This window comes from Streptomyces sp. CG4 (assembly GCF_041080655.1).
In the GTDB taxonomy this organism is placed as follows: domain Bacteria; phylum Actinomycetota; class Actinomycetes; order Streptomycetales; family Streptomycetaceae; genus Streptomyces.
This window is the reverse complement of record NZ_CP163525.1, coordinates 2,521,332-2,636,338: the sequence shown is the minus strand read 5'-3', so window position 1 is coordinate 2,636,338 and position 115,007 is coordinate 2,521,332. Positions and strand designations below refer to the sequence as shown.

Genomic DNA, 115,007 nt, shown 5'->3' with positions numbered 1-115,007 from the left:
CGTCCTGCTGCACGAGAACTGCGCGGGCTGGGCAGGCGCCGACGCGGCCCGCGCGCTGCGCCTGCTCGCGGAGGTCGACAGCCCGGCGCTCCGCCTGCTGTTCGACACCGGCAACGGGGTGGTGTACGGCTACGAGGCCTACGGCCTGCTCACCGAACTCGTCGACCGGGTGGACCACGTACAGATCAAGGACGCCCGCGCCGAGGCCGGCGAGGCGGTCTACACCCTGCCCGGCGAGGGGAGTTGCCGGGTCGCCGACTGTCTGCGGCTGCTGCTCGACCACGGCTACACCGGCACCTGGACCATCGAACCCCACCGCGCGGTCCGCCCCCACGAGGGCCGTACCGACGCGGGCCGGGGCGGCGTCGAGGAGTTCGTACGGTACGGCCGCGCACTGGAGGCCCTGGCGGCGGGGCTGTCCGCCACGGCGGCCGGTGACCTCACGGCCGAGGACCGGGAGGCCACCCGATGACGTCGCTGACCCGTGCCGAGCACGAACTGCTCCTGCACCTGCTGGAACTGCCCACCGCCGGCCCGCTGGAGGGCGAGGGCGAACCCCGGCTGTGGGAGGCCCAGCGGGCCTACGCGGACGCCGCGCGGCGGCTGGGCTTCGAGGTCGTGCACCACGCCGCCGCCGACCCGGTCGAGCTGACGGACGAACAGGTGCCGGCCGCCGTACGCCGGGCTGTCGCGGACGACCCCGGCTTCCTGGCCGTACAGCCCTCCCTGGTGCTGGCGCTCGGTCCCGAACTGCCGCAGGCGGACACGGTGATGTTCAACGTGCACCTCGACACCGTCGCGGGTCTGGAACCGGTCGGATTCGACGGCGAGCGTTTCACCGGGCGCGGCGCGATCGACGCCAAGGGCCCCGCCGTAGCCCTGCTGGCCGGGGTGCGCGCCGCGCTCGACGCCGCCCCCGGCCTGGCGGCCGGCACCCGCGTGCTCGTCCAGGCCGTGTCCGGCGAGGAGGGCGGCGCCATGGGGGTGTTCGGCACCCGACCGCTGATCCGCCGCGGCTGGTACGGCAGGCTCAACCTGTTCTGCGAGCCCACCGGGATGCGGCTGCTGCCGCGCTCCACGGCCGCGATGACCGCCTGCGTCCGGGTCGACGGCGACGACGCCATCGACGACCGCCCCGCCGCCGGGCACAACGCGACCGTGCTGCTCGGCCACCTCGCCCAGCGGCTCGCCGCCCGGCTCCCGGAGGACGCGGGCGGCGGCCAGGTCTGCGTCGCCGGCCTGCACACCGGGCATCTGCACAACCGCGTGTACGGGACCGGCCGGCTGCTGCTCAACTGCTCCTACCCCGACTCCGCCGCCGGCCGGGCCCTCGCCGACCGCCTGGAGCACGAAGTCGCCGACGGGATACGGGAGTTCACCGAGACCTTCCGCACCCACCGGGACCTGGCCCGCACCGCCGCGGACGCCGCCGCGATCACCCGCGTCGAGTGGCACAAGCGCGGTCTGCCCGCGCTCACGCCCGGGGACGACCCCTGGGCCACCGACCTGCTGGAGCAGGGGAGCGGGGCGGCCCGATGGCCCGCCGACGAGCCCGCGTTCACCTGCGACGCGATCTGGGCGGCGGGCCTGCCCGGCGCCTGCACCGCGATCCTCGGCCCCGGCGACCTCGGCCGCAACCACGCGCACGCGGCAGGGGAGTACGCCGACCTGACCGATCTCGAAGCCTTCGCCGGGGCGGTGAGCGGCATCCTCGTCCGCTTCGCCGCCCGGCACCACGCCGCCACGGGAGGAACCCGACAGTGACCCAGTCGACCGATGCCCCGACGCACGACGGGGTGACCGTCTCCCACGACGCCCTCGTGGCCTTCACCGCCGAGGTCTTCGCCGGCCGGGGGGTGCCTGAGGGGCGGGCCCGCACCGCCGCGGAGGCACTCGTCCACGGCGACCTCACCGGACTCACCTCGCACGGCCTCGCCAACCTCACCCGGCTCTACCTGCCCGCCCTCGACGAGGGCCGCATCGACGCCGCCGCCGAGCCGGAGAAGATCACCGACACCGGTGCGGCGGTCCTCCTCGACGGCCGCCGCTCGCTCGGCCTGTGGGCGGCGACCGAGGCGCTGGAACTGGCCGCCGACCGCGCCGAGAGCACCGGCGTCGCCCTGGTGACCATGCGCAACGCCACCCACTTCGGTTGCGCCGGCCACCACACGGCCCGGATCGCCCGACGCGGCATGGTGGCCGTCCTCGCCTCCAACTGCGGCCGCCAGCGCATCGCCCGCCCGCCGGGCGGCACGGCCGCGATGCTCGGCACCAACCCGCTCAGCGTCGCGGCGCCCGCCGGCGACCGGCCGCCGTACGTCCTCGACATGAGCACCACGGTGGTGCCGACCGGCAAGATACGGGCCGCCGCCCGCGCCGGGGAGCCGATACCGGAGGGCTGGCTGGAGGACGCCGAGGGCCGCCCGGTGACCGATCCCGGGGCCCTGGACACCGGCGAGGGCTATCTGCGCTGGCTCGGCGGCGACCCCGCCACCGGTGCCTTCAAGGGGTACGGACTCGGTCTGATGGTCGAGGTGCTGGCCGCGCTGGTGCCCGGCGCCGGACTCGGCCCCGCCCCGGAGGCGCTGACCGGCGACGGCCGGCCCACCGGGCGGGACGACGACATCGGCCTCACCGCCCTCGTCCTGGCGCCCGGCGCCCTCCGCTCCGGGCCGGACTTCCGTGCCGAGGCCGACGGACTCTTCGGCGCACTCCTTGACTGCCCGCCCCGCGACCCCGCCCACCCGGTGAGCTACCCCGGCCGCCCCGAGGAACTGACCGCCGCGCACCGCAGGGCACACGGCGTCCCGCTGTCCGCCGAACGCCACGCCGAACTGACCGCTCTGGCCGCGGAGTTGGACCTCACGTTCCCCGAGCCCGGCCAGGCGCCCGTGCCCGGCACCCTTCCCCCGGCAGGTGCCCGATGACCCGGCTCACCGCGGAGCGGACCCGCATCGGCCTCATCGGCCTCGGCGTCATCTCGAAGTTCTACGTCGCCGCCTTCGACCGGCTGCCCGGCCTCGACCTCGCCGCGGTGTGCGATCTGCGGCCCGATGCCCTGAAGCCGTTCCAGGGCGTCGCCAAGTGCTACACCCGCCATGCCGAACTGCTGGCCGACGCCGCCGTGGACGCGGTCGTCGTGAACGTCCCCAACGACGCGCACGCCACCGTGTGCGCGGACGCCCTCGCCGCGGGCGTCGCGGTCTGCGTGGAGAAGCCGCTCGCCACCCGGGTCGAGCACGGCCGCGCCCTCGCCGGACTGGCCCGGCGGGAGGACGTCACCCTCTTCACCTCCTTCCACCGCCGCTACAACTCCGCCGTCCTGCGCCTGCTGGACGAGGTCTCCGCCGCAAAGGCCCCGGTGCGTTCCCTCACCGTCCGCTACCTCGAACGCATCGAGGACCACGCGGGCGGCGACCGCTGGTACCTCGACGCGGAGCGCTGCGGCGGCGGCTGCGTCGCCGACAACGGCCCCAACGCCTTCGACCTGGTACGACTGTTCCTCGGCGACGTCGAACCGACCAAGGTCGACGTCGTCCGCGACGCGCTGGGCACCGACCGCCAGGCCGTCGTCGACCTGCGCTCGACGCGCGGCGTCACCGCCCGGGTCGAACTCGACTGGTCCTACGACGGCGAGGTCAAGGACGTCAGCGTCGAACTCGCCGACGGCACCCTCCTGTTCGCCGACATGCTCGCCGGACACCCGGAGTTCAAGGGCTCGCTCTGGCACGAGTACGTCGGCGTGCTCACCGACTTCGACGCCCGGCTGCGCGCGGGACACGACGCCTCCCGCGACGGACTGGCCGCCCTCGAACTCGTGGACACCGTCTACCGCGCGGAAGGAGCCGTCCGGTGAACCCGCACGAGGACGGCGCCAAGCGCACCGTGCCCGCCACGGTCGTGAAGGTGCTGACCCACCGCCGCGAGGACCGGGGCATGCGGCTGGAGGAGTTCACCAGCCGCTGCGTCCGGGTCGGCGAAGTGCACGAGCTGGTCACCACCGACCAGGCCGGCAGCGCGCCCGGAGCCCGCATCGACCGGGTCGGCTTCCTCGGCTTTGCCGAGATCCAGGGCGCCGGGGTGATCGACCGGGGCGACGAACTGTGGGCCGACGGCCGCCTCGTGGGCACCGTGCTCGGCTTCGACTCCTGCCACTTCCCCAATCACTACAACGTGCTGATCGCCGTCGACGCCCTGGTCACAGGCCCCGACCTGGATCTGCGGCCGGAGACGGCAGTGTCCTTCCGCCAGGCCACGGCGGACACCCGTACCGAAGCGATGGACGGCCACACCGGCGTGGTGGACAGCCGTACAGACCGGGTGGACGGCCGTACCGCCCGTGCGGACCGGCCCGTCGCAGCGAGGAGCTGACCGTGGAACTGCTGGAACGCATCAAGGGTCCGGCCGACCTGCGCGGCCTGCGGCCCCCGGACCTGGACCGGCTCGCCGCCGAGATCAGGGAACTGCTCATCGACCGGGTGACCCGCAACGGCGGTCACCTCGGCCCCAACCTGGGCGTGGTCGAGCTGACCATCGCCCTGCACCGCGTCTTCGACTCCCCGCGCGACAGCGTCGTCTGGGACACCGGACATCAGGCGTACGTGCACAAGCTGCTCACCGGCCGGGCCGCGGACTTCGCCACGCTGCGCACCCGCGGCGGCATGTCCGGCTATCCCTGCCGGGCCGAGTCCGAGCACGACCTGGTGGAGAACTCGCACGCCTCCACCGCCCTGTCCTACGCCGACGGACTGGCCCACGCCCGCCAGTCGCGCGGCGAGCCCGGCCATGTGGTCGCCGTGATCGGCGACGGCGCGCTGACCGGCGGCATGTCCTGGGAGGCCCTCAACAACATCGCGGCCGCGCCCGGCCGTCCGCTGGTCGTCGTCATCAACGACAACGGCCGCTCCTACGCCCCGACCGTCGGCGGACTCGCCCAGCACCTCGCGGCGCTGCGGACCACGCGCGGATACGAGGAGTTCCTGGAGCGCGCCAAACACACCATCCAGGGCGTGCCCGCCGTCGGCGACACCGTCTACCGCGCCCTGCACGGGGCGAAGAAGGGCCTGAAGGACTTCCTCACCCCGCAGGCGCTCTACGAGGACCTCGGCCTGAAGTACCTCGGACCCGTCGACGGCCACGATCGCGAGGCCGTCGAGGCGGCGCTGCGCCGCGCCCAGGCCTTCGGCGGCTCGGTGGTGGTGCACTGCATCACCGAGAAGGGCCGCGGGTACGCGCCCGCCGAGGCGGACACCCGCGACCGCTTCCACGCCGTACGCGCCGCATCCGGCAAGCCGCAGACGGGCGGCGGGCCGAGCTGGACGACGGCCTTCGGCGAGGAACTCCTCGCCCAGGCCGAACGGCGGCCCGACGTCGTCGCGCTGACCGCCGCGATGCTGGAGCCCGCCGGCCTGGCGCCCCTGCAACGCGCGCTGCCCGCACGGGTGATGGACGTCGGCATTGCCGAACAGCACGCGGTGACCTGCGCGGCCGGCATGGCCATGGGCGGCCTGCACCCGGTGGTGTGCGTCTATGCGACCTTCCTGAACCGGGCGTTCGACCAGGTGCTGATGGACGTGGCCCTGCACCGGCTCCCGGTGACCTTCGTCCTCGACCGGGCCGGGATCACCGGCGACGACGGGGCGTCCCACAACGGGATCTGGGACCTGGCCGTGCTCCAGGCCGTGCCGGGCCTGCGGATCGCCGCCCCCCGCGACCGGGCCACCCTGCGCCGCCAACTGGACGAGGCACTCGGCACCGAGGACGGCCCGACCCTGCTGCGCTACCCCAAGGGCTCCCTGCCACCGGACCTGCCCGCGCAGGAACGGATCGCCGGGCCGGACGGCACCACCCCGATCGACGTCCTGGCCCGCGCCGGCGAAGACGTCCTGCTGGTCGCGGTGGGCGCCCTGGGCGGCGCCTGTGTGGCCGCGGCCCGGCAACTCGTCGCACGGGGTATCGGCTGCACCGTGGTCGACCCCGGCTGGGTGAAGCCCGTGCCGCGGGCGCTGGTGGACCTGGCCGGCCGCTTCGACGCCGTCGTGACGGCCGAGGACGGTCTGCGCGCCGGTGGCGTGGGCGACAACCTGGCAGCGGCCCTGCGCGAGGCCCGCGCCGTACCCCGCGCACTGACAACGCTCGGCGTGCCCACCGGGTTCCTGGAGCACGCCTCGCGCGCCGCACTCCTGGAGGAGTGCGGTCTCACCGCCGACCGGATTGCCGAACAGGCCGCGGAAGCGGTGGCGGGGGTCATCGGACGGACGGCGGCCGATGCCCCCGGACAGCCGGCGGCCGATACCCCTGGACGGCCGGTGACCGAGGCCCCCGGACGGGCGGCGGCCAGTACCACCGCGCAGTCGGTGGCCGATGCCACCGCGCAGTCGGTGGCCGATGCCACCGCGCGGTCCGTGAACGAGACCACTGGACGGCCCACCCTGAAGGGAGCGGTGTGATGACCTCGCCTGTCGCACTCGGCATGCCCGCCGTACCCGCCCGGCTCGCCCCCCGCCGCCCCTCGCGGCAGATCCTGGTGGGCTCCGTGGCGGTCGGCGGGGACGCCCCCGTGTCCGTGCAGTCCATGACCACGACCCTCACCGCCGACGTGGACGCCACGCTCCGGCAGATCGCGGAGCTCACCGCGTCCGGCTGCCAGATCGTCCGCGTCGCCTGCCCCTCGCAGGACGACGCCGACGCGCTGCCGCAGATCGCGAAGAAGTCGAAGATCCCGGTGATCGCCGACATCCACTTCCAGCCCAAGTACGTCTTCGCCGCCATCGACGCCGGCTGCGCGGCCGTCCGGGTCAACCCCGGCAACATCAAACGCTTCGACGACAAGGTCAAGGAGATCGCGAAGGCCGCCGGCGACGCGGGCGTGCCCATCCGGATCGGCGTCAACGCCGGCTCCCTGGACCAGCGGCTCCTGAAGAAGTACGGCAAGGCCACCCCCGAGGCACTGGTGGAGTCGGCCCTGTGGGAGTGCTCGCTCTTCGAGGAGCACGGCTTCCGGGACATCAAGCTCTCGGTGAAGCACAACGACCCCGTCGTCATGGTCGAGGCCTACCGGCAGCTCGCCGCCCGCTGCGACTACCCCCTCCACCTCGGGGTGACCGAGGCCGGTCCCGCCTTCCAGGGCACGGTCAAGTCGGCGGTCGCCTTCGGCGCGCTGCTCAGCCAGGGCATCGGGGACACCATCCGGGTGTCGCTGTCGGCCCCGCCCGTGGAGGAGGTCAAGGTCGGCACCCAGATCCTGGAGTCGCTGAACCTCCGACAGCGCCGCCTGGAGATCGTCTCCTGCCCGTCCTGCGGCCGCGCCCAGGTCGACGTCTACAAGCTCGCCGACCAGGTGCTCGCCGGACTCGACGGCATGGAGGTGCCGCTGCGCGTCGCCGTCATGGGCTGTGTGGTCAACGGTCCGGGCGAGGCCCGGGAGGCCGACCTCGGTGTCGCCTCCGGCAACGGCAAGGGCCAGATCTTCGTCAAGGGCGAGGTCATCAAGACCGTCCCCGAGTCCAGGATCGTCGAGACCCTCATCGAGGAAGCCATGAAGATCGCCGAGCAGATGGAGGCCGACGGCACCCCGTCCGGAGAGCCGGACGTCACCGTCCTGTGATGCCGTCCAGGCAGCCGATCCCGCACACCAGAGCAGCCAATCCAGCACAGCAGAAGGGCGCAATTCGTATGAGCTCCGTCAGCTTCGACGTGACCCCTCCGCACGCCCCCGACACCACCTGGCGGCTCGGCGCGCAGCTGTTCCTCCCCGCCGGTGACCCGCCCGACACGGTGCAGCTGCTGCTGCCGGGGCTCACCTACGACCGCCGCTACTGGACCGCCCCGGGCGCCCTCGACTACACCCGGCACGCGGTCGGCGAGGGCTACGCCGTCCTCGCCCTCGACCGCCCCGGCACCGGCACCAGTGAGCATCCGCCCGCCGACCAGGTCACGGTCGAGAGCAACGTCGAGGCCGTGCACCAGGTGGTGACCGCGCTGCGCCGGGGCACCCCCGGCGTCCCCGCCTTCCGCCACGTGGTCGCCGTCGGGCACTCCCTGGGCTCCGGCATCGCCCTGATCGAGGCGGCCCGCCATGGCGACCTCGACGCCCTGGTCGTCACCGGACTGCTGCACGCCGTCGGCCCGCTCTACCCGGAGGCCGTACCGGCGCTGTATCCGGCCGCCGAGGACCCGGTGCTCGCCCCGGCGAACCCGCCGGAGAACTACCTGACCACCCGGCCCGGCCGCCGCGCCGCCCTGTACGAGTGCCCGGCCGGCATGGACCCCGACCTGTCCGCCTACCACGAGGACACCAAGTCGACGGTGACCGCCGGCGAGGGCTTCACCCTGGACGCCATCTACCAGCCCGAGACGGCTGCCCAGGTACGGGTGCCCGTCCTGCTGGTCGTCGGCCGGGAGGACCGCCTCTTCGGCGGCGGGGACGTCTCCACCGAGGACGCCGCGTCCGTCGTCGCGTACGAGCGGAAGTTCTACACCGGCACCACCGACCTGGAGGCGTTCGTCGTCCCCGACGCCGCCCACTCCCTCAACGTCCACCGCACCGCCCCCAGCTGGTACGCCGCCGCCCACGAGTGGCTCGGCCGCCGGCGCCCCGCCCGCGAACACTGAGAGGAGGGGCAGGACATGACCGACCGCAGCTCCCGCCCACAGGGCGGCAGCCACGCCGTGGTGCTGGGCGGCAGCCTCGCCGGACTCTGCGCGGCGGCCGCGCTGGCCCCGCACGTGGACCGGGTCACGCTCGTGGAGCGCGACCGCTACCCCGACGAGCCGCGCTGGCGCCGCGGCGTGCCCCAGGCCCGCCACACCCACAACCTGCTGGGCGCGGGCCAGCGCTCCCTCGAACGGCTCTTCCCCGGCCTGCTCGACGATCTGCGGGACCTCGGCATGGTCGAGGTCCGGATGCCGCAGGACATGCTGCTCATGGTGGCGGGCGGCTGGGTGGACCGCTTCACCGGCCCGCACGTGGTGCTGTCCGGCTCGCGCGACCTGCTCGACTGGGCCGTCCGCCGTCGGCTGCGGGACCTGCCCGGCGTGGAGACACGCGAGGAGACGGAGGCGGTCGGCCTCGTCGCCGGACCGGGCCGCGACACCGTCCGCGGCGTGCTGCTGCGCGAGCGGGACTCCGCGGCGCGCACCGGCTGGGGCGAGCCGTACCGGCTGGAGGCCGACCTCGTCGTGGACGCCACCGGCCGCGGCTCCCGCGCCCCTGCCTGGCTGGAGGGGCTCGGCTACCCGGTCCCCGAGGAGACCGTCGTGGACGCCGGCTGCGCCTACGCCACCTGCGTCTTCGAACGCCCGCCGGGACACACCGCCGACTGGAAGTGCATCCTGCTCCAGTCCACGCCGGAGGAGCCCCGCTCGGGCATCCTCAACCCCATCGAGAACGACCGCTGGATGGTCTCCGTGGCCGGGCTCGGCGGCGAGCGTCCGCCGCTCGACCACGCGGGCTTCGTCGACTTCGCCAAGAGCCTGCGCAGCACCGTCCTGTACGAGGCGATCCGCGACGCCAAGCCCCTCGGCGAGGTCTACGGATCGGGCCGTACGGAGAACCGCCGGCGCCACTACGAGCGGCTCACACGCTGGCCCGACCGCTTCCTCGTCCTCGGTGACGCCGTCGGCGCCTTCAACCCGGCCTACGGGCAGGGCATCTCCGTCGCCGGCATGAGCGCGCTCGTGCTGCACCGGGCCCTGGAACAGGCTGGGACCCAGGGCACCGGCCGGATCCCGGCCGGCTTCGCCGGCCCGCTGCGCAAGCGGATCGCCCGCTGCGTGGATGCCGCGTGGATGCTCTCGGGCAACGCCGACCTGGCCTACCCGGGGGCCGCCGACGGCCCGCTGCCGCTCGCCGCACGGCTCGGCAAGCGCTACACCGACCGGCTGCTGAAGGTGGCGACCACCGACCGGACCGTGGCCACGGCCCTGTTCGACATGACCCATCTGCTGGCCCCGCCCCAGGTCGTGCTCCAACCGAGGGTGCTGGCCTCGGTGTTGCGCGGCCCGAGGAACGCGCCGTCCCCGACCGTCCCGCTCTCCGGTCCCGCCGGACCGGCCCACCTCCCCGAGGAACGCCCATGACCACCGAGTCCGAGCGCATGGTCGCGGTCTACCGCAAGCGAGCCAAGCGATACGACGTCACCTCCAATCGTCTTTACCTCATCGGCCAGCGCACCATGGCCTACAAGCACCTGGCCCTGGAGCAACTCGCCCTGCGCCCCGGCGACACGGTGGTCGACGCCGGCTGCGGCACCGGCCACAACCTTCCGCTGCTCGCCGAGGCCGTGGGCCCGACCGGCCGGGTGATCGGCGTGGACCTCACCGACGCCATGCTGGAACAGGCCGAGGACCGGGTACGGCGTGCCGGACTGTCCCAAGTCGAGCTGGTACAGGGTGATCTGACGACTTATCAGTACCCGGAGGACGTGCGCGGGATCATCGCCTGCTTCTCCCTGACCCTCATCGGCGAGTACGCCAAGGTCGTCGAGCGCGGCTACGAGGCGCTCGGCCCCGGCGGGCGCTGGGTGGTGCTGGACTACCGGCTGCCGCGCTGGTGGCCGGACCGGCTCATCCCCATGCTGGGCCCGATGATCGCCCCGTTCGGCGGCGACACCAGCATGGTCCAGCGGCATCCGTGGGAGCCGATCCAGGAGGGAGCCGCCCGCCACCGCATGCTGTCCCGCTACGGCGGCTGGGTGTACGTCGCGGTCGGGGAAGCCCCCGAGCGGTAGCAGTCCTCACGGTGGTGCGGGCGACGCGCGCCGGTGTCGTCGCCCGCCGCTGCTTCTGCGATACAACTCGTGCGATCCATGCGTCCGATGAAACACGACGGGACCGACAATCGGGCGGGCCCCGGCCGCGCCTGTGGACAACCCGGATCGGGCTTGTCGTGTCCCTGATTCGACTTGTCCACAGGCTCAAGCGGAGGGCCAAGATCCGCGAGATCGTCGGCGCATGACGAATCACAGCGAAACGACCGGACCGTTCGAGAGCAGCGACATCCCGGGACAGCGGCCGTTCACCGGCCCGCCCGCGCACGACACCGAGGTCACCCTGCGCACCCCCGCCGAACTGGCCGACGCCCTGCCCTACGTCCTCGGCTACCGCCCCGAGGACAGCATGGTGCTGGTGGCTCTGCACGACCGTGAAGGCCAGGGCAGGTTCGGCGGCCGGGCCCGGCTCGGCATCCCCGCGCACGAGGAGGACTGGGAGGCGGCCGCCCGCCAGCTGGCCCACGGCCTGGTGAACGGCAGCGAGCGGCGCGGCGCCCGGCCCGAGCAGATGGTGGCCTACGTCTGCCAGGAGCCGTCCCCGGGAGAGTCCGGCCACGACGTCAAACGACGGCTGGCGCGCCTGGCCCACCTGCTGCGCACCCAGTGCGGCGACCTCGACGTACCGGTCGTCGAGGCCCTGTGCATCTCCGACGGCCGCTTCTGGTCGTACTGCTGCCCGACCGAGGGATGCTGCCCCGAGGACGGCACTCCGATGGGCCTTCCCGGCACCTCCGTGCTGGCCGCCGCGGCCACCTACGCCGGCGTCCAAGTGCGCGGCACGCTGCGGGAGTTGCGGGCCAGGCTGCAGCCCTGGGAGACGACCGCGGCCCTGGAACAGGAGATCGCCCTGGACACGGCCGGCATGACCCTGGTGCCCCGCATGCTCGACGACGCGTCCCGCGCCCAGGTGGCGGAGGAGACCCTGGGCCTCGCCGAGCGGATCATCCACCGCTTCGCCGCCGCGGCACCGGCGCCGGGCACGCACCCGGCGGACAAGCGCGACGACGACCTGCTCGCACACGACGAGGCGGCGGCGCTGATCCTCGGACTCCAGGACCGCACGACCCGCGACCGTGCGGCCACCTGGATGGAGGGCGACGAGGCCGCAGGGGCCCTCCGGCTCTGGCGCGCCCTGGCCCGCCGCTGCGTCGGCCCCTACGGCGAACACGCCGCGGCCCCACTGACCCTGGCCGGCTGGGTCGCCTGGTCGACAGGTGACGAGCTGGAGGCCCGCGAGGCGCTGGCCATGGCGCTCGGCGCGGATCCCGACTATCTGTTCGCCCGGTTGCTGCACCAGGCCTGCAACGAAGGAATCGACCCGGAAGCGATCCGCCGCTGCCTGCGCGCGCACCGCACCGACCGAGCGGGGCGTACGCGCGAGGAGACCGGCGCGCAGCGGCACACCGAGGAGCAAACGGCTCGGGCCGTGCTCCCGGCGCCCGAAAGCGCGGCGCCGCACGGACCGAGTGGGCGCACGGACACGGGCGACGAGGGCGCCGAAGCCCGCCGAGGGACGAGCACCCGCCGACGGCGCCGAGCGCGATCGGCGGACGGCTGCGACACCCCACGCGCGGTGGGCACCACGGGGGGACGGCGCAGGCCGGCCGGCTCCCACCCCGCTCCGTCCCCGGCCGAAGCCACGCGCCCCGGCAGCCGAAGCCCGGGCGGCACACGTACACGTACGACCGAGGCGCCCGACACCACGACCAGGACGGCTCTGCCGGGGAGCGACGACGGCAAGCCCGAGGCGGACAGGTGAGCGCCCGCACCTGGCTGGGCCGCCGCCTGTCCCACCGGACCTGTCCGACCGCTCGGAGCCGATTCCCCGGCCCGCCGCGCGCCCGTTGGTGGCACCGGCTCACGCGCGACTCGAGCGGCGGCGCCACCCTGCCGTCCCGCCGCCCTCCGATCGGCTTCCCCGAGCCGAGCCGTGACCCGGACGAGTCCCGCTCCGTTCACCTGAGTGGCGGAACGCCCGGACAGGCCCTGCCGCCGTACGACTCATCCCCCCCAGGGCGTCCCGCCGGCCGCCCAGCAGGTCCGAGGCGCACCGAGCGCGGAGGAAGCCACCCCATGCACCAACAGCCGACTCCCTCCTACGCCCCCGAAGACGAACGTCCGCCCTGGGACAGACGCGAGTGGTTCCCGTCGGACGGTGCCGCCGTCACCGCACGGCAGACCATCGAGATTCCGCCCTCGCTCACGGTCCGCGAGCCGAACCCCGCGGTGGGCCGCGCCTGGCCATCGGCGCCGCCGGGGCGCGGCCGCAGGCCCGCCGCAGCCACGCCGGTACGCACACCGCAGGCCGTCCGCCCGGCCCCCGAGCTGCCGCCCACGCACGCCGTCCTGGTCTGTGTCGCCCTGCCGGGCCTCGCCATCTCCGGAGAGGGACAGCTGACCGGCCGCGGACTGGACGGGTTCTACCGGGGTGGCAGGCGCCTGCTCGCACGGTGTCGGATCCGCGTGGCCGGCCGAGAACCGCTGGCCGTGCAGGCCAGGATGACGGGCGCCGACAGCGCCCGTTTCGTGGGAACGCTGAGGGTCTCCCCGTCGGCGGGCCCCGATCCGGATGTCGTGGTCGAGCGGACCCGCCGCGCCGACGGAACCGAACGGATCACCCTGCGCAACGCCGCCGCCCGCCCGCTGAGGCTGCCCGTCGAGGTGGCCCTCGGTACGGACCTCGCCGAACTCGCCGTCATCGCCTCCGGCCGGGCAGGCCCCGAACTCCCCGCCACCGTCCATGACTCGGGCCTGCGCTGGGCCACGGCCGGAGCCGCCGCCTCCGTCATCGCCGACCCGCCGCCCGCCGACGCCCTCGCGTCGGCCGGACTGCTCCGGTGGGAACTGGACCTGCCGCCCGGCGCCACGGCAACCGTCGAACTCCGGGTGCGGCTCGACGGCGCGGGGCCGCTGCGGCCCGCGGGTCATGCCACCACCAGCCCGCTCGCCCCAGCCCGGGCGACCGGCGACGACTCCCGGGTGACCTCGCTGCTGGACGCGGCGATCGCCGACCTCCAGGCGCTGCTCCTGCGCGACGCCGCCCACCCCGCCGGCATCCACCTCGCCGCGGGCGCGCCCTGGCGCTGCGGACTGGCCCCCGCCGAGGCCCTGGCCGCAGCCCGCATGACCCTGCCGCTCGGCACCCGGCTGGCCGCGGGCACCCTGCGCACCCTGGTCCGCACCCAGCTCCCGGACCGCAACCCGCAGGCCGGCCTGATCCCCGGGCCGCGACGCGACGCCGGCCCGTTCCTCCCGCCTGCCTGCACGGGCACGGAAGCCACCCTGCTCTTCCCCGTCCTGCTCGCCGAGGCCCGCCGCTGGGGACTTCCCGAGCAGGAGACGAGAGAGCTGCTGCCCGCCGCGGAACGCTGTCTCACCTGGCTGCGGACCACCGCCGGTGCCGGCCCCTACCTCCCCGACCCCCAGCCCGGCGGCCCGGCCCGCTGCGACACACAGGCCCACGCCTATCGGGCGGCCCTGCTCGGCGCCGATCTCCTCGACGCCTTCGACCGGCCCGGCGCCATCGAGTTACGGGAGTGGGCCCAGGCCCTGCGGGCGGCGTTCCGAGCCGACTTCTGGGTCGAGGACCGCGGCGGCGGACGCCCGGCCGCGGCCCTGGCCCCGGACGGCCGACCCGTGCCGCACCTGGGCTCCACCGTCGTCCACCTCCTCGACACCGGCCTGCTGGGCTCCGGTCGGCTCGCCCCCGGCCTGCTCGATCCCGTACAGACCGATAACCTCGCCAGACTGCTCGGCACCCCCGCCATGGACGCGGGCTGGGGACTGCGGGGACTCGGCGCCAAGGAAGCGGGACACAACCCGTTCGGCCACCGGACCGGAGCCGTCCGGGTCCACGACACCGCACTCGCCGTCGCCGGACTGGCCGCCGCCGGCTATGAGAAGGAGGCGAGCGGCCTGCTGAGAGGACTGCTGGACGCGGCGGAACACTTCGGCCACCGGCTGCCGGACATGTTCGCCGGTGAACAGCGCTTCAGCGGGAGCGCTCCCCTCCCGCACCCCGCGGCCTGCCGGCCGGCAGCCGTCGCGGCGGCCTCCGCGATCACGATGCTCACCGCACTCGCAGGCATCCGCCCCGACACCCCCGCCGGTACGGTCACCCTGTGCCCGGTGCGCAGCGCACCGCTCGGCGAACTCGTCCTGACCGGGCTGCGCGTTGCCGGCGCCCCGTTCTCGGTGCGCGTCAGCCGGCTGGGCCTCGCCATGGTCGAGGAGGCGGCGGACGGCCTGCAACTGGGAGTCTGACCTCGTACGACGCCACCGGAACGAAGAACGGGAGCCGATCCTGCGCCCCGTAGCCGAACGAAGCGGAACCACTACCGATGCGCCCGACGAGGGGAGTGTTTATCGTCAGGCAGACGACTATGATCGCCGCATGCCCTACGACCCGTCAGCCTTTCCGCCCTTCGCCGTCACCGTGGACCTGGTCGTGCTGACCGTGCGCCGCCATGCCCTGTGCGCGCTGGCGATCCGCAGGGGCGAGCCCCCGTTCCAAGGGCGCTGGGCGCTGCCCGGCGGTTTCGTACGGGACGACGAGGACCTCACTCAGGCGGCGGCGCGCGAGCTGGCCGAGGAGACCGGGCTGTGCACACACGACCCCTCGGCCCCCGCCCAGGACAACGGCGCCCATCTCGAACAGCTCGCCACCTACGGAGACCCCAAGCGGGACCCGCGCATGCGCGTCGTGAGCGTCGCACACCTCGCGCTCGCGCCCGACCTGCCCGCCCCGCGCGCGGGAGGCGATGCCAGCAACGCGCGCTGGGCGCCGGTCGAGGAACTGCTCCAGCAGGGCGGTTACGGCCGCGACGGCGAGCCCGTGGCGCCGCTCGCCTTCGACCACGCCCAGATCCTCGCCGACGGCGTGGAGCGGGCCCGATCGAAGATCGAGTACTCGTCGCTCGCCACCGCGTTCTGCCCGAGCGAGTTCACCGTCGGCGAGCTGCGCCGGGTGTACGAGGCGGTGTGGGGAGTGGCCCTCGACCCGCGGAACTTCCACCGCAAGGTCACCGGGACCCCCGGATTCCTCGTGCCCACCGGAGGGACGACCACGCGCCAGGGCGGCCGGCCGGCGCAGCTTTTCCGGGCCGGCGGTGCCACTCTGCTCAACCCCCCGATGCTGCGCCCCGAGGTCTGAGAAACGCGGACGGCCGGGCGCCCGGGACGGTCAGGTTGGGCCGATCGCACCCGCCCGACCGGGGACCTTCGAACCGTCGACGCGTATCACGCTGCCCGCATCACACACGGCAATAGATCGGGATATACCAGAAAAACTGGACATTGCACGCTATCTTGCTGCAGGTGATCCAGGCCTTCGGACTGACCAGCAATCCCCGCAAGGCGAACCGGCCCGCCGTCGACGACGTCTCGTTCGAAGCGCACGCGGGACATGTCACCGTGCTCCTCGGAGGCGCCGGCGCGGGCAAGACGACGGCGCTCAGACTGATGCTCGAACTTCAACAGGGGCGCGGCATCACCTACTTCAGAGGGCGGCCTCTGCACCGGATCGCCCATCCGTCGCGCGAGGTCGGCGTACTCCTCGGCGACGTACCCGGGCATCCGGCCCGCTCGGTCCGCGGCCACCTGCGCATGTTGTGCGCGGCCTCGGGAGTTCCCGCGCGCCGGGCCGACGAGGTCCTCGAAGTGGTCGGCCTCGTCAGCCTCCGCGAGGAGCGCCTCGGCGCGCTCTCGCGCGGAATGGACCGCAGACTCGGCCTCGCCTGCGCCCTGCTGTCCGACCCGCACACACTCGTCCTGGACGAACCCGCCGACGGCCTCTCCCCCCGCGAGGCACAGTGGCTCCACGGCATGCTCCGGGCCCACGCCGACCAGGGCGGCACGGTGCTCTGCGCCACCGCCGACCCCAAGGAGGCCGCGCGCACCGCCGACCGGGTCGTCACCCTCGACCGTGGCAGACTCGTGGCCGACCAGTCGGGCAGGGACTTCGCCCGCACCCGGCTGCGCCCGCGGGTGGCCGTCCGCAGCCCGCACGCGGCGCGCCTCGCGGCCGTGCTCACCAAAGAGGCCCGCACCGCACGCCGCTCCGTCGAGGTCGTACAGGAAGGCGGCAACCGCCTCTCGGTGTACGGCTCCACGACCGCCGACATCGGCGAGACCGCATTCCGTCACGGCATCCTCGTCCACCAACTCGCGGACGAAATCGGAGACATGGGCCCGGGAGCCGAGACCGGCCCCTATGGTGCCTCGCCGAGGACGAGAAGCGCAGAGAAGCGGCACGAGCCGGCAACGGAACGCGACCATCTCGCCCCCGGCTCATCACCGACGGAGCCGCGGCCGACCGTGCACGACGTGCCGACGACGGCGCCCGAGGCGACGGTGCGTGGCCTGCCGGTGGACGAGCCGGAGCTGCCGGTGCACGGTCGGCCGGTCGAGGAGCCGGCGGTCCGTGGCCTGTCGGCGATGGAGCCCGAGACGACGGCGCATGGTCTGCCGGTGGGGGAGTCGGAGGCGGTGGTGCAGGGGCTGTCGGCAGCGGAGCCGGAGACGACCGTGCGCGCCTTGCCGGCCGCAGAGTCCCGGGCGACGGCGCGCGGTCTGCCGGTGGCGGAGCCGGAGGGAGGCGCGCACGGTCTGTCGGCGATGCAGTCGGAGACGATGGCGCGTGGTCTGTCGGCGATGGAGCCGGAGACGACGCCAGGCGGCTTGCCGCAGGCGGAGCCCCGGACGATCATGCGCGGCTTGCCACCGACGGAGCCCCGGAGGACCACGCGCGGCCTGTCCCCGGGGGAGCGCGGTGCCGCAGGGCTCGGTGGGGCGGTGACGGAGGCTGCCGGCGCCTCGGCGCTCGGCATGTCGGCGGCGGAGAACGGCGCGTCGGAGCAGGCCGCCGCAGCTTCCGACCGGCCGTCAGGAGTGACGGGCGGCACGGTGCCGCATCCCTCGGCCAGAGAACGGCGCGCCATGCCGTTCGGCTTCTCGGCGGCGGACCGCGAGAGCGCCGTAGAGGACGCCTCTGCGCCCCAGAGAGGCGCGTCCAGCGTGCCTGTGGACGAAGAGCCGCCGGCGGGAGAATCGCCGGCAGCGGAGCGGCCGCAGGCCGTCGGCGGTGATAAGCCGTCACCTGGCGAGGCGCCCAACCCCCGGCCGGAGGCCGAACACACGGAGACCACCCCGCACGCCCCGTCCGAAGACGCCTCGCAGGAAGATGCGGCCCGAGGCGCCGACAGCACGGCACACGGCGTCGAGCCCGACCACGAGGACGCCCCCGGCGGAGCCGTCGAAGCGATGCCCGCCCCAGCAGCCCCAGCAGCCGCAGCAGCCGACGGCCGGACCGCCGAGGCGACGGCCACCGCGAACGCCGCACACCATGCGGCACCGGCCGCCAAGGAACCGCAGAGCGGCCCCACGAACACCCCGGTCGCGGGCATCTCCGCCCTCCGCGCCCGGCTCCCCGGCGCCAGGAACCCCGGCACCCGTCAACCGCAGACCACCCGCGCCGCCTGCTCCACCGGCGTCCGTTCCCTCGACGCCCTGTCCCCCCTCCCGCCCCCCATCTCCGTCCGCCCCGCCCCCACCCCCCTCCGCCCTCTGCGCTACGAGATCCGGCGCGCCACCGGCATCGGCGTCGGCTTCCTCACCTGCGGTGCCGTACTGGTGGTGTCCGCGCTCACCGCCGTACTGCTCGCCCGGCTCGGGCGCACCCCGCAGGAGCGGCTGTTCGCCGCGTGGCCGCGGGAGCTGCCGCTGCCGCCCGCGGCGCTTGCCGCGGGACTGCTCGGGGCGCTGGCCTTCGGGGACGAGTTCCGCCACCCCGCCCTCGCGGTGGACCGCGGCACCGTGCCCCGCCGGCTGGGGCTGCTCACCGCGAAACTGCTCGTCTCCGGAGTCACCGCGGTGCTGCTGGCCTTCGCCACCATGGGCTGCGACGCCGAAGTGCTCTACGTCGTCTACGGACGGGAGCTCGCACAAGTTCCCGCGGACTGGCTTTCGCTGAGCGTCAGTTGGTTCGGTCTCGTCGTCGGCTGCGCCTGGGCCGGTGTGCTCGCGGCCGGTGTGTTCCGGTCCACCACGGGCGGCTTGGCCGCCGTACTCGCCGTACCCGTGGTCGTCGTGCCCCTCGTGCACGAGGCGATGCACGGGCCGGCACGGCGCATGGCCGCCGGATTCCCGGTGCGGATGCGGGAGGTGCTCCTGCCGCAGTGGCCCTTCGGAGGTGAGCGCTATCTGCTCGGGGTGGCGCGTGTACTCGCCCAACCTGTGGGCGGCGCACTGGTGTTGGCGCTGTCGGCACTGCTGTGCACGTATCTCGTCACGTCGCTGCGCAGCCGGTTCCGGTGACGGGGCAAGCGTGCACTTCCGGTCTCGCCATGCTCACAACTCCCTGTCGGAAAGCCCATTTCTTTCCGATAAGGCGTCAATTGCGACGGGGTGAGCGATCACCCTTTCGTGTGCTTTTCACCAAAGACCTCAAGGGAGTTGGAGGCGACGCCGACAAAGGATCCGTGAGTACCCTTGCGCACACCATGATGACCGCCGCCCGCTCCACCGACTCCGGTCTGGCCGGCCCGGGCGAACTCGACCGCTACCCCTACGCGGAGCCCCAGGTGGCTGATCGCGTCGGAGCGCCCTCCTGGGAAGGCGCGGACCCCGACCTGGGCCGCGTCGGCCGGCGCGCCGCGGGCAGCCGAGGCCGTGGACTGCACGGCCAACTCGTTCAGCAGCTGGGACAGATGATCGTCTCCGGCGACCTGGGCGCGGACCGTCCGCTGGTGCCCGAGGAGATCGGCCAGCGCTTCGAGGTCTCCCGCACCGTCGTCCGCGAGTCCCTCCGCGTCCTCGAGGCCAAGGGCCTCGTCAGCGCCCGCCCGAACGTCGGCACGCGCGTGCGTCCCGTCAGCGACTGGAACCTGCTCGACCCCGACATCATCGAGTGGCGGGCCTTCGGGCCCCAGCGCGACGACCAGCGCCGCGAGCTGAGCGAGCTGCGCTGGACGATCGAGCCGCTCGCCGCCCGCCTCGCCGCCGGTCACGGCCGGGAGGAGGTGCAGCAGCGCCTCTGTGACATGGTCGAGATCATGAGCCACGCCATGGCTCAGGGCGACGCGCTGACGTACTCGCGCGCCGACGGCGAGTTCCACGCGCTGCTCATCCAGACCGCCGGCAACCGCATGCTGGAGCACCTCTCCGGGATCGTCTCGGCGGCCCTCCAGGTCTCCGGCGGCCCCGTCACGGGGTGCGACCGGGCGAACGACACGTCGCTCGCGCAGCACGCGCGGATCGTCGACGCGCTCGGCACCGGCGACGGCACGGCGGCCGAGGCGGCCATGCGTCAACTGCTCACGGTCCACCCCGAGGTCGAGCGCGTGGTGCCCGCCCCGCGCGAGCACTGACCCCCGCGGCCGAGGCGGTGCGGTCGCCGGTGTGCGGCGTCCTCGTGGTGCTCGTGGCGGTGCGGGGGACTTGCCGGCCGTCGCCGGACCCTGCCGGACCCCGCCGGACCTGTGCGGTCCGGCGGGGTCCGGCGGTGCGACGGGCCGCCGCGGGCCAGGTGTGTGACCGGGCATGACGGCGTCGGTGATCTTGCCTGTCCATGTCTGAATGCTTTTGACCGCTTACGGGGTGTGACTCGGGCCACGCAGATTGGGCGTAACACTCGTGGAAACAGCGCGATGACCTAAGAGGTGACAGTCGCGGAGGGAATACGGACGCCATGACAGGCGCTGTGCATCTTCCCGGCCCCCGCCCGCGCCGTCGGCCCATCCCCAGGCCGGTGGTCGGCTCCTGTCCGCAGTGGACGGTGCCGGAAGCCGTTTTCCAACGTTCCGAGAGGTTGTTCGTGTCGGCCAGCACATCCCGTACGCTCCCGCCGGAGATCGCCGAGTCCGTCTCTGTCATGGCGCTCATTGAGCGGGGAAAGGCTGAGGGGCAGATCGCCGGCGACGATGTGCGTCGGGCCTTCGAAGCTGACCAGATTCCGGCCACTCAGTGGAAGAACGTACTGCGCAGCCTCAACCAGATTCTTGAGGAAGAGGGTGTGACGCTGATGGTCAGTGCCGCAGAGCCCAAGCGCACCCGCAAGAGCGTCGCAGCGAAGAGCCCGGCCAAGCGCACCGCCACCAAGACGGTCGCGGCGAAGACGGTGACGACCAGGAAGGCGACCGCCACCACGGCCGCCCCCACGGCGCCCGCTGCCTCGGTCGCAGCCGATTCCGCCGAGGAAGCCGCACCCGCCAAGAAGGCCGCCGCCAAGAAGGCGACCGCCAAGAAGACGGTCGCCAAGAAGACCGTCGCGAAGAAGACGGCCGCCAAGAAGACCACGGCCAAGAAGGACGACGTCGAGCTTCTCGAGGACGAGGTGCTCGAGGACACCAAGGCCGCCGAGGAGCCCGAGGGCGCCGAGAGCGCGGGCTTCGTCCTGTCCGACGAGGACGAGGACGACGCGCCGGCGCAGCAGGTCGCCGCGGCCGGCGCCACCGCCGACCCGGTCAAGGACTACCTGAAGCAGATCGGCAAGGTCCCCCTGCTCAACGCCGAGCAGGAGGTCGAGCTCGCCAAGCGCATCGAGGCCGGTCTGTTCGCCGAGGACAAGCTGGCCAACGCCGACAAGCTCGCCCCCAAGCTCAAGCGCGAGCTGGAGATCATCGCCGAGGACGGCCGCCGCGCCAAGAACCACCTCCTGGAGGCCAACCTCCGTCTGGTGGTCTCCCTGGCCAAGCGCTACACCGGCCGCGGCATGCTCTTCCTGGACCTCATCCAGGAAGGCAACCTCGGTCTGATCCGCGCGGTCGAGAAGTTCGACTACACCAAGGGCTACAAGTTCTCCACGTACGCCACCTGGTGGATCCGTCAGGCCATCACCCGCGCCATGGCCGACCAGGCCCGCACCATCCGTATCCCGGTGCACATGGTCGAGGTCATCAACAAGCTCGCGCGCGTACAGCGCCAGATGCTCCAGGACCTGGGCCGCGAGCCCACCCCGGAGGAGCTGGCCAAGGAACTCGACATGACCCCGGAGAAGGTCATCGAGGTCCAGAAGTACGGCCGCGAGCCCATCTCGCTGCACACCCCGCTGGGTGAGGACGGCGACAGCGAGTTCGGTGACCTCATCGAGGACTCCGAGGCCGTCGTGCCCGCCGACGCCGTCAGCTTCACGCTTCTGCAGGAGCAGCTGCACTCGGTTCTGGACACCCTGTCCGAGCGCGAGGCCGGTGTCGTCTCCATGCGGTTCGGTCTCACCGACGGTCAGCCGAAGACCCTCGACGAGATCGGCAAGGTGTACGGCGTGACGCGTGAGCGCATCCGCCAGATCGAGTCCAAGACCATGTCGAAGCTGCGCCACCCGTCGCGCTCCCAGGTGCTGCGCGACTACCTCGACTAGGTCGCGGTCGTACGACACCGAAGGCCCGGTTCCCCCGCACGGGAGCCGGGCCTTCGTGCTGCGCGCGGAGCCGCCATGACTGACTCTGGGTGTCCCAGTGGAACCACGGAGTGAGGAGTATGCATGCGCCGTTCCGTTGCCCGCGCACTGATCCGGCCGCTCGCCCTGGCGGCCACCCTGACCTTCATACCCCTGGCGCACGCGGCCCCCGCGGCCGCCGACAGCGTCGTGGTCGGGGGCTTTCCGATAGACATCTCCCAGGCCCCGTGGACGGTCGCGCTGTCCAGCCGTGACCGGTTCGGGGGTACGCGGGCGGGCCAGTTCTGCGGCGGCGTGGCAGTCGCCCGCACCACGGTCCTCACCGCGGCGCACTGCCTCGCCGATGGCGTCCTGGGGGCACTCCCGAACCGCGCACGCGACCTTCGGGTCATAGCGGGCCGCACCCAACTGCTGTCGAACGAGGGCCAGGAGATCGCCGTACGCGATGCCCGGATCAATCCCAAGTACGACAGCACGACCAACACCGGCGACTTCGCCGTACTCACGCTGGCCAAGCCGCTGCCGCAGAGCGCGGTCGTCTCCATGGCGGGCGCCGGCGACCCGGCCTACGCGCCGGGCACACAGGCCCTCGTCTCCGGATGGGGGGACACCACGGGCGAGGGTGCCTACCCGCGCGGGCTGCATGCCGCACACCTGCGCGTGCTGGCTGACGATCTCTGTGCCCGCGCCTATCCGGGCGGTCCCGGGGGTGCCTACCGGGCCGGCAGCATGCTCTGCGCCGGAGAGGCCCGGGGTGGCCCGGACGCCTGCCAGGGCGACAGCGGCGGCCCGCTGGTGGCGGCGGGACGCCTGATCGGGCTCGTGTCCTGGGGAAGCGGCTGCGGCAAGGCAGGCAGCCCTGGCGTGTACACGCGCATCTCCGAGGTCGTACGCGACCTGGGCACGGCCTCAGCGGGCCAGTAGGGGCCCCACAGGGACTCCTGAGGTCCGACTCGGGGTCCGACTCGGGGTACACAGCACGGGCGGCCGCTCCTGGGACAGGAGCGGCCGCCCGTGCACCGGCCTGTGCCGGGGCTGGCTCGTCGTATGTGCGAGATTCAGCGTTCGTCTTCGGAAACGGTGCCCGGAGCGGTCGTCAGCCGCTCCGTCTCGTCCTGTATCTCAGCGGCGATCTTCTTGAGCTCCGGCTCGAACTTGCGACCGTGGTGGGCGCAGAAGAGCAGTTCTCCGCCGCTGAGCAGCACAACGCGCAGGTATGCCTGGGCGCCGCAGCGGTCGCAGCGATCGGCGGCCGTCAGCGGGCTCGCGGGGGTCAGAACAGTAGTCACGTCGCCTCTTCTCTAGCTCGACGAGCTGTCGTACCAGGGTCAACATCCAACCAGCCCGAAAACGTTCCCGCTCGTGGCTTTTCCTCGAAAAATTCTTCCGGGGCGGCTGTTTGCTGCCGGTTGGCGGCGAATGTGCCGTAGTGCGTCTCTTGTGTGCTTACGGTTTCGCGCGGTGTTGTGTCATGGGTCCTCCAGGCCGGGTTGCCTGTTGTTCATGAGGACGTGCCCGGAGCCTAAATGGTTCATGCCTCCGAGGGAACGTGATATGTACTTCACTCCATCGAGGGATCGAACATGCATGCGAGTCTGGACTAGTCTGAGTTTTCGACGAGGGTGGCGTTACACCGGCTCTACCAGGCCTCGGTACCCTCTGAGCGGCGACCGAAGCCGCCCCCTTACCCAGTAGGGGGCCAACTGAAATTCAGCGAGGAGCGAACCGCGTGACCGCCGATACGTCCGTGCCGTCCACAGCGCTGCTGGCAGGAGCAGACCGGGACGGTTCCAACTACACCGCGCGGCACCTGCTCGTCCTCGAGGGCCTCGAGGCCGTGCGCAAGCGCCCGGGTATGTACATCGGCTCGACCGACAGCCGCGGTCTGATGCACTGCCTGTGGGAGATCATCGACAACTCCGTGGACGAGGCCCTCGCGGGCGTCTGCGACCGCATCGAGGTGATCCTCCACGACGACGGCTCCGTCGAGGTGCGCGACAACGGCCGGGGCATCCCCGTGGACGTCGAGCCCAGGACCGGCCTGTCCGGCGTCGAGGTCGTCATGACCAAGCTCCACGCGGGCGGCAAGTTCGGTGGTGGCTCGTACGCCGCCTCCGGCGGCCTGCACGGCGTTGGCGCCTCCGTGGTCAACGCCCTCTCCGCCCGTCTCGACGTCGAGGTGGACCGCGGCGGCCAGACCCACGTCATCAGCTTCCGGCGCGGTGTGCCGGGCGCCTTCGCGGCCGACGGGGCCGACGCGAAGTTCGAGGCCAAGAGCGGCCTGCGCAAGACCAAGAAGATCCCCAAGACCCGCACCGGCACGCGCGTGCGGTACTGGGCGGACCGGCAGATCTTCCTCAAGGACGCCAAGCTCTCCCTGGAGAACCTGCACCAGCGCGCCCGGCAGACCGCCTTCCTGGTGCCGGGCCTGACCATCGTCGTGCGTGACGAGTTCGGCCTCGGCGAGGGCGGCAGCAAGGGCGAGGAGTCCTTCCGCTTCGACGGCGGCATCAGCGAGTTCTGCGAGTACCTGGCGGGCGACAAGCCGGTCTGCGATGTCGTCCGCTTCTCGGGCAAGGGCACCTTCAAGGAGACCGTCCCCGTCCTGGACGAGCACGGCCAGATGACCCCCACCGAGGTCACCCGTGAACTGGGCGTGGACATCGCGATGCGCTGGGGCACGGGGTACGACACCACCATCCGGTCCTTCGTCAACATCATCGCCACGCCCAAGGGCGGCACCCATGTCTCCGGCTTCGAACAGTCCCTGACGGGGGTGTTCAACGATGTGCTGCGCGCCAAGAAGCTGCTGCGGGTGGCCGAGGACAACATCGTCAAGGACGACGCCCTCGAGGGGCTCACCGCCGTCGTGACCGTGCGCCTGGCCGAGCCGCAGTTCGAGGGCCAGACCAAGGAGGTGCTGGGCACCTCGGCGGCTCGCCGCATCGTGAACAACGTGGTCACCAAGGAGCTGAAGGCGTTCCTGACCAGCACGAAGCGGGATGCCGCCGCGCAGGCCAGGGTCGTCATGGAGAAGGTGGTCGCCGCCGCCCGTACGCGCGTCGCGGCCCGGCAGCACAAGGACGCCCAGCGCCGGAAGACCGCCCTGGAGTCCTCGTCCCTGCCGGCCAAGCTCGCCGACTGCCGCAGCGACGACGTGGACCGCAGCGAGCTGTTCATCGTCGAGGGCGACTCCGCGCTCGGTACGGCCAAGCTGGCCCGGAACTCCGAGTTCCAGGCCCTGCTGCCGATCCGGGGCAAGATCCTCAACGTGCAGCGGTCCTCGGTGACCGACATGCTCAAGAACGCCGAGTGCGGCGCGATCATCCAGGTCATAGGAGCGGGCTCGGGCCGCACCTTCGACATCGACCAGGCCCGCTATGGCAAGATCATCATGATGACCGACGCCGATGTGGACGGCTCCCACATCCGCTGCCTGCTGCTCACGCTGTTCCAGCGCTACATGCGACCGATGGTCGAGGCCGGCCGGGTCTTCGCCGCGGTGCCGCCACTGCACCGCGTCGAGATCATCCAGCCCAAGAAGGGCCAGGACAAGTACGTCTACACGTACTCGGACCGCGAACTGCGCGACAAGCTCATGGAGTTCCAGAGCAAGGGCATCCGGTACAAGGACTCCATCCAGCGCTACAAGGGTCTCGGTGAGATGGACGCCGACCAGCTGGCCGAGACCACGATGGACCCGCGTCATCGCACGCTGCGCAGGATCAACCTCTCCGACCTGGAGGCTGCGGAACAGGTCTTCGACCTGCTGATGGGCAACGACGTGGCGCCCCGCAAGGAGTTCATCTCCAGCTCGGCGGCGACGCTGGACCGCTCGCGCATCGACGCGTAGCCGCTGCGCCGGGCTTCGGCCGACGGGGGCTTGCCCAAGGCGGGGCGAAGCCGATGGAGGCCGAGGCCGGGGCGGGGTGCGCGTGCGGCGTCGGTCGGGGCAGGGCCGACGGAGCTTGCCCGAGGCGGGGTGGGCCGGTGCTCAGGGGGCGCGAGGGCTGGTGGCGGGCGGAGGGCGAAGGTTGGTCGTCTTCCGACGGTGGTCATCGGGGCCTCGCCCCGACCGGCCTCCGCCCCCGTCCCTGCCCGGTATCCGCAGCCGGGGGATCTACACCCGTGGGTGGAGGCGGGCCGCTGCAGGTTTCCACCCGTGATCCACCCCGGCTCCGATCTCCCGACCTGCGCTTTTCCGTAGCTTCGTAGGTGTCGGCAGCGCCCGCTCCCGGCGCCGCTTCTCGCTAACGGAGGCTCTGATGTCCGGGCTCGTCAACGCGCTGGTGATCGTGGCCGTCGCCGCCATAGTGATCGCGCGGCAGCTCCGCGCCCAGCCGGTCAATACCGACCGGCGCTGGTGGCTGCTCCCTGTGATCCTCGGCGTGGCCGCGCTGCGCGAGCCCAGCATCCTCGACGGTCACCACCGCGCGGAATCCGTCGTACTGCTCGTGGTGGAGCTGCTCGTCGGCGTGGCCACCGGCGCCGGGTGGGCCTGGACGACCCGCGTCTGGACGGCCTCGGACGGCGTCGTGTGGACCAAGAGCACCAAGGCGAGCATCGCCGTATGGGGCGTGGGTATCGCCCTGCGGATCGGCCTCTTCGGCATCGGCCGCGTGCTCGGCCTGCACCAGGGCAGCGCCGCCCTGATGCTAGGCCTCGCCGCCACCCTCCTGGTCCGCGGCGGAATCCTGCTCTGGCGGGCCCAGCCCCTCGGCACCGCGCACCGCCCCACCCCGGCGTACGGTGACGACATGCGGTCGGTCAGGAGGGAGAGCGCGTGACGGAGAACGTCTGGACCCGCTGGCCGTCGCGAGAGGCGCTCGGCCGTGCGGGCACCCCCCGACCCCGGCGCATGCTCGCCTGGGCGGTGAGGTTGCTCGTGATCGCCCTGCTGCTGTGGTCCGCGTTCAGCCAGAAGCACGTCGGCATCGGCGGGGCGCTCGCGGCAGCCGCGGCGGTCCTGCTTGCCGCTCTTGTCTCCTGGGCCCTCTTCCGGACCACTTACCAGCACCGGTTGGTGTCCTCCCTCGCACTGATGGGCGTGCTCCTGGCCATCGCGGTCGCCGCCGAGGCCACGGGATTCAGAGGGCCGGCCCTGGTGATCTGGTGCGGCTGCGGAATCAGCGCCCTGGAGCGGATGCCGCTCGCCGCGGCAATACCGGTGGCGTGCGTGGCGCTGGCTTCGTTCTCAGCGTTCAACAACGACGTCTGGCTGACCACGGCCGCCACGGTTGCGGGCATGGCCCTCGCCGGATACGTCCTACGGCTGGATGCCGAAGCCCGCGGCAGTGCACAGCGGCTGCTCGCCCAGGAGCGCGCCGCCCGGGCGGCCGAGGCAGAGTCCGCGGCGCTCGCCGAACGGACCCGTATCGCACGGGAGATCCACGATGTGCTGGCGCACAGCCTCTCGGCGCAGCTCGTGCACCTGGAGGCGGCCCGGCTGCTGATCGAGAACGGCGCGGACCGCGAGCAGATCCTGGAGCGGGTGGTGGCCGCCCGGGGCATGGCCCGCGACGGACTGGCCGAGACCCGGCAGGCCTTGTCGGCGCTGCGCGGCGAGTTGACTCCGTTGGAAGACTTCCTGAGCGAACTGGTCAGCGGGGCCGACGGAGCCGAGGTCACCGTGACGGGTGAGCGCAGACCCCTGCCGGCCGAGGCCTCCCAGGCCGTGCGCAGGGTCGCCCAGGAAGCGCTGACGAACGCCCGCAAACACGCCCAGGGCGCCAAGGTGCACCTGCGACTCGACTACCGCGAGCGCGAAGTGACGCTGGACGTACGGGACTCGGGCGGGCGGCCGGGCGAACTCACCGGGTCCGGCGGCGGGTACGGTCTGCTGGGGATGCGCGAGCGTGCCGAGCTACTGGGCGGCTCACTGGACGCGGGGCCGGACGAGGAGGGGTTCGTGGTGACGCTGAAGGTGCCCGTATGACCGAGACGGAAGGGGAGAAGAAGCCCGCACGGGTGGTGGTCGCCGACGACCAGACCGTGGTCCGGGAAGGCATCGTGATGCTGCTCGGACTGCTCCCCGGAGTGAAGGTCGTGGGCGCCGCGGGAGACGGCGAGGAGGCGGTGCAACTGGTGGGAGAACTGGCCCCGGACGTCGTCCTGATGGATCTCCGGATGCCCCGCTGCGACGGCGTGGAGGCCACCCGGCGGATCCGGGCGCAGTACCCGGGAACCCAGGTCGTGGTGCTCACCACGTACGCGGACGACGAGTCGCTGTTCCCCGCGCTGCGCGCCGGCGCCCGGGGCTATCTCACCAAGGACGCGGGCGGTGACGAGATCGTGCGGGCCGTGAAGAGCGTGCTGTCGGGGGACGCGGGGCTGTCCCCGAGTGTCCAACGCCGGTTGCTGGAGCGCCTGTCGCAGCCCGAGCCCAGCCCGTCGGCGACCGCCGAGGCGCTGCCTGACGGTCTGACCGCACGGGAGACCGAGGTTCTGCGGCTGATCGCCGATGGGCTCAGCAATCAGGAGATCGCCCGCAAGCTGCATGTGTCGACCGCAACCGTGAAGACACACATCAACAACCTCTTCGCGAAGACGGGACTCAAGGACCGGGCACAGGCGGTGCGTTACGCGTACAGCAAGGGCCTGGTGCGGCCCTCCACGGAGTGAATCACCTGATGGGGTGAAGAGCCGAGGGAAGAAGAGTCAGGGATCTTCCCGGTCTGTCCATCCTTGGGCATGCAGTCAAGCAACGGCCGCGACCGTGGAGCCGGGGACGGTTCCGAGTGTTCGGCCGAGAACCAGCAAGGCCACGGCGCAGCGTCCCGCGATGTGACGTACGAGGACCCCTGGTACGACGCGCTGGCCTCCGGCCGGGGCGAAGCGGACGGCACCGGAGCGCCGGCGCCGGTGGTGCCGCCCGCTCGCGGGGAGCGGGGCGGTGGCGGAGTGGCGGTTCACACCCGCGATGTGTACGTGGAGGTGCAGCGCAGCCCGGCCTTCCAGGAAGTGCGGGCCACGTACCGGCGGTTCGCCGTGCCGGGAGTCGCCGCCTTCCTCGCCTGGTACATGGGCTATCTCGTCACCGCCACGACCGCGCCCGGACTCATGGCCCGGTCCGTGACGGGGGCGGTGAACGTGGGCATGCTGGCCGGACTAGGACAGTTCCTCACCACGTTCGCGCTCACCTGGGCCTACGCCCGGCACGCACGGCTGCGCCGGGACCGGGCGGCGCTGGAGCTGCGCTGGGACACCCAGGAACTGGCCCGCGGAGTGCGGGGAGACGCCTCGTGACCGGGCAGCATCAGATGCTGGCGCTGGTGCTGTTCAGCGGCTTTGTGGCCGTCACCCTCGGGATCACGACATGGGTGAGCCGGCGCCGGCATGGTTCGGCGGAGGAGTTCTACGCCGGAGGGCGACTGTTCTCGCCCATGGAGAATGGTTTTGCCATCGCGGGTGACTACGTATCGGCCGCCTCCTTCCTCGGGGTCACCGGGCTCATCGCGCTGTACGGGTACGACGGGATGCTGTACGTCGTGGGCTTCCTCGTGGCCTGGCTGGTCGTGCTGTTCCTGGCGGCCGAACTGGTACGCAACTGCGGGCGGTTCACGCTGGCCGATGTGGTGGCCGCGCGGATGAGCGAGCGGCCGGTGCGGATCGCCGCGGGAACTTCCTCGGTCACGGTGTCCGTTCTGTATCTGGTGGCGCAAATGGTCGGCGCGGGCAGCCTGGTGGCGCTGCTGCTGGGGCGGACGAGCGGGGCGGACCAGGCCTGGGCGGTCATCGGGGTCGGCGCGCTCATGGTGATCTATGTGTCGTTGGGAGGGATGCGGGCCACCACCTGGATCCAGATCGTGAAGGCGGTGCTGCTGCTCACCGGGACGGTCGTGCTGACCGCGCTCGTCCTGCTGCGCTTCCACGGAGACATCGACCAGTTGCTGATCGCGGCCGCGGACCGCAGCGGTCACGGACGGGCGTATCTGGCGCCGGGCCTGAAGTACGGCGGGACCTGGACCGCTCGCCTCGACTTCATCAGCCTGGGGCTCGCCCTGGTGCTGGGCACGGCGGGACTGCCGCACATCCTGTCCCGCTTCTACACCGTGCCCACCGCGCGGGCCGCCCGTCGTTCCGCGGTGTGGTCCATCGGGCTGATCGGCGGCTTCTACCTGATGACGATCGTCCTCGGCTTCGGGGCGGCCGCGGTGGTCGGGCCGGAGGCGGTGCGCGGTTCGAACGCGGCTGGGAACACGGCGGTGCCGCTGCTCGCCCTCGACCTGGGCGGCGGCGCGGGCTCCACCGGTGGCACGGTCCTGTTCGCGATCGTCGCCGCCGTCGCCTTCGCCACGATCCTCGCCGTGGTCGCCGGTATCACCCTCGCCTCGTCGGCGTCGGTGGCGCACGATCTGTACGCGTCGCTGCGGCGGTCGCGCGGCACGGCGGGCGGCAGGGCGAGCAGCGAGGTGGCGGTGGCGCGGTGGTCGGCGGTCGGCATCGGTGTCGTGGCGATCGCGCTCGGTCTGCTGGCCCGTGATCTCAACGTCGCCTTCCTCGTCGGCCTGGCCTTCGCGGTCGCCGCGTCGGCGAACCTTCCGGTGCTGCTGTACTCGCTGTTCTGGCGCGGCTTCACCACCCGCGGTGCGGTGTGGGCCGTATACGGCGGACTGATCCCGGCGCTCGGGCTGGTGCTGCTGTCCCCGGTGGTGTCCGGCAGCCCGTCCTCGCTCTTCCCGGGCGTCGACTTCCAGTACTTCCCGCTGCAGAACCCGGGCATCGTGTCCATCCCGCTCGGCTTCCTCGCCGGCTGGCTCGGCACGATCACCTCCGACGAGGTCGCGGACGAGGCCAAGTACGCCGAGACGGAGGTCCGGTCACTGACCGGGGCGGGGGCCGTGTAGCACGGCAGAACCGTTCAGCCGGGCGAAGCGGAGCTGTCGGCCGGGGCTGCTCTACGGCGCCACCCACGCGTACTGGTGCTCCGGCCGGCCGGTGTCGCCGTACTTCAGGGAGAGCCGTAGCCGGCCGGCCTGTTCCAGGTGGCGGAGGTAGCGCTGGGCCGTGGAGCGGCTCAGGCCGGTTCTCTCGGCCACCTCGTGGGCCGACAGCGGCTGGTCGGCGTGGTGCAGGACACCGCAGATCAGATCGGTCGTCGGCTCCGAGTGGCCGCTCGGCAGGCCGGGCGCGGAGGGTGCGGGAGCCGTCCGCAGCGCCCCGAAGATCCGGTCGACCTTCTCCTGCCCCGTGACGCCCCGGCCGCCGACCCGGTCGACCGTGCGGCGCAGGGCGGCGTAGGAGTCGAGGCGGGAGCGCAGCGCGGCGAAGGTGAAGGGCTTGACCAGAGAGTGCAGGGCGCCCAGGCGCATCGCCTGCTGGACGGTCGACACATGGCCGGCCGCCGTGATCATGATGACGTCCGTGCCGTGGCCCTGCTCCCGCATGCGGTGGACGAGGTCGAGCCCGGTCTGGTCCGGCAGATAGTGGTCGAGCAGGACGAGATCGACGGTGCCGCGTTCGACGGCGGCCAAGGCCTGCGCGGCGCTGTGCGCGCGGGCGGTCACCCGGAACCCGGGAACCTTTCCCACGTACTTGGCGTTTATCTCTGCGACGCGGAAGTCGTCGTCCACGACCAGGACGTCAATCATCGGGCCTCTCCTTCAAGGCCGACGAGCGGTAAGCCCGTGTTTCGGCTCCGCAGTTGTAGCGCGAGCGAAGAGAGCGCAACAGGCTCTTGCGAGCAAAAGAACGGCCTGTGCTCACAAGACTCCTGCCGTGGCCCGGGCCACACCTACCGTCCCGGCCCATGAGCGCACACATCAGCCCCGCCATTGAGCTGCGGGGCGCGAGCAAGACCTTCAGAACCCCGTCCGGGGGACTGCACACGGCCGTGCGCGGTCTGGAGCTCACCGTCGGGCGCGGCGAGTTCGTGGCCGTCGTAGGCCCCACCGGTTGCGGTAAGTCCACCACGCTGACGCTGGTCAGCGGCCTGGAGGAGCCCACCGAAGGCGAGGTGCTGGTGGCCCGGGAGCCGGTCGACGGGGTCAGCGACAAGGTCGGCTTCGTCTTCCAGCAGGACGCCACGTTCCCCTGGCGCACGGTCCTGTCCAACGTCATGGCCGGCCCGCGCTTCCGGGGCGTACCGAAGACCGAGGCCAGGCAGAAGGCCCGGGAGTGGCCGGCCCGCGTGGGACTCGCCGCCTTCGAGGACCGCTATCCGCACCAGCTCTCCGGCGGTCAGCGCAAGCGCGTCGCCCTCGCCGCCACGTTCGTCAACGACCCCGAGATCCTGCTGATGGACGAACCGTTCTCGGCGCTGGACGTGCAGACCCGGGCTCTGATGTCGGACGAGCTGCTGGAGCTGTGGGAGGGCACGGGAGCCTCCGTCGTCTTCGTCACCCACGATCTGGAGGAGTCCATCGCGCTCGCCGACAAGGTCGTTGTGATGACCGCCGGACCCGCGACCGTGAAGCAGGTGTTCGCCATCGATCTGCCCCGGCCGCGCAAGGTCGAGTCGGTGCGTCTGGAGCCGCGGTCGGAGAAGGCCAGGTCCCGGGTCTGCCGCTGAACCCGGCGGGAGCTCAGCCAGGCGGCCAGCGCACCCACCGCGAGAGCGCCGCCGGCGTACGCGAACAGCCCCGGGATCGCGCTGATCAGCCGCGCTCGCACGCTGTCGTAGGCGATACCGACCGCGACCGCACGATGATGCGGTGGCGGGCGTCGTACAGGGGCACCTTGCCGCGGGCGGAGCGGCCCAGGGTGCCGTTGTCGATCTCCATGACCTGCTTGCCGCCCAGTGCGTCGCCGGGGTCGGTCGAGACATGCCCGCCGATCTCCGAGGGCGTGGTGTGCGACCAGCGCACGCCCCGCCGGTCCAGCACTACGATGTACTCGGCGTGCGTGGCCTTCCGGATCCGCTCGGCCTCCCTCTGCACCGGGCCGTCGCTGGTCGGCGGCGCGGTCAGGACGCCCTCGGCGATCTGCGGGTCCTGGGCCGTGGTCTGCGCGATCGCCAGCGCCCCGCGCATCGCCTCCTGGTCCAGCTGCTTGCTCAACGGCGCGAGGAACAGCCCGGTCGCGATCACCGCGACCCCCGCGGCGATCGCCACCAGCAGCACCTGCGAGAACACCCGCCGGGGCAGTCCGAGGCGCAGCCGGCGCGCGGGGGGAGTGGGGCGCATACGCACGACGGTACGCAGGAAGGCCCGAAGCGCCCCACAGGGTGTGGTGGGGATCTCTTGACCGGTTCTTGAAGGAGGCGGTCGTTCTGGAGACGTGAAGGAGGCAGCCGTGCTGGAAACTGGAAAGGCGTGGCCGTTCCGAAGGAGGCCGCTCAGCTCGCCAGTGCCGTCGACCGCAGCGCGCGCACGGCCACCACGTCCATCCGTGCCGGCGTGCCCAGCACCGCCGCGCCGCAGCTCTCCGGGCGGGGCGGCAGCGACGCGCCCTGCGCCACGGTCACCCGCCAGCGGCGGCCGTCGGCGTGTCCCACGGTGACCTCCCAGCGCGGAGCCGCGCCCTCGGTCCGTACGACGCTCAGCACTCCCGCCCGGTACTCGTCCGCGGCCGAACGGACGGCCAGCTCGGCCGCCTGGCCGGGCCGTTCCCAGGCCGAGCAGCCGCGGCAGCCCTCGACCACCACGCGGCCCTCCTGAGCGCCGTGCAGCGCCTCCTTGATGGTGTGCGCCTCGGCGCGGCCGTAGGCGTAGCCGTACGGCAGGACGAGCACCGTCGGCGCGAAGCGATGTCCACCCAGATGGGTGACCTCCCAGACGCCACGCACCCCCGAGGCGGCCAGCTCGGTGGCGAGCGGGCGGCCCAGGAGGGCGCAGCAGCGGTCGCGCTTGCCGTTGGTGCACACGAGCGCGAGCGGGTCGCCGCGGTGCGGCCGGCCGCCGAGCGCGGCGGCGAGGGAACGGTGGTCGCCCGCTCCCAGGGCGGCGAAGTCGAGGCCGAGCAGCCGCCGTGGATCGCGGGTCGTGGCGCTGTGCAGCCATCCGCGGCCCGGCACGGTGTGGGCGGCGTACACTTGCCGGAGGGCGGGCCCGCCGGGGTCGGCGTGGCGCCCCGGGCGCCGGATGAGCGCGATGCGTACGCCGGTTCCCTCGGCGGCCGCCTCCAGCGCCCGGCCGAGTGCGGGGGCCAGGTGGCTCGAAGTGAGCGCCTGCACGCCCCACGGGCCGGGCTGTTCCAGCAGCAGCCAGGTCGTCGCCGTGGCCGCCGTACCGGAAACGGGCTCGTCGAGGCTCCGGGAGACGGTCGCACACCTACTCACAGAGGTGAGCCTAACCTGACTCCCTCTGGGGCGACTTCCGGCCGTCGCTGTGTCCTGTCTCGCGTGGGTATGGGGCCCGCTGCCGGGCGAGCCGTGAACGCCGCGGCTCGACCGGCCTACCCGGGGAGTGACTGCGGGGGCCGTGCACCGACGTAGTGGCCGATGGGGCGCATGCGCAGCGGGCGCTCGCCGTACTCCTCCAGGGCGTGCGCGATCCAGCCCGCCGTCCGGGCGACGGCGAAGATCGTCTCGCCGGCCGTGGCGGGCATGCCGCTGGACGCGGTGAACACCGCCAGGGCCAGGTCGACGTTGGCGTGCAGCGGGGTGTGCCGGGCGGTGGTGGCGACGATGTCCCGGGCGGCCAGCAGGGCCGACTCCGCGCGCGGGACCTGCTCCAGCAGGCCGAACAGCGCGCTCGCGCGGGGATCCTCGGTGTACAGCGGGTGGCCGAGCCCGGGGATCCGGCGGCCCGTGCGCAGCTCGTCGGCGATCACCGGGACCGCCGTCCCCTGGTCGAGCACGTCGAGCAGCATGCGGTGGGCCAGCCCGCTCGCGGCGCCGTGCAGCGGGCCCTCCAGCACGCCGAGCCCGGCCGAGACGGCCGCGTAGGCGTGCGCGCGGGCCGAGGCGGCGACCCGGACCGCGAGCGTGGAGGCGGCCAGATCGTGGTCGGCGAGCAGGGCGAGCGCGGTGTCCAGGACGCGCAGGGACGCCTCGTCGGCGGGGCGGCCGGTCAGCCGGCCCCACAGCCGGTGGGCGAGCGGACCGTCGTCCTTGTGGGCGTGCCGGACCGGCGGCAGCGCGGCGACGAGCGTGGGGATGAGGATCCGCGCGGTGTTCAGCACGGCGTCCTCCGACAGGTCGAAGCGCAGCGGATCCTCGGCCGCCGCGGCGATCGCCGCCACGCGCAGCCGGTCGGTGGGGGAGGCGTGCTCGGACAGGGCGTTCACCGCGCGGCGGGCGACCTCGACGGTGGGGCCGGGCGCGGAGAAGGTGATGCCCGGAGCCGGCCGAGCCGTCCACAGCCACTCCGCGACCTCCTCGTAGGAGTGCCGGAGAGCCAGCTCGACGGCGTCCACGCCCCGGAAGTAGTACCGGTCCTGTTCGATCAGCGTGATGCGGGTCCGTACGGACAGGTCCCCGCCCGAGCCTGGGCTCGCGGCCGCCTCGCGCCGGTGGCGCCGGGCCAGGGCCTCGACCTCCTTCGCCTCGAAGGTGCTGGCGCGGCCGCCGGGCTCGCGTCTGCTGCTGAGCAGGCCGCGGCTCACGTACGCGTACACCGTCTCCGGCTTCACGCCGAGCAGTTCGGCGGTCTCCTTGGTGGTCAGCCTTCGTCCGGGACGGCCGGGAGCGGGTTCGTGATCACGCATGGGGGTCACCGTAGCCGCCTCTGCACGTCTTGATCGCTCTACATTGATCAAATCAATATTGACAAGAAAATAGTCAAGCATGGAGAGTCGGATCAAGTCCAGGGAGGAGAACCATGGCCATCAACAGGACCGCAACCCCGCTCATCGACGCACCGCGCGGTCTCGCCGGCGTCGTCGTCACCCAGACGGAGATCGGCGACGTCCGCGGGCGGGAGGGCTTCTACCACTACCGCCAGTACTCGGCCGTCGAACTCGCGCAGACCCGCGGGTTCGAGGACGTCTGGCATCTCCTGGTCCACGGCACGCTCCCGGATGCGGAGCGCCGCGCCGCCTTCCTGGCCGAGACCACGGCGCTGCGGCGGCTGCCCGAGGAGGTCCGGGCGGCACTGCCCGCGATCGCGGCGGCGAGCCGCGTCTCCGGCCCGTTGTCCGGGCTGCGTACCGCGCTCTCCCTGCTGGGGTCGGCCCGGCGGCTGCGGCCGGTGTACGACATCGACGCGGACCGGCGGCGCGCCGACAGCGTGGCGGTCTGCGCGGCCGTGCCCACGCTGCTCACGGCGCTGTACCGGCTCGGGCAGGGCCTCGACCCGGTCGAGCCGCGCGAGGACCTGCCGTATGCGGCCAACTATCTGTACATGCTCCAGGGCGAGGAGCCCGATCCGCGGCGGGCCCGTGCGGTCGAGCAATACTTGATCTCAACTATTGATCATGGATTCAATGCATCAACCTTCACCGCCCGCGTCATCGCCTCCACCGGCGCCGACGTGGCGGCCTGTCTCACCGGAGCCGTGGGCGCCCTGTCGGGGCCGCTGCACGGCGGCGCGCCCAGCCGGGCCCTGGACACCCTGGACGCCATCGGCACGCCGGACCGGATCGACCCCTGGATCCGGGAGCGCGTGCTCGCCGGTGACCGGATCATGGGCTTCGGACACGCCGTCTACCGCACGGAGGACCCCCGTTCGCGGATGCTGCGGGAGATCGCCCTCGGCTTCGGCGGTCCGCGCGTGGACCTGGCGGTGGAGGTGGAGCGCCGGGTCGAGGCGATCCTCGCCGAGCTGAAGCCCGGCCGCGAACTCCACATCAACGTCGAGTTCTACGCCGGCGTCGTCATGGAACTCTGCGGACTGCCCCGCGAGATGTTCACCCCCACCTTCGCCGCCGCACGCGTGGTGGGCTGGAGCGCCAACATCCTGGAACAGTCGGCCGACTCGAAGATCATCCGGCCGGTGGCGCGGTACGTGGGACCCCAGCCGCCGGTCCCGGTACCGGCCGCGCGGTGACGGCCGCGAGCTGACGGCCACGCCCTCTTATGCTGGACCGGCAGTCACTGGGTCCACATGAGAGAGGTCACCCGTTGGGGAACAGCAGCGGTCCGCAGATCCCGGTCGTCGTGCTCGCCGGATTTCTGGGCTCCGGGAAGACCACGCTCCTCAACCACCTTCTGCACCGCAGCGGAGGCAGCCGTATCGGTGCGATCGTCAACGACTTCGGCGCCATCGAGATCGACGCCATGGCCGTCGCCGGCGCCCTCGGCGACTCGACCGTCTCGCTGGGCAACGGCTGCCTGTGCTGTGCCGTCGACGCGAGCGAACTCGACCTCTATCTGGACCGGCTCGCCGCCCCGCAGACCGGCATCGACGTGATCGTCATCGAGGCCAGCGGGCTCGCCGAACCCCAGGAACTGGTGAGGATGGTGCTGGCCAGCGAGCACCCGAGGGTCGTCTACGGCGGCCTGGTCGAGGTCGTGGACGCCGCCGAGTTCGACGGCACCCGGGCCCGGCACCCCGAGATCGACCGGCATCTGGCCCTCGCCGACCTGGTGGTGGTCAACAAGCTCGACCGGGCCGCGGACGGCGACCGGGTGCTCGCACTGGTGCGGTCCCTCGCGGACCGTGCCGCCGTCGTCCCCGCTACCTACGGCCGTATCGACCCGGAGTTCCTCTTCGACTGCCGGCCGAGCGAGGAGCGGATCGGACAGCTGTCCTTCGACGACCTGTACGAGCACGGCGACGACGGCCACGACGGACACGACCACGCCGGTCATCTGCACACCGGCTACGACAGCCTGTCCTTCGCCGCCGACCTGCCGATGGAACCCCGCAGGCTGATGCGGTTCCTCGACAGCCGTCCCGAGGGGCTCTACCGGATCAAGGGATACGTCGACTTCGGCCCCCACGACACCGTCAACCGGTACGCCGTGCACGCCGTCGGCCGCTTCCTGCGCTTCTACCCCGAGCCCTGGCCGGCCGGCGACGCCCGCCTCACCCAGCTCGTCCTGATCGGCTCCGGAATCGACGCGGGCGCCCTCGGCAAGGAGCTGGAGGCGTGCAAGAACGACGCCCCACACGCCGACGAACACGGCATGTGGGGCGTCCTGCGCTACGTACCGGGCCTGGACGAGGCGGATCCGGAAGATCCGCCCGCCTGGGACCCGGAAGACCTGACCGCCTAGAACACCGGCCCCGCCACCACCGACACCGTCTTCGGCAGCGAGGTGCCCGAGCCGTCCCTGCGCGGGTCCAGCTCCGGCAGGTCCGCGGGGGCGCCGTTCTTCTGCGCCGCGCGCGCCGGAACCGGGCCCGCCCAGGCCAGCGCCAGGCAGTCCTCGCCCTTCAGGAACCGCTGGCAGCGCACGCCGCCCGTGGCCCGGCCCTTGCGCGGGTACTGGTCGAAGGGGGTCAGCTTGGCCGTCGTCTGCACCGAGTCGTCCAGCGTGCCGCGCGAGCCCGCGACCGTGAACACCACCGCGTCGGCCGCCGGGTCGACGGCCGTGAAGGAGATGACCTTCGCGCCGTCGGTGAGCTTGATGCCCGCCATACCGCCCGCCGGGCGGCCCTGCGGGCGCACGATGGACGCCTGGAACCGCAGCAGCTGGGCGTCGTCGGTGATGAAGACCAGGTCCTCGTCGCCGGTGCGCAGCTCCACCGCGCCGACGATCCGGTCGCCCTCCTTGAGGGTGATGACCTCCAACTCGTCCTTGTTGGACGGGTAGTCGGGCACCACACGCTTGACGACACCCTGCTCGGTGCCGAGCGCGAGACCCGGGGAGGACTCGTCCAGCGTGATCAGGCAGACCACCGTCTCGTCGTCCTCCAGGGAGACGAACTCCGCGAGCGGCGCACCTCCCGAGAGGTTCGGCGCCGCCGTGGTCTCCGGCAGCTGGGGCAGGTCGACCACGTTGATCCGCAGCAGGCGGCCCGCCGAGGTCACCGCGCCGATCTCACCGCGCGCGGTCGCCGGGACGGCGGAGACGATCACGTCGTGCTTGACGCGCCTGCCGTCCGCCTGCTCCGGGAACGGCTCGCCGGTCGCCGTACGGGCCAGCAGACCCGTCGAGGACAGCAGCACCCGGCACGGGTCGTCGGCGACCTGCAGCGGCACGGCGGCCACCGGGGCGCCCCCGGACTCCAGCAGGACCGTACGCCGGTCGGTGCCGAACTTCTTGGCCACGGCGGCCAGTTCCGCCGAGACCAGCTTGCGCAGCTCCGCGTCGGACTCCAGGATCCGGGTCAGCTCCGCGATCTCCGCGGTCAGCTTGTCCTTCTCCGCCTCCAGCTCGATGCGGTCGTACTTGGTGAGCCGGCGCAGCGGCGTGTCGAGGATGTACTGCGTCTGCACGTCGCTCAGCGAGAAGCGCTCCATCAGGCGCTCCTTGGCCTGCGCGGAGTTCTCGCTGGACCGGATCAGCCGGATGACCTCGTCGATGTCGACCAGCGCGGTGAGCAGGCCCTCGACCAGGTGCAGCCGGTCGCGGCGCTTGCCGCGGCGGTACTCGCTGCGGCGCCGGACGACGTCGAAGCGGTGGTCGAGGTAGACCTCCAGCAGCTCCTTCAGTCCCAGCGTGAGCGGCTGGCCGTCGACCAGCGCCACGTTGTTGATGCCGAAGGTCTCCTCCATCGGGGTCAGCTTGTACAGCTGCTCCAGGATCGCCTCCGGCACGAAGCCGTTCTTGACCTCGATGACCAGACGCAGGCCGTGCTCGCGGTCGGTGAGGTCCTTGACGTCGGCGATGCCCTGGATCTTCTTCGCGTTGACCATGTCCTTGATCTTCGCGATGACCTTCTCGGGGCCGACCGTGAAGGGCAGTTCGGTGACGACCAGGCCCTTGCGGCGGGCGGTCACGGTCTCCACCGACACCGTCGCGCGCATCTTGAAGGTGCCGCGGCCGTTCGCGTACGCGTCGCGGATGCCGTCCAGGCCGACGATCCGGCCGCCGGTGGGCAGGTCGGGGCCGGGGACGTGCTTCATCAGCGCGTCCAGGTCCGCGTTCGGGTACCGGATCAGATGGCGGGCGGCCGCGATGACCTCGCTCAGGTTGTGCGGCGGCATGTTCGTCGCCATGCCGACCGCGATGCCCGAGGAGCCGTTCACCAGCAGGTTCGGGAAGGCGGCGGGCAGCGCCACCGGCTCCTGCTCCTGGCCGTCGTAGTTGGGCGCGAAGTCGACCGTGTCCTCGTCGATCGACTCGGTCATCAGGCTCGTCGCCTCGGCCATCCGGCACTCGGTGTACCGCATGGCGGCCGGCGGGTCGTCGTTGCCCAGCGAGCCGAAGTTGCCGTGGCCGTCGACCAGCGGCACGCGCATGGAGAAGGGCTGGGCCATGCGCACCAGGGCGTCGTAGATCGAAGCGTCGCCGTGCGGGTGCAGCTTGCCCATGACCTCGCCGACGACACGCGCGCACTTCACATAGGCGCGGTCCGGGCGGACACCCATCTCGTTCATCTGGTAGACGATCCGGCGGTGCACCGGCTTGAGACCGTCACGGGCGTCCGGCAGGGCGCGCGAGTAGATGACCGAGTACGCGTACTCGAGGTAGGAGCCACGCATCTCGTCCACGACGTCGATGTCGAGGATCTTCTCCTCGTACGAATCGTCGGGCGGCGGGGTCTTCGTGCTGCGGCGGGCCATCGCTGCCGGCTCCTTGCTACTGAAGCGTTTGATGGATCTGACGCGGACCATTGTGGACCGAGGCACTGACAACCCGTGCCACGACCCGGTCCCGGCGGGCTTCCCGGCACCTCCGGGCGGGTTCGGGGCAGGCTACGGGATCCGCTGTGGGCGTACGTCCCGCGGGAACTTCGCCGAGGCCCCCCACACGTTGCATACAGTGGCAGGAACGGCAGGAAAACCGCGGTTTGCACAACCGCCTCCGCTCGCGAAGGGACGTACATGCCCATGGGTCACACGACCACAGCCGAGGCAGGCTCCGGGGGCCTGACAGCGACCGAGCACCGCCTGGCCAACGGTCTGCGCGTGGTGCTCTCCGAGGACCACCTGACCCCGGTGGCGGCGGTCTGCCTCTGGTACGACGTCGGCTCCCGCCACGAAGTCAAGGGGCGTACCGGCCTGGCTCACCTTTTCGAGCACTTGATGTTCCAGGGCTCGGCGCAGGTCAAGGGCAACGGCCACTTCGAGCTGGTGCAGGGCGCCGGCGGCTCGCTCAACGGCACCACCAGCTTCGAGCGCACCAACTACTTCGAGACCATGCCCGCCCACCAGCTGGAGCTCGCGCTCTGGCTGGAGGCCGACCGGATGGGCTCGCTGCTGGCCGCCCTGGACGACGAGTCCATGGAGAACCAGCGGGACGTCGTCAAGAACGAGCGGCGCCAACGCTACGACAACGTGCCCTACGGCACCGCCTTCGAGAAGCTGACCGGCCTGTCGTACCCGGAGGGCCACCCCTACCACCACACGCCGATCGGCTCGATGGCGGACCTGGACGCGGCCACCCTGGAGGACGCCCGCCGGTTCTTCCGCACCTACTACGCGCCGAACAACGCGGTCCTCTCCGTGGTCGGCGACATCGACCCCGTGCAGACCCTCGCCTGGATCGAGAAGTACTTCGGATCGATCCCGTCCCACGACGGCAAGCCCGCGCCGCGCGACGGCGCCCTGCCGGACGTCATCGGCGAGCAGAAGCGCGAGGTCGTCGTCGAGGAGGTCCCGGCGCGCGCCCTGATGGCCGCCTACCGGCTCCCGCAGGACGGCACGCGCGCGTGCGACGCGGCCGACCTGGCCCTGACCGTCCTCGGCGGCGGCGAGTCCTCCCGCCTGTACAACCGGCTGGTGCGCCGCGACCGTACGGCCGTCGCGGCCGGCTTCGGCCTGCTGCGCCTCGCCGGTGCGCCCTCGATGGGCTGGCTGGACGTGAAGACCTCCGGTGACGTCGAGGTGCCGGTCATCGAGACCGCCATCGACGAGGAGCTGGCCCGGTTCGCCGAGGAGGGCCCCACGCCCGAGGAAATGGAGCGCGCCCAGGCCCAGTTGGAGCGCGAGTGGCTGGACCGGCTCGGCACGGTCGCCGGCCGCGCCGACGAACTGTGCCGGTTCGCCGTCCTGTTCGGCGACCCGCAGCTCGCCCTCACCGCCGTCAAGCGCGTCCTGGAGGTGACCCCCGAGGAGGTCCAGGAGGTCGCCAAGGCCCGCCTGCGTCCCGACAACCGCGCGGTCCTCGTCTACGAGCCGCTGTCCGCCGATTCCGCCGAGCACACCGAGGAAGCGGGGCGCGGCGAGGACCCGGAGCAGGAAGCGACCGTAGAGGCCGCCAACGAGAACGAGGAGACGGCCAAGTGACCGAGCTCGCCACCATGGACTTCCACCCCCAGCCGCAGCCCGGCGAGGCCAAGCCGTGGGCGTTCCCGGCCCCGGAGCGCGCCGCGCTCGACAACGGCCTGACGGTGCTGCGCTGCCACCGCCCCGGCCAGCAGGTCGTCGCCGTCGAGGTGCTGCTGGACGCGCCCCTGGACGCCGAGCCGGCCGGCCTGGACGGCGTCGGCACGATCATGGCGCGGGCCTTCTCCGAGGGCACCGACAAGCACTCCGCCGAGGAGTTCGCCGCCGAGCTGGAGCGCGCGGGCGCCACGCTGGACGCGCACGCCGACCACCCGGGCGTCCGGCTCAGCCTGGAGGTCCCGGCCTCCCGCCTGGCCAAGGGCCTCGGCCTGCTCGCCGATGCCCTGCGCGCGCCCGCGTTCGCCGAGAGCGAGGTCGAGCGGCTGGTCCGCAACCGCCTGGACGAGATCCCGCACGAGCTGGCCAACCCCTCCCGCCGCGCCGCCAAGGAGCTCTCCAAGGAGCTGTTCCCGGCGGCCTCGCGCATGTCGCGCCCGCGCCAGGGCACCGAGGAGACGGTCGAGAAGATCGACGCCACCGCCGTACGCGCCTTCTACGACCGGTATGTGCGCCCCGCCACGGCCACCGCGGTCGTGGTCGGCGACCTCACCGGTATCGACCTGGACGCCCTGCTCGGCGACACCCTGGGCGCCTGGAGCGGCACCCCGGGCGAGCCGCGGCCCGTGCCGCCGGTGACCGCCGACGACACCGGGCGCGTGGTCATCGTGGACCGCCCCGGCGCCGTCCAGACGCAGCTGCTCATCGGCCGCGTCGGCCGCGACCGGCACGACCGGGTGTGGCCCGCCCAGGTGCTGGGCACCTACTGCCTCGGCGGCACCCTCACCTCCCGTCTGGACCGCGTCCTGCGCGAGGAGAAGGGCTACACCTACGGTGTGCGCGCGTTCGGGCAGGTCCTGCGCTCTGCCCCGGACGGCTCGGGCGCCTCGATGCTGGCCATCAGCGGCTCCGTGGACACCCCCAACACCGGCCCCGCGCTGGACGACCTGTGGAAGGTGCTGCGCACCCTCGCCGCGGACGGTCTGACCGACGCGGAGCGGGACGTGGCCGTGCAGAACCTCGTCGGGGTGGCGCCGCTGAAGTACGAGACCGCGGCGGCCGTCGCGAGCACGCTGGCCGACCAGGTCGAACAGCACCTGCCCGACGACTTCCAGGCGACGCTGTATCAGCAACTGGCGGCGACGGGCACGGTGGAGGCCACGGCGGCCGTCGTGAACGCCTTCCCGGTGGACCGGCTGGTCACCGTCCTCGTCGGTGACGCCTCCGAGATCAAGGCGCCGGTGGAGGCGCTCGGCATCGGTGAAGTGACCGTCGTGCCGGCCGAGTAGCGGCACGCACGCGTGGGGCCCTGACGACCTACGGGTCGTCAGGGCCCCTGTTGTTCCACTCCCTTCTCCAGATGCCCGATTTGCGGCGGAGGTTGCCTGTCTGCCCTGTGGGATGCGCTACAAAAACCTGGTTCGGTTTGGGTTTGGAAGGCGCGTTTCCGTAGCGTCGACCGGGCTGTTCGTCAGGCAGTGCGCCGCACCCGCGGCACCGGACAGCCATCGCCGAGTCCCCGTACGGCGCGAGCCAGGGGAGCCGGGGACCCACCGTCCCTGGGGTGAATCGGGCGCCCGCGCGGCAGCGAGGGGCCCGTAGGAGACCTTCCTGCTCCGAACCCGTCAGCTAACCCGGTAGGCGAGAGGGAAGGAAAGGACCAGCCACTTCATGGCGTTCATGTGCGCCACCGGGAAGCATCGCAAGCCCGGCCGGGTCAAGCGCACCACCGCTCAGGCGGCCGGTATCGCGGCCCTCACCACCACCGGTGTCATCGGCTCCCTCGCGGCCGCCCCGGCGTTCGCCGCCGAGAACTCCGCCGAGCAGACCGGCCTCACCCCGGTGATCACCGTCGGCGACGACATCGCCGCGCAGATCGACGCGCAGGCCGCCGCCCAGAAGCGGGCCGCCGAGCGGAAGGCGGCCGAGGCGGCCGCGGCCGAGGCGGCGGCGGAGAAGGCCCAGCAGGAGCGCGCGGCCAAGGCTCGCGCCGCCCGCGAGGCCGAGCGCGAGCGGCTGAACGCCTTCGTCGCCCCGATAGCCGACTCGTACGTCTCCACGGGCTACAAGGTCAGCAGCTCCCTGTGGTCCTCCGGCTCGCACACCGGTATCGACTTCCACGCGGCGACCGGCACGCCGGTCCACGCGGTCGGCTCCGGCACGGTGGTCTCCACCGGCTGGGGCGGGGCGTACGGCAACCAGATCGTGATCCGGATGGCCGACGGCATGTACACCCAGTACGGCCATCTGTCGTCCATCGGCGTCTCGGCCGGCCAGCAGGTGACCCCGGGTCAGCAGATCGCCCTGTCCGGCGCGACCGGCAACGTCACCGGCCCGCACCTCCACTTCGAGGCCCGTACGACCCCCGACTACGGCTCGGACGTCGACCCCGTCGCCTACCTCCGCGAGCACGGCGTGAACGTCTGACCCCTCCGCCGGCCCCTCCGCGTGTGCGGCCCCCAGGGCCCGGCGCGCCCGGTTTCCGCGGCCCCGGCTCACCGAGCCGGGGCTTTCGCCGTTTTGCGCGGTGTGGGCCGTGCCCGCTGACCAAAAAATATCCATGGAATCCGACCCGCCGTCGGAAATTCCGACGCATTGGAATAGAGTCACGGAACACGCGTCCATCGTCGACGTTTCACGGGGATTAAGGCGGAGGTCGGTCATGCGTATTCCGGCGCACTCGGTGTGCACGGCGATCCGGGACGACATCGTCGCCGGTGTCCACGTGCGCGGCGGCCGCCTCACCGAGGAAGTCCTGGCCCGCCGCTACGGCGTCTCGCGCGTTCCCGTCCGCGAGGCCCTGCGCACCCTGGAGGCCGAGGGCTTCGTGGTGACCCGCCGGCACGCGGGCGCGTGCGTGGCCGAGCCGACCGAGCAGGAGGCCGCCGACCTGCTGGAGATGCGCATGCTCCTGGAGCCGCTCGGGGCCGCCCGGGCCGCACAGCGGCGCACGGAGGCCCATCTGAAGGTGCTGCGCGGCCTGGTCAGGCTGGGCCAGGAGCGGGCCAGGCGGGGGCACAGCGAGGATCTGCGCTCACTCGGCGGCTGGTTTCACGAGACGCTCGCCCAGGCCTCCTGCAGCCCTTCGCTGACCGCGATGCTCACCCAGCTGCGCCACAAGATCGCCTGGATGTACACCGTGGAGGCGTCGCCGAGCCCGGCGGAGTCCTGGGCGGAGCACGGCGCCATCGTCGACGCGGTGGCGCGCGGCGACGGCGAGCGTGCGCGGGCGGTCATGGCGCTGCACGCCGAGCGTGCGACCGGCGCGCACAGGCTGCGATTTCCCGGGGGTACAGAACGTGTGAGGACTTCGCAACACGCCGTAAACATGTCGGGCCTCCGGCATTAACACGCGCGCCGTATACAAAGAGGCGGGGTTATTCGGCGCGGTGTATTTCCGTTGCCCTAATTCCGGTGTGCACGCAATGAGCCCGGAAACACCGGAGCCGCGCCGCCCGAAAAGGGCACCGCGGCTCCGGCATTCAGGTGCGCTTACTCAGACCGTCTCGGGCAGTTCCTCGAGGCCTTCGGCCACCAGCTTCGCCAGACGGTCCAGGGCGATGTCCGCGCCCTCGGCTTCGGAGGCGAGGACGATCTCCTCGCCACCCTGGGCACCCAGGCCCAGGACGGCCAGCATGGAGGCCGCGTTGACGGGGTTGCCGTCAGCCTTGGCGATCGTCACCGGGACGCCTGCGGCCGTGGCGGCTCGGACGAAGATGGAGGCGGGGCGGGCGTGGAGGCCCTCGGCCCAGCCGACGTTGACGCGGCGCTCAGCCATGTGTTGCTGCCCTTCAGTCTTCAGGGTTGTCTAGACCAGTTTCCCATATCGTGAAGCATGCCCGGATCGGACCTTCGTCCTGTCCCGGTGCGGCGTCGGACCGCGGCCTCGATCCGACTTCCGTCCTCCACAGACTGCCCCGCGCCGTTGTCGGACGCGAGCCGTACTCTGGGGCCCATGCAGACCCCGGCGGACCGGCAGGACCGGCGCGAGTACCCCGCCCACTGGGAGGCGGACGTGGTGCTGCGCGACGGAGGCACCGCGCGCATCCGGCCCATCACCGTTGATGACGCCGACCGCCTGGTCAGCTTCTACGAGCAGGTCTCGGACGAGTCGAAGTACTACCGCTTCTTCGCGCCGTACCCACGCCTGTCCGCCAAGGACGTCCACCGCTTCACGCACCACGACTTTGTGGACCGGGTGGGACTCGCGGCCACCATCGGCGGCGAGTTCATCGCCACCGTACGCTACGACCGCATCGGCGCCGACGGCCTGCCCGCCTCCGCGCCCGCCGACGAGGCCGAGGTCGCCTTCCTGGTGCAGGACGCGCACCAGGGCCGCGGGGTCGCCTCCGCCCTGCTGGAACACATCGCGGCCGTCGCCCGCGAGCGCGGCATCCGTCGCTTCGCCGCCGAGGTGCTGCCCGCCAACTCCAAGATGATCAAGGTGTTCACGGACGCCGGCTACACCCAGCAGCGCAGCTTCGAGGACGGCGTCGTCCGCCTGGAGTTCGACCTCGAACCCACCGACCGCTCCCTCGCCGTCCAGCGCGCACGGGAACAGCGCGCCGAGGCCCGCTCGGTGCGACGGCTGCTCGCGCCCGGCTCGGTGGCGGTCATCGGCGTCGGCCGCGCCCCCGGCGGGGTCGGCCGCAGCGTCCTCGGCAACATCCGGGACGCCGGTTACGGCGGCCGGCTGCACGCCGTGAACAAGGCATTCCCCGGGGACCTCAAGGAGGTCGACGGGGTGCGGGCGTACCGGTCCGTGCGGGACGTCGAGGACCCCGTCGACCTCGCCGTCGTCGCCGTACCGGCCGAGTACGTGCCCGGTGCGGTCGCCGAGTGCGGTGAACACGGGGTGCAGGGGCTCGTCGTGCTCTCCTCCGGATACGCCGAGAGCGGGCCCGAGGGGCGCGAGCGGCAGCGGGCGCTCGTGCAGCAGGCGCGCGCCTACGGCATGCGGATCATCGGCCCGAACGCCTTCGGGGTCATCAACACCTCGGCGGACGTCCGGCTCAACGCCTCCCTGGCCCCGGAGATGCCGCGCCCCGGCCGCATCGGGATGTTCGCCCAGTCCGGCGCCATCGGCATCGCCCTGCTGTCCCGGCTGCACCGGCGCGGGGGAGGGGTCACGGGGGTCACGGGCGTGTCCACCTTCGTGTCCGCCGGCAACCGCGCGGACGTCTCCGGCAACGACGTCCTCCAGTACTGGTACGACGACCCCGAGACCGACGTCGTCCTCATGTACCTGGAGTCCATCGGCAACCCCCGCAAGTTCGCCCGCCTCGCCCGGCGGACGGCGGCGGCGAAGCCGCTGGTCGTGGTGCAGGGCGTCGGTTCCGTGCCCCAGGGACACGCGGTACGGGCGACCCGGCTGCCGCACGCCATCGTCTCCGCGCTGCTGCGGCAGGCCGGGGTGATCCGGGTCGACACGATCACCGAGCTGGTCGACGCGGGGTTGCTGCTCGCGCGGCAGCCGCTGCCGGCGGGGCCGAGGGTGGCGATCCTCGGCAACTCCGAGTCGCTGGGCGTGCTGACGTACGACCGGTGTCTGGCGGAGGGATTGCGGCCGGCGCGGCCACTGGATCTGACGACGGGGGCGACGGCGGCGGACTTCCACGGGGCGCTGGCGCGGGCGTTGGCCGACGACACGTGCGACTCCGTCGTGGTGACGGCGATCCCTGCCATCGGGGAAGCGTCGCCGGGGGACGCGGAGCTGGCGGAGGCGCTGCGGTCGGCTGCCGCGGCCGTGCCGGGGAAGCCGGTGCTGGTGGTGCATGTGGAGCTCGGCGGGCTCGCGGAGGCGTTGTCGGCCGCGGCGAGTACGGCACCACAGGCCGCCCAGCGGGCCTCCGGCACCGGCGGCGGTGCCCACCCTGCCCCACTCCCGGCTCCGCTCGAACCTCTCCGGGACGGCACCCGGCTCATCCCCGCCTACCCCGCCGCCGAGCGGGCCGTGCGGGCGCTGGCCGAAGCCGTGCGGTACGGGCAGTGGCGGCGGGAGGCCATGGACCCGGGGAAGGTGCCCGAGTACGAGGACATCGACGAGAAGGGGGCCGCGCGGCTGATCGGTGAGCTGCTCGCGCGCGGGGAAGGGCTCACCATCTCCGACGCGGAGACCTGCGAGCTCCTCGGCAAGTACGGCATCCCGGTGCGGCGCGCGCTGCCCGCCCCCACCCGCGACGCCGCCGCCGAAGCCGCCCGCACCCTCGGCTACCCGGTGGCCCTGAAGGCCACCGCCCCGCACCTCAGACACCGCGCCGACCTCGGTGGCGTACGCCTGGACCTCGCGGACGAGGAGCAACTGCGCCGGGCGTACGCCGAGTTGACCGAGCTGTTCGGGCCGCCGGAGGAGCTGCGGCCGGTGGTGCAGGGGATGGCGCCCAGGGGCGTCGACACGGTCGTACGCGCGGTGATCGACCCCGCCGCCGGGGCGGTGCTGTCCTTCAGCCTCGCCGGTGCCGCCTCGCAGTTGCTCGGGGACATGGCGCACCGGCTGATCCCGGTCACCGACCGGGAGGCGACCTCGCTGGTGCGGTCGATCCGCACGGCACCACTGCTGTTCGGCTGGCGCGGCTCCACCCCCGTGGACACCCCGGCGCTGGAGGAGCTGCTGCTGCGGGTGTCCCGGCTGGTCGACGATCATCCGGAAGTCGTCGCCGTCACTCTGGAGCCGGTCGTCGTCGCCCCGCACGGCGTGAGCGTCCTCGGCGCCACGGTACGGCTCGCACCGCCGCCCGCCCGTGACGACCTGGGCCCGCGCACGATGCCGGCTTACTGAGGCCGCCGGCCGCCCGCGACCGCCTCGCCGCCGTCACCGGGTCTCGCGGTCACTGCCGCGCCCCGTGGCCGGGGGCTTCCGGTGCGTGCGCGGGTGCGGGATCCTGGTGGGTTCTCGCCCACGCGGCAGAGCCGCACAGCGAGCACGGCCCCGCGCCCCCGCGGCCGGCCGCACCCGCGGCGGCTTCCCGTGACCGGCCCGGACCCCCCTTGCCCACGGATTAGGATGGACGCCATGGCCAAGACCAGTACGACGACCCAGGGGCTGCGCGCGGCGATCGAGCGCAGCGGCTACTACCCGGCCCTCGTGGCCGAGGCCGTGGAGGCCGCTGTGGGCGGCGAGCCCATCCGGTCGTACCTGGTCCACCAGGAGACGACGTTCGACCAGAACGAGGTCCGCCGGCATGTGACCGTCCTGGTCCTCACCGGCAACCGCTTCATCGTCAGCCACACCGACGAGCAGGGCGCCGACAGCACCTCCCCGACGCCGTACGCCACCACCTCCACCGAGTCCGTGAAGCTCGGCCGGATCTCCTCGGTCGTGGTCAGCCGCGTGGTCGCGAACCCCGAGCAGTACAAGCCGGGCACGCTGCCCCGCGAGGTCGTGCTGACCATCGGCTGGGGCGCGGTGAGCCGCATCGACCTGGAGCCCGCCGCCTGCGGCGACCCCAACTGCGACGCCGACCACGGCTACACGGGCAACTCCACGGCGGACGACCTCAGCCTGCGCGTCAGCGAGGCCGGGGACGGCCCGGAGACGGTGCGCCAGGCGCTCGCCTTCGCCCAGGCCATCTCGGAGGCGACCGCGGACGTCACCCGCTGATGTCCCAGCTCTCCGCCTGGGACCACCCGGAACCGCTCGCCCTGGACACCGCGCCGCTGCCCGAGTACGGCACCGGCTCTCTCGCCGACCTGCTGCCCACCCTGGCCGCCGGCCTGGGCGTCCCCGGTATGACCGCCACGATCCCGGAACTGACCGCGGCCGACCGGGTCTGTGTCTTCCTGATCGACGGGCTCGGCTGGGAGCAGCTGCGGGCCCACGCCGACGAGGCTCCCTTCCTGGCCTCGCTGCTCGGCAGCTCGCGCGGCGGCACCGGCCGCCCCCTCACCGCCGGTTACCCGGCGACCACCGCGACCTCCCTCGCCTCCGTCGGCACCGGCCTGCCGCCCGGCGCCCATGGCCTGCCCGGCTACACCGTGCGCGACCCGGCCACCGGGGCGCTGATGAACCAGCTCCGCTGGCAGCCGTACACCGATCCGCGCGCCTGGCAGCCGTATCCCACGGTCTTCCAGCGGGCCCACGAGGCCGGAGTGCACACCGCACAGGTGACCTCGCCCGCCTTCGAGCACACTCCGCTCACCCGGATCGCACTCAGCGGCGGCGGCTTCCACGGCCGGCTGAGCGGCGAGGACCGCATGGACCTCGCGGCCGGGCAACTGGCCGCCGGGGACCGCTCGCTGGTCTACACGTACTACTCCGAGCTGGACGGCGCCGGACACCGCTACGGCGTCGCCTCCGACACCTGGCGCGGCCAGCTGATGTACGTCGACCGGCTCGCCCAGCGCCTCGCCGAGCAACTGCCGCCGCGCAGCGCGCTCTACGTCACCGCCGACCACGGCATGGTCGACGTCCCGTTCGACGACGAGCACCGCTTCGACTTCGACACGGACTGGGAGCTGCGCGCCGGAGTCGCCCTGCTCGGCGGCGAGGGCCGGGCGCGGCACGTGTACGCGGTGCCGGGTGCCGAGAACGACGTACTGACCTGCTGGCGCGAGGTGCTCGGCGAGCAGTTCTGGGTGGCCTCCCGGGACGAGGCGATCGCGGCGGGCTGGTTCGGGCCGCACATCGACGAGCGGGTGTACGCCCGGCTCGGTGACGTGATCGCGGCCGCGCACGACGACGTGCTGATCATCGCCACCGAGCGGGAGCCGAAGGAGTCGGCGCTGGTCGGCAACCACGGCTCGATGACGCCCGCCGAGCAGCTGGTCCCGCTGCTCGAAGTACGCTCCTGACGCCCCCTCCCGTGACTACTCTCACCGAAAGGTGTGCGAACTCCTCATGCCCGAGCTGGTGTTCTTCTCCGGAACGATGGACTGCGGGAAGTCGACGCTGGCTCTGCAGATCGAGCACAACCGCTCCGCGCGCGGCCTCGTCGGCATGATCTTCACCCGGAACGACCGCGCGGGCGAGGGCAAGCTGTCCTCGCGGCTCGGCCTGGTCACCGACGCGGTGGAGGTCGCGGACGACCAGGATCTGTACGCCTATCTGGTGGACTACCTCTCGCAGGGCCGCCGGGCCGACTACGTGATCGCGGACGAGGCGCAGTTCCTCGCACCCGAGCAGATCGACCAACTCGCGCGCGTGGTGGACGATCTCGGCCTGGACGTGTACGCCTTCGGGATCACCACCGACTTCCGTTCCAAGCTGTTTCCCGGTTCGCAGCGGCTGGTGGAGCTGGCCGACCGCATCGAGGTGCTCCAGGTGGAGGCGCTGTGCTGGTGCGGCGCCCGCGCCACGCACAACGCCCGTACGATCGGCGGCCAGATGGTGGTCGAGGGCGCCCAGGTGGTCGTCGGCGATGTCGACCACGCGACGGGCGAGGTCGGCTACGAGGTGCTGTGCCGCCGCCATCACCGGCGCCGGATGACCGCCGCGTCGGCCCGCGCGGCGGCCCTCTCCCCGGACGTCCTGCCGGTCTCCGCCGGCTGAACCGGCGCCGCGCGTCCGGGAGTTCAGTGCGGGTTCTGGATCACCGAGAACTCCGCGCCCTCCGGGTCCGCCACCGTCGCCACCCGGCCGTGCGGGCTGTCGTGCGGCTGTCTGACGACCCGGCCGCCCAGGTCCGCGACCTGCCGCACCGTCGCATCGGCGTCGGCGGCCTCGAAGTACGTCTGCCAGTGCGGTCCGCGGTCGCGCGGCAGGCCATGGCCCAGGCCGTGCAGACCGGCCACCGGACGGCCGGCGAGATGCAGGGTCACATAGTCGAAGTCGGCGGAGACGACCGGCTCGCGTTCGTAGCCGAACACCGTCGCGTAGAACTTGGAGACGCTCTCCGTCTCGTAGGTCACCAGCTCGTTCCACGCCGGGGTCCCGGGCACTCCGTGGATCGCGGTGCCGAGGTGCGCGGCGCCCTGCCAGATGCCGAACACCGCCCCGGAGGGATCCGCGGCGATGGCGATCCGCCCGGCCTCGGCGGCGTCCAGCGGGCCGACCGCGACCGTGCCGCCGCACAGGCGTACCGCGTCGGCCGTCCGGTCCACGTCGTCCGAGGCGAGGTAGGGCGTCCAGGCGATTGGCAGCCGGTGGTCCGGTGGCAGCTGGCCCATGCCCGCCACCTCGTGCCCGTCGAGCAGCGCCCGCACATACGGGCCGAGCTGCTGCGGGCCCGGCCGGAACTCCCAGCCGAACAGCTCACCGTAGAACTCCTCGGTGGCGGCCAGCCCGTGCGCCATCAGGCTCACCCAGCAGGGCGTGCCGGGTGCGCGCCGCGCATGCGGACCGGCCGGCTCGCGTGCCTCCGTCATCGATCACTCTCTCCCCGGCCCCTCGCGGTGGCCGTGTCGCTTCCACTCCCCGGAAGGGGTGTCACGCCGGCGGCGGGTACGCCCGTGCCGGTGCCCGCATCCTGCACGGCGCCGCATGCGATTCCGCGCAGCCGCCCGGCCTTGCCTCCGGGAGAATGCCCGATCTGCCGCCTGTCGCCGCTTCCTGACGATGGCCGGCGGGTGTCCGCCGGCTGTACAGCACGTGCTCGGTCCCGTACGCCCCGTGATCGAGCCTGCCCGGCCGAGCAGAGTAGCCGGACCTGGACGCCGCGGCCACCCCTGGCGTATGGATGGACGCCATGAGAGCCATCATCACCGCAACCGAACTCGCACAAGAGCTGACCGGGGAGCGCCCGCCGCTGCTGCTGGACGTGCGCTGGCAGCTGAGCCTGGCCAAGGCGGCGGGCGCGCCGGCCTTCGACGGGCGGGCCGAGTACGCGGCCGGTCACCTCCCCGGCGCGGTCTTCGTCGACCTGGACCGGGAACTGGCCGGCGCGCCCGGGGAACACGGCCGGCATCCGCTGCCGGACCTCGCGGAGTTCGGTGCCGCGATGCGCCGCGCGGGTGTGTCGGCCGGCCGCCCGGTCGTCGTGTACGACGGAGGCCAGGGCTGGGCGGCCGCCCGTGCCTGGTGGCTGCTGAGCTGGACGGGTCACCCGGACGTGCGGGTCCTCGACGGCGGCTTGCCGTCCTGGCAGGGCGAACTGTCCCGGCAGGAACCGGAACCGGCCGAGGGCGACTTCCGGCCGGATCCGGCCGCCACCGGACGGCTCGACGCGGACGCGGCGGCCGCCCTGGCCCGCGCGGGCGTGCTGCTGGACGCGCGCGCGGGGGAGCGGTACCGAGGTGAGGTGGAGCCGATCGACCGGGTCGGCGGGCACATCCCGGGCGCGGTGTCGGCACCGACGACGGAGAACGTGGGCCCCGACGGCCGCTTCCTGCCCGCGGCGGAGCTGAGAGACCGGTTCAAGGCGCTGGGTGTGTCCGAGGACACCGAGGTGGGCGTGTACTGCGGTTCGGGAGTCTCCGGCGCCCACGAGGTCCTCGCGCTCGCGGTGGCCGGCATTCCGGCGGCCCTGTACGTCGGTTCCTGGTCCGAGTGGTCCTCGGACCCGTCCCGGCCGGTGGCGGTGGGGGCGGACCCGCAGTAGCGGCAGCCGGGGCCGGGGCACGCACGCGTGCAGCCGGCATTGGGGGCACGCGTGCGTGCCCCCAATGTTCCGTTTCCGTACGCCCCGTCACTCCTGCTTCTTGCGGCGCGTGCCGAACACGATCTCGTCCCAGCTCGGCACGGCGGCACGGCGGCCGGGGCGGACGCCGTCGGCCTCGGCCTGCCGGTCGGTCGCGCCGATGAGCCGGTCGCGGTGGCTGCCCACGGAGCGGGGCATGAGGACGTCCGCGTAGGCCGAACCGGCCGAGGCGGCGGGGGCCGGCGGCTCCTCGGTGTCCGGTTCCTCGGCGGGCTCCTCCGGTGTCTCCGCCGGGCGCTCCGGCACCACCAGGTCGCCCCGGAAGCTCGGTACGGCCTCCAGCAGGCTGGTCAGCGAGTCGCGTTCGCCCGTGCTCTCCTCGGCGGGCTCGGACGGCTGCGCGGGCAGGCTCGGCCGCTCCCGCTCGCTCCGGTCGAGCGCCCGGTCCATCGAACGCTCGCGCGGGAGGCGGGCGATGCGCGGGACGAACGGGAAGCTCGGTTCGGGCACGGCGAGGTCGTCGGACTCGCCGATGAGCGAGCGCGCCTCGTCGTCCACGGCCTGTACGAGCCGCCGCGGCGGGTCGTACGTCCAGCTCGCCGAGTGCGGTTCGCCCGCGACCCGGTAGACGAGGAGAACCTCCCAGGTGCCGTCGTCGCGGCGCCAGGAGTCCCACTGCACGGAGTCCTTCTCGACGCCGCGCAGCATCAGCCGCTCCTGGACGGCCTCGCCGAGCTGCGGTCCGGAGTTCTCACCGGGGCGGCGGACCGGGGTCTTGCGGGCGCGCTCGGCCATGAAGGCGCGCTCGGCCAGCACGGGACCCTCGAAGCGCCGTACCCGGTCGACGGAGATGCCGGCGAGCTGGGCGACCTCTTCCGCGGTGGCACCAGCGCGTATACGCGCCTGGATGTCACGCGGGCGCAGATGGCTCTCGACCTCGATCTCGATCTGGCCGAGGCGCGGCCGGTCGCCGCGCACGGCGGCACGCAGCCGTTCGTCGATAGGAAGCGTGTACTCCGTTGAGTCGGCAGCCTTGAGCACCAGCCGTGTGCCGTCATTCGAGACGGCCACGACACGCAGTTCGGGCATGGGGACCTCCCGGGTGGTGCCTGCCGACGTCACGTGCGTCGCTGCTTCCGCTAGTCGAGTGTGGCCTGCCCGGGTGCAGCCTGCCACAACCTTGCCGAGTTGCCCGGCGTGTCGGGCACGGGCCCTGGGCCGCCGTTATGGCACGGTTACCTGTTCGCAACGCAAAGTGACCACTTCCGTCACCCTGTGCAACCGGCCCCCCTCCCCGGCGGTCCTGCAAGGCCGCGGACACCCTGGTGGGAGACCGGACCCAGGGCTCGCAACAGTACTCCATTTGGACCATGTGCGTGGATGGGCGCGCCGCCCAACTTCTCGCAAGGGGTGCGACTTGGCCCCTGGCAACTGGTTTTGCTGATCACGAACGTGGCGAAGTTCACGCAATCCGCAGAAACGGAACTAATGGTTTCGACCGTACGTCCCTATCTCGTGCAGTCGGTTGGGCAATGTCGATCAGGTGCGGGAATGGAAGGCAAGTTCCGGGTATGCGTGAAACGCCCGATGCGGGTCGCAAGCGGATCGACCTGAGCGTCCCGCAGGTCGCGGGCAGCGCGCTGGCGGCGGTCGTGGCGGCCAAACTGGCCTCGTACTTCGGGGTGTACGGCACGATCCTCGGCGCGGGAGTAGTCAGCATCGTCGCCTCCTGCGGGGGCACGCTGTTCCAGCACTTCTTCAAGCGGACCGGGGAGCAGCTGAAGGAGGCGACGGTCGCGGCCCGTCCCAGGGAACAGCTGCCCGAAGGTCGCGGGCCGTCGCCCGGCGGGGCGCAAGTGTCACCGGCGCCGGGCGAGTTCACCGAGGGTACGGTCTACCGCGCGCGGGTGAGGAGCCGGCGCCGGCCGGTGGCCGTGGCCGCCCTCGTGTTCGGGGTGACGATGGCCGGGGTCACGACGTACGAGCTGGTGTCCGGAAACAGCTTCAGCGGCGGCACGGGTACCACGGTCAGCGACGCGGTCACCTTCCGGGGCTCGTCCTCCCCGACGACCGACTCCCCTGCCAAGTCCGATGAGTCACCGGATCCTTCGGGCGCGCCGTCCCACCGGCACGCACCCGACCCCGACGCCGGCAGCGGTACGACCCACAGTGCGCCCCCGACGCCCGGCGGCTCCCCGAGCGGGGAGCCGAGCGACGGCCCGAGCCCGTCGCCGGCCCCCACGCGCAGCGGCTCCGCCGCGACGCCTACGCCCCCAGAACCCTCCGCAAGTAGTCGTTCTGGAACAGCCGTTCCGGGTCAAGGCGGTCCCTCAGCGCAGTGAACTCGCCGAAGCGCGGGTACACACGCGCGAAGTACTCGGCGTCCCCGGTGTGCACCTTGCCCCAGTGCGGCCGGCCCTCGTGCGCGGTGAAGATCCGCTCGGCGGCGGTGAAGTAGGCCTGGTGCGGCGTGCCCCGGAACATGTGGACGGCTATGTAGGCGCTGTCCCGCCCGGAGGCGGTGGACAGGGTGATGTCGTCGGCCGGGGCGGTGCGCACCTCCACCGGGAAGCTGACGCGCAGCCCCGAGCGCTCGACCATGGCCTTCAGTTCGCGCAGCGTCTCCGCCAGGGCCGCGCGCGGGACGGCGTACTCCATCTCCACGAAGCGCACCCGGCGCGGCGAGGTGAACACCTTGTACGGGATGTCCGTGTACGTCCGCGCGGACAGGGCCTTGCTGGAGACCTGCGCGATGGCCGGGACGGTCGCGGGGACGGCACGGCCGACCCACTGGGCCACCTGGAAGACGCCGTTGGACAGGAACTCGTCCTCGAACCAGCCGGCCAGCTGCCCCACGGGCTGCTCGGGACCGGCGCTGCGGTTGTTCCGCTTGGTGTTGGTGTTGCCGGTGTGCGGGAACCAGTAGAACTCGAAGTGCTCGTTCTCCGCCCACAGTTGATCGAACTCGGCGAGGACCCGCTCGAAGGGCATCGGTTCCTCGCGCGCGGTGAGCAGGAACAGCGGCTCCACGGCGAAGGTGATCGCCGTGATGATGCCGAGGGCGCCGAGGCCTATGCGGGCGGCCGCGAAGACCGCGCGTTCTTCGGCGGACCCCTTCTCCGAGCAGGTGAGCACCGAGCCGTCGGCCGTGACGAGTTCGAGCCCCGTGATCTGGGCGGCGATGGAGGCGGACTCCCGGCCCGTGCCGTGCGTGCCGGTGCTGGTGGCTCCGGAGACGGTCTGCTCCATGATGTCGCCCATGTTGGTGAGCGACAGACCCTCGCGCGCCAGCGCCGCATTGAGTCGCTTGAGCGGGGTGCCGGCCTCGACCGTGACGGTCATGGCTTCCCGGTCAATGTTGCGGATGCCGGTCAACAGTTGAGGGCGGATCAACACGCCGTCGGTGGCGGCGATCGACGTGAACGAGTGGCCGGTGCCGACCGCCTTCACCTTCAGACCGTCCTCGGCGGCCCGGCGCACCGCCGCGGCCAGCTCCTCGACCGACGCCGGCGCGACCTGCCGGGCGGGCCGGGCGGTGACGTTCCCGCCCCAGTTACGCCAGGTGCCGTTCTTCCCGTTCGCCGTGCTGCTCAACGGTGCCTCCCCGACCCGCGGCCGGCCTGCGCAGCCGGCGGTACCCGAGGAAACCGGCCGCGACCGCGGCGGCCCCGGACACGGCCGGAACCCCGTACCCGGCCCGCGCCCCGGCCGCGTCGATGACCCAGCCGGCCACGGACGAGCCGAGCGCAACCCCGACCGCGAGGCCGGTGCTCACCCAGGTCATACCCTCGGTGAGCTTCGCGCGAGGTACGTGCTCTTCGATGAGGGACATCGTCGTGATCATCGTCGGTGCGATGGACAGCCCCGCAACGAACAGCGCCACGGCCAGAAGCGGCAGGTTTCCGACCAGTAGGAGGGGGATCATACTCACGGCCATGGCTGCCACGCCCAGTAGCCAGCGGCGTTCCGGTGCCCCGGCGAACCGCAGCAGCCCGAAGACCGCTCCGGCCACACAGGAGCCGGCCGCGTAGAGCGCCAGCACGACGCTGGCCGCGCCCTTGTGGCCGCGCTCGTCGGCGAAGGCGACGGTGACCACGTCCACCGACCCGAAGATCGCGCCGGTCGCCATGAACGTGGCGACCAGAACCTGCAGCCCCGCCGAGCGCAGTGCCGTACCGCCGCCGTGGTGCTCGCGCGGGTGCGGCTCCGGCTCGGTGGCGCGCTGGGCGGTGAGCCAGAAGACGCCGGTGGCCAGGAAGCAGGCGGCGAGCAGCGGCCCGGCCTCCGGGAACCAGGCCGTGGACAGCCCGATGGAGATGATCGGGCCGAAGATGAAGCAGATCTCGTCGACGACCGACTCGAACGAGTAGGCGGTGTGCAGCTTCTCGGTGCCCCGGTACAGCGCCGCCCAGCGGGCCCGGATCATCGCGCCCAGGCTCGGCACCGAGCCGATCCCGGCCGCGCACACGAACAGCACCCAGTCCGGCCACTTCAAGTGCGCGGCGAGCAGCAGCCCGGCCGCCGCCGTGAGCGCCACCAGGGTCGCGGGGCGCAGCACCCGGCGCTGTCCGTGCTGGTCGACCAGCCGGGATACCTGCGGCCCGATCGCCGCGGCGGCCAGCGCGATGGTGGCCGAGAGCGCGCCCGCGAGCCCGTACCGCCCGGTCAGCTGCGAGATCATGGTGACCACGCCGATGCCCATCATCGACAGCGGCATCCGCCCGAGGAATCCCGCGGCGGAGAAGCCCTTGGTGCCGGGTATGGCGAACAGGGCTCTGTAGGGGCTGGGCACGTGGTCTCCGGAGCGATGCGTAAGGCGCGAATGCGGCTGATACAGCTTACGAGTGAGGTGACCCTCATGACACCCCGGGTGACCGAGGAATGACGGAGGGAAAAACCGGTCTAAACCCACTGGAACCCGACTCGTCACCCTGCTGTTCCCCGGCTGTCAGAGGCGGGTGGCAGGATCGAGACATGCCAGACGCGCTCGATGCCACCCCGTACGACGCCCTGCTCCTGCTCTCCTTCGGCGGCCCCGAAGGCCCGGACGACGTGGTCCCCTTCCTGGAGAACGTCACGCGCGGGCGCGGCATCCCGAAGGAACGCCTGAAGGAAGTCGGGCAGCACTACTTCCTGTTCGGCGGGGTCAGCCCCATCAACGACCAGAACCGCGCCCTGCTGGACGCCCTGCGCAAGGACTTCGCCGACCACGGCCTGGACCTGCCGGTCTACTGGGGCAACCGCAACTGGGCGCCGTATCTGACGGACACCCTGCGGGAGATGGCCGCCGACGGCCGCCGCCGCATCCTCGTGCTCGCCACCAGCGCCTACGCCTCCTACTCGGGCTGCCGTCAGTACCGCGAGAACCTCGCCGACGCGCTGGCCACGCTCCAGGCCGAGGGCCTCGAACTGCCGAGGATCGACAAGCTGCGGCACTACTTCAACCACCCCGGCTTCGTCGAGCCCATGATCGACGGGGTGCTGCGTTCCCTCGCCGACCTCCCCGAGGACGTCCGCGCGGGCGCCCACCTCGCCTTCACCACGCACTCCATCCCGACCTCCGCCGCCGACAGCTCCGGCCCCGTCGAGACCCACGGGGAGGGCGGTGCCTACGTCGAGCAGCATCTGGACGTGGCCGAGCTGATCGCCGACGCCGTCCGCGAGCGCACCGGGATCGACCACCCCTGGCGACTGGTCTACCAGTCCCGCTCCGGCGCCCCGCACATCCCGTGGCTGGAGCCGGACATCTGCGACCACCTGGAGGAGGCGCACGCCCAGGGCGTCCCCGCCGTCGTCATGGCGCCCATCGGCTTCGTCTCCGACCACATGGAGGTCCTCTACGACCTCGACACCGAGGCCACGGCCAAGGCCGGCGAACTGGGCCTGCCCGTGCGCCGCTCGGCCACCGTGGGCGCCGACCCGCGGTTCGCCGCAGCCGTCCGCGAGCTGATCACCGAGCGCGCCGCCGTGGAGCGCGGCCAGGAGGTCACCCCGTGCGCCCTGGGTGCCCTCGGCCCGTCCCACCACCTCTGCCCGGTCGGCTGCTGCCCGGCCCGCGCCCCCCACCCGGCCGCCGCCGGCGCCGACAGCCCCTACGCGTGAGGAGACCCGTGACCGACCCCCTGCACCGGGAACTGCTCGAACTGGCCCTGGAGACCGCCCGCCGGGCCGGGGAACTGCTGCGGGACGGCCGCCCGGCTGACCTGGCCGTGGCGAAGACCAAGTCCAGCCCGATCGACGTCGTCACCGAGATGGACATCGCGGCGGAGAAGCTGATCACCGACCTGATCTCCGGTCGGCGGCCCGACGACGGCTTCCTCGGCGAGGAGGGCGCCTCCAGCGAGGGCACCAGCGGCATCCGCTGGGTGATCGACCCGCTCGACGGCACCGTGAACTACCTCTACGGGCTGCCGACCTGGGCGGTGTCCATCGCCGCCGAGCAGGAGGGCGAGACGGTCGCCGCAGTCGTCGCCGCTCCGGTGCGCGGCGAGACGTACCACGCCGTGCGCGGAGGCGGCGCGTGGGCGACGGGCGCCTGGGAGGGCGAGCGGGCGCTCGCCTGCCGGCCCGCGCCCCCGCTGGACCAGGCACTGGTGTCCACCGGCTTCAACTACGTGACCGAGGTCCGCGCCCATCAGGCCGAGGTGGCCGCCCGGCTGATCCCGCTGCTGCGGGACATCCGGCGCAGCGGGTCGGCCGCGGTCGACCTGTGCGACGTGGCCTGCGGTCGGCTCGACGGGTACTACGAGCGGGGGCTCAACGCGTGGGACTTCGCCGCGGGGGATCTGATCGCCCGGGAGGCGGGTGCGCTGGTCGGCGGGCGGCCGGGGGAGGGGCCCTCCCGGGGTCTGACCGTCGCCGGGTCGCCGGGGGTGTTTGAACCGCTGCAGGGGCTGCTGGAGGAGCTCGGGGCGTGGCACGACTGAGCGCGGTCGGCCCCGGCCGATGAAGCACGAGATGAACGCAAAGGGACCCCGGCGCTGGATTCGCCGGGGTCCCCTCTTGCGCTGTCGGGCCGATCAGACGCGTGACGCGCCGACCTCCACACCGTGTTCGGCGGCGAGGCGTCGCAGGTCGTCGAGCTCTGCCTGCTCCACTTCGACGAGGAAGTCGTCACCCTCGTCACGAGCCCGCGACAGGTCGGACTCGGTCGCCCTTATGCGCTGCAGAAGTCCTGCGGTGAAAGCGTCCATGCTGCGCCCCCTCGTCCTGGGTCGTGGGTCGGTGGCACGGGGGTGTGCCGGTTGGGAAAGGGGCGATCACGTCTCTCACAGGTGCCCAGCGCTGCCCTGCCGGGCGGCGACGGTGCCGGACACCCGCGTCCACTCCGCCGAAGCGGACCGCCATGTACCGCATGGTGCTGCGGCACATGCAGAGTGTGATCGCGGGGTGTAAAGCCGTCCTCCCCCCGCTCCCTTCCCCGGAAACCTCAACCGGAGGAGAAAATCTCGTATTCCTGCCCCGGGGCGCGGATCCGTGCGGCCCACAACCCGCCTTACAGCCGACTTACGGCCGAAAAGGGCAGGATGGAGGTCACACCCTACGAAGACCCCTGCCCGCACGCGTCCATGGCGCGCTACGCGGGTGGACATGAGGAAGGACAAGCGACGTGCGCGTACTCGTCGTCGAGGACGAGCAGCTGCTCGCCGATGCGGTGGCCACCGGACTGCGCCGGGAGGCCATGGCCGTCGACGTCGTGTACGACGGTGCGGCCGCCCTGGAGCGCATCGGCGTCAACGACTACGACGTGGTCGTCCTAGACCGCGACCTCCCGCTCGTGCACGGCGACGACGTCTGCCGCAAGATCGTCGAGCTGGGCATGGCCACCCGCGTGCTGATGCTGACGGCCTCCGGCGACGTCAGTGACCGTGTCGAGGGCCTGGAGATCGGCGCCGACGACTATCTGCCCAAGCCCTTCGCGTTCAGCGAGCTGATCGCGCGCGTGCGCGCCCTCGGCCGCCGGACGAGCGTGCCCCTGCCGCCGGTCCTGGAGCGCGCCGGGATCAAGCTGGACCCCAACCGTCGCGAGGTCTTCCGCGAGGGCAAGGAGATCCAGCTCGCGCCCAAGGAGTTCGCGGTGCTGGAGGTGCTCATGCGCAGTGAGGGCACGGTCGTCTCGGCCGAGCAGCTGCTGGAGAAGGCCTGGGACGAGAACACGGACCCGTTCACCAACGTCGTGCGCGTCACCGTGATGACCCTGCGCCGCAAGCTCGGCGAGCCACCGGTGATCGTCACGGTCCCCGGCTCGGGCTACCGGATCTGATCCGCCATGGCCGCGACACCCGCGCCGGCGCAGGCGCCACCGAAGCCCACCTGGGACCCCCGCAGACCACAGGCCCCGTTCCCGTGGCTGCGCCCCACCATCCGGATACGGCTCACGCTGCTGTACGGCGGCATGTTCCTGATCGCCGGCATCCTGCTGCTGTCGATCATCTACCTGCTCGCCGCGCAGGCCATCAGCACCGGCAACCAGCCCCTGTTCAAGATCGTCAGCGGTACGTCGATACGGGTCTCCAGCGACAACTGCCCCGCGATCAACACCACCAGCCTGCCGCTGTCGGACTTCAACGACGCGATCGCCCACTGCGTGGACCAGCAGCGCCAGACGGCCCTGGACGACCTGCTCAGCCGCTCGCTGCTGGCCCTGCTGGGCCTCGCCGTGATCGCCTTCGCGTTCGGCTACGCGATGGCCGGCCGGGTGCTGTCCCCGCTCGGCCGGATCACCCGCACCGCCCGTCAGGTGGCCGGCTCCGACCTGTCCCGGCGGATCGAGCTGGACGGCCCGGACGACGAGCTGAAGGAGCTGGCGGACACCTTCGACGACATGCTGGAGCGGCTGCAGCGGGCCTTCACCGCCCAGCAGCGCTTCGTCGGCAACGCCTCCCACGAGCTGCGCACCCCGCTCGCGATCAACAGAACGCTCCTCGAAGTACACCTGTCGGATCCGAACGCCCCGGTGGAGCTGCAACAGCTCGGCAAGACGCTGCTGGCCACCAATGAACGCAGCGAGCAGCTGGTGGAGGGCCTGCTGCTGCTCGCCCGCAGCGACAACCAGATCGTCGAGCGCAAGCCGGTCGACCTGGCCGAGGTGGCCACCCAGGCCATCGACCAGGCGCACGGTGAGGCCGAGGTCAAGGGCGTGAAGATCCGAGGTGAGCGCAGGCCCGCCGTGGTGCAGGGCAACGGCGTCCTGCTGGAGCGGATCGCGCTGAACCTGGTCCAGAACGCGGTGCGGTACAACGTGAGCGAAGATGGCTGGGTCGAGGTGGCCACCGAGGTCCAGCACGGGCAGGCGGTGCTGACGGTCACGAACACCGGGCCGGTGGTGCCGGCGTACGAGATCGACAACCTCTTCGAGCCGTTCAGGCGGCTCCGCACGGAGCGCACGGGCAGCGACAAGGGTGTCGGACTCGGCCTGTCCATCGCCCGGTCCGTGGCCCGCGCGCACGGCGGCCATATCGTGGCGCAGCCGCGCGAGGGCGGCGGCCTGGTGATGCGGGTCACCTTGCCGCTGTGATGTGCGACCGGGCCGTCAAGACAGGAGACGGAACACACGCGAGGGATGTTCGCTTCGCGCGGAATTTTTCAGCCGCCGAATGAGCTTCCTGTTGTGGGATCGATCACAAAGACGGATTTTCGGCCATGTACTCTCCGTGATCACGAAACATGACAGAAAGCCGGGAAAGTCCTGGTTTTCAGGGGTCTTGATCACGGGAAGTACACGGTGAGGCGCCTTTGAGGTGCGACATTCGAACCGTGTACGGTCCTCACCGCCATCCAAGTCGATCACTCTTGAGGGGTCGGGTTGGGTGTCGATTGAGTAACAGACCTTGATGTGAGGCAAAATCTCCGCCTCAGGTCGGGCACAAGTCCGGCCTCTCACGCGTTACGTGCGCTGGAGACACCGCAGACACCCAGAGGGGGAGAGCGATATGGCAACCGATTACGACACTCCACGCAAGACCGACGACGACGTCGACTCGGACAGTCTCGAAGAGCTGAAGGCTCGGCGGAACGACAAGTCCACCTCGGCGGTGGACGTCGACGAGTTCGAGGCCGCCGAAGGCCTCGAACTGCCCGGCGCCGACCTGTCGAACGAGGAGCTGGCCGTCCGGGTGCTGCCCAAGCAGCAGGACGAGTTCACCTGCATGAGCTGCTTCCTGGTGCACCACCGCAGCCAGCTGGCCCGTGAGAAGAACGGTCAGCCGATCTGCCGCGACTGCGACTGAGGTCGGGTCGGCCATGACTGGCTCGACCCCTCCAAGGAAGCGCCGCTTCTCCCTGGGGAAAGCGGACGAAGGGCCGTCCGACGACCCGCACAGCGCGCGTGACGACGAACGGGGCTCACCGGGAGCGGTGGCCCCGTTCGAACCGGCGATCGACCGGGCCGACCACCCGGAGCCGGTGCAGCAACCCGCGCCCGTCGCCCGGCCGGGAGTCCCCCCAGCTCGAACGGAGCTGAGAGCTTGGGGGAAGGCCGCGGCGGTGCGTGACAAAGCCCGGGACCTGGCCCGGGAAGGGGTGCGCAGGGGCGGCAGCCGGGCCCGCGCGGGGCTGTCCTACCTCGCGGACCGGATCATCGACATCGCCCCGCGTATCCCCGTACGCGACCTCGCGACCCTGCGCAGGCAGTTCCCGGACCTCGGGCCCGAAGAGCTCGCCGACAAGCTCGTCGCGGGCGCGGCGGCCGGGACGTCGACGATAGGAGCCGGGATCGGGGCCGCGGCCATGCTGCCGGTGCCGCCCGCCATGCCGACCGAACTGGCCGCGGAGATCACCGGGGTCGCCGCGATCGAGCTGAAGCTCGTCGCCGAACTCCACGAGGTCTACGGCGTACGACCGCCGGGAAACCTCAAGACCCGCAGTACCGCGTATCTGTCCTCCTGGTCCGGGGAGCGCGGGATCGACGTGATGAAGCCGTCGACGTACGACACGGCCCTCGGCGGCCACATGAAGCGCGAACTGCGCCAGCAGATCATGAAGCGCGTGGTCCGGGACCTGCCCAACCTCATGCCGTTCATGGTGGGCGCGGCGGTCGGTGCGGTCATGAACCGCCGGGACACCAGGAAACTCGCCGCCCACGTCCGGGCCGACCTGCGCAAGATCCAGGTTCCCTGGGAGGACCTGGCGGAGCTGCCGCCGCTGGAGAAGCCGGCGGAGCCCTTGCAGCTGCGCGACTTCCCCGAAGAGGCCGAAGAGGCCGAGGAGACCTAGGCGTTCGCCGTGCGGGCCGCCTCGATCGCCGCCGCCAGCCGCTCCGGCTCCCGCGTCGACAGATACAGGTACGGCGTCGGGTCGTCCGGGTCCGTGACCTCCACCTTCAGCGCCGTGGGGATGTAGGCGCGCAGCAGCAGGAACGCGCGGGTGTCGGCCTTGTACGTCCGCCAGGCGCGGGCCTCCTCCGCGTCCAGCACCTCCGCCTTGCCCAGCGCCGACACCGGGATCTTCGCCTCGCCCGCGATGAGTGAGTCACCCACGACACGGATCCGCAGCGAGCCGTACGCACTGGCGACCACCGCCGCCGCGGCCGTACCGCCGACCAGGCCGCCGAGCAGCGGCAGGGTGCCGAACGGGAGCAGGATCAGGGCGAACGAGACACCCACGAGAAAGCTGATCAGCCACCATGAGCGGGGGGTGGTCAGGCGTTCTTCGTACGGGGTGGCGGAGAGCTGCATGGGGCCAAGCTTGGCACGGGATCCTGATATCTCCGACGCGCGGGTAAGGTCTGCGGCTGTGAGTGGTAGTTCCGCACGTCTTCAGCCTCCCGCCGACGCGGTGAAACCGGTACGGCACCCCGACGCACCCGCGCCCGGGGAACTCCTCGGTGCCCACTACGAACACTGTTTCGGTTGTGGCCCCGGGCAGCCGCACGGACTGCACATGGAGGCCCGGGCCGGCAAGGGTGTGTCGCTGACCGCCGAGTTCACCGTCCAGCCCGCCCACCAGGGCGCCCCGGGCCTCGCGCACGGCGGAGTGCTCACCACGGCCCTCGACGAGACCCTCGGCTCGCTGAACTGGCTGCTGCGCACCATCGCCGTCACCGGCCGCCTGGAGACCGACTTCGTACGGCCCGTCCCCCTGGGCACCACGCTGTACTTGGAGGCCGAGGTCACCGCCGTCGCCGGGCGGAAGATCTACTCCACCGCCACCGGACGCATCGGCGCCCCCGACGGGCCCGTCGCCGTCCGCGCCGACGCCCTCTTCATCGAGGTCAAGGTCGACCACTTCATCGACCACGGCCGCACGGAGGAGATCCAGGCCGCGATGAGCGACCCGGACCAGATCCGGCGCGCCCGCGCCTTCGAGGTGAACCCGTGAGCCCTCTCGACGTACTCCTCCGCCGAGTCGACCCGGACGTACCCATTCCGGCGTACGAGCACCCCGGGGACGCCGGAGCCGATCTGCGCACCACCGAGGCGTGCGAACTGAAGCCCGGCGAGCGGGCCGTACTGCCCACGGGGGTGTCGATCGCGCTGCCCGAGGGGTACGCGGCCTTCGTGCATCCACGCTCCGGCCTCGCCGCACGCTGCGGTGTCGCCCTCGTGAATGCCCCGGGGACGGTTGATGCCGGGTACCGTGGGGAGATCAAGGTGATCGTGGTGAATCTCGACCCGCGCGACAGCGTGCGGTTCGAGCGCTTCGACCGGATTGCCCAACTGGTCGTCCAGCAGGTCGAGAGGGTCCGCTTCCAGGAGGTGGCGGAACTTCCCGGCTCGGCGCGGGCCGAAGGGGGCTTCGGGTCCACCGGTGGCCATGCCGCGGTGGGCGACGAGGGCGGCACAAGCGGTCGGGCCGTCGATGGCGGTCCGACGGGTGGGAATCGATACGCTTCGGTCGTATCCGACCGGGAAGGACAGTGACGTGTTCGGACGTCGCAACAAGAAGGGTGCCGCCGAGGACGCGGCCGGCGAGGCCGAGCAGGTCGTCGACAGCGTCGACACCGAGGCGGACGAGGAAGAGGCCGAGCGCGAGCGCGTCCGGCTGGAGCCCGGGCCCCGGCCCGACGGGCCCTGGGACAGCGAAGAGGTGCGCGATGCGGCCGAGGGCCGCGTGGACCTCGGCGGGATGTTCGTCCCGGGCGTGGACGGGATGGAGCTGCGGGTCGAGGTCGCCGGTGACGCGATCGTCGCCGCGACCGTCGTGCTGCGCGACAGCGCCATCCAGCTCCAGGCGTTCGCCGCGCCCAAGCGCGAGGGCATCTGGGGTGAGGTCCGCGAGGAGATCGGCTCCGGTATCACCCAGCAGGGTGGCATCGTCGACGAGGTCGAGGGCCCGCTCGGCTGGGAGTTGCGCGCCCAGGTGCCGGTGCAGCTGCCCGACGGCACCGGCGGCTTCCAGGTCGTACGGTTCGTCGGTGTGGACGGCCCGCGCTGGTTCCTGCGCGGTGTGATCTCCGGCCAGGGTGCCGTGCAGCCGCAGGCCGCGGGTCTGCTGGAGCAGATCTTCCGCGACACGGTCGTGGTCCGCGGCGAGGGCCCGATGGCGCCCCGCGACCCGATCGTCCTCAAGCTGCCCAACGACGCGCAGATGGTCCCCGAGGGCATCCAGCAGGAGGAGGGCTCGCGCTTCTCCGGCGGCATGGGGCAGCTCCAGCGGGGACCGGAGATCACGGAAGTCCGCTGACGGCTTCAGCAGCGATACACGGGCCGTGCCTTCGAGGGCGCGGCCCGTCTTTGCGGGGGCGCGCCGGTGGGGGCGCCCCAAGTGGCCGGGTGCGGGTCCGTTGCGGTCGCTCACGCGGTTCCCCGCGCCCCTTCGGCGCCGTCCGCACCGTTGTCCGGCCGTGCGGTGCCCGGTGATACCGGCGCCCGGTCGACGGGGAGGCGCTATGGGCGGGGCCGGATCGGGTTCGTCTTTCAGTCCTTCGGGCTCATTCCGATCCTCACCGCGGCCGAGTACGTCGGCGTACCGCTGCGGCTGCGCCGGGCCGACCCGCGCGAGCGTGAGGAACGCGTCGAGCTGCTGCTCTCCCTGGTCGGGCCGGCCGGTCACGCGGGGCTGCGATCAGGTGAGCTGTCCGGCGGACACCAGCTGGGGGTGCCCCCAGGCCATTAAGGCACTGGGGGAGGGTTGCCATCGCGCGTGGCCTCGCCAACCACCCGGCCCTGCTCATCGCCGACGAGCCGACCGGGCAGCTCGACGCCGAGACCGGGCACGCCGTCATGGAGCTGCTGCGGGCCGTCGTCCGCAGCCCTCGGCCGGCCTCGGCGGAGTCGGGCGGACCGCCGGCCGCCCTGGTCGCCACGCGCGACGCGGCTGTGTTGGACCTGGCCGACCGGGTGCTGGAACTGCGGGACGGGGAGCTCGTCGAGCACTGAACCGGCAGGCGCGGCACAGGGGCATCCACCAGGGCGTACGGCTCATCAGAGTTACGTCAAAGTTGCCCGCTGCCCACCCTCCTGTCCCTATTGCCGCAATTGTTGGCCGTAAGGTCGACGCTGCGTACGCAGCAGTCACGGGAAGACAATGGGGCCATGGCACGCGGCAAGCTTCGGATCTACCTCGGTGCGGCACCTGGTGTGGGCAAGACCTACGCCATGCTCTCCGAGGCGCACCGCCGCGTGGAGCGGGGCACCGACTGCGTCGTGGGCTTCGTCGAGCACCATGACCGGCCGCGTACCGAGGTGATGCTGCACGGTCTGGAACAGGTGCCGCGCAAGCGGCTGGAGTACCGGGACACCGTCTTCAGCGAGATGGACATCGACGCCGTACTGCGCCGGGCCCCCGCCGTCGCCCTGGTGGACGAACTCGCCCACACCAACATCCCCGGCTCGCGCAACGCCAAGCGCTGGCAGGACGTCGAGGAACTGCTCGCCGCGGGCATCGACGTGATCTCCACCGTCAACATCCAGCACCTGGAGTCACTCGGCGACGTCGTCGAGTCGATCACGGGGATACGGCAGCAGGAGACCGTGCCGGACGAGGTGGTACGGCGGGCCGACCAGATCGAGCTGGTCGACATGTCGCCCCAGGCGCTGCGCCGCCGCATGGCGCACGGCAACATCTACCAGCCGGACAAGGTCGACGCGGCCCTGTCCAACTACTTCCGCCCCGGGAATCTGACCGCGCTGCGCGAGCTGGCGCTGCTGTGGGTGGCCGACCGGGTCGACGAGTACCTGAACGCCTACCGCAGCGAGCACCGGGTCTCCAGGATCTGGGGCTCCCGCGAGCGGATCGTGGTCGGGCTGACCGGCGGCCCCGAGGGCCGCACTCTGATACGGCGTGCCGCGCGGCTGGCCGAGAAGGGCGCCGGCGGCGAGGTGCTCGCCGTCTACATAGCCCGCAGCGACGGCCTGACCTCGGCCTCCCCGAAGGAGCTGGCCGTCCAGCGCACCCTCGTGGAGGATCTCGGCGGCACCTTCCACCATGTCGTCGGCGACGACATACCGGCCGCCCTGCTGGACTTCGCGCGCGGTGTCAACGCCACCCAGATCGTGCTCGGCTCCTCGCGCCGCAAGGCCTGGCAGTACGTCCTGGGGCCCGGCGTCGGCTCCACGGTCGCCCGCGAGTCGGGACCCGACCTCGACGTCCACATCGTGACCCACGAGGAGGTCGCCAAGGGACGCGGACTGCCCGTCGCCAGGGGCGCCCGGCTCGGCCGGTCCCGGATCATCTCGGGCTGGCTGGCCGGGCTCGGCGGCCCGGTCGCGCTGGTGGTGCTGCTGAACGCCGTCGACGTCGGCCTCGCCAACGACATGCTGCTGTTCCTGACCGTCACGGTCGCGGCGGCCCTGCTCGGCGGCCTGCTGCCCGCGCTGGCCTCGGTGGCCTTCGGCTCGCTGCTGCTGAACTACTACTACACACCGCCGCTGCACAAGTGGACGATCGCCGACCCGAAGAACATCGTGGCCATAGCGATCTTCCTGTGCGTCGCCGTGTCGGTGGCCTCGGTGGTGGACCTCGCGGCCCGGCGCACCCATCAGGCGGCCAGGCTGCGCGCCGAGTCGGAGATCCTCTCCTTTCTCGCCGGGAACGTGCTGCGCGGGGAGACCAGCCTGGAGGAGCTGCTGGAGCGGGTCCGGGAGACCTTCGCGATGGAGTCGGCCGCGCTGCTGGAGCGGGCGAGCGACGTCGAGCCGTGGACCTGCGCCGGGCGCGCCGGGTTCGGGCGCCCGCTGGAGCGGCCCGAGGACGCCGACGTCGACATGCCCGTCGGGGACCACATGGCGCTCGCGCTCACCGGCCGGGTGCTGCCCGCCGAGGACCGCCGGGTGCTCGCCGCCTTCGCCGCGCAGGCCGCCGTCGCCCTGGACCGCCGGCGCCTGCAGGAGGAGGCCGACCAGGCCCGCGCGCTCGCCGAGGGCAACCGCATCCGCACGGCCCTGCTGGCCGCCGTCAGCCACGATCTGCGCACCCCTCTGGCCGGCATCAAGGCCGCCGTCTCCTCGCTGCGCTCCGACGACGTGGCCTGGTCCGAGGAGGACCAGGCGGAGCTGCTGCAGGGCATCGAGGAGGGCGCCGACCGGCTGGACCACCTCGTCGGCAACCTGCTCGACATGTCCCGCCTGCAGACCGGCACGGTCACCCCGCTGATCCGCGAGATCGACCTGGACGAGGTGGTGCCGATGGCCCTGGGCGGCGTGCCCGAGGACAGTGTCGAACTGGACATCCCCGAGACGCTGCCGATGGTCGAGGTCGACCCCGGGCTGCTGGAGCGGTCCGTGGCCAACCTGGTGGAGAACGCCGTCAAGTACAGCCCGCGCGGGCGGCCCGTGCTGGTCTCCGCCAGCGCCATCGCCGACCGCGTCGAGGTGCGCATCGTGGACCGCGGGCCGGGCGTGCCGGACGAGGCGAAGGACAGGATATTCGAGCCCTTCCAGCGGTACGGTGACGCTCCTCGCGGTGCCGGGGTGGGACTCGGACTCGCGGTCGCCCGGGGCTTCGCCGAGGCCATGGGCGGCACCCTCAACGCCGAGGACACACCAGGTGGCGGACTCACCATGGTCCTCAGCCTCCGCGCGGCAGGATCGCATCCCGAGCCGTTTCCGGCGGGGGAGCACATCGCAGAGCCTCCCGTCGGGGAGGACATCGCAGAACCAGAAAGGCAGACCCTATGACCCGGGTCCTCGTGGTCGACGACGAGCCGCAGATCGTGCGCGCCCTCGTGATCAACCTCAAGGCGCGCAAGTACGAGGTCGACGCGGCCCCCGACGGCAGGACCGCCCTCGAACTCGCCGCCTCCCGCCACCCCGACGCGGTCGTGCTCGACCTGGGTCTGCCCGACATGGACGGCGTCGAGGTGATCAAGGGGCTGCGCGGCTGGACGCGCGTGCCCATCCTGGTGCTGTCCGCCCGGCACTCCTCCGACGAGAAGGTGGAGGCGCTCGACGCGGGCGCCGACGACTACGTCACCAAGCCCTTCGGCATGGACGAGCTGCTGGCCCGGCTGCGGGCCGCCGTGCGCCGGGCCGAGCCGGTCGGGCCCGGCGAGGACAACCTGACGACCGTCGAGACCGAGGGCTTCACCGTCGACCTGGCCGCCAAGAAGGTCAACCGCGCCGGCAAGGACGTCCGGCTCACCCCGACCGAGTGGCATCTGCTGGAGGTGCTGGTCCGCAACACCGGCCGGCTGGTCAGCCAGAAGCAGCTGCTGCAGGAGGTGTGGGGGCCGTCGTACGGCACCGAGACGAACTACCTGCGCGTGTACATGGCCCAGCTGCGCCGCAAGCTGGAGACGGACCCGTCGCACCCGAAGCACTTCATCACCGAGCCGGGGATGGGATACCGGTTCGAGAAGTGACCGGCGGACCGGGGCTCGGTGCGGCGGAGGAGCCCGGAAGTGAGCTGGACTACGGTGCCGTCGGTGCGCCCCGGTACGCTTCAGGTATGAGTGCTGTTCCTCGTTCCGAAAAGCCGGCCGGCCGGTTCCGGCGCATGCTCGACCGGCTCTCCTCGTCGCAGGAGGACCTGGAGTCCGAGGAACTGCGCGAGGACGCCGAGACGGCGGGCTGCACGAAGATCGGTGACTGCCACGACCGGCAGATCGTCACCGTAACTGGTACCTTGCGCACGGTCACCTTGCGACCGCGCGCCGGGGTCCCGGCCCTGGAGGCCGAGCTGTTCGACGGCTCCGCCGCGCTGGACGTGGTGTGGCTCGGCAGGCGTTCCATCGTGGGCATCGAACCGGGGCGCAAGCTGATCGCTTCGGGCCGGATCTCGATGAGCCGGGGCCGCCGCGTGCTGTTCAACCCGAAATACGAACTGCGACCCCTTGGACGGGAGTAGCCGGTGACGTCCCTCGACAAGCCGACCGAAGAAGCCGGTCAGGCGCCGGCCGACGACGTCCGGGCGGTGACCGAGGCCGCGCTGTTCGAGGCCTTCGGCGGGGTCCGCGGCATGGTCGAGACGGTCGTGCCGGGCCTGCTGTTCGTCGCGATCTTCACGGTCAGCAAGGACCTGCACGTGTCGGCGATCGCCGCGCTGATCGTCTCTCTGGTGCTGGTCGTGGTCCGGCTCGCCATGAAGGACACCGTCAAGCACGCCTTCAGCGGTGTGTTCGGCGTGGCCTTCGGTGTCGTGTTCGCGATGTTCACCGGCAACGCCAAGGACTTCTACCTCCCCGGCATGCTCTACACGCTGGGCCTGGCGCTGGCGTACATCGTCACCACCCTCGCCGGTGTGCCGCTGATCGGTCTCATCCTCGGCCCGGTCTTCAAGGAGAACCTCTCCTGGCGCACCCGCAATCCCGGCCGCAAGAAGGCCTATGCGAAGGCCAGTTGGGCCTGGGGCCTGATCCTGCTCGCCAAGTGCGCGATCCTCTTCCCGCTCTACTGGTGGTCCGACACCGCCAAGCTCGGCTGGGTCCTGGTCGCCCTGAAGATCCCGCCGTTCCTGCTGGCGGTCTGGCTCACCTGGGTCTTCCTCGCGAAGGCCCCTGCGCCCATCGACGTCTTCGCCGAGATGGAGGCCGAGGAGCAGGCCGAGAAGGAGCGCAAGGCGGCGCTGGCCGCCGAGGGCGGTGACGGGTCCGGCGGACGCCACCGCAGGGACGCGTAGCCAGCGGTCGTACGACGACGAAGGGCGCCCCTGTTGCCAAGGGCGCCCTTTTCCGTCTGCGTCTCCGTTTGCGTCAGGACTCTGTCAGGGCTCTTCCCGCCGCACCGACAGCAGCTCCTCCAGTTGCTCCTCCCTGGCCTGTGCGGCCACGAAGAGGAGTTCGTCGCCCGCCTCCAGGGAGTCCTCCTTGGAGGGGGTCAGCACGCGGGTGCCGCGGATGATCGTGACCAGGGAGGTGTCCTCGGGCCACTCCACATCGCCGACCTGGGTGCCGGCCAGGGCCGACTCCTCGGGCAGGGTCAGTTCGACGAGGTTGGCGTCGCCGTGGCTGAAGCGGAGCAGACGGACCAGGTCGCCGACCGAGACCGCCTCCTCGACCAGGGCCGACATCAGACGCGGGGTGGAGACGGCCACGTCCACGCCCCAGGCCTCGTTGAACAGCCACTCGTTCTTGGGGTTGTTGACACGCGCGACGACGCGCGGGACGCCGTACTCCGTCTTGGCGAGCAGCGAGACGACCAGGTTGACCTTGTCGTCGCCGGTCGCGGCGATGACGACGTTGCAGCGCTGCAGCGCCGCCTCGTCCAGGGACGTGATCTCACAGGCGTCGGCCAGCAGCCACTCCGCCTGCGGCACCCTTTCCACCGAGATGGCGGTCGGGGCCTTGTCGATGAGCAGAACCTCGTGGCCGTTCTCCAGCAGCTCGCCCGCGATCGAGCGGCCGACGGCGCCGGCTCCGGCAATGGCGACCCTCATCAGTGACCGCCCTCCTCTTCCGGGCCCTGGGCGAACGCCGCCTCGACCTTCTCGACGTCGTCCGTCCGCATCATCACATGCACGAGGTCGCCCTCCTGCAGCACCGTCTGGGAGGACGGCAGGATCGCCTCGCCCAGCCGGGTCAGGAAGGCCACGCGGACGCCCGTCTCCTCCTGCAGCTTGCTGATCTTGTGGCCGACCCACTTCGAGGAGGCGTGCACCTCGGCGAGCTGCACCCCGCCGGTGGGGTCGCGCCACAGCGGCTCGGCCCCGGAGGGCAGCAGCCGGCGCAGCATCTGGTCCGCGGTCCAGCGCACCGTGGCCACGGTGGGAATGCCCAGGCGCTGGTAGACCTCGGCGCGGCGCGGGTCGTAGATACGGGCGGCGACGTTCTCCACGCCGAACATCTCGCGGGCCACACGGGCGGAGATGATGTTGGAGTTGTCACCGCTGGAGACGGCGGCGAAGGCGCCGGCCTCCTCGATGCCCGCCTCGCGCAGGGTGTCCTGGTCGAAGCCGACCCCGGTGACCCGGCGACCGCCGAATCCCGGGCCCAGCCGGCGGAAGGCGGTGGGGTCCTGGTCGATCACGGCGACCGTGTGGCCCTGTTGCTCCAGGGTCTGGGCAAGAGCGGAACCCACTCTTCCGCAGCCCATGATGACGATGTGCACGACCGTCCTTCCGGTGTCCAAAAGTTGCTGCTCAGCATCAGGGTCTCAGACCGACGCCCAAAGCTACACACGGGCGCAGGGGGGAGGGCACCCCCCTGCGCGGGTTCGCCGCGATCACCGTCCGCGATCACGTGAGCAGGCTGTGTCAGCGGTCCGCGTCGGCGATCGCCGGGGGCGGGCGCCGCCGAGTGATGCTGCGCACGCTGCACAGGGTCAGGATTCCGAGGGCGAGGAGGGCGAGCATCGCCCCGATCAGCTCCGCGGTCGCGGGCATGGCACCTCCGAAGTGCGATGACAGGCGGGGTCTGCCATCTAGGCACGGGGAGCGCGCGGACCACGGAATCCGCAGGTCCATGCGCCCCTGATTTCACTCGTGAGGCAGATCTCAGACACCGTGTGGGCCAGTTCCTGTCCGAAGGCATACGATCCTCTGTCGTGTCCAAACTGACCGACGTGCCCAAACGGATCCTGATCGGGCGCGCACTGCGCAGTGACCGGCTGGGCGAAACGCTCCTGCCGAAGCGCATCGCACTCCCCGTCTTCGCCTCCGACCCGCTGTCCTCCGTCGCCTACGCACCGGGCGAGGTCCTGCTGGTCCTGTCCATCGCGGGCGTGTCGGCGTACCACTTCAGCCCCTGGATCGCGGTCGCGGTTGTCGTGCTGATGTTCACCGTGGTCGCCTCTTACCGCCAGAACGTCCACGCGTACCCGAGCGGCGGGGGCGACTACGAGGTCGCCACCACCAACCTGGGCCCCAAGGCCGGCCTGACGGTCGCCAGCGCCCTGCTCGTGGACTACGTCCTCACCGTCGCCGTCTCCATCGCCTCCGGCATCGAGAACCTCGGCTCCGCGATCCCGTTCGTGGTCGAGCACAAGGTGCTGTGCGCGGTCGTCGTGATCGTGCTGCTGACGCTGATGAACCTGCGCGGCGTGAAGGAGTCCGGCAAGCTCTTCGCGATCCCGACGTACGTGTTCGTCGGCGGCGTGTTCATCATGATCGCGTGGGGCGCGATCCGGGGCCTGGTCCTCGGCGACTCGATGCGCGCCCCGACGGCGGCGTACGAGATCAAGGCCGAACACCAGGGCCTGGCCGGCTTCGCACTCGTCTTCCTGCTGCTGCGCGCCTTCTCCTCCGGCTGTGCCGCGCTGACCGGCGTGGAGGCCATCTCCAACGGCGTCCCGGCCTTCCGCAAGCCCAAGTCGAAGAACGCGGCGACCACGCTCGCGCTGATGGGCGGGCTCGCCGTCACCATGTTCTGCGGCATCATCGCCCTCGCCATGACGACCAAGGTCCGCATGGCCGAGAACCCGGCCACCGACCTGATCCACAACGGCCACCCGCTCGGCTCCGGCTATGTCCAGAACCCGGTGATCTCGCAGGTCGCCGAGGCGGTCTTCGGCAAGGGCAGCTTCCTGTTCGTCATCCTGGCCGCGGCCACGGCCCTGGTCCTGTTCCTCGCGGCGAACACGGCGTACAACGGCTTCCCGCTGCTCGGCTCGATCCTCGCCCAGGACCGCTATCTGCCGCGCCAGCTGCACACCCGAGGCGACCGCCTCGCCTTCTCCAACGGCATCGTGCTGCTGGCCGGCGCGGCGACCCTGCTGACGGTCGTCTACGGCGCCGACTCGACCCGCCTCATCCAGCTGTACATCGTCGGCGTGTTCGTGTCCTTCACGCTCAGCCAGACCGGCATGGTCCGGCACTGGAACCGGCATCTGGCGGTCGAGAAGGACCCGGCCAAGCGTCGCCACATGATCCGCTCCCGCGCGATCAACGCGTTCGGCGCCTTCTTCACCGGCCTGGTGCTCGTCGTCGTCCTGGTCACCAAGTTCACGCACGGCGCGTGGGTGGCCCTGCTCGGCATGTGCATCTTCTACGCGACGATGACCGCGATCCGTAAGCATTACGACGGCGTCGCCGAGGAACTAACGGCACCCGAAGAGCCGGACGACGACCTGGTCCGCCCGTCCCGTGTCCACTCGGTGGTACTGATCTCGAAGATCCACCGCCCCACCCTCCGTGCCCTGGCCTACGCCAAGCTGATGCGCTCGGACACCCTGGAGGCGCTGACGGTCAACGTCGACCCGGCCGAGACCAAGGCGCTGCGCGAGGAGTGGGAGCGGCGCGGCATCGACGTACCGCTGAAGGTGCTGGACTCGCCGTACCGCGAGGTAACCCGCCCGGTGATCGACTACGTCAAGAGCCTGCGCAAGGAGTCCCCGCGCGACGCGGTCTCCGTGATCATCCCCGAGTACGTGGTCGGCCACTGGTACGAGCATCTGCTGCACAACCAGAGCGCCCTGCGCCTGAAGGGCCGCCTGCTGTTCACGCCCGGCGTGATGGTCACCTCCGTGCCCTACCAGCTGGCCTCCTCGGAAGCGGCCAAGCTGCGCGCCCGCAAGCGGCAGGAGTGGAGCGCACCGGGCGCGGTACGGCGCGGACCGACGGCGGAGCGACCCAAGGAGACATCGGCGGCCAAGGACTGAGCCCTTGGTGAGACCGGTCCGTCGGTCGCGATGGGCTGGGCCGCTGGTGGGAGTGGGCCGCTGGCGGTGAGGGGCTGAGCCGCAGGTGAAACTGGGCCGTAGGTCGCGATGGACTGAGCCACTGCTGGGACTGGTCCGTCGGTGGTGATGGACCGGGCCGTCGGCGGCCAAGGACTGAGGCGGGGCCGTGAGGCCGTAGACTGGTGGGCTGTTGTCCGGCCCGCCGGTTTGCGGCCGTTTCCCTTTCTGGATCTGGAGTCACCCCGCCATGCAGGCAGAACCGACGAAGTCGCTGGTGGGCGAGGAGTACGAGGTCGAGATCGGCCCCGTCGCCCACGGCGGTCACTGCATCGCCCGTACGGCCGAGGGCCAGGTCCTCTTCGTCCGGCACACGCTGCCGGGCGAGCGCGTGGTGGCCCGGGTGACGGAGGGCGAGGAGGGCGCCCGCTTCCTGCGCGCGGACGCGGTCGAGATCCTGGACCCCTCCAAGGACCGCGTCGAGGCCCCCTGCCCCTTCGCCGGCCCCGGCCGCTGCGGCGGCTGCGACTGGCAGCACGCCAAGCCGGGCGCCCAGCGCCGGCTGAAGGGCGAGGTGATCGCCGAGCAGCTCGAACGGCTCGCGGGCCTCACGCCCGAGGAGGCCGGCTGGGACGGCACGGTGATGCCGGCCGAGGGCGACAAGCTGCCCGCGGGCCAGGTGCCGCAGTGGCGCACGCGCGTGCAGTACGCCGTGGACGCCGAGGGCCACGCGGGCCTGCGCCGCCACCGCTCGCACGACGTCGAGCGCATCGACCACTGCATGATCGCCGCGGAGGGCGTCAGCGAGCTGGGCATCGAGCGGCGGGACTGGACCGGCATGGAGTCGGTCGAGGCGATCGCGGCGACGGGCTCGCAGGACCGCCAGGTCATCCTGACCCCGCGCCCCGGCGCCCGCCTGCCGCTGGTGGAGCTGGACAAGCCCGTCTCCGTCCTCCGCGTCGACGAGAAGTCCGGCGGCATCCACCGCGTCCACGGCCGCCCGTTCGTCCGCGAACGTGCGGACGGCCGTACCCACCGCGTCGGGAACGGCGGCTTCTGGCAGGTCCACCCGAAGGCGGCGGACACGCTGGTGACGGCGGTCATGCAGGGTCTGCTGCCCCGCAAGGGCGAGATGGCCCTGGACCTCTACTGCGGCGTCGGCCTCTTCGCCGGCGCGCTGGCCGACCGCCTCGGCGAGAAGGGCGCGGTCCTCGGCATCGAGTCCGGCAAGCGAGCGGTCGAGGACGCCCGGCACAACCTCGCCGACTTCCCCCGGGTCCGCATCGAACAGGGCAAGGTCGAGTCGGTCCTGCCGCGCACGGGCATCACCGAGGTCGACCTGATCGTCCTCGACCCGCCCCGCGCGGGTGCGGGCCGGTCGACGGTCGCCCACCTCGCCTCCCTCGGCGCCCGCCGCATCGCGTACGTCGCCTGCGACCCCGCTGCGCTGGCCCGGGACCTGGGGTACTTCAGGGAGGGCGGCTATCGGGTGCGCATGCTTCGGGCGTTCGATCTGTTTCCGATGACGCATCACGTGGAGTGCGTGGCGATCCTTGAACCGGTGGCTAAGGGCTCCTGACCTGCGGTTTTGTCGGTGCGCATTATGCATGTTGTGGGCGTTACGGGCGATATCCTGACGCTCATTTGACGCTCGTTCTGATGGGGTGTCAGGGCACCCAGGTCATGGGCCCCGCCTCGTTCGGCAGGGTGTGGACAGAGGGAAGCGTTTCATCGTCCAGCGTCTGCGGCCGCCAGCGAACGAGCCGGGTGTTGACCGGCTCTGGTGCATCGGGTTGCTGCCCTGTGGGGGTGCCGGCCCCTTTCACGGGGTGGAGGCCGGCGCCGTCACGCCACGCGGTGGCCGACCCGGCAAGGGACGGGGTGGACGGGGCAACCGTGGTCCGGCGCGATGGACCGTCGATGCGGAAACGACCGGATCGGCTTTCGACACCGTCGTCGACTGCAGGCACAGCAACTCCATGAAGTGGGCCTGTGTCCAGCAGTTCCTGGCGTCCGACGAGGCCGCGGCCGACCCGCTGCCGATGTGGGTCGCTGACACCGACTTCAGAGCTCCCCAGGTCGTGATCGACGCGCTTCACCAGGCCGTGGACCACGGCGTCTTCCGGTATCCCGGCGCGCGACCGACAGCTACCTCGACACCATGACCGGCCGGCAGGCCCGGCGGTTCGGCTGGGAGGTACCGCGCGAGTGGGTGCTGCAGACCGCGGGCGTCATCACCACGCTCAAGACCGCCGTGCAGGCATTCTCCGCGCCGGGCGACTCGGTCCTGATCCAGCCGCCGGTCTACGCCCACTTCCACGACGACGTCCTGCTCAATGGCCGCCACCTCGCGTACGCGCCGCTGGAGCGGACGGGCGACGGCTACCGCTTCGACGCCCGCGCGTTCGACGCCGCCATACGCCCCGACACCAAGCTGTTCATCCTCAGCCACCCCCACAATCCCACCGGGAACGTCTGGACCGAGGACGAGCTGAGGGCCATGGGCGAGATATGTGCCCGGCACGGCGTCCTGGTCGTCTCCGACGAGATCCACCAGGACCTCGTCATCAACCCGGACAAGAAGCACGTCCCGTTCGCCTCGCTGGGACCGGAGTTCGCGCGGAACAGCATCACGTGTACGGCACCCAGCAAGACCTTCAACCTCCCGGGGCTCCAGAGCGCGAACGTCTTCGTGCCCGACCGCGGGCTGCGCGAGGAGCTGGCCCGCCAGTACGAGCGCAACCTGTTCCCGCTGGTCAACGTGCTGGGCATGGTCGCCGCCGAAGCCGCCTACGCGCACGGTGAGCCGTGGCTGGAGGAGTTGCTCGGCTACCTGCGCGGCAACCACGCCCACTTCGCGCAGGCGGTCAACACCACCACCTCGAAGGTCAGGGTCCTGCCGGCCGACTCCCTCTCCCCCGCGTGGATGGACAGAAGTTCGGCATCGAGGGCCACAGCTACATGCGGGTGAACCTGGGTTGTCCCCGCTCCACGGTCGACGAAGCCGTACGCCGGCTGATCACGGCCGTCGACGGTCTGGGCATGCCTCAGCCCTGACAGTCCAAAGATGGGACCTAATTCATATTTGTTCCGTAGTTCACTCTCCATCCCTGCGGATCGAGGTGCATTACATCCGGCATGACGCTTTTGTGCGCTAGTGCTCCAGGCCAAAAATTGAACTTGCGTCTATCTATGGCTCCATGTTTATTCTTGGCTCCCGGTATGCCGGAGTGGGTAAGGGGGAGCACTGTGGACATCGCCCAGATCGTTCCGCTCATGGGGGACGAGGAGCTGACGGCCTATCAGTTCCTGGTCACCACCGGCGGGGCCACCCTCGACAGACTGGCGAGGAGCCTGGGGTGGGGTACGGGCCGGACGGAGCGTGTCCTCTCCAGACTGCGCGGGATGCGGCTGGCGTGTTCCGAGGCGGAGGGCCGTGGCGACTGGACCGCGGTCAACCCGGAGACGGTCAAGCTCCAGTACACCAAGCCCCTTTCGGTCGTCATCGACGCCTGGCAGGCGCAGCTGGACGGGATCCGTGAACAGCTCGACACACTCTCCGGCCTGGGTGCCGACGGCGCGCAGGACGGGAGGTTCAGCCCGGTGGTCACCATCGAGGGGGCGACCGACATCCAGGACGCGCTGGAGGTGAGTGCGGCGCGGTGCGCCAAAGAGGTGCTCGCCGTCCAGCCGCTGGGGCGAGGCGCCCCCGCACTCGCCCAGAACGTGATCTGCCAGGAGTCCGGCCTGATCGCCTCGACCGCCGGCGTAAGAGTGCTCCTCCCGCATCTGTCCCGCTACAACGCGGAGGTCCGCGACCGCGTGGAACGCATCTCGGCGGCGGGCGGCGAGGTCCGGACCACCGCCGCGTCCCTGCCCGCGCTGATCGTCTTCGACCGTTCGGTGGCGTTCCTGCTGGACGGCGACAACAGCGACAAGGCTCACATGGTGCGGCATGCGGCCCTGGTGGAGTTCATCGTTCACATGGCCGTGAGCGCCTGGGCGACCAGTGTCGCTTTCGAGCCGACGGGCGGCACCAACAGAATCCCGCAGTCGTTGACCCAGGAGACGAAGACCGCGATCATCCGGCTGCTCGCCGCCGGTTACAAGGACGAAGTGGTGGCCAGGCGCCTGGGCATCGGCGTGCGCACCTGCCGCAAGTACATCGCCGAGGTGTTCGGCGACCTGGGCGCGCAAAGCCGTTTCCAGGCGGGATGGATGGTCCGTGAGCACATGCTCGGGTCCGGCCCCGAACCCGTGGCGACCGACCACAGCGTGGCTTGAAGTGGTCAGGATCGTGTTGTTGAGCACGGCACGGTAGGGGGCGGTGCTCTTGCGCCGCCCGTACGTTCACGGAATCGGCGGGATCGAGCCGAGCGTGGCGATGTCGATGACATAGCGATAGCGGACGTCGGCCAGGTTCTTCCAGGCCTCGGGGACCCGGTCCGCGGGGATCTTCTCGATCTCCGCGGTGATGCGGTGCCGTGCGCAGAAGTCGAGCATCTCCCGGGTTTCTCGGATGCTTCCGATGGAGGATCCCGTGATGGTGCGGCGAGCGCCCAGCAGGGAGAAGACGTTGTACGAGGCGACCGGGTCGTCGGGCGCGCCGACGTTGACCAGAGTGCCACCGAGGCCGAGCAGGCCGAGATAGGTGTCGAACTCCAGAAAGGTCGGCACTGTGTTGAGGATCAGGTCGAAGTAGTTTTCCAGTTCGGCGAGTTGCGTATGTGCGCGGGTGTCCACGAAACGTGCGGCACCGAAACTCAGCGCATCGTCCTTCTTGTCCGGCGAACGTCCCAGCAATGTGACGTCCGCGCCCATGGCCGCGGCGATTTTCACGCCGAGATGCCCCAGCCCGCCCATTCCGAGCACACCGACCCTCGTACCCGGCCCTGCTTGCCAGCGGCGGAGGGGGGAGTAGACGGTCACCCCCGCACACAGCAGTGGTGCCGCACGGTCGAGTTCGAGTGCGGGGGGAATACGCAGTACGAAAGATTCCGCGACGACAATGGATTGGCTGTAACCGCCCTGGGTCACGGTCCCGTCATGGTCCTGGGACGAGTACGTCTTGACGAACCCCTCGGTGCAGTACTGTTCCTCGCCCGATGCGCAGGGGGCGCACGTGCCGCAGGAGTTGACCATGCATCCCACACCGACTCGGTCCCCGATCGCGAACTCGGTTACGGCCCCGCCGACTTCTGAGACCACACCGGTAATCTCGTGTCCGGGCACGAGGGGGTAGCGCGTCCCTCCCCAGGAATCGTGGCCGAAGTGCAGGTCGGTATGGCAGATGCCGCAGAAACCGATGTCGATCCGGACGTCGTTGTCGCGCAGCGGGCGTCGCGCGATGGTGGTCAGTGAGAACGCGGACCCGGGGGCGGGTAGCGACAATGCGAGAGTGCTCGGCATGGCTGCTCTGCTCCTTGGCTCATCGACCGGTTGACAAGATGACGCGCACGACAAACATGCCGAACAGCGTTGCGTTCAGGTGAGCGATGTGCCACCGCCTCCGCGTGCAGAAAGCTGTGCTGCAGCTTGCTGCGCACCCCGGATCCGGAGCGGGAAGAAAGACGCTGCAGCAACGTGCCCGGCATGTTGCTGCATGGCACGGGCCGTGGCAAACGGCGTCCGAGCTGGTCAAGCTGACGGCGAGGGTGAAGCCGCCGCATTCCAGGCATGCGAAGAAGGCTTCGCCGATATCGCCGCAGTCGCACCACTCGGCCGAACGGTGGTCCAGTCATGCCAGACATCAGCTCGAACGCCATGGACGACAACCCGACTCTTGCCCATGTGGAGTTCTATGTGCAGGATGCCGCCGTCACCGCTGCCGAGTTACGGCGGAAGTACGGATTCGGGATTGTCGCGACGGCCGGTACCGCTGGTTCCGGCACGGACCGCTACTCACTGGCTCTTCGGCAGGGAAACATCACTCTCATCGCCACCCAGGGCGAAGTGGCCGAGGCGTATGTGGAGCGGCACGGTGACGGTGTCGCGGACATCGCTTTTCGGGTAGGGGATGTCCGGTCGGCGTTCACCGCCGCGGTGCGAGCCGGTGCCCGTGCCGTGCGCCGGCCGGGTGATTCCGGTCGCGGCGACGCGGCGACCGCGGTTTTCGGCGACGTCACCCATACGTTGCTGAGCCGCGACAAGTCCCTTCCCCCGGATTTCTCGGCCGTCCGCCCGGAATACGAGGTGCGTGGCGCCGGACTCCAGGAGCTCGATCATTTCGCGGTCTGTGCCGAGGCAGGTGAACTCGGTGGCCTTGTGGACTTCTGGCAGCGTGCCTTCGGGTTCCGTTCCGTGTTCCGGGAGTACATCTCCGTCGGAGACCAGGGCATGAACTCCGAAGTCGTGCAGAGCGCCGGCGGAGACATCACCTTCACCATCATCGAACCCGACCCCCAGGCCCGTTCCGGACAGATCGACGCGTTCCTGACCGCACACCGCGGAGCGGGGATCCAGCATGTGGCGTTGAACACGAGGAACATCGTCGCGACGCTGGACCGTCTGAGCGGCGAGGGAGTGCAGACCCTCGATGTTCCGGACAGCTACTACGATTCCCTGCCCGACCGCGTCACCGTGAGCGAGTACCCGGCCCACAGCCTGCGCAAGTTCGGCATTCTGGCGGACGAGGACCACAACGGCCGGCTGTTCCAGGTGTTCACCAGGTCCGTTCATCCCCGCAGGACCTTCTTCTTCGAGGTTCTGCAGCGATGCGGTGCCGAGACGTTCGGCAGCAACAACATCAAGGCGCTCTACTCGGCGGTCGAGTCCGAACGCCTGCTGTCCGCCGCGGAGACGTGGCAGTGAGCGCGCCGCCTCGGCTTGCCCGCCGGGCGGGCGACGACGCGCCGCTGGCCTGCCTGGACGACCTGGCCCACCTGGCCGCGGCCCAACTTCCAGCGGATGTATGGGACTTCATCGCCGGAGGCAGCGGGCAGGAGTCGACACTCGCCCACAACCGGGCCGCCCTGGACGGGCTGCGAGTGATTTCGCGCATCCTCACCGACGTGTCCCGTCCGCGCACCGCCACCCGCCTGCTCGGCGTCGAAGCCCGCATGCCGGTGGCGGTGGCCCCCATGGCGTACCACTCGCTGGTACACCCGGAGGGCGAACCGGCGACGGCGCGCGAGGTGACCAGGTGCCCCGATTCCGAACTGGAGTCGTTCGTCGGGCTGGTCGGCGGTGTCGCTTCCGGTGACGGCGGCGTCCTCGGCCCCGCGTCGTTGCGCGGGAAGCTGGCGGCCACGTCGGAGGAGCTGGCGCGGTCCGCGGCCGCGGTCGGAGCCACGGACGACGCGACGCCGATGTTCCAGTCGTCGATCGTCTCCGAGGTCATGCGCGAAGGCGCCCGCACGCAGGCGCAGGCCGCGTTCGGCGACGCACTCGGTGACAGCACCCCGATGTTCCCCGGCGGCCTCGTCCCCACGGCCGACGGGCTCCGCTGGGCGGCCCCCGAGGGGTGAGACGGACCGGTTCCCGATCCGGGTCCGGGGACGGCGTCGGTGCCGTCCCCGGACCCGCGCGTGGGAGCGGTCAGGGGGCCGCGGGGGGAGCCATGCCCTCCAGGAGGAGCCGCAGGATCTGCTGGAGCTCGTCGGCAAGTGACGATCCGCTCGCGTCCGACGGCTGGTGGGCCCACCGGTAGAGGGCTCCGAGGTACACGTCGCGCAGCACGTTGCCGACGCCGATCGGTGACATGCCGGGACTCAGTTCCCTGCGGCTCGTCCCGCTCTCGACGATCTTGGCGAACACCTCCGCGACATACGGCTCCTCCAATATCGGCCGGCCCGCCTTCACCCAGGCGGTGAGCATGGCCGCAGTGAGATGCGGCTCCTCCTGGTTGATGCGGACGAGGATCGCCATGCACTGCTGAAGCTGTGCGACCGAGCCGGGGGTGAACGCGCCGTACTCGTCGAGCCCCTTCACCAGCGCGACTCGCCTCCTCTCCCCCCAGGCGGTGATGATGTCTTCCTTGCGCTGGTAGTAGTTGAAGAACGTTCCCCTCGCCACATCGGCCCGCTCCGCGATCTCGTTGATGGAGGTGTGCTCGTACCCCTTCTCCACGAAGAGCTCAACCGCAGCCGAGTAGAGGCGTTCCCGCACCCGCTGTTTGTTGCGTTCTCGGCGGCTGACCGGCGGCATCGTCGCGCGCGAGTCCATTCCGTCCTCCTGAAGGTGTCGAGCTCCGCAAGCGTGGGTGGTACGGTCCGCCGGCAGCGAGAGGCCTGAGACCGGTCGGTGTCGTGGGCGTGGCGGCACAGGTCTGTGGCACGGCCGGTCCGACTGCGGTTTTTATACCACAGTGCAAGTTTAGGCGCTGATCGCATTGTTGCACCCTCGTCGTCGGACGGCCGTTACCCGAGCGTGATCTCATGCCAAGTGCCGTGACTCCTCCGGCGGGAGGACCTCGGGGCCCGCGCCGTGCCCGTCGAGGCTCTCGCGCAGGCCGGAGACACTCTCCGCACTCAGGAGCCGCCCGGCGCTGATGTCGATGCCATGACTGCGGCGCAGGCGCTGCCGGAGCTGGGTGGCCATGAGGGAGTCGAGCCCGAGTTCGCGCAGCGAGCGCCGCTCGTCGACGTCCGACGCGGACAGGCCCAGCAGCGCCGCCGCGTGTTCGACGAGCGACTCGGCGCCACCCTTGCCGCGAGGGCCGGACGCGGCGCCGGGATCCTGCGCCGGCGGCGGCTCGGAGGTGGCGGTCGGCACCGTCGCCGACGTGCGTATTCGGTCGTGCGTGGGCGAGGCGGCGGGGGAGACGACGGGGCGTAGGAGCCTGGTGAGAAGACCGGTGCCTAGGGGCTCCGTGACCTTCCTGACCACGGTGGTGAGCGGCGCCACGTACGGCCGGGCGAGGGCCGACACCAGCGCGGGCACGCGTGCCAGTGGCGTGCTCGCCCCCGACGCGCCCGCGAGCCGTCGCAGCCGGATGCCGGAGAAGGCCGCAAGGACACGCCGGTCCGGTGCGAGCAGGACGACGTCGGCCAGGGCGGAGTCCGCGCCGGTGCCGGACCGTACGGTGGTCACGCTCCAGAAGTCCGGCTCCAGTTCCGCGTGGAAGCGGACCGCGTCGAAGGAGACGGGAACGAAGGCGTGGTGGTCGCCCGACAACGCTCCCGGGCGGGCCGCCAGGAGCGGCTGCAGGCCCGCCTCCCAGCCGACCCGGGGCAGGGGACGCGTGAGCCGTACCCGGGCCACGGCCTCGCCGTCGCGCCGCCACAGATGCTGCACGGCCCGGAACGGCTCCCCGATGTCGTACCCGTGGCGCCGCGCGAGCGTGTGGAAGTCCTCGGCCCCCAGGTAGTCCCGGCACCGGGCCAGGGCCGAGTCGAGGGCGTCGCAGGCCACGGGAGCGGCGTCCTCGGTGTCCGCCCGCACGACACGTCCCGAGGCGCAGAAGAGCGGTTCGGGGGTGCCCTGGAGAGCGGCGTGCACCGTCACCGCGCGGCCGGATCCGTCCCCGTCCCGGTGCCGCTGGTCCAGGGCCACCCGGAGGGTCGTGCCGTCGGCCGCTTCGACGGGCACGGGCGCGTCGCCGAGTCGTACGTCCCGCAGCTCGAACGCCGCCGCGGGATCGGCCTCCTGCGCCGTTTCCAGCATGGCGGCGAGATGCACGACGGGCGGCACGGGCGCGACCCCACGGACCGTCACACCGTCACCCCAGTCCTCGGTCCCTGCCCAGGACGCGAGGTCGATGTGGCGCACCCGCGAGACCCCGGAGCGGTGCCCGGCGGCGGGTCCGGCCGCCTCGCGGCGGAACTGGACGACATCCCAGGAGTAGGTGGGAAGCGACGGCACATGCCGCGGTCCGCCGCGGTGCCGGCGCGGCCAGTCCACCCGCCCGCCGTGGGCGAAGAGGAGACCGGCCGCGCGAGCCAGTTCGGTGGGTTCGTCGCACGCCCGGTGCAGCGAGGCCACGGCAGCGGCCTCGCGGTGGCCGGCGGCGAGCGTGTCGGCCAGGGCGGAGACGAGCACCGGATGCGGGCCGAGCTCGACGAAGACGCTCTCCGCCGCGCGGGCCACCTGCCGTACGGCGTCGGCGAACCGTACCGGGCGGCGCAGGTTCTCCATCCAGTAGGCGGCCGTCAGCTCGGTGCCCGCGATCTGGGAGCCGCGCACGGTGGAGACCATGCCGGTCGTGCCGGACACCGGGGAGAGGCCGGCCAGTTCGCGCAGCAGGTCGTCGCGCAGGGAGTCCATCTGCGGCGAGTGCGAGGCGACGTTCACCTTCACGAGGCGGCACAGGACGTGCCTGTCCTCCAGTTCGGACCGGAGGGCGGCCAGGGCGACGGGATCGCCCGACAGTACGGTGCTGGTGGGCGCGTTCTCGGCGGCCACGCACACGCGGTCGGCGTACGGCTCGATGCACCGCCGCGCCTGGGCCGCCGACAGTTCCACGACGAGCATGCCGCCCCGGCCGGCCGTGCGCTGCATCAGCCGGCTGCGCCGGCAGATCACCGCGGCCGCGTCCTCCAGGGACAGCGCGCCGCAGACATGGGCGGCCGCGACCTCTCCCATGCTGTGCCCCAGGCACAGATCCGGCTCCACACCGCGTTCGCGCCACGCGGCGGCGAGCGCCACCTGCACGGCCCACAAGGCGGGTTGCACGACGCTCACATCGGCGGGCAGCTCGCGGTCCCCGGACAGCAGCCGGTCCAGGACCGACCAGCCCAACTCCGCGCGCACGGCCCGGTCGCACGCGTCCAGTGCCGTCTTGAAGGCGGGCGACGTGCGGTACAGGCCCCGGGTCATGCCCGCCCATTGCGACCCCTGTCCCGAGAAGACGAAGACGACGCGCTTGTCACCCGACAGGCCCGCCTCCGCGATGCCGCCGTCGGGGATCGTCTCGCCGGCGGCGAGCGCGTCCAGCCGCCGCGCCAGGGAGTCGTGGTCGTCGCCCACGGCCCACAACCGGTGGGGAAGGGCGTCGCGTCCGGTGGCGGCGGCGGAGCAGATGTCGCCCAAGGGGTGGGCGCGCCCAGGTCCTTCGGGGCCGAGGTAGGCCGCGTAGGCCCGCGCCAGGCGACGCAGGGAGCCGGGCGTCCGCGCGCTGAGCACCAGCAGGTGGGGGCCGGTGTCCGCGTCGGCACGGGGCGCGGCGGGCGCGGGGGCCGGGGCGCCGCCGACGATCAGATGGGCGTTCGTCCCGGACAGCCCCAGGGAACTGACGCCGAGCAGGGCGTCGGGGGCGGCCGTGTCCAGGGGCCGGTTGCGGGTCACCACGCGGACCGGGAAGTCGTCCTGCGCGAGCAGGCTGTGCTCCTCGTCGAGGTGCAGTGACGCGGGGATGACACCGTGCCGGAGGATCAGCACCGCCTTGATCAGCCCGGCGATGCCGGCCGCTGCCTCGGTGTGACCGAGGTTGGTCTTGACCGAACCGGTCAGCAGCGGCTGTCCGGCCGGCCGGCCGCGGCCGGCCGACTCGGCGAGCGCCTGGAGCTCCACCGTGTCCCCGACCTGCGTTCCGGTGCCGTGCGCCTCGACGTAGTCGAGTTCCGCGGGCTTGATGCCGGCACTCGCGCAGGCCTGGCGCAGTGTCTCGGCCTGGCCCGCCACGGAGGGGCGGACCAACAGCCCGCTGCCCGCACCGTCGTTGGTGACCGCACTGCCGAGCAGGACCGCGCACACGGGGTCCCCGTCCCGGAGCGCGTCGTCCAGCCGTTTGAGTACGACCGCCCCCACGCCCTCGCTGCGGACGAACCCGTCGGCGCGGGCGTCGCCGAACCGGCAGCGGCCCGCGGGAGAGAGCATGCCGCCCTGGGAGTAGGCGATGGCGTCCTGCGGGGACATGATGACGTTGACGCCCGCGGCGATGCACAGGTCGCTCTCGCCGGTGAGCAGACTCTGCCGCGCGGCGTGCACGGCGACCAGTGACGAGGAACAGGCGGTGTCCAGGACCACGCTCGGTCCGCGCAGGTCGAGGGCGTAGGAGACACGGCCGGCCGTGACGGCGCGCAGCCGGCTGCCCACCAGGCCGCGGACCTCGGGCTCGTGGGCCCGGGGGTCGGTCTCCGCGTGTTCGGCCGTCGCCTGCCCGACGAACACGCCGCCCCGGCTGCCCGCGAGCCGGGAGGGAGGTATTCCGGCCGACTCCAGGGCTTCCCACACGACGTGCAGCAGGAGCCGCTGCTGCGGGTCCATGTCGCGTGCCTCCACGGGCGCTATGCCGAAGAACGCCGCGTCGAAGCCGAAGGGGTCGGTGAGGAAGCCGCCGTGCCGGGATACGGTCCGGCCGGGGGTCATGGGGGTGGGGTCGTAGCAGTCGTCGACGTCGAAGCGCTCCCGGGGGACCGGAGTCACGGTGTCGGCGTTGGCGACGAGCACGTCCCACAGTTCGTCGGCGCTCCCGATCCCGGGTAACCGGCATCCCATGCCGACGATCGCGACGGGTGTAAGGGGCAACTGCTGTGCGCGCATGGAGGGCTCCAAGCTTCGTCCAGGGCTGACCGATGGATCGTCAAGCGGGATCCAAAAATACACTGAAATCCATTGTTCGCCCGCGATCGCCCCTGCACCCTTCGCGGAACGTTGTTCCGGGCGGGTTCAATGCACCTTTCGCCCCTTATTGCCTGCAGTCTGCGTCCCCCAGATTTTGTACTGAAGTCTAAATATATTCCAGTGTCTATTGCTGAAACGCGAAAGCGTTGCCGTCACCGAGGTCGAGAGGCGGTGTGCTGCAACGCTCCGGTTCAGCGGGTGAGTATCGCGGTGAGAGCCGCCGTGAGGTCGGCCTCCGGATCCTCCGCGGCCCCCTTGCTGCGCCAGGCCACGACGGCATCGGGACGGACCAGCGAAGCGCCGGTCGGTGTGACGCCGTACCGTTCGCACCAGAGGTTGCCGCTGTCGGCGAAGCGGTCACCGAGCCGGTACGCGGCCAGGGTGACCCCGAGATCGCAGGCGACCTGCTCGGCGGCGCTGACCCACTCGGGCGCCTCGTACCCGGCCAGCAGCAGGAAGCCGCGGCCGAACAGGTCGTGGGTGGAGAACTCCCGCAGGCCGTCGGAGAGGGGGACGTGCGGGGCGCGCCTCCCGGGCCGCCCGCTCGGGTGCCACGGATCCTCCTGGAGGCAGCCGTCGTCGTCGGCCTCGGTGCGGATCGCGCCGGAGTGGTACCGGAAGCCCAGGAACTCCTTGGGCATGGGGATGGGGGCGTTGGGGTCGGCCGGGTTGTAACTGGCGGGCACCCGGCCCTCGGAGATCTTCGCCAGTTCCACCTCGCGTCGGAGGGTGATGTCGATGAGGGGGCGCCGCTCGATCTCGTACGTGTCCAAGAGGCCCGTTCCCGCCTGCCTGGTGAGCACCAGCGCGAGCCGCCAGGACAGGTCGTAGGCATCCTGGATGGCGAGGTTGCCGCCCTGCCCTCCGTTGGGCGGGCAGGCGTGCGCGGAGTCGCCGGCCAGGAAGACCCGGCCCTCGCGGAACCGCTCGGCCAGTTTGTGGTTGATGGGAAAGGAACGGGCGTTGACGAAGGCGGCCTCGATCTCCGGGTCACCGATGGCCCGGTGGATCCGCTCCAGGCAGCGCTCCTCGGTGAAGTCCTCCGGGGTCTCACCCCGCTCGGGGAAATAGTCGACCCACAGGGTGTGCCGCTCGGAGCCGTCCAGGATGAAGCTGGATCCGCTGCCGGGCATCCCGATGACCTCGACCGCCCCCTTCTTCACGTACCGCGTCAGATCGGCCTCGAACGTGATGACGTACATATGGCCGATGACTCCGCTGCCTTCGACGGCGATACCGAGCATGTCCCGGGTCGGGCTCAGATTGCCGTCGGCCGCCACCAGGTAGTCCGCCGCCACCGCGTACTCGCGGCCGCTGGCCACCTCGCGCAGCGTCGCGGTGACCTTCTCGTCGTCCTGGGCGAGGGAGACCGACTCGGTGCCGAGGCGCAGCTCCGCCCCGGCCTCCTCGGCGCTGACGCGGAGGATCTCCTCCACCTGGGCCTGGGATATCCAGGCCAGCGGCGGCACCGCGGACAGTTCCCGCGGGTCGGGCTCCCCCGGCGGGTCGAGGTAGCGGCGCTCGGGATCGGCCAGGGAGACACCGTGGCTCATGCGGGGCCACTGCACCCCGGCGATGGCGCTACGGACGCGCGGGGCCACACCCGGCAGCGTGTTGAGCAGTTCCTGCGAACGCGTGTTGAGCCCCCATGCCTTCGGCAGGGTGGAGACAGTCGGCCGCCGCTCCACCAGAAGCGGGCGCACACCACGTGCCGCAAGGCTCAAAGCGGCGGTGAGCCCGGTATAGGCACCACCGACGATGAGTACGGGAACTCTCTGGACTGACATATGTCTGCCTCCAGCGGACTGCCTTCTGGATAATCCAGGACGGGTACTGCCCGACCAGCTTGACCATGCGTCGGTCCTTTCGGCCACCGCACGATGGGTGCAGCAAGTTGTGGTGCAGGTTGCTGCACATCGAGGAAGGGTGGAGCGGAATTGGTATCACCGGCGGCAATTCCGGTGACTATTCGTCATGTATTTCGGCCTCCTCGTAAATCAAATGGGGCGCGAGCTGATCGGCGATCAGGGTGTGCGCACGGCGGGTGTGCCGGGCCCCGCGCCCGGCACACCCGCCGCAGCTGTCCGTGATCTGTTATCGGCGACGATCTGTCATCGGCGGCGGGGCAACAGGGCTGCCGCGCCGAGCGCGTTGCCCACCAGCAGGCCGACGGCGATCAACAGGCTCTCCCGCATCCCCAGGGCGAAGTCGCCCGCGAGGAGCGCGCCGAAGACGGCGATGCTGAGCGCACCGCCCATCTGCCGGCTGGTGTTGAGCAGCGCGGCGGCCGTGCCGGCCCGCTCGGCGACGACGCTGTCGAGCATCAGGGAGGTCAGCGCGGGCATGGCGAGGGCGCCGCCGATGCCCAGCGGAATCATCAGCGCGGCGGTCACCCACCAGGGCGTGTCCGTGCCGACGGCGGCCAGCCCGCCGCAGCCCACCGCGCCCGTCAGCAGCCCCGCGACGACCACGGCCCGCGGGCCGTAGCGGGAAACCGCCTTGGGCGAGAAGTAGTTGAAGTGAGCGGTGATCACCGCCATCGGAACGAACATGAGTCCTGCGGAGAACGCCGACTGCCCCCGCTGCTCCTGGAAGAAGAGACTCAGCACGAACACCCCGCCGTAGAAGGCGGCGTTGCAGGCGAAGCCCGCGACGACCGGCACGCTGACTCCCCGCAGCCGGAAGAGCTCCAGCGGAAGCATCGGCGCGCGCCGCCGTGCCTCGACGGCCACGAAGGCGACTCCGGCCACCACCGCGACGCCCGCCGCGGCCAGCACGGTGGCGGTCAGCCCGTGGTGCCCGCCCTCGATCACGGCGAAGGTGAGCGCGGCGAGCGTCACCACCGCCATCAGCTGTCCCGGCAGGTCGAACGCGACAGGGTGACGGGGGGAGCGCTGTGCCCGCATCAGCGTCAGGACGGCGGCAAGCCCGGCGGGCACGTTGAGGAAGAACACGGTGCGCCAGTTCCACTCCGTGGTGAGCAACCCGCCCAGGACGGGGCCCGCGGCGATGGCCACGGCACCGCCGACCGTCCACAGGGCGATGCCGCGCGCCCGTGCGTCCGGATCGGGGAACGCCTGCCGGATCAGCGCCAGGGAGGCCGGCACCATCACCGCGGCCGCGCTGCCCTGCACCACCCGCGCCGCCGTCAGCGCCCCGATCGTCGGTGCCAGCCCACAGGCCAGCGAGGCGAGGGTGAAGACACCGAGCCCCCAGCCGAACGCGCGCCGCGCGCCGACCGCGTCCGAGAGGGCGCCGGCCGAGAGCATCAGCGCCGCGAACATCAGGGTGTAACTGTCGGCGACCCACTGGAGCCCGGACAACGAGCCGCCGAGGTCGTGTCCCACGGCGGGCAGGGCCACATTGACACCGGAGACGTCGAGTGTGATCACGAAGAAGCCGAGGACGGCGGCGACCAGAGCCGCGGTGGCGGAGCCGGCCTGCCCCGGCCCTCCTGGAGCTGCCCTCCCCTTGGCTTCCGCGCCTGTCCTGGACTGCGCCACGCTCATCGCGCACTGCTCCTCACTGTGAAGTCCCTGCCGGGACATGGAATCGGCCGTGAAAGGCCCTGGAATCGGACTTGGGACACCGGCAACGGCGACCGCACCAGCGTGCCGCGCACGCGCGCCCGCAGGCAGACCGCGCCGTACGGGGGAGCGATGTTCCTGGTCCTGATACGGCCCCCCTGAATGCGTGACGGCTTGCCACAATGGCGGGATGAGCGAAGGTACGGAACTGGGCCGTTTCCTCCGGGCCCGGCGCGCACGGGTCCGTCCGCAGGACGTGGGCCTCCCCGCCGGCAGGGGCGTCCGCCGCACTCCGGGGCTCCGCCGCGAGGAACTGGCGACGCTGGCCGGAGTCAGCGTCGACTACTACACGCGGCTGGAGCGTGGCCGGGAGACCCGGCCCTCGCCCGCCGTCGTCGCGGCGCTCGGCGAGGCGCTCCGGCTGGCGCCCGAGGCCTTGCACCGGCTGCACGAACTGGTGGCCCTCGCCGGCGGCCAGAAGCCGGCACTGTCCCCCGGCCCGGCGCGTGCCGTACGGCAGTCGGTCCGCACCCTGCTGGAGACCCTGCGCCCGTGCCCGGCGTACGTGGTCAGCCGCGCCAACGACCTGCTGGCCGCCAACCGCCCCGGGCTGCGGCTCTTCCCCGGCCTCACCGACTGGCCGGAGGAGCGCCGCAACCTCACCCGCTACATGTTCCTGCACCCCAGAGGGCGCGAGCTGTACCCCGACTGGGAGACGTTGGCGGCGCACAGCGCGGCCCACCTGCGTGCGATGGCGGGCGTCGAACCGGACACGCCGGAACTGGCCCAGCTCGTGGGCGAACTCGTCATGAAGAGCCCGGAGTTCGCCCGGCTGTGGGAGCGGTACGACGTACAGGCGCGGGGCGGCGGCCGGAAGCACTTCGAGCATCCCGAGGTCGGCTCGATGCGCCTCAGCTTCGAGGTGATGGCGATCTTCCACACGGACGGTCAGCGCCTGGTCACCTACCAGGCCGAGCCGGGTACCCCGGACCACGATGCGATGCTGCTGCTGGACATGGCCAGCCTCACGGAGGCCGTCTCCGAGGGGAACGAGTGGTAGCGCCGCCGGCGCCGGCACTCAGCGGTCCAGCGAGATGCGGTAGGTCTCGTGCGGGGTCTGGATGTCGTTGCAGGTGAGTTCGCCGGTGGCGCCGCGGTAGGCGCCGGTGCCCCCGGTGATGGCCATGCGCACGGTGTCGCTGCCCTTGGTCCACAGCGACTGGGCGGTCAGCTGGCCGTCCGGCAGTTGCACCGACAGCACGCAGTTGGTGACGATCTTCGAGCCCTGCAGCTTGGTCACCTGGCAGGAACTGCCGTCCTCGCCGATCTGCTTGCCGCCCCGGAACAGCTTGTCGGCGTACACGAACTCGTCTCCGACGCTCAGCCCGGGGGCGCCGACGTCGGTCTGCACGACGCCGTCGTTCCCCACGGCCAGGTCGATGACCTTCTCGGGCCTGGCCCGGGTCTCGGACGTGGCCTGGGTCTCGGACTTGGCCTGGGCGGGAAACGCGAGCACAGAGGCTGTGCCCAGGGCCAGCACTCCGGTCCCGATGGCACTGAACAGGGCGACCTGTGTCCTGGACATGCGATTCAACTCCTGGTCATGTAGTCATGCACCGCGCCCGTCGCGGTGCGTCGATGTGCTCGGCCAATGTGCTCGGCCAATGTGCTCAGCCGACGTACTCAGCCGACGTGCTCAGCCGAGCGGGGCCGGATCGGCGAGGCCGTCGAAGTCCTCGTCGCCGAAGCCCGCGGCGCGCCGCAGGGCGCCGGACTCGATCAGGCCGGTCACCGCGGCGATGTCCTGGTCCAGCCGGCGATCGCGGGTGACGAAGGCGCTGTGCTCCCTGATGAGCCCGTGCACCGCCTGGACGGCCGGCGACGCCAGGTCGGCGCCGCGCAGATCGATCGCCTGGGCCAGGGCCAGCAGGTGGATGGCCGCCACCTCGCGGACCAGGCCGTTCACGGTGCGTGCTTCGCGGGCCGAGATGGTGCCCATGCTGACGATGTCCTGGTTGTGTGCCTCCGTGGAGCGTGAGAACACGGAGACCGGACCGGTCTGTTTGAGCGCTTCGGCGGTGACGGCCGAGGCCGCTATCTGCATCCCCTTGAACCCGTGATGCAGCCCCGCCTCGGGATCGTCCGGGTGGCGGGTGACGACCAGATTGGGCGGCAGCCCCGCGCTGAACTTCTCGTCCACGACGAGCGCGAGCTGCCGGTCGAGGAGGTTGGCCAGTCCGGCCACCGTGGTCTTCAGGCTGTCCATGGCCTGTCCGACGTGGCCCGCGTAGAAGTTGCCGCCGAGGTGGAGCCCCGACTCGTCGGCGTCGAACAGGGGGTTGTCCGTGGCGGAGTTGATCTCGGTGTCGAGCCAGCCCTCCGCCCATTCGAGCGTGTCCCGGACGATGCCGATGATCTGCGGGGCGCAGCGCACCGAGTACTTGTCCTGGATCCGCTCGGCGAGTTGGACATAACTCCGCCCGGCCAGTTTCTCCCGGCGCACCAGAATGTCCTCGAAGGAGGTGGCGAGCTTCGATCCTGCCAGCAGGGCCCGGACGATCCCGGCGGACCGCACCTGGCCCCGGTGGGGCTTGTTGGCGTGCACGAAGGGGTGCAGCGCGGACGCGTTGCCGCGCAGCGCCTCGATCGTCATGGCCGTCGCGAGTTCGGCGACGAAGGCCAGCTCCCGCGCGTCCCAGGCGGCCAGTACCGCGTACGCGGCGGCGAAGGAGGTCCCGTTGATGAGCGCGATGCCCTCCTTGGGCGCGAGCCGCAGCGGGGCGATGCCCTCCTCGCGCAGGGCGTCGGCCGCCGGGCGCACAATGCCCCGGTGCAGGACCTGGCCTTCGCCGATCAGTGCCGCGGCCAGATAGCACAGCGGTACGAGATCACCGCTGGCGCCGACCGAACCGCGTTCGGGGATCAACGGCAGGATGTCCCGGCGCAGACACTCCAGCAGGGTCGCCACCGCTTCCGGCCGGATCGCCGAGACGCCCCTGGCCAGCGCGTTGGCCCTGATGATCATGGTGGCCCGGGCGACCGCCGGTGCGGCCGCCGGCCCCACGCCGTTGAGGTGGTAGAGCACGAGGTTGCGCTGGAGTTCGTGCGCCTTGTCCGGCGAGATCTGCCGGATGCAGCTGTCCCCGAAGCCGGTGGTGACGGCGTAGATGGGGATCTCCTGGGCCAGCAGCGTCTCCTTGAGTCCGACGGAGGCGCGCATCCGCTCGACGGCCGCGGCGCCGAGCGTCACCCGGCTGTCACCGCCGCCACGGCGTGCGGCCGCGGCGACCGAGCGGGGGGAGAGGCCGGTTCCGTCGAGTTCGAGGTGCCCGGCCGTGGACATGTGCGGCATAGGTACTACTCCTCCACACCGGCTGACGGCCTAGTAGACGCCCTCGATCAGCTTCTGGCCGTCCGCCTCGGCGACCGGATGGATGTCGCGCAGGGAGTCCCCGACGCCCGTGGGGCTGGGAACACGGGTGGCCAGGTCGCGTTCGAGGCTGTTGGGTACGAGGCCGTACCGGGTGAGGTAGTTCATGACCACGGCGCCTTCCGCCCCGTACTCGACCGGCCGGCCGGAGGACGGGTCGACCACGCGGTAGAGGACGAAGGGGGCGTACGAGTCGAAGACCGTGTCCCCGGTGGCCTCCGGGTCGAGCCGCTGGACCGTGCCGCTGAGGACGGAGGTGCTGCCGTACGATCCGCGGAACCGTGCCTTGGGGAAGAGCTCGGTGGACAGATAGTCCAGGGTGTCGGGGTCCATGTGCGCTCCGGTCCAGATGATCAGGCGGACCTTCTCCTGGATCAGTGCGCGGACCGAGGCCCGTTCGGACAGCCGGGCCAGCAGCGGCGGCGTCGTCATCAGGAAGGCGATGTCCTGTGAACGCAGGACCAGTTCGGCCTGGTCGACGAGGTGGTCGACGTAGGCGCCGGCGCCGGCGGTGTCACCAGCGGCGAGGAGGCGCTTCACCCAGCGGGGATCCAGGTCGATGGAGAACCGGATCCCGCCCCTGGCCGCCGCGATCCTCCTGGAGTACTCGCCGAGCATATGGGGCCCGCTGGGAGCCACGGCCAGCGTGTGTCCCTGGCCGTCGTCGGGGTGGTGGGAGTTCTCCCATGCCATGTACTGGTCGAACCAGTTCTCGAACATCACGAACCGCTTGGGGGCCCCGGTGGTGCCGCCGCTCTCGTACACGGCGAACACCTTCTCCGTCGCGTCCAGGCCGCGGGGGACGAGGTCCTCGACCGGCACGTCCCGGAGCTCGTCCACCAGGTTGGGGAACTTCAGCAGGTCGTCGACGCACCGCACGTCCTCGACCGGGTCGAAACCCAGCCGGTCGCGGCGCTCCAGCCAGTAACGGGAACCCGTCGCCGGCTCGAAATGCCAGCGCATCATGGCTCGGACGTGCGCGTCGGCCTGTTCGCGGGCGTTCATGGCGTGTCACCGTGCTTTCTCGGTCGAGGGTGAAGGTCGGATCGGATGCCGGGTGGCCGGACGTGGGTTGCATGCCGGATTCCGGTTGCGGATGCCGGGCGCCGCAGAAGGGGCGCGCGGTCAGACACCGTGCAGCGCACCGCCGTTGATCTGGAGGATCTGCGAGGTGACATAGCCGCCCGCCGCCGAGCAGAGGTAGAGACCCAGCTCCGCGATGTCCGCGGGTTCTCCCGCGCGTTTCAGGGCGGTCTGCCGGATGAGCCTGGACTCCCGTGCGGCCGGGAGGACGCCGCCGAACAGGTCGGTGCCCGCGACATAGCCGGGGGCGATCGCGTTGACGCTGATGCCGCGCGGTCCGAGGCGGGTCGCGAGGACGTGGACGTACGAGTGGAGGGCCGCCTTGGCGGCGCCGTAGCCGCCCGTCCCGCTGGATCCCCGGTAGGCGGCGATGGAGCTGTAGAGCACGATGCTGCCGCCGTCGGCCATGAGGGGGATCAGGGCCTCCACGGCGACGACGGAGGGCAGAACGTTGGACCGGTACGCCTCCTGCCATTCCGTCAGCACCTGTGTCACCTCCCGGCCGCCGGGCGAGGGGACCGAACCCGCACAGCACAGCAGTCCGCCGACGGGCAGCCCGGTCGCCCTGATCCGGTCGCGCAGGACGTCCGCGGACGCGGCCTCGGACATGTCGAGGGCGAGCGGTTCGACGTCCGCTCCCGGCACGCTCGCGGCGAGCTCCTCGACCGCCCGGCGAAGCCGCTGCTCGCCCCGCGCGACCAGCAGCACCTTGTCCTTGTTCTCGGCGAACCGCTTCGCCGTGGCCTTGCCGATGCCGGCGCTCGCACCGGTCACCACGATCAACCTGGACACACTGAATCCTCTGCGGAGTTACGAGGAGGGAGGGGAAGGAGAAGGAGGAGAGGGAAGCGGGGCGGCGGACGGCGGGTGGAGCGTGGCCAGCAGAGCCTGACGATCGGGCTTTCCGGTGGCGGTCCTCGGTATGTCCGCCAGCTCCACGATCTTCGACGGACCGGGGAAGTCCCGCAGGGCCGCTCTGATGTCCGCCACGCCGGTTCCGCCGCCGCGGCCGGACCAGAAGACCGCGTATCCCTCCCCGGCGAGCGCGTCGCCGGGCAGGGCCAGCGCGACGCAATCCGTGCGCGGCAGACGGGTGTTCAGCCGCTCCTCGACCCTGGCGAGATGGAGCCTCCGCCCGTTGACCTTGAGCAGTGAGCTGCCGCGCCCGACGAGCCGGAAGGCGCGGGGGCCGGTGAACTCCACCAGGTCGCCGGTCGCCCACTGGGCCGGCGGTCGCCGCGCGTGCTCCGGACGGGCCAGACGCGGGCCGCGGATCACCAGCTCCTGCGCCCCGTGCGCGCACGCGCCGGTGTCGCGGACGAAGGACACGTCGGGGAAGGCCTCCCAGCCGCCGTCGCCCCCCTCGGGGACGAGCGGCCGGTGGGCGATGCCACCGGTCTCGGTCGAGCCCAGGATCTCGTGGGCCCGGAGCAACGGGGCGGCCCGCCGCAGCAGTTCGTGGGCCGCGGACGGCGCGGCCGCCGAGCTGTGCAGGGCGACGACCGAGCCCGCGCGTCCCAGGGTCGGCCAGCTGCGGCGCAGCAGCTCCCAGGCCATCGGGATGCAGACGACCAGGACCCGCTCTGCCGGGGACACCGACAGGGGCGCGAACGGATCGGCCCATGCCTGGTGGACGCGTACCTGTGCCATGCGCGGCAGCCACTGGCCGAACAGCGCACCGAACAGGTGCCGCGGCGGCGCGTAGTTGATCACGAGGTCGACCGGGCCCACCAGACGTTCGCCGATCAGCTCCACCTCGCGTTCCATCTGGCGCGGGTGCCGGAACCAGCGACGGGCGGCTCCGGTACTGCCGGACGTGTCGAAGCGGATCTCGTCACGGATATCGTCATGGATCTCGGCACGGATTTCGCCGCGGATTTCGTCGCGGCGCACGTCGCGGATCCCGGCGGAGGAGGGCTCCGCACCGGCCGCCGCCCTGCTCATGCCGCCTGGTCCTCGACGCACTCCCGCACGTACGTGGCGGTCCGGTCGACGGTGCTGAACCAGTGACGTACGTCGTCGCCGACGAAGTCGACCTCGATGCCGAACTCTCCCTCGATGGCGCTGATGTATTCGAGTGCCGCCAGGCTGTCGAACCCGTCCAGCGCGTCGGACAGGTCCGCGTCCGCGGCCAGTGCGCGGGCGGCGTCACCGAAACGCTTTTCCAGGACGGCAACGACCCGGGCGTGGATCTGGGTGAGGTCGGTGGTGGGCATGTCGGGAACCTTTCTCTCAGGCGCGGTCGGCCGCGGTCGGGCCGCCGCTCGTCAGCGACCCCGATTCCAGGTAGAACACCCGGTCGGGCTGGGTGGGTTCGAAGCGGACCGTCAGGTGGGCGGTCTTCTCGTCGAGACCGAGTGCCTGCCCGACCTCCTCGGCCAGCTCCGCCCGGTAGGTGTGGTCGCGGTCGGGATGGATGTGGCACGCGACGGACGCCCACCGGGCGGACCCGTCCTCGTCCGTGCCGTCCGCGTAGGACGTCAACGGGACCCCGCCGCAGAAGTACGCCATGGGTTCCGCGGTGCGGAAGGAGACCACGACGTGCGCGGCCTTCGAACCATGCGCCGCCAGCCACCGGGTGAGGCGCAGCGCGGCCCGCAGCCGTGCGGAGGGGGTCAGTGGGGTGCTGGTCACCACGATGGTCGGCAAGATTCCGCGCCTTTCACGACAGGGCCAGGGGCGGCAGGGCCTGCCGCTCGGGGGACAGGCGCAGCTCCAGCCGCCGGCCCAGGCAGTCGGCGAGCGGGCCACCGCTCGTGGCCATCAGGGGCGTCCAGGAGAACCCGGCGCCGGCCGTGCGCACGCTGTCCAGGAACCGCGTGAGATGACCGGCGTCCCAGTCGAGGCCGAACACGTCCGCCGTGAGGGTGGCTTCGTAGGTGCTCAGCAGATCGGGGACCCGGTTGCCCTCGTTCGCGAATCCGCCGCCGCGGACCCGGTGCCGGGCGAGCGCGTCGCCGACGCGCGTGCCGTCGGCGCCCGCCACCCGGTGCAGCGCCCTGAGCCCTTGCAGGGTGGCGCGCAGGGTGGGCCGGCCGGCGGGTACGTTGGCGTACCGGCCGGGTGCGGTCTCGCACGAGGCCAGGTACGCGGCGATGCCCCGCCGGGAGGTGGCGGCGGACTCTCCCGCCGAGCCGTGGAGTATCTCCGCGGCCGCGCACGTCGACACCATGTCCGACGCGCGGCCCTCCCAGTAGCCGAATCCGCCGTCGGGGTTCTGGATGGCGCCGGCGAGCCACTCCGCGACCGCCGCACGGGCCGGCGCGTCGCCCTGGAACGCCCCGGCCGACAGGGCCCAGAGGGTGCAGCGCACCTCACTGCCCCGGCCGGGCATGTACATGATGCCGTTCTCGTTCGGCATCATGCAGCTCTCCATCCACCGCAGGGCGTCGCGCGCCCCGGCGTCCGGGAAGCGGCCGGCCAGCACATGCGCGGAGGTGGTCAGCACGTCCGAGGCGAACTCGGGTGCGCGATAGGTGAAGCCGCCGTGCCGGGTCCGGAAGGACAGCACGGTGCGGACCACCCCGTCGGCCACGTCGCCGAGACCGGCGCCGAGTTCCCGCAGGGATCCCACGGCACAGAACGCGGCCCACACATCCGGCACGGGATACCCCGGCCACCGGGTGAACGACCCCTCCGGGTGCAGCCGTTCCCGGATCCAGGCGACGCAGCCCTCCGGGTCCCGCGGGCCCCCGCCCAGGCGGGCCAGCGCACCGGTGGCCCGGAACGTCGCCCACAGGCAGTCGGTCTCGTCGCCCGCCTGGAAGGTGAATCCGCCGGCCGCGCTCTGCCGGCCCCTGAGCCAGTCCACGAGCCGCTCACGGTCCCACGGCAGCGCACCGCGCCCGCCGGTGGCGGTGCTCCACGCGGTGACGGCGTAGTAGCAGGCCCGCACGTCGGACGCGCCGTTCTTCGCATGGGCCGGGCTCCACGCCAGCCCGCCGTCCTTGGCCTGCAGCGCCGCGAGCCAGTCGAACAGCGCCTCCGGCGGCCGCTCGTCGTAGATCTCCACCAGAGTCCGTACGGCGTAGTAGGTGGCCCAGACGTCGGACGCCTGACCGGGCGTCATCGCGAACCCGCCGTCCGCGTGGGCGGTGCTCCACACCCACGCGGAACTCGGCCTGCCGGCCGTGCCGCGGCTGTCGGCCGGGAGCTCGGCCATGGCCTGGGTGCAGTAATAGGTGGCCCAGGCGTCGGAGGTCATACCGGCGGACCAGGCGAATCCGCCGTCGGAGTTCTGCCGGGAGGCGAGGAAGCCGGCGACGGTCTCGGGGGCGGGCAGGTCCTCGATGCGGCCGAGCCAGCCGAGCGTGCGTACGGCCGCGTAGGTGCACCACAGGTCGGACTCCCCGGAGACGACCCCGGACGACCGCAGCAGCGTGTCGTACCTCATGCCGGCACCACCTCGTCGACGACCCGGAAGTTCGAGCGCTTCCAGCTCTTCTGGGAGCCGCCGCTCTTCGTCGTGACCGGCAGCCGGTTGACGAACCGGACCTCGTCCCACCGGAAGCCGAGGCGCTCGTCCGTGCGCCGCTGGACGAGGTCCGCCTTCGCGGGCTCGGCCTCGCGATCGGTGCCGGGATCCCGCTCCAGCAGCAGCCTGGCCCAGGTGCCGCGTTCGTCGACCTCGATCAGGTAGCCCATGACGTCCCCGTTCGCGTAGACGATGCCCTCCAGGTCGCGGGTGCGCACCCGGCTGCCCTTGATCCCGGTGCCGTCGCTTCCCCGGCCGTGGACCGTCACCACCGGGGTCGTCGCGCCGCAGGGGCAGCCGTCGGTCAGGGACACCTCGTCACCCATGTCGAGGCGGAGGAGCGGACGGGCGTCGTTGTTGAGCGGGGTGACGACGAGCCGGCCCTCGCGCCCAGCCTCGGCCGGCGCGAGGCCGTCCTCGCCGGCGATCTCGAAGTAGTTGGCCCGGGGCAGCAGGTGCAGCCGGTCCCGCGCGCAGCACGCGGCGAGCGTGCCGCTCTCCGTGCTGCCGTAACTGGCGTCGTAGGCACGGGCGTTCCACCATTGTCCGGCCATGGCGCGCAGTTCCGGCGTGCTCACCTCCCCGAGCAGCATGAGGAGTTCGACAGACCGGCGCAGCTGGTCGAGCAGGCCGCGTCGCTTCATGATCTGGGAGAACTGCAGCAGCACCCCGGGCGCCACGAACACGACGGTCGGCCGGAAGACCTCCCACAGGCCGACGATGCGGTCCCAGTCGGAGATCCCGGTGGTGTACGGGTAGGCCTTGACGTGCGGGACCCCCAGGAACTCGCAGACACCGACCATCAGGTCGGCGACCGGCACGATGTCCGAGGGCAGCAGGATCAGGGCGCGATGACCGCTGCCCGCGAGCAGCGTGCGCCAGGCTTCGGCGACGGACACGGTGTTGGCGATCATGTCCCGGGCCGTGCGGGGCGTGGGCGTGGGGATCCCTGTCGTCCCCGTGGTCTGGTAGTACTTCAGCCCCTCGCCGACCGGCACCCGCAGATAGTCGAGCGGCCGGGCCTTGAGGTCGTCCTTGGACGTCGCGGGCAGGTCGCGGAAGGCCCGCATCGAGAACGCGCCGAGGGAGGCGTAGGCACTCGTCCCCGCGGCACGCTGCCAGACCTCGGCCAGCTTCGCGGTGAGGAAGGCCTCTCCGGAGCCGCCGCCGTGGCCGCCGGCGGTCACCTCCTGCCGTATCCGCTCCATGTAGTCGAGGCCGGTCCTGGAATTGATCTTCATATGTCACTCCTCGATCGCGGATGAGCCGCGGGCGCCGACGCGCCCCGTCAGCGGGCCGCCGTGGGCCAGTCCCTTGGCGCGCATCAGGAACGCGCCGAGAAAGCCGTCGTGCGGGACGTCCGGGTGCGTCCAGGAAGTGGGCCTGCCCACGTACACGTTGGAGACCCCGGTGAGCCCGGTGGCCGCGGCGACCAGCTCTCGGTCCCCGGTCAGCAGCGACAGCACCAGCGAGCCGTCGAGCACGTCGGTGGCGGCCCGCTCGAAGGGGGCGACCCACACACACGGGAAGGGCATCTCGTACGACAGCAACGGGTCCCTCGCGGACGCCAGTTCCACGACGGCGGGCGTGACGGCCGTCAGGGAGCCCTCGCCCCCGAGCGGTACGGCCCTCGGGGCCAGGTGCACGATCGCGTCCCCGGCCCGGCCGAGGACCGCGGACGTCAGCTGCTGCGCGGCGGACCGCGGCATGCACGGCAGGACGGCCGCGTCGTCCAGCGGGTGGGCCGCCGCCACCTCGCCCAGCGCGGCGGCGAGTTCGGCGGCGAAGCCCGAGGGGTCCCGTTCGACCAGCACGCCCGTGGTGGCGGTGCACGCGGTGCCCGCGTGATCGAGCGCGCCTGTGCGGGCGATGTCCAGCCCGGTGTCCCGGTCCGCGTCGGCGGCCACCACCAGTTTCGAGCGGCCCGGCCCCTGCAGCCGGACGTCGGCGCGGTTGCGGTACTTGTCCACGACGTCCTGACCGCCGTACACGAGAGCGCGGTCCGAGCGCTCGACGATCAGGTCCGCCGTCGCGTGGTCGCAGGGGGCCACGACCAGCTGCGTCGGCGGTACGCCCGCGGTGCGCAGTGCCGTGACGAGGCGGAAGCTGGTCAGCGGGTCCCGGTGGGAGGGGCGGACGACGATCCGGTAGCCGAGCGCCAGCGCCTCCAGCCACATGGCGTGCACGCCGGGGCTGTTGCCCGCCGCGTGCACGGCGAAGACGTCCCCGGTACGGCACCAGGCGGCGCCCGCCGACGGCGCCTCAAAGGGGGTCGTGCCGACCGGGGCGCAGCCCGTGGGCCGTGCCGAGGACGGCGCCCGGCCCACGTCGCGCAGGGTGTCCGTGATGAGGGCGTCGCAGGCGCGGACGACCGGCAAGGGCGTGCCCGTGAGCGCCGCCACACGCCGTTCGTGGGCGTCCAGGCCGTCTCCGGCGATCTCCTCGGACTCGAAGACGGCGGCCGCCTTCCCGAGCACCGCCGCGGTCTGCGTGACAGGCAGGGGCGGGTGGGCCCGGAGCTGTTCGATCCAGTGGGAGACGACCAGGCCCGGGACCGATGCCAGGGCCAGGGCCGGGCTGCCCGAGGCGTCCGGCACGGTGGTGCGGTTCCGGGTCCGGTAGGGCCCTGTCGGACCCAGCGCGGGGATGTCCAGCATGCTCGCTCTCCTGTTCCTTCCGGCGAGTCGCGGGCGTACGGGGGGGCGGGACGCGGGTCAGCGCGTGCGGGTCCGCACCGCGCGGCGCCGGCGGGCCGCGGCCGCGAGGTCGTGGAGCACGTCCACGGTGGCGTCCCACCCCATGCAGGCGTCGGTGACGCTCTGGCCGAACACCGGCTCGCCCGCGCCCAGTTCCTGGCGTCCGGGGATCAGGAAGCCCTCCAGCATGACGCCGCGGATGTCCGTGTCACCGGCCGCGACCTGTTCGCCGATCTCCCGGGCGACCCCGGCCTGTCGTACGTGGTCCTTGCCGCTGTTGCCGTGGCTGGCGTCGATGACCAGGCCTGCCGGCAGCCCGGTCGCCGCCAGCAGCCGCGCCGCCTCACGCACGTTCTCGGCGTGGTAGTTGGGCCGGCCCGACGCACCCCGGAGCACGAGGTGGCAGTGCGGATTGCCGCTCGTGCGCAGCGTGACCGGCCTGCCGTCCCGGCCGAGTCCGAGATAGGCGTGGGGAGCGGCCGCGGACCGGATGGCGTCCAGGGCGACGCTCAGGGAGCCGGTGCTGCCGTTCTTCATGCCCACCGGCATGGGGAGTCCGCTGGCCAGTTGGCGGTGCACCTGGCTCTCCACGGTCCGGGCGCCGATGGCCCCCCAGGAGATCAGGTCGGCCAGGTACGGCGGAACGGCCGGGGTCAGCCACTCCGTCGCGATGGGCAGACCCAGTTCGGCGATCTCCAGCATGAGCGTCCGGGAGGTGCGCAGCCCCCGGTCGAGGTCCAGCGTGCCGTCGAGCGCCGGGTCGCACAGCAGCCCGGTCCAACCGACCGTGGTACGGGGCTTCTCGACGTACACCCGCATGACCACCGCGAGATCCTCGGCCAGGTCGCCGGCGAGTTCGCACAGGGACTTCGCGTAGGCCAGACCGGCGTTCACGTCATGGACCGAGCACGGACCGACCACGACGAGCAGACGGTCGTCCGCGCCGCTCAGCACACGGCGCGTCATCACCCGGCCGGCGCCCACCGAGCGGGCCGCGGCCCGGGTCAGCGGAAGTTCGCCCAGGAGTTCGTCGGGGGTGCTCGTCCAGCGCACACGGTGGTGCCCGCCGATGTCACCCGGCAGTAATTCTTCGGATATGGAATCGGTTATGGAATCGGTGGTGTCTTCGGCCGGCGTGTCAAGAATCTGCATCGTTCCTCAATTCGTTCTACTCAGCGCACCAGTTGTGCGTCGGCAGCGAATCATCCGGGCGGCTATCAGAATTCATGGGTGCACATCCCGAAAGGACCGATCGGATGGGGGTGCGGAAGTCGCGGTGCACGTGTGCGGCGAGCACGTGAATCACCTTGTCGCATTCCCGGGGTGCCTCGCCACCGGCATCGCGTGCAGCAAGCTGTGTGTGCACCTAGCTGCACAACAATGCACGCGATGTCTTCGGGAATTTCAAAGGAAACTCGGGGAGGCGGGGCGGTCTCGCCTCAGCGCTGCTGCTCCTGGAGATCGGCAGCCGACATGCCGGGCGTGGTGCGTGTGTGGGGAAAAAGGCGCGGCCCGCCGCGCGCTACTGCGCGGCGGGCCGGATCGGCCGGACTCAGGCCCCGGACGGAGGAGTCGTACGCCCCTCGAAGGCCGCCAGAATGCGTTCCGCCGCCAGTGTCGCGGTCAACTGGCCCTCCCTGACCTGCCGTTCGAGGTCCGGGGCGGCCTCGCGTACCGCCGGGTCGGCGTGCAGCCGGCCGAGGAGTTCGTCGCGGACCATCGCCCAGGTCCAGCCGACCTGCTGGTCGCGCCGCTTGGCGGTCAGCCGCCCGGCGGAGTCGAGCAGCGCACGGTGCTGTTCGAGGCGCTCCCAGACCAGTTCGAGACCGGTCGATTCACGGGCGCTGCAACTGAGCACCGGCGGGGTCCAGAACGCCTCCTTGCCGTGCATCAGCCGCAGCGCGCCCGCCAGTTCGCGGGCGGCGGCCTTCGCGTCCCGCTCGTGCGGGCCGTCCGCCTTGTTGACGGCGATCACGTCGGCCAGCTCCAGGACGCCCTTCTTGATGCCCTGCAGCTGGTCCCCGGTGCGGGCCAGGGTCAACAGGAGGAAGGAGTCGACCATGTCGGCCACCGCGGTCTCCGACTGGCCCACGCCGACGGTCTCTACGAGGATCACGTCGTAGCCCGCCGCCTCCATCACGACCATCGACTCCCGGGTGGCCTTCGCGACGCCGCCCAGGGTGCCCGCGCTGGGGGAGGGGCGGACGAAGGCCGCCGGGTCCACCGCCAGCCGCTCCATCCTCGTCTTGTCGCCCAGGATGGAGCCGCCGGTGCGGGTCGAGGACGGGTCGACCGCGAGGACGGCGACCCGGTGGCCCAGCGAGGTCAGCAGCGTGCCGAACGCGTCGATGAACGTCGACTTGCCGACACCCGGCACCCCGCTGATGCCGATCCGCCGCGCCCGGCCGCTGTGCGGCAGGAGCTGCGTCAGCAACTCCTGTGCCAGCGAACGGTGCTGGGGGCGCGTGGACTCCACCAGTGTGATGGCGCGGGCCACCAGGGCCCGCCTGCCGTCCAGCACACCCTTCACATAGGTATCGAGATCGATCGCGGCCATCGCGGCTCTACAGCTCGTGGCCGAGGTCGGCCGACAGCCGCTTCACCAGGTCGTACGCCGCGTCCGGGATCACCGTCCCCGGCCCGAACACGGCCGCGGCGCCCATCTCCAGGAGCGTCGGCACGTCCTGCGGCGGGATCACCCCGCCGACCACGACCATGATGTCCTCGCGGCCCTCCTCGGCCAGCTTCTCGCGCAGCGCCGGGACGAGGGTCAGATGACCGGCGGCCAGCGAGGAGACCCCGACCACGTGCACGTCCGCCTCGACCGCCTGCCGGGCGACCTCCTCCGGCGTCTGGAACAGCGGGCCGACGTCGACGTCGAAGCCGAGGTCGGCGAAGGCGGTGGCGATCACCTTCTGGCCGCGGTCGTGGCCGTCCTGGCCCATCTTGGCGACCAGGATGCGCGGCCGGCGCCCCTCGGCCTCCTCGAAGGCGTCCACCAGGGCACGGGTGCGGTCCACGTTCGGGGACTGGCCTGCTTCGTTGCGGTACACACCGGAAATCGTACGGATCTGGCTCGCGTGCCGGCCGTACACCTTCTCCAGGGCGTCGGAGATCTCGCCGACGGTCGCCTTGGCGCGGGCCGCGTGCACGGCCAGCTCCAGCAGGTTCTCCTTGCCGTCGGCCGCCCGGGTGAGCGCGTCCAGGGCGTCCCGGCAGGCCTGCTCGTCCCGCTCCGCCCGCAGCCGCCGCAGCTTCTCGATCTGCTGGGCGCGCACGGAGGAGTTGTCGACCTTGAGGACCTCGATCTGCTCGTCGCTGTCCACCCGGTACTTGTTGACGCCGATCACCGGCTGCCGGCCGGAGTCGATACGGGCCTGGGTGCGGGCCGCCGCCTCCTCCACGCGCAGCTTCGGGATCCCGGCGTCGATGGCCTGCGCCATGCCGCCCGCCTGCTCGACCTCCTGGATGTGCGCCCAGGCCTTGCGGGCGAGGTCGTACGTCAGCTTCTCCACGTACGCGCTGCCGCCCCACGGGTCGATGACCCGGGTGGTGCCCGACTCCTGCTGGATGAGCAGCTGGGTGTTGCGGGCGATGCGCGCGGAGAAGTCGGTCGGCAGGGCGAGCGCCTCGTCCAGGGCGTTGGTGTGCAGCGACTGGGTGTGGCCCTGGGTCGCCGCCATCGCCTCCACGGCCGTACGCGTGACGTTGTTGAACACGTCCTGCGCGGTCAGCGACCAGCCCGAGGTCTGCGAATGGGTGCGCAGCGACAGGGACTTGGTGTTCTGCGGCTCGAACTGCGCGACCAGCTTGGCCCACAGCAGCCGGGCCGCCCGCATCTTGGCGATCTCCATGAAGAAGTTCATGCCGATCGCCCAGAAGAAGGACAGCCGGGGCGCGAACGCGTCGACGTCCAGGCCCGCCTCGCGGCCCGCGCGGATGTACTCGACACCGTCCGCGAGCGTGTAGGCCAGCTCCAGGTCGGCCGTGGCACCGGCCTCCTGGATGTGGTAGCCGGAGATGGAGATCGAGTTGTAGCGGGGCATCCGCTGCGAGGTGAAGGCGAAGATGTCGGAGATGATCCGCATCGACGGCTTCGGCGGATAGATGTAGGTGTTGCGGACCATGAACTCCTTCAGAATGTCGTTCTGAATGGTCCCGGCCAGCTTCTCGGGCGGTACGCCCTGCTCCTCCGCCGCCACGATGTACAGCGCCAGCACCGGCAGCACGGCGCCGTTCATCGTCATCGACACGGTCATCTTGTCCAGCGGGATGCCGTCGAACAGCTGCCGCATGTCGTAGATCGAGTCGATCGCCACGCCCGCCATGCCGACGTCGCCGGTCACGCGCGGGTGGTCGCTGTCGTAGCCCCGGTGCGTGGGCAGGTCGAAGGCGACCGACAGGCCCTTCTGGCCGGCCGCCAGGTTGCGCCGGTAGAACGCGTTGGACTCCTCGGCGGTGGAGAAGCCCGCGTACTGGCGGATGGTCCAGGGCTGGTTGACGTACATCGTCGGGTACGGGCCGCGCAGATACGGCGCGATGCCCGGGTAGGTGCCCAGGAAGTCCAGGCCCTCCAGGTCACGGCCGGTGTACAGCGGCTTGACCCCGATGCCCTCCGGGGTCTCCCACAGCGGCTCTTCGCTGCCGGTCGCCCGCTCGACGGCCGCGCGCCACTGCTCGGCACTGCCGTCGACGGCAGGCGTCCCCAGCTCGATGCCGGAGAAGTCGGGGATTCCCATCAGGACACTCCCATGCGGTCGAGGGTCGCGGACAGGACGTCGATGGCGTCGCAGCCCGCGAAGACGTACGAGTCGATGCCGGCGTGGTCGCCCCGGCCCGCGAGGAACACATGGCGGGCGCCCGCCGCGCGCAGCGACTCGGCGGTCTGCTCGGCCTGCTCGGCGTAGCGGGCGTCGCTGGAGCACAGCACGGCCTCGGTGGCCCCGCTCGCTTCGAAGCCGCCCTCGGTGACCGGCTCGATGCCGCCCGCCTGGAAGAGGTTGGCGGCGAAGGTGGCGCGCGCGGTGTACTCGGCGGCCGAGCCCAGGGTGGCGAGGAAGATCCGGGGGCGGGCACCGGTCGCCGCGAGGTGGGCGTCGGAGCGGGCGCGCAGCTCCTCGTACGCCTCGTCCCGGCGCACCCGGGGCAGTCCGCCGGACGGCGGCTCGGGCGCGGGCTCGCGCTCCACCGGCTTCTCGGCGAGCAGCGGGAACTCGCTGACACCGGTGATGGGTTCGCGCCGCCTGGCGAGCTTCTTGGAGCGCTCCGCCCAGGTCGTCGCGAGGTCGGTGCGCAGCCGGCCGGAGCGCAGGGCGGCCGACTGGCCGCCGTCGCGCTCGATCGACCGGAAGAACTCCCAGGCGGCCTGCGCGAGTTCGTCGGTCAGCCGCTCGACGTACCAGGAGCCGCCCGCCGGGTCGATCACCCGGGCCAGGTGGGACTCCTCGATGAGGATCGTGGAGGTGTTGCGGGCGATACGGCGGGCGAACGCGTCGGGCAGGCCCAGCGCGTGGTCGAACGGCAGCACGGTGACGGAATCGGCGCCGCCGACCCCGGCGGCGAGCGTGGCGACGGTCGTGCGGAGCATGTTCACCCACGGGTCGCGGCGGCTCATCATCACCGGCGAGGTCACCGCGTGCTGCACCTGCGCGCCCGGGGCCCCGCAGACCTCGGCGACCCGGGCCCACAGCCGCCGCGCGGCGCGCAGCTTGGCGACGGTCAGGAACTGGTCCGCGGTGGCCGCGTAGCGGAACTCCAGCTGCCCGGCGGCTTGTTCGATACTCAGCCCCGCCTCGGTGAGGTCGCGCAGGTAGGCCACGCCGGTGGCGAGCGAGGCGCCCAGCTCCTGCGCGGCCGAGCCGCCCGCCTCGTGGTACGGCAGCGCGTCGACGGTGAGGGCGCGCAGGCCCGGGTACCGCTCGGCGCAGCGCGCGGCCAGCGCGGCGTACGGCGCGAAGTCCAGGGCGGTGCCGGTCCGGGCCTCGTACCCCAGCGGGTCGCCGCCCAGATTGCCGCGTACGGCCGTGTCGGCCACGCCCTTGTCGGCGTACAGCCGCAGCAGCGCCTCGGCGGCCTGCTCCGTGTCCCGGCCCGCGTCCAGGACGACCGGCGCCAGGTCGAGGTAGACGCCCTCCACCGCGCGGCCCAGCTCGGCGACCGGGAAGCCGCCCTCGCCCAGCACGAGCCAGAGCGAGGTGCCGCCGTTCTCCAGGTCGGCCAGGGCGGCGTGCTCCGTGCGGGCGGTGTGCCGCTGCCGCACGTCCCAGCCGCCCGCGGTGTTGCCCTCGGGACGGCTGCCCCGCACATACGGGGCGAAGCCGGGCAGGCCGGGGTCGGGCGCGTCGTCGCGCGCGGTGTAGAGGGGCCGGGTGCGCAGCCCGTCCTCCAGCGTCGTGGACAGGGCGTCCTCAGCAGCCGAGCCCGAGACTTCCTTGCCCGACTTGCGCAGTACACCCTCGACCAGGCGTTGCCACTGCTCGTGCGTCGCGAAAGGGAACTCGGCGGCCAGGGAGAGCCCGTCGTCAGGCAGGACCGTCATGGCTCGGATGCTAGGGCAGGCCGCTCAAGCCGGTCATGACAATCGCTTGTGAGGTTTCTCCACTTGCGCTTGTGATCTGTGCCGCTCAGCCGCCGCAGGGCTCGCTACCGGGTCTCCGCGGGGCTCGCTCCTCGGTCTCCGGGGGGCTCGATCTCCAGGTCCGGCAGCAGTGCGCACATGGCGGCGCGCTGCTCGCTGCCCATCGAGTCGGCGAGGGCCTGCCGGACGGTTCCGGCGAGCAGGACGGAGGTCTCGCCCAGCAGCTCGCGCGCCTTGTCGGTGAGGGCGACCTGCACGCCGCGCTTGTCGCCGCACACGGAGGTACGGGTGACGAGACCGGACCGCTGGAGACAGGCGATCTGGTAGGTGAGCCGGGTCTTGGGGCGGCCGAGGAGGTCGGCGACCTGGGTCATGCGCAGTCCGGTGCGGGGGTGTTCGGCCAGCAGGCACAGGATCAGGAACTCGTCGTGGGAGACGTCGAGGGTCTCCTTCACGACCGAGCGCAGCCGCTGCTCCACGGCGCCCGTCGCGGCCAGCAGGATCATCCAGGCGCGCAACTCGGCGGGGAGCAGCCCGCTGCCTGCGGCGGGGCATGCGAATTGGTCGGCGGGGTGCGCGTCGGGTGCGGACATGGATCGAGTCTACCCGTGGTCCAAATTTGGACGAGTGGGTTGTCCAAAATTGGATGACGCGCTAGCGTGGGTCACGATTGAAGTCATCCAAATTTGAACCACTCGATCTGGGAGTACGACCATGACCGTCGCCGTGGAAACAGGCACCTGGCAGCTCGACCCGACCGCGTCCACCGTGGGACTGCGGCACAGGACCATGTGGGGTCTGGTCACCGTGAAGGGCACGTTCACCGCCGTCGCGGGCACCGGCGAGGTACGGCCCGACGGCTCGGCGACCGGCACCGTGACCCTGGAGGCCGCCTCCCTGGACACGAAGAACGCCAAGCGCGACACCCATCTGCGCTCGGCCGACTTCTTCGACGCCGGCCGGCACCCGGAGATCACCTTCGCCGTCCGCACCGCCGATCGCCTCGACGGCGACGGCGTCCGCGTCACCGGTCAGCTGACCGCGCGGGGCATCAGCAGGCCGGTGACCTTCACCGCGCGCCTGACCGGCGCGAGCGCGGACGCGCTCACCCTGGAGGCGGAGTTCACCGTCGACCGCGAGCAGTTCGGCATGGGCTGGAACCAGCTGGGCATGATGCGCGGCCTGACCACGGTGACGGCCGGCCTGCGCTTCACGCGTACGCCGGCCTGACGTCAGCCCTTGCCGTCGAGTTCGGCCCGGTTCACGTCCCGCGTGGACAGGGTCTGCGGAGTCGCCGTGAACGCGCGCAGCCGGATATGGGTGCCCTTCTGCGTCGGCACGTCGAACTTGCCGGACGGCGCACGCAGTTCGATGGTCGCCGTCGTGTGCGCGGGAATCGTGGCCGGGCCGTGCACCTGGGTCCAGTACCGGTTCATGCCCTGGCCGGTGGTGAGCATGTAGTACGGGGTGAGCGCCGCGCCGCCCGTGTTGGTCACCTGCACGGTCATCGCGGAGACCGTCCGCGCCGAGCCGTGCCGGACCGCCGTGATGTCCATCGCCAGCGGCGGCCTGCCCGTCACCGCGAGGGTCGCGCTCACCAGCGCGGGCGCCACCAGCGCCACCACGGCCGTGACCAGCGCGGGCCGGCGGCGCGGGCCGCTCAGCCAGCGGGGCCGCGGCTGCCACGCCTGGGAGAAGTCCGACAGGGGCACGGTGATCGCCGCCGCCAGCCACAGCGGCGTCATCATCAGGTAGTAGCCGTCCTGGGACCGGGTCGCCAGGAAGAAGGCGCACCAGGGCAGCACGGTCGCGGCCGGGCCCAGCCGCCGTACGAACAGCACGAACAGCGCCAGCAGGGCCGCGGCGAGCAGCATGCTCGCATGGCTGTACCAGTCCAGCCGGTCGCTGCCGTGGGTGAAGTACAGCGAGATGCCCACCAGGCCCTGGCCGTGCAGCACCGCGCCCTGCGTCAGCGGCAGCGCGATGCCCTCCAGCCACGGCCCCGGCTCGCTCACCATGAAGTAGGCGTTGATCAGCAGCCAGGTGAGAACCGCGATCCCGGTGATCCGCAGCACCACCCGAGCGGCCTCGCGCCCGCCCAGCTCGCCGCGGCGCACGGCGTAGACGCCGGCCAGCAGGAACGGCGTGACGAACCACGGCAGCTGCTGCGCCGCGCACGCGGCACCGAGGCACGCGGCCCGCGCGATCCCGGCGACGCCCAGCCGGCCCCCGGCACCGAACCGCGGCCAGCGCACGACCACCGGGATCAGCAGCACCAGGCCGACGATCGCCGGATAGCCCTGACGTGCGTACATCGGCAGAAAGCTGAAGCCCAGGCAGACCATCGTGGCCGCGGAGCGCCACGGAGCCGGCAGCAGCCGCCAGAGGACGACCGCGCCCACGATCAGCACGGCCGTCGCCGCCGCCGTCGCCGGGGCGCCGTCGTGGCCGAGCCACAGGAAGGGCACGGTGAGCAGCGGGGTCAGCGGGGGATAGCCGTAGGTGAAGTCGTAGCCGCCGGTGGTCGTCGCCGTCAGTGCGACGCCCTTGATGCGGAAGAGCCACGGCCAGGCGTGGTCGTACACCTGGTTCCCGTGGACCATCTCCCGCGCGGCCTGCGTGGTCAGCACCGCCTCGTCGCCGCCCGCGTGGTTGAGTGCCCAGGTGCACAGGGTGAGCACGATCGCGGTCACGAGCACGATCACGTCCAGGCGGGCCAGTGAGCGCGCCCGGCGGACCGTCAGCGTGAGCACGCCGGTCACCAGGATCGACGCGTAACAGACCGAGATGATCGCCGCGAGGGTCAGCCGGTGGGTCGCCGCCTGCGTCCACACCGTACGGGTGCCGATGAAGAGGCTCACGTCGGCGAGCAGCGTCAGTACGCGATGCCACTGCGCGGGGGCGTCGGGAGTCTCGGTGCGGGCTCTCCGTATGGCGGACACCGCCGACTGTGTCCGCCGGCCGGGCGTCACCTGCTGTGTTTCTGCCAAGTGCACGGGATCGGACGCTACCGGCGGCGGGTGACCGGCTCATGGCCGGAGGGTGAAGAGAACGGCATGCGGGCGGGTGATAAGCGAGCTTTGTTCGTACATGTGCCGCAGGCCGCTCCGGACGGCGTGGCACCGGATCGGTCGCGCAGTGTGTCGCTGTTGGGCCGAACGGGTGATTTGGCGTAAGAATTGGCTGGTGCAGGCATGGAATGCGAGTCAGTTCGGGGGGAGCCGGTGAACCGCTACGACGTCACCGATGAACAGTGGGAGGGGCTCGCCCAGGTGGTGCCGCTGCGGGGCCGGGACGCCTGGCCGTCCGCGGTGAACCACCGCTCGCTGCCCGACGCCGAGACGGAGACCCGGCGCCGGTTCGTGGTTCTACGGGTCAATGTCTTCGCCGACGCCCGTGAGGTCGCCGAGACCCTGATGGCCGGCGCGCCGGTCCTGCTCGACCTGACCGGCGCGGAGACCGAGGTCGCCAAGCGTGTCCTCGACTTCAGCACGGGTGTGGTCTTCGGCCTGGGCAGCGGCATGCACCGCGTCGACCGCAATGTGTTCCTTCTCACCCCGCCCGGCACCGAGGTCAGCGGACTGATGGAGAGCGCGGGCGCCTCCGGCGGCTGAGGTAGGGCTGTTGGTGCCCGTCCGGTCTCTGTCCACCCCGGCACCCGGTGGCCGCCCGGGGTCACCCGGCCGAGTGGTCCCCGGTGCCGCTGCCGTCCGCGCGTCCCCCGATCGTGGGGAGATGCGAACGGGAAAACGGTTCGCCGGGGCGGCGGAGTCCTACCGTCCGGACATGGCCGTGTCTTCTGTGTCTGCTGAGCCTCCCGCGGTCGATGTGTCCGCCGGGACCGTCCCCCCGCAGTCC

At 71.7% G+C, this 115,007-nt stretch carries 96 protein-coding genes, 2 pseudogenes and 1 riboswitch (2 of these 99 cut by a window edge); of the genes and pseudogenes, 61 read left to right on the top strand and 37 right to left on the bottom strand.

Annotated features, from left to right (window positions below):
• The 17 genes from AB5L52_RS11950 to AB5L52_RS11870 form a co-directional block, all read left to right on the top strand.
• Nucleotides 1-472, top strand: the end of a protein-coding gene (locus AB5L52_RS11950; protein WP_369363881.1) for a sugar phosphate isomerase/epimerase family protein. It extends 569 nt beyond the left edge of the window; 472 of the gene's 1,041 nt are visible here — the last part of the coding sequence; its start codon lies off the left edge, out of view; it ends in the stop codon at nt 470-472.
• Nucleotides 469-1,764: a M20/M25/M40 family metallo-hydrolase gene (locus tag AB5L52_RS11945; RefSeq protein WP_369363879.1), complete on the top strand. Its 1,296-nt coding sequence runs from the start codon at nt 469-471 to the stop codon at nt 1,762-1,764. Before AB5L52_RS11950 ends, AB5L52_RS11945 begins: the two co-directional genes overlap by 4 nt.
• Entirely contained in the window at nt 1,761-2,927 is a 1,167-nt protein-coding gene (locus tag AB5L52_RS11940) for an Ldh family oxidoreductase (protein WP_369363877.1), read from the top strand. The genes AB5L52_RS11945 and AB5L52_RS11940 overlap by 4 nt, the downstream gene beginning before the upstream one ends.
• Nucleotides 2,924-3,856 (top strand): Gfo/Idh/MocA family protein, encoded by a 933-nt coding sequence (locus AB5L52_RS11935; RefSeq protein WP_369363876.1) that lies wholly within the window; start codon nt 2,924-2,926, stop codon nt 3,854-3,856. The genes AB5L52_RS11940 and AB5L52_RS11935 overlap by 4 nt, the downstream gene beginning before the upstream one ends.
• Complete coding sequence (locus AB5L52_RS11930; RefSeq protein ID WP_369363874.1) at nt 3,853-4,371, top strand: hypothetical protein; 519 nt, start codon at nt 3,853-3,855, stop codon at nt 4,369-4,371. The genes AB5L52_RS11935 and AB5L52_RS11930 overlap by 4 nt, the downstream gene beginning before the upstream one ends.
• 2 nt (nt 4,372-4,373) lie before the next feature.
• Nucleotides 4,374-6,449: a 1-deoxy-D-xylulose-5-phosphate synthase gene (gene dxs, locus AB5L52_RS11925; RefSeq protein WP_369363873.1), complete on the top strand. Its 2,076-nt coding sequence runs from the start codon at nt 4,374-4,376 to the stop codon at nt 6,447-6,449.
• Nucleotides 6,449-7,606, top strand: coding sequence for a flavodoxin-dependent (E)-4-hydroxy-3-methylbut-2-enyl-diphosphate synthase (ispG, locus tag AB5L52_RS11920; RefSeq protein WP_351016072.1), 1,158 nt, complete (start codon nt 6,449-6,451; stop codon nt 7,604-7,606). The genes dxs and ispG overlap by 1 nt, the downstream gene beginning before the upstream one ends.
• A gap of 68 nt (nt 7,607-7,674) precedes the next feature.
• Nucleotides 7,675-8,613: an alpha/beta hydrolase gene (locus AB5L52_RS11915; RefSeq protein ID WP_369363871.1), complete on the top strand. Its 939-nt coding sequence runs from the start codon at nt 7,675-7,677 to the stop codon at nt 8,611-8,613.
• Between the two features lie 15 nt (nt 8,614-8,628).
• Nucleotides 8,629-10,080 carry an NAD(P)/FAD-dependent oxidoreductase gene (locus tag AB5L52_RS11910; protein ID WP_369363869.1) on the top strand — a complete coding sequence of 484 codons (1,452 nt, stop codon included), beginning with the start codon at nt 8,629-8,631 and terminating at the stop codon, nt 10,078-10,080.
• Entirely contained in the window at nt 10,077-10,730 is a 654-nt protein-coding gene (locus tag AB5L52_RS11905; protein WP_351564003.1) for a methyltransferase domain-containing protein, read from the top strand. The genes AB5L52_RS11910 and AB5L52_RS11905 overlap by 4 nt, the downstream gene beginning before the upstream one ends.
• A gap of 223 nt (nt 10,731-10,953) precedes the next feature.
• Entirely contained in the window at nt 10,954-12,531 is a 1,578-nt protein-coding gene (locus AB5L52_RS11900) for a DUF4192 domain-containing protein (RefSeq protein ID WP_369363867.1), read from the top strand.
• 314 nt (nt 12,532-12,845) lie between these two features.
• Nucleotides 12,846-15,035, top strand: coding sequence for a glycogen debranching N-terminal domain-containing protein (locus AB5L52_RS11895; protein ID WP_369363865.1), 2,190 nt, complete (start codon nt 12,846-12,848; stop codon nt 15,033-15,035).
• Between the two features lie 130 nt (nt 15,036-15,165).
• Nucleotides 15,166-15,924, top strand: a complete 759-nt coding sequence (locus AB5L52_RS11890; protein WP_351016054.1) for an NUDIX hydrolase — start codon at nt 15,166-15,168, stop codon at nt 15,922-15,924.
• A gap of 164 nt (nt 15,925-16,088) precedes the next feature.
• Complete coding sequence (locus tag AB5L52_RS11885) at nt 16,089-19,085, top strand: ATP-binding cassette domain-containing protein (RefSeq protein WP_369363863.1); 2,997 nt, start codon at nt 16,089-16,091, stop codon at nt 19,083-19,085.
• A 164-nt stretch (nt 19,086-19,249) separates the two neighbouring features.
• A complete protein-coding gene (locus AB5L52_RS11880; RefSeq protein WP_351016049.1) occupies nt 19,250-20,137 on the top strand; it encodes a FadR/GntR family transcriptional regulator in 888 nt (295 codons plus the stop codon).
• Nucleotides 20,138-20,583: 446 nt separating this feature from the next.
• A complete protein-coding gene (locus AB5L52_RS11875) occupies nt 20,584-22,125 on the top strand; it encodes an RNA polymerase sigma factor (RefSeq protein WP_351016046.1) in 1,542 nt (513 codons plus the stop codon).
• Nucleotides 22,126-22,248: 123 nt separating this feature from the next.
• Nucleotides 22,249-23,088: a serine protease gene (locus AB5L52_RS11870; protein WP_351563996.1), complete on the top strand. Its 840-nt coding sequence runs from the start codon at nt 22,249-22,251 to the stop codon at nt 23,086-23,088.
• Between the two features lie 134 nt (nt 23,089-23,222).
• Here AB5L52_RS11870 and AB5L52_RS11865 read toward each other — a convergent pair whose 3' ends face one another.
• Nucleotides 23,223-23,453: a hypothetical protein gene (locus AB5L52_RS11865; protein ID WP_351016041.1), complete on the bottom strand. Its 231-nt coding sequence runs from the start codon at nt 23,451-23,453 to the stop codon at nt 23,223-23,225.
• A 440-nt stretch (nt 23,454-23,893) separates the two neighbouring features.
• On the opposite strand from AB5L52_RS11865, the gene AB5L52_RS11860 reads away from it, so the two are divergent.
• From AB5L52_RS11860 to AB5L52_RS11835, 6 genes are all read left to right on the top strand, one after another.
• A complete protein-coding gene (locus tag AB5L52_RS11860) occupies nt 23,894-26,017 on the top strand; it encodes a DNA topoisomerase IV subunit B (RefSeq protein WP_351016038.1) in 2,124 nt (707 codons plus the stop codon).
• A 412-nt stretch (nt 26,018-26,429) separates the two neighbouring features.
• Nucleotides 26,430-26,951, top strand: a complete 522-nt coding sequence (locus tag AB5L52_RS11855) for a DUF1453 domain-containing protein (RefSeq protein WP_351016035.1) — start codon at nt 26,430-26,432, stop codon at nt 26,949-26,951.
• The gene (locus AB5L52_RS11850; protein WP_369363859.1) at nt 26,948-28,099 is read left to right on the top strand and encodes a sensor histidine kinase; all 1,152 of its coding nucleotides are present in this window, start codon (nt 26,948-26,950) and stop codon (nt 28,097-28,099) included. Before AB5L52_RS11855 ends, AB5L52_RS11850 begins: the two co-directional genes overlap by 4 nt.
• Nucleotides 28,096-28,785: a response regulator gene (locus AB5L52_RS11845; protein WP_369363857.1), complete on the top strand. Its 690-nt coding sequence runs from the start codon at nt 28,096-28,098 to the stop codon at nt 28,783-28,785. Before AB5L52_RS11850 ends, AB5L52_RS11845 begins: the two co-directional genes overlap by 4 nt.
• 69 nt (nt 28,786-28,854) lie before the next feature.
• Nucleotides 28,855-29,409, top strand: coding sequence for a DUF485 domain-containing protein (locus AB5L52_RS11840; protein ID WP_369363856.1), 555 nt, complete (start codon nt 28,855-28,857; stop codon nt 29,407-29,409).
• Nucleotides 29,406-31,010 (top strand): cation acetate symporter, encoded by a 1,605-nt coding sequence (locus tag AB5L52_RS11835; protein WP_369363854.1) that lies wholly within the window; start codon nt 29,406-29,408, stop codon nt 31,008-31,010. Before AB5L52_RS11840 ends, AB5L52_RS11835 begins: the two co-directional genes overlap by 4 nt.
• 51 nt (nt 31,011-31,061) lie before the next feature.
• Here AB5L52_RS11835 and AB5L52_RS11830 read toward each other — a convergent pair whose 3' ends face one another.
• Complete coding sequence (locus tag AB5L52_RS11830) at nt 31,062-31,754, bottom strand: response regulator (protein ID WP_369363852.1); 693 nt, start codon at nt 31,752-31,754, stop codon at nt 31,062-31,064.
• Nucleotides 31,755-31,912: 158 nt separating this feature from the next.
• Here AB5L52_RS11830 and AB5L52_RS11825 point away from each other — a divergent pair, with 158 nt between their 5' ends.
• Nucleotides 31,913-32,674: an ABC transporter ATP-binding protein gene (locus AB5L52_RS11825; RefSeq protein WP_369363851.1), complete on the top strand. Its 762-nt coding sequence runs from the start codon at nt 31,913-31,915 to the stop codon at nt 32,672-32,674.
• On the opposite strand, the pseudogene AB5L52_RS11820 reads toward AB5L52_RS11825, so the two are convergent.
• From AB5L52_RS11820 to AB5L52_RS11810, 3 genes and pseudogenes are all read right to left on the bottom strand, one after another.
• Nucleotides 32,641-33,287: pseudogene (locus AB5L52_RS11820) on the bottom strand (histidine kinase); the annotation flags it as partial. The gene AB5L52_RS11825 and the pseudogene AB5L52_RS11820 sit on opposite strands and share 34 nt — an antisense overlap.
• Nucleotides 33,288-33,439: 152 nt before the next feature.
• Nucleotides 33,440-34,381, bottom strand: coding sequence for a sucrase ferredoxin (locus tag AB5L52_RS11815; RefSeq protein ID WP_351563982.1), 942 nt, complete (start codon nt 34,379-34,381; stop codon nt 33,440-33,442).
• Nucleotides 34,382-34,497: 116 nt separating this feature from the next.
• A complete protein-coding gene (locus AB5L52_RS11810; protein WP_369363849.1) occupies nt 34,498-35,751 on the bottom strand; it encodes a citrate/2-methylcitrate synthase in 1,254 nt (417 codons plus the stop codon).
• Nucleotides 35,752-35,864: 113 nt separating this feature from the next.
• Between AB5L52_RS11810 and AB5L52_RS11805 the strand changes: the two genes are divergently transcribed.
• Nucleotides 35,865-37,031: a citrate synthase gene (locus tag AB5L52_RS11805; protein WP_369363848.1), complete on the top strand. Its 1,167-nt coding sequence runs from the start codon at nt 35,865-35,867 to the stop codon at nt 37,029-37,031.
• 74 nt (nt 37,032-37,105) lie between these two features.
• Complete coding sequence (locus AB5L52_RS11800) at nt 37,106-38,203, top strand: GTP-binding protein (protein WP_369363846.1); 1,098 nt, start codon at nt 37,106-37,108, stop codon at nt 38,201-38,203.
• Here the strand turns inward: AB5L52_RS11800 and AB5L52_RS11795 are convergent.
• Nucleotides 38,200-40,659, bottom strand: a complete 2,460-nt coding sequence (locus tag AB5L52_RS11795) for a DNA topoisomerase IV subunit A (protein WP_351016010.1) — start codon at nt 40,657-40,659, stop codon at nt 38,200-38,202. The two genes, AB5L52_RS11800 and AB5L52_RS11795, sit on opposite strands and share 4 nt — an antisense overlap.
• 261 nt (nt 40,660-40,920) lie before the next feature.
• On the opposite strand from AB5L52_RS11795, the gene AB5L52_RS11790 reads away from it, so the two are divergent.
• The 4 genes from AB5L52_RS11790 to AB5L52_RS11775 all read left to right on the top strand — a co-directional run bounded on the left by AB5L52_RS11790 (nt 40,921) and on the right by AB5L52_RS11775 (nt 45,769).
• Nucleotides 40,921-42,324: a pitrilysin family protein gene (locus tag AB5L52_RS11790; RefSeq protein WP_351016007.1), complete on the top strand. Its 1,404-nt coding sequence runs from the start codon at nt 40,921-40,923 to the stop codon at nt 42,322-42,324.
• A complete protein-coding gene (locus tag AB5L52_RS11785; RefSeq protein WP_369363843.1) occupies nt 42,321-43,709 on the top strand; it encodes a M16 family metallopeptidase in 1,389 nt (462 codons plus the stop codon). Before AB5L52_RS11790 ends, AB5L52_RS11785 begins: the two co-directional genes overlap by 4 nt.
• Before the next feature lie 210 nt (nt 43,710-43,919).
• Nucleotides 43,920-44,079, top strand: a riboswitch (cyclic di-AMP (ydaO/yuaA leader).
• A gap of 12 nt (nt 44,080-44,091) precedes the next feature.
• The gene (locus AB5L52_RS11780; protein WP_369363841.1) at nt 44,092-44,847 is read left to right on the top strand and encodes a M23 family metallopeptidase; all 756 of its coding nucleotides are present in this window, start codon (nt 44,092-44,094) and stop codon (nt 44,845-44,847) included.
• Between the two features lie 235 nt (nt 44,848-45,082).
• Nucleotides 45,083-45,769, top strand: a complete 687-nt coding sequence (locus AB5L52_RS11775; protein ID WP_369363839.1) for a GntR family transcriptional regulator — start codon at nt 45,083-45,085, stop codon at nt 45,767-45,769.
• Between the two features lie 147 nt (nt 45,770-45,916).
• Here the strand turns inward: AB5L52_RS11775 and AB5L52_RS11770 are convergent, their stop codons facing one another.
• On the bottom strand, nt 45,917-46,198 hold the full coding sequence (locus AB5L52_RS11770; protein WP_351015996.1) for an HPr family phosphocarrier protein: 282 nt from the start codon (nt 46,196-46,198) through the stop codon (nt 45,917-45,919).
• Nucleotides 46,199-46,375: 177 nt separating this feature from the next.
• On the opposite strand from AB5L52_RS11770, the gene AB5L52_RS11765 reads away from it, so the two are divergent.
• The 4 genes from AB5L52_RS11765 to AB5L52_RS11750 all read left to right on the top strand — a co-directional run bounded on the left by AB5L52_RS11765 (nt 46,376) and on the right by AB5L52_RS11750 (nt 51,907).
• Nucleotides 46,376-49,198, top strand: a complete 2,823-nt coding sequence (locus tag AB5L52_RS11765; protein WP_369363837.1) for a GNAT family N-acetyltransferase — start codon at nt 46,376-46,378, stop codon at nt 49,196-49,198.
• 225 nt (nt 49,199-49,423) lie between these two features.
• Nucleotides 49,424-50,020 carry a DUF5998 family protein gene (locus tag AB5L52_RS11760; protein WP_351015991.1) on the top strand — a complete coding sequence of 199 codons (597 nt, stop codon included), beginning with the start codon at nt 49,424-49,426 and terminating at the stop codon, nt 50,018-50,020.
• On the top strand, nt 50,020-51,210 hold the full coding sequence (locus tag AB5L52_RS11755) for a nucleotide pyrophosphatase/phosphodiesterase family protein (RefSeq protein WP_351015989.1): 1,191 nt from the start codon (nt 50,020-50,022) through the stop codon (nt 51,208-51,210). The genes AB5L52_RS11760 and AB5L52_RS11755 overlap by 1 nt, the downstream gene beginning before the upstream one ends.
• Nucleotides 51,211-51,256: 46 nt before the next feature.
• Nucleotides 51,257-51,907, top strand: a complete 651-nt coding sequence (locus AB5L52_RS11750; protein WP_369363834.1) for a thymidine kinase — start codon at nt 51,257-51,259, stop codon at nt 51,905-51,907.
• A gap of 23 nt (nt 51,908-51,930) precedes the next feature.
• On the opposite strand, the gene AB5L52_RS11745 is transcribed toward AB5L52_RS11750, so the two are convergent.
• Nucleotides 51,931-52,722, bottom strand: a complete 792-nt coding sequence (locus tag AB5L52_RS11745) for a VOC family protein (protein WP_351563966.1) — start codon at nt 52,720-52,722, stop codon at nt 51,931-51,933.
• A gap of 320 nt (nt 52,723-53,042) precedes the next feature.
• Here AB5L52_RS11745 and AB5L52_RS11740 point away from each other — a divergent pair, with 320 nt between their 5' ends.
• On the top strand, nt 53,043-53,894 hold the full coding sequence (locus tag AB5L52_RS11740; protein ID WP_351563964.1) for a sulfurtransferase: 852 nt from the start codon (nt 53,043-53,045) through the stop codon (nt 53,892-53,894).
• Nucleotides 53,895-53,981: 87 nt separating this feature from the next.
• Here AB5L52_RS11740 and sepH read toward each other — a convergent pair whose 3' ends face one another.
• Nucleotides 53,982-55,022 (bottom strand): septation protein SepH, encoded by a 1,041-nt coding sequence (gene sepH / locus AB5L52_RS11735; protein WP_369363832.1) that lies wholly within the window; start codon nt 55,020-55,022, stop codon nt 53,982-53,984.
• Nucleotides 55,023-55,504: 482 nt separating this feature from the next.
• On the opposite strand from sepH, the gene AB5L52_RS11730 reads away from it, so the two are divergent.
• Nucleotides 55,505-56,275: a hypothetical protein gene (locus tag AB5L52_RS11730; RefSeq protein WP_369363830.1), complete on the top strand. Its 771-nt coding sequence runs from the start codon at nt 55,505-55,507 to the stop codon at nt 56,273-56,275.
• On the opposite strand, the gene AB5L52_RS11725 is transcribed toward AB5L52_RS11730, so the two are convergent.
• A complete protein-coding gene (locus tag AB5L52_RS11725) occupies nt 56,199-57,527 on the bottom strand; it encodes a D-arabinono-1,4-lactone oxidase (RefSeq protein WP_369363828.1) in 1,329 nt (442 codons plus the stop codon). The genes AB5L52_RS11730 and AB5L52_RS11725 overlap by 77 nt on opposite strands.
• Nucleotides 57,487-58,725: an MFS transporter gene (locus AB5L52_RS11720; protein WP_351015969.1), complete on the bottom strand. Its 1,239-nt coding sequence runs from the start codon at nt 58,723-58,725 to the stop codon at nt 57,487-57,489. Before AB5L52_RS11720 ends, AB5L52_RS11725 begins: the two co-directional genes overlap by 41 nt.
• 182 nt (nt 58,726-58,907) lie before the next feature.
• Here AB5L52_RS11720 and AB5L52_RS11715 point away from each other — a divergent pair, with 182 nt between their 5' ends.
• Nucleotides 58,908-60,035: a ferrochelatase gene (locus tag AB5L52_RS11715; RefSeq protein ID WP_351015966.1), complete on the top strand. Its 1,128-nt coding sequence runs from the start codon at nt 58,908-58,910 to the stop codon at nt 60,033-60,035.
• An 8-nt stretch (nt 60,036-60,043) separates the two neighbouring features.
• Complete coding sequence (locus AB5L52_RS11710) at nt 60,044-60,859, top strand: inositol monophosphatase family protein (protein ID WP_351015963.1); 816 nt, start codon at nt 60,044-60,046, stop codon at nt 60,857-60,859.
• 93 nt (nt 60,860-60,952) lie between these two features.
• On the opposite strand, the gene AB5L52_RS11705 is transcribed toward AB5L52_RS11710, so the two are convergent.
• Nucleotides 60,953-61,126 (bottom strand): hypothetical protein, encoded by a 174-nt coding sequence (locus tag AB5L52_RS11705; protein ID WP_023546087.1) that lies wholly within the window; start codon nt 61,124-61,126, stop codon nt 60,953-60,955.
• Nucleotides 61,127-61,542: 416 nt separating this feature from the next.
• On the opposite strand from AB5L52_RS11705, the gene AB5L52_RS11700 reads away from it, so the two are divergent.
• The 4 genes from AB5L52_RS11700 to AB5L52_RS11685 all read left to right on the top strand — a co-directional run bounded on the left by AB5L52_RS11700 (nt 61,543) and on the right by AB5L52_RS11685 (nt 65,147).
• On the top strand, nt 61,543-62,196 hold the full coding sequence (locus tag AB5L52_RS11700; protein WP_351015959.1) for a response regulator transcription factor: 654 nt from the start codon (nt 61,543-61,545) through the stop codon (nt 62,194-62,196).
• A 6-nt stretch (nt 62,197-62,202) separates the two neighbouring features.
• Complete coding sequence (locus tag AB5L52_RS11695; protein ID WP_351015956.1) at nt 62,203-63,450, top strand: HAMP domain-containing sensor histidine kinase; 1,248 nt, start codon at nt 62,203-62,205, stop codon at nt 63,448-63,450.
• A 415-nt stretch (nt 63,451-63,865) separates the two neighbouring features.
• On the top strand, nt 63,866-64,162 hold the full coding sequence (locus AB5L52_RS11690; protein WP_005481602.1) for a DUF4193 domain-containing protein: 297 nt from the start codon (nt 63,866-63,868) through the stop codon (nt 64,160-64,162).
• Nucleotides 64,163-64,175: 13 nt separating this feature from the next.
• Complete coding sequence (locus AB5L52_RS11685) at nt 64,176-65,147, top strand: hypothetical protein (protein WP_369363820.1); 972 nt, start codon at nt 64,176-64,178, stop codon at nt 65,145-65,147.
• Here AB5L52_RS11685 and AB5L52_RS11680 read toward each other — a convergent pair.
• A complete protein-coding gene (locus AB5L52_RS11680; RefSeq protein ID WP_369363819.1) occupies nt 65,144-65,608 on the bottom strand; it encodes a DUF3093 domain-containing protein in 465 nt (154 codons plus the stop codon). The genes AB5L52_RS11685 and AB5L52_RS11680 overlap by 4 nt on opposite strands.
• A 58-nt stretch (nt 65,609-65,666) precedes the next feature.
• Between AB5L52_RS11680 and AB5L52_RS11675 the strand changes: the two genes are divergently transcribed.
• The 8 genes and pseudogenes from AB5L52_RS11675 to AB5L52_RS11640 all read left to right on the top strand — a co-directional run bounded on the left by AB5L52_RS11675 (nt 65,667) and on the right by AB5L52_RS11640 (nt 72,929).
• The gene (locus AB5L52_RS11675; protein ID WP_369363818.1) at nt 65,667-66,251 is read left to right on the top strand and encodes a PaaI family thioesterase; all 585 of its coding nucleotides are present in this window, start codon (nt 65,667-65,669) and stop codon (nt 66,249-66,251) included.
• Nucleotides 66,248-66,793 (top strand): dUTP diphosphatase, encoded by a 546-nt coding sequence (dut, locus tag AB5L52_RS11670; protein ID WP_351015943.1) that lies wholly within the window; start codon nt 66,248-66,250, stop codon nt 66,791-66,793. The genes AB5L52_RS11675 and dut overlap by 4 nt, the downstream gene beginning before the upstream one ends.
• Before the next feature lies 1 nt (nt 66,794).
• Nucleotides 66,795-67,556, top strand: coding sequence for a DUF3710 domain-containing protein (locus AB5L52_RS11665; protein ID WP_351015940.1), 762 nt, complete (start codon nt 66,795-66,797; stop codon nt 67,554-67,556).
• 216 nt (nt 67,557-67,772) lie between these two features.
• Nucleotides 67,773-68,251, top strand: a pseudogene (locus AB5L52_RS11660) (ATP-binding cassette domain-containing protein); the annotation flags it as partial.
• Between the two features lie 156 nt (nt 68,252-68,407).
• Nucleotides 68,408-70,990 (top strand): sensor histidine kinase KdpD, encoded by a 2,583-nt coding sequence (locus AB5L52_RS11655; RefSeq protein WP_351015937.1) that lies wholly within the window; start codon nt 68,408-68,410, stop codon nt 70,988-70,990.
• Nucleotides 70,987-71,673, top strand: coding sequence for a response regulator (locus AB5L52_RS11650; protein ID WP_369363816.1), 687 nt, complete (start codon nt 70,987-70,989; stop codon nt 71,671-71,673). Before AB5L52_RS11655 ends, AB5L52_RS11650 begins: the two co-directional genes overlap by 4 nt.
• Before the next feature lie 86 nt (nt 71,674-71,759).
• Nucleotides 71,760-72,158 (top strand): OB-fold nucleic acid binding domain-containing protein, encoded by a 399-nt coding sequence (locus AB5L52_RS11645; RefSeq protein ID WP_076095565.1) that lies wholly within the window; start codon nt 71,760-71,762, stop codon nt 72,156-72,158.
• A gap of 3 nt (nt 72,159-72,161) precedes the next feature.
• Nucleotides 72,162-72,929, top strand: a complete 768-nt coding sequence (locus AB5L52_RS11640) for a DUF3159 domain-containing protein (RefSeq protein ID WP_369363815.1) — start codon at nt 72,162-72,164, stop codon at nt 72,927-72,929.
• A gap of 84 nt (nt 72,930-73,013) precedes the next feature.
• On the opposite strand, the gene AB5L52_RS11635 is transcribed toward AB5L52_RS11640, so the two are convergent.
• The 3 genes from AB5L52_RS11635 to AB5L52_RS11625 form a co-directional block, all read right to left on the bottom strand.
• Nucleotides 73,014-73,685, bottom strand: coding sequence for a TrkA family potassium uptake protein (locus AB5L52_RS11635; RefSeq protein ID WP_369363813.1), 672 nt, complete (start codon nt 73,683-73,685; stop codon nt 73,014-73,016).
• Nucleotides 73,685-74,356, bottom strand: a complete 672-nt coding sequence (locus AB5L52_RS11630) for a TrkA family potassium uptake protein (RefSeq protein ID WP_351015924.1) — start codon at nt 74,354-74,356, stop codon at nt 73,685-73,687. Before AB5L52_RS11630 ends, AB5L52_RS11635 begins: the two co-directional genes overlap by 1 nt.
• Before the next feature lie 145 nt (nt 74,357-74,501).
• Nucleotides 74,502-74,630: a hypothetical protein gene (locus AB5L52_RS11625; protein WP_351016393.1), complete on the bottom strand. Its 129-nt coding sequence runs from the start codon at nt 74,628-74,630 to the stop codon at nt 74,502-74,504.
• Between the two features lie 161 nt (nt 74,631-74,791).
• Here AB5L52_RS11625 and AB5L52_RS11620 point away from each other — a divergent pair, with 161 nt between their 5' ends.
• The 5 genes from AB5L52_RS11620 to AB5L52_RS11600 all read left to right on the top strand — a co-directional run bounded on the left by AB5L52_RS11620 (nt 74,792) and on the right by AB5L52_RS11600 (nt 81,145).
• Nucleotides 74,792-76,843: an APC family permease gene (locus tag AB5L52_RS11620; protein WP_369363810.1), complete on the top strand. Its 2,052-nt coding sequence runs from the start codon at nt 74,792-74,794 to the stop codon at nt 76,841-76,843.
• A gap of 268 nt (nt 76,844-77,111) precedes the next feature.
• On the top strand, nt 77,112-78,440 hold the full coding sequence (locus AB5L52_RS11615; RefSeq protein WP_351563939.1) for a TRAM domain-containing protein: 1,329 nt from the start codon (nt 77,112-77,114) through the stop codon (nt 78,438-78,440).
• 400 nt (nt 78,441-78,840) lie between these two features.
• A complete protein-coding gene (locus tag AB5L52_RS11610) occupies nt 78,841-79,026 on the top strand; it encodes a hypothetical protein (protein ID WP_369363808.1) in 186 nt (61 codons plus the stop codon).
• Nucleotides 79,023-79,832, top strand: coding sequence for a MalY/PatB family protein (locus tag AB5L52_RS11605; RefSeq protein WP_369363807.1), 810 nt, complete (start codon nt 79,023-79,025; stop codon nt 79,830-79,832). The genes AB5L52_RS11610 and AB5L52_RS11605 overlap by 4 nt, the downstream gene beginning before the upstream one ends.
• 278 nt (nt 79,833-80,110) lie before the next feature.
• Nucleotides 80,111-81,145 carry a hypothetical protein gene (locus AB5L52_RS11600; protein WP_369363805.1) on the top strand — a complete coding sequence of 345 codons (1,035 nt, stop codon included), beginning with the start codon at nt 80,111-80,113 and terminating at the stop codon, nt 81,143-81,145.
• Nucleotides 81,146-81,211: 66 nt separating this feature from the next.
• Here AB5L52_RS11600 and AB5L52_RS11595 read toward each other — a convergent pair whose 3' ends face one another.
• Nucleotides 81,212-82,270: an NAD(P)-dependent alcohol dehydrogenase gene (locus tag AB5L52_RS11595; RefSeq protein WP_369363803.1), complete on the bottom strand. Its 1,059-nt coding sequence runs from the start codon at nt 82,268-82,270 to the stop codon at nt 81,212-81,214.
• A gap of 330 nt (nt 82,271-82,600) precedes the next feature.
• Between AB5L52_RS11595 and hppD the strand changes: the two genes are divergently transcribed.
• Entirely contained in the window at nt 82,601-83,671 is a 1,071-nt protein-coding gene (gene hppD, locus AB5L52_RS11590) for a 4-hydroxyphenylpyruvate dioxygenase (RefSeq protein ID WP_369363801.1), read from the top strand.
• Entirely contained in the window at nt 83,668-84,327 is a 660-nt protein-coding gene (locus AB5L52_RS11585; RefSeq protein ID WP_369363799.1) for an alpha-hydroxy-acid oxidizing protein, read from the top strand. Before hppD ends, AB5L52_RS11585 begins: the two co-directional genes overlap by 4 nt.
• A gap of 70 nt (nt 84,328-84,397) precedes the next feature.
• Here AB5L52_RS11585 and AB5L52_RS11580 read toward each other — a convergent pair whose 3' ends face one another.
• The 4 genes from AB5L52_RS11580 to AB5L52_RS11565 form a co-directional block, all read right to left on the bottom strand.
• Complete coding sequence (locus tag AB5L52_RS11580; protein WP_351563928.1) at nt 84,398-85,024, bottom strand: TetR/AcrR family transcriptional regulator; 627 nt, start codon at nt 85,022-85,024, stop codon at nt 84,398-84,400.
• Nucleotides 85,025-85,234: 210 nt separating this feature from the next.
• Nucleotides 85,235-89,281, bottom strand: a complete 4,047-nt coding sequence (locus AB5L52_RS11575) for a type I polyketide synthase (RefSeq protein WP_369363797.1) — start codon at nt 89,279-89,281, stop codon at nt 85,235-85,237.
• 272 nt (nt 89,282-89,553) lie between these two features.
• Nucleotides 89,554-91,149: an FAD-dependent monooxygenase gene (locus AB5L52_RS11570; protein WP_369363795.1), complete on the bottom strand. Its 1,596-nt coding sequence runs from the start codon at nt 91,147-91,149 to the stop codon at nt 89,554-89,556.
• A gap of 324 nt (nt 91,150-91,473) precedes the next feature.
• On the bottom strand, nt 91,474-92,871 hold the full coding sequence (locus AB5L52_RS11565; protein WP_369363793.1) for an MFS transporter: 1,398 nt from the start codon (nt 92,869-92,871) through the stop codon (nt 91,474-91,476).
• 208 nt (nt 92,872-93,079) lie between these two features.
• Here AB5L52_RS11565 and AB5L52_RS11560 point away from each other — a divergent pair, with 208 nt between their 5' ends.
• Entirely contained in the window at nt 93,080-93,949 is an 870-nt protein-coding gene (locus tag AB5L52_RS11560) for a helix-turn-helix transcriptional regulator (protein WP_351015897.1), read from the top strand.
• 18 nt (nt 93,950-93,967) lie between these two features.
• On the opposite strand, the gene AB5L52_RS11555 is transcribed toward AB5L52_RS11560, so the two are convergent.
• The 15 genes from AB5L52_RS11555 to AB5L52_RS11485 all read right to left on the bottom strand — a co-directional run bounded on the left by AB5L52_RS11555 (nt 93,968) and on the right by AB5L52_RS11485 (nt 111,742).
• A complete protein-coding gene (locus AB5L52_RS11555; RefSeq protein WP_369363792.1) occupies nt 93,968-94,474 on the bottom strand; it encodes a hypothetical protein in 507 nt (168 codons plus the stop codon).
• Nucleotides 94,475-94,585: 111 nt separating this feature from the next.
• Complete coding sequence (gene hutH / locus AB5L52_RS11550) at nt 94,586-96,241, bottom strand: histidine ammonia-lyase (protein ID WP_369363790.1); 1,656 nt, start codon at nt 96,239-96,241, stop codon at nt 94,586-94,588.
• Between the two features lie 30 nt (nt 96,242-96,271).
• Nucleotides 96,272-97,324: a phenazine antibiotic biosynthesis protein gene (locus tag AB5L52_RS11545; protein WP_369363789.1), complete on the bottom strand. Its 1,053-nt coding sequence runs from the start codon at nt 97,322-97,324 to the stop codon at nt 96,272-96,274.
• Between the two features lie 120 nt (nt 97,325-97,444).
• A complete protein-coding gene (locus AB5L52_RS11540) occupies nt 97,445-98,194 on the bottom strand; it encodes an SDR family NAD(P)-dependent oxidoreductase (RefSeq protein ID WP_369363787.1) in 750 nt (249 codons plus the stop codon).
• A gap of 18 nt (nt 98,195-98,212) precedes the next feature.
• The gene (locus tag AB5L52_RS11535) at nt 98,213-99,346 is read right to left on the bottom strand and encodes an acyl-CoA synthetase (protein ID WP_369363785.1); all 1,134 of its coding nucleotides are present in this window, start codon (nt 99,344-99,346) and stop codon (nt 98,213-98,215) included.
• Nucleotides 99,343-99,618, bottom strand: a complete 276-nt coding sequence (locus tag AB5L52_RS11530) for an acyl carrier protein (RefSeq protein ID WP_369363783.1) — start codon at nt 99,616-99,618, stop codon at nt 99,343-99,345. The genes AB5L52_RS11535 and AB5L52_RS11530 overlap by 4 nt, the downstream gene beginning before the upstream one ends.
• Nucleotides 99,619-99,634: 16 nt before the next feature.
• On the bottom strand, nt 99,635-100,051 hold the full coding sequence (locus AB5L52_RS11525; RefSeq protein ID WP_369363781.1) for a hypothetical protein: 417 nt from the start codon (nt 100,049-100,051) through the stop codon (nt 99,635-99,637).
• A gap of 13 nt (nt 100,052-100,064) precedes the next feature.
• Nucleotides 100,065-101,795: a prenyltransferase/squalene oxidase repeat-containing protein gene (locus tag AB5L52_RS11520; RefSeq protein ID WP_369363779.1), complete on the bottom strand. Its 1,731-nt coding sequence runs from the start codon at nt 101,793-101,795 to the stop codon at nt 100,065-100,067.
• Entirely contained in the window at nt 101,792-103,117 is a 1,326-nt protein-coding gene (locus AB5L52_RS11515; protein WP_351015871.1) for a phenylacetate--CoA ligase family protein, read from the bottom strand. The genes AB5L52_RS11520 and AB5L52_RS11515 overlap by 4 nt, the downstream gene beginning before the upstream one ends.
• 3 nt (nt 103,118-103,120) lie before the next feature.
• A complete protein-coding gene (locus tag AB5L52_RS11510) occupies nt 103,121-104,533 on the bottom strand; it encodes an aldehyde dehydrogenase family protein (protein ID WP_369363777.1) in 1,413 nt (470 codons plus the stop codon).
• Nucleotides 104,534-104,590: 57 nt separating this feature from the next.
• Nucleotides 104,591-105,724 (bottom strand): 3-deoxy-7-phosphoheptulonate synthase, encoded by a 1,134-nt coding sequence (locus tag AB5L52_RS11505; protein WP_369363775.1) that lies wholly within the window; start codon nt 105,722-105,724, stop codon nt 104,591-104,593.
• A gap of 400 nt (nt 105,725-106,124) precedes the next feature.
• Entirely contained in the window at nt 106,125-107,129 is a 1,005-nt protein-coding gene (meaB, locus tag AB5L52_RS11500; protein ID WP_351015862.1) for a methylmalonyl Co-A mutase-associated GTPase MeaB, read from the bottom strand.
• A 7-nt stretch (nt 107,130-107,136) separates the two neighbouring features.
• On the bottom strand, nt 107,137-109,311 hold the full coding sequence (gene scpA, locus AB5L52_RS11495; protein ID WP_351015859.1) for a methylmalonyl-CoA mutase: 2,175 nt from the start codon (nt 109,309-109,311) through the stop codon (nt 107,137-107,139).
• Complete coding sequence (locus AB5L52_RS11490; RefSeq protein WP_369363772.1) at nt 109,311-111,110, bottom strand: methylmalonyl-CoA mutase family protein; 1,800 nt, start codon at nt 111,108-111,110, stop codon at nt 109,311-109,313. Before AB5L52_RS11490 ends, scpA begins: the two co-directional genes overlap by 1 nt.
• A 104-nt stretch (nt 111,111-111,214) precedes the next feature.
• Entirely contained in the window at nt 111,215-111,742 is a 528-nt protein-coding gene (locus tag AB5L52_RS11485) for a MarR family winged helix-turn-helix transcriptional regulator (RefSeq protein ID WP_369363770.1), read from the bottom strand.
• A 121-nt stretch (nt 111,743-111,863) separates the two neighbouring features.
• On the opposite strand from AB5L52_RS11485, the gene AB5L52_RS11480 reads away from it, so the two are divergent.
• Nucleotides 111,864-112,379 carry a YceI family protein gene (locus tag AB5L52_RS11480; RefSeq protein WP_351015850.1) on the top strand — a complete coding sequence of 172 codons (516 nt, stop codon included), beginning with the start codon at nt 111,864-111,866 and terminating at the stop codon, nt 112,377-112,379.
• Nucleotides 112,380-112,381: 2 nt separating this feature from the next.
• Here AB5L52_RS11480 and AB5L52_RS11475 read toward each other — a convergent pair whose 3' ends face one another.
• Entirely contained in the window at nt 112,382-114,091 is a 1,710-nt protein-coding gene (locus tag AB5L52_RS11475; RefSeq protein ID WP_351765146.1) for a hypothetical protein, read from the bottom strand.
• Nucleotides 114,092-114,343: 252 nt separating this feature from the next.
• Here AB5L52_RS11475 and AB5L52_RS11470 point away from each other — a divergent pair, with 252 nt between their 5' ends.
• A complete protein-coding gene (locus AB5L52_RS11470; protein WP_351015844.1) occupies nt 114,344-114,763 on the top strand; it encodes a cell division protein SepF in 420 nt (139 codons plus the stop codon).
• A 172-nt stretch (nt 114,764-114,935) separates the two neighbouring features.
• A protein-coding gene (locus AB5L52_RS11465) for an ATP-binding protein (protein ID WP_369363767.1) crosses the window boundary here: on the top strand, nt 114,936-115,007 show its beginning. The gene runs 1,125 nt beyond the window's last position; the window shows 72 of its 1,197 coding nt (coding positions 1-72); its start codon is at nt 114,936-114,938; its stop codon lies off the right edge, out of view.

What these genes read in the sequence shown, in the direction of transcription:
- AB5L52_RS11945 (WP_369363879.1), top strand. Translation starts at nt 469, where the DNA reads ATGACGTCGCTGACCCGTGCCGAGCACGAACTGCTCCTGCACCTGCTG.
- AB5L52_RS11935 (WP_369363876.1), top strand. Translation starts at nt 2,924, where the DNA reads ATGACCCGGCTCACCGCGGAGCGGACCCGCATCGGCCTCATCGGCCTC.
- ispG (WP_351016072.1), top strand. Translation starts at nt 6,449, where the DNA reads ATGACCTCGCCTGTCGCACTCGGCATGCCCGCCGTACCCGCCCGGCTC.
- AB5L52_RS11915 (WP_369363871.1), top strand. Translation starts at nt 7,675, where the DNA reads ATGAGCTCCGTCAGCTTCGACGTGACCCCTCCGCACGCCCCCGACACC.
- AB5L52_RS11910 (WP_369363869.1), top strand. Translation starts at nt 8,629, where the DNA reads ATGACCGACCGCAGCTCCCGCCCACAGGGCGGCAGCCACGCCGTGGTG.
- AB5L52_RS11905 (WP_351564003.1), top strand. Translation starts at nt 10,077, where the DNA reads ATGACCACCGAGTCCGAGCGCATGGTCGCGGTCTACCGCAAGCGAGCC.
- AB5L52_RS11900 (WP_369363867.1), top strand. Translation starts at nt 10,954, where the DNA reads ATGACGAATCACAGCGAAACGACCGGACCGTTCGAGAGCAGCGACATC.
- AB5L52_RS11895 (WP_369363865.1), top strand. Translation starts at nt 12,846, where the DNA reads ATGCACCAACAGCCGACTCCCTCCTACGCCCCCGAAGACGAACGTCCG.
- AB5L52_RS11890 (WP_351016054.1), top strand. Translation starts at nt 15,166, where the DNA reads ATGCCCTACGACCCGTCAGCCTTTCCGCCCTTCGCCGTCACCGTGGAC.
- AB5L52_RS11870 (WP_351563996.1), top strand. Translation starts at nt 22,249, where the DNA reads ATGCGCCGTTCCGTTGCCCGCGCACTGATCCGGCCGCTCGCCCTGGCG.
- AB5L52_RS11855 (WP_351016035.1), top strand. Translation starts at nt 26,430, where the DNA reads ATGTCCGGGCTCGTCAACGCGCTGGTGATCGTGGCCGTCGCCGCCATA.
- AB5L52_RS11845 (WP_369363857.1), top strand. Translation starts at nt 28,096, where the DNA reads ATGACCGAGACGGAAGGGGAGAAGAAGCCCGCACGGGTGGTGGTCGCC.
- AB5L52_RS11840 (WP_369363856.1), top strand. Translation starts at nt 28,855, where the DNA reads ATGCAGTCAAGCAACGGCCGCGACCGTGGAGCCGGGGACGGTTCCGAG.
- AB5L52_RS11830 (WP_369363852.1), bottom strand. Translation starts at nt 31,754, where the DNA reads ATGATTGACGTCCTGGTCGTGGACGACGACTTCCGCGTCGCAGAGATA.
- AB5L52_RS11825 (WP_369363851.1), top strand. Translation starts at nt 31,913, where the DNA reads ATGAGCGCACACATCAGCCCCGCCATTGAGCTGCGGGGCGCGAGCAAG.
- AB5L52_RS11810 (WP_369363849.1), bottom strand. Translation starts at nt 35,751, where the DNA reads ATGCGTGATCACGAACCCGCTCCCGGCCGTCCCGGACGAAGGCTGACC.
- AB5L52_RS11805 (WP_369363848.1), top strand. Translation starts at nt 35,865, where the DNA reads ATGGCCATCAACAGGACCGCAACCCCGCTCATCGACGCACCGCGCGGT.
- AB5L52_RS11795 (WP_351016010.1), bottom strand. Translation starts at nt 40,659, where the DNA reads ATGGCCCGCCGCAGCACGAAGACCCCGCCGCCCGACGATTCGTACGAG.
- AB5L52_RS11790 (WP_351016007.1), top strand. Translation starts at nt 40,921, where the DNA reads ATGCCCATGGGTCACACGACCACAGCCGAGGCAGGCTCCGGGGGCCTG.
- AB5L52_RS11780 (WP_369363841.1), top strand. Translation starts at nt 44,092, where the DNA reads ATGGCGTTCATGTGCGCCACCGGGAAGCATCGCAAGCCCGGCCGGGTC.
- AB5L52_RS11775 (WP_369363839.1), top strand. Translation starts at nt 45,083, where the DNA reads ATGCGTATTCCGGCGCACTCGGTGTGCACGGCGATCCGGGACGACATC.
- AB5L52_RS11770 (WP_351015996.1), bottom strand. Translation starts at nt 46,198, where the DNA reads ATGGCTGAGCGCCGCGTCAACGTCGGCTGGGCCGAGGGCCTCCACGCC.
- AB5L52_RS11765 (WP_369363837.1), top strand. Translation starts at nt 46,376, where the DNA reads ATGCAGACCCCGGCGGACCGGCAGGACCGGCGCGAGTACCCCGCCCAC.
- AB5L52_RS11760 (WP_351015991.1), top strand. Translation starts at nt 49,424, where the DNA reads ATGGACGCCATGGCCAAGACCAGTACGACGACCCAGGGGCTGCGCGCG.
- AB5L52_RS11755 (WP_351015989.1), top strand. Translation starts at nt 50,020, where the DNA reads ATGTCCCAGCTCTCCGCCTGGGACCACCCGGAACCGCTCGCCCTGGAC.
- AB5L52_RS11750 (WP_369363834.1), top strand. Translation starts at nt 51,257, where the DNA reads ATGCCCGAGCTGGTGTTCTTCTCCGGAACGATGGACTGCGGGAAGTCG.
- AB5L52_RS11745 (WP_351563966.1), bottom strand. Translation starts at nt 52,722, where the DNA reads ATGACGGAGGCACGCGAGCCGGCCGGTCCGCATGCGCGGCGCGCACCC.
- AB5L52_RS11740 (WP_351563964.1), top strand. Translation starts at nt 53,043, where the DNA reads ATGAGAGCCATCATCACCGCAACCGAACTCGCACAAGAGCTGACCGGG.
- sepH (WP_369363832.1), bottom strand. Translation starts at nt 55,022, where the DNA reads ATGCCCGAACTGCGTGTCGTGGCCGTCTCGAATGACGGCACACGGCTG.
- AB5L52_RS11730 (WP_369363830.1), top strand. Translation starts at nt 55,505, where the DNA reads ATGCGTGAAACGCCCGATGCGGGTCGCAAGCGGATCGACCTGAGCGTC.
- AB5L52_RS11715 (WP_351015966.1), top strand. Translation starts at nt 58,908, where the DNA reads ATGCCAGACGCGCTCGATGCCACCCCGTACGACGCCCTGCTCCTGCTC.
- AB5L52_RS11705 (WP_023546087.1), bottom strand. Translation starts at nt 61,126, where the DNA reads ATGGACGCTTTCACCGCAGGACTTCTGCAGCGCATAAGGGCGACCGAG.
- AB5L52_RS11695 (WP_351015956.1), top strand. Translation starts at nt 62,203, where the DNA reads ATGGCCGCGACACCCGCGCCGGCGCAGGCGCCACCGAAGCCCACCTGG.
- AB5L52_RS11690 (WP_005481602.1), top strand. Translation starts at nt 63,866, where the DNA reads ATGGCAACCGATTACGACACTCCACGCAAGACCGACGACGACGTCGAC.
- AB5L52_RS11685 (WP_369363820.1), top strand. Translation starts at nt 64,176, where the DNA reads ATGACTGGCTCGACCCCTCCAAGGAAGCGCCGCTTCTCCCTGGGGAAA.
- AB5L52_RS11680 (WP_369363819.1), bottom strand. Translation starts at nt 65,608, where the DNA reads ATGCAGCTCTCCGCCACCCCGTACGAAGAACGCCTGACCACCCCCCGC.
- AB5L52_RS11655 (WP_351015937.1), top strand. Translation starts at nt 68,408, where the DNA reads ATGGCACGCGGCAAGCTTCGGATCTACCTCGGTGCGGCACCTGGTGTG.
- AB5L52_RS11650 (WP_369363816.1), top strand. Translation starts at nt 70,987, where the DNA reads ATGACCCGGGTCCTCGTGGTCGACGACGAGCCGCAGATCGTGCGCGCC.
- AB5L52_RS11645 (WP_076095565.1), top strand. Translation starts at nt 71,760, where the DNA reads ATGAGTGCTGTTCCTCGTTCCGAAAAGCCGGCCGGCCGGTTCCGGCGC.
- AB5L52_RS11635 (WP_369363813.1), bottom strand. Translation starts at nt 73,685, where the DNA reads ATGAGGGTCGCCATTGCCGGAGCCGGCGCCGTCGGCCGCTCGATCGCG.
- AB5L52_RS11625 (WP_351016393.1), bottom strand. Translation starts at nt 74,630, where the DNA reads ATGCCCGCGACCGCGGAGCTGATCGGGGCGATGCTCGCCCTCCTCGCC.
- AB5L52_RS11615 (WP_351563939.1), top strand. Translation starts at nt 77,112, where the DNA reads ATGCAGGCAGAACCGACGAAGTCGCTGGTGGGCGAGGAGTACGAGGTC.
- AB5L52_RS11610 (WP_369363808.1), top strand. Translation starts at nt 78,841, where the DNA reads ATGAAGTGGGCCTGTGTCCAGCAGTTCCTGGCGTCCGACGAGGCCGCG.
- AB5L52_RS11605 (WP_369363807.1), top strand. Translation starts at nt 79,023, where the DNA reads ATGACCGGCCGGCAGGCCCGGCGGTTCGGCTGGGAGGTACCGCGCGAG.
- AB5L52_RS11595 (WP_369363803.1), bottom strand. Translation starts at nt 82,270, where the DNA reads ATGCCGAGCACTCTCGCATTGTCGCTACCCGCCCCCGGGTCCGCGTTC.
- hppD (WP_369363801.1), top strand. Translation starts at nt 82,601, where the DNA reads ATGCCAGACATCAGCTCGAACGCCATGGACGACAACCCGACTCTTGCC.
- AB5L52_RS11580 (WP_351563928.1), bottom strand. Translation starts at nt 85,024, where the DNA reads ATGGACTCGCGCGCGACGATGCCGCCGGTCAGCCGCCGAGAACGCAAC.
- AB5L52_RS11575 (WP_369363797.1), bottom strand. Translation starts at nt 89,281, where the DNA reads ATGCGCGCACAGCAGTTGCCCCTTACACCCGTCGCGATCGTCGGCATG.
- AB5L52_RS11570 (WP_369363795.1), bottom strand. Translation starts at nt 91,149, where the DNA reads ATGTCAGTCCAGAGAGTTCCCGTACTCATCGTCGGTGGTGCCTATACC.
- AB5L52_RS11565 (WP_369363793.1), bottom strand. Translation starts at nt 92,871, where the DNA reads ATGAGCGTGGCGCAGTCCAGGACAGGCGCGGAAGCCAAGGGGAGGGCA.
- AB5L52_RS11560 (WP_351015897.1), top strand. Translation starts at nt 93,080, where the DNA reads ATGAGCGAAGGTACGGAACTGGGCCGTTTCCTCCGGGCCCGGCGCGCA.
- AB5L52_RS11555 (WP_369363792.1), bottom strand. Translation starts at nt 94,474, where the DNA reads ATGTCCAGGACACAGGTCGCCCTGTTCAGTGCCATCGGGACCGGAGTG.
- hutH (WP_369363790.1), bottom strand. Translation starts at nt 96,241, where the DNA reads ATGCCGCACATGTCCACGGCCGGGCACCTCGAACTCGACGGAACCGGC.
- AB5L52_RS11545 (WP_369363789.1), bottom strand. Translation starts at nt 97,324, where the DNA reads ATGAACGCCCGCGAACAGGCCGACGCGCACGTCCGAGCCATGATGCGC.
- AB5L52_RS11535 (WP_369363785.1), bottom strand. Translation starts at nt 99,346, where the DNA reads ATGAGCAGGGCGGCGGCCGGTGCGGAGCCCTCCTCCGCCGGGATCCGC.
- AB5L52_RS11530 (WP_369363783.1), bottom strand. Translation starts at nt 99,618, where the DNA reads ATGCCCACCACCGACCTCACCCAGATCCACGCCCGGGTCGTTGCCGTC.
- AB5L52_RS11520 (WP_369363779.1), bottom strand. Translation starts at nt 101,795, where the DNA reads ATGAGGTACGACACGCTGCTGCGGTCGTCCGGGGTCGTCTCCGGGGAG.
- AB5L52_RS11515 (WP_351015871.1), bottom strand. Translation starts at nt 103,117, where the DNA reads ATGAAGATCAATTCCAGGACCGGCCTCGACTACATGGAGCGGATACGG.
- AB5L52_RS11510 (WP_369363777.1), bottom strand. Translation starts at nt 104,533, where the DNA reads ATGCTGGACATCCCCGCGCTGGGTCCGACAGGGCCCTACCGGACCCGG.
- AB5L52_RS11505 (WP_369363775.1), bottom strand. Translation starts at nt 105,724, where the DNA reads ATGCAGATTCTTGACACGCCGGCCGAAGACACCACCGATTCCATAACC.
- meaB (WP_351015862.1), bottom strand. Translation starts at nt 107,129, where the DNA reads ATGGCCGCGATCGATCTCGATACCTATGTGAAGGGTGTGCTGGACGGC.
- scpA (WP_351015859.1), bottom strand. Translation starts at nt 109,311, where the DNA reads ATGGGAATCCCCGACTTCTCCGGCATCGAGCTGGGGACGCCTGCCGTC.
- AB5L52_RS11490 (WP_369363772.1), bottom strand. Translation starts at nt 111,110, where the DNA reads ATGACGGTCCTGCCTGACGACGGGCTCTCCCTGGCCGCCGAGTTCCCT.
- AB5L52_RS11485 (WP_369363770.1), bottom strand. Translation starts at nt 111,742, where the DNA reads ATGTCCGCACCCGACGCGCACCCCGCCGACCAATTCGCATGCCCCGCC.
- AB5L52_RS11480 (WP_351015850.1), top strand. Translation starts at nt 111,864, where the DNA reads ATGACCGTCGCCGTGGAAACAGGCACCTGGCAGCTCGACCCGACCGCG.
- AB5L52_RS11470 (WP_351015844.1), top strand. Translation starts at nt 114,344, where the DNA reads ATGGAATGCGAGTCAGTTCGGGGGGAGCCGGTGAACCGCTACGACGTC.